At 68.0% G+C, this 83,919-nt stretch carries 61 protein-coding genes (1 of these 61 only partly in view); 39 read left to right on the forward strand and 22 right to left on the reverse strand.

Annotated features, from left to right (window positions below):
• On the forward strand, positions 1-521 hold the final stretch of the coding sequence (locus J7520_RS04675) for a serine/threonine-protein kinase (RefSeq protein WP_291184682.1). It extends 2,431 nt beyond the left edge of the window; the window shows 521 of its 2,952 coding nt (coding positions 2,432-2,952); the start codon falls outside the window, past its left edge; the stop codon is at positions 519-521.
• A gap of 25 nt (positions 522-546) precedes the next feature.
• Here the strand turns inward: J7520_RS04675 and J7520_RS04680 are convergent, their stop codons facing one another.
• Complete coding sequence (locus tag J7520_RS04680; RefSeq protein ID WP_291184685.1) at positions 547-1,050, reverse strand: hypothetical protein; 504 nt, start codon at positions 1,048-1,050, stop codon at positions 547-549.
• Between the two features lie 22 nt (positions 1,051-1,072).
• Positions 1,073-1,531, reverse strand: a complete 459-nt coding sequence (locus J7520_RS04685) for a DUF2628 domain-containing protein (protein WP_291184688.1) — start codon at positions 1,529-1,531, stop codon at positions 1,073-1,075.
• Between the two features lie 289 nt (positions 1,532-1,820).
• Here J7520_RS04685 and J7520_RS04690 point away from each other — a divergent pair, with 289 nt between their 5' ends.
• A complete protein-coding gene (locus J7520_RS04690; protein WP_291184691.1) occupies positions 1,821-3,176 on the forward strand; it encodes an amidohydrolase family protein in 1,356 nt (451 codons plus the stop codon).
• Between the two features lie 49 nt (positions 3,177-3,225).
• Here the strand turns inward: J7520_RS04690 and hemL are convergent, their stop codons facing one another.
• Complete coding sequence (gene hemL, locus J7520_RS04695; protein WP_291184694.1) at positions 3,226-4,512, reverse strand: glutamate-1-semialdehyde 2,1-aminomutase; 1,287 nt, start codon at positions 4,510-4,512, stop codon at positions 3,226-3,228.
• Positions 4,513-4,676: 164 nt separating this feature from the next.
• On the opposite strand from hemL, the gene J7520_RS04700 reads away from it, so the two are divergent.
• On the forward strand, positions 4,677-5,306 hold the full coding sequence (locus J7520_RS04700) for a hypothetical protein (RefSeq protein ID WP_291184697.1): 630 nt from the start codon (positions 4,677-4,679) through the stop codon (positions 5,304-5,306).
• Positions 5,307-5,406: 100 nt separating this feature from the next.
• Here the strand turns inward: J7520_RS04700 and thiE are convergent, their stop codons facing one another.
• Entirely contained in the window at positions 5,407-6,027 is a 621-nt protein-coding gene (gene thiE / locus J7520_RS04705; protein WP_291184700.1) for a thiamine phosphate synthase, read from the reverse strand.
• A gap of 66 nt (positions 6,028-6,093) precedes the next feature.
• On the opposite strand from thiE, the gene J7520_RS04710 reads away from it, so the two are divergent.
• Positions 6,094-6,291, forward strand: a complete 198-nt coding sequence (locus J7520_RS04710; protein WP_291184702.1) for a rubredoxin — start codon at positions 6,094-6,096, stop codon at positions 6,289-6,291.
• A gap of 300 nt (positions 6,292-6,591) precedes the next feature.
• Here the strand turns inward: J7520_RS04710 and J7520_RS04715 are convergent, their stop codons facing one another.
• Together J7520_RS04715 and J7520_RS04720 are read right to left on the reverse strand one after the other, a co-directional pair.
• Positions 6,592-7,029, reverse strand: coding sequence for a DUF192 domain-containing protein (locus tag J7520_RS04715; protein ID WP_291184705.1), 438 nt, complete (start codon positions 7,027-7,029; stop codon positions 6,592-6,594).
• 34 nt (positions 7,030-7,063) lie between these two features.
• Complete coding sequence (locus J7520_RS04720; protein WP_291184708.1) at positions 7,064-7,999, reverse strand: carbohydrate kinase family protein; 936 nt, start codon at positions 7,997-7,999, stop codon at positions 7,064-7,066.
• 370 nt (positions 8,000-8,369) lie between these two features.
• On the opposite strand from J7520_RS04720, the gene J7520_RS04725 reads away from it, so the two are divergent.
• The 6 genes from J7520_RS04725 (at position 8,370) to J7520_RS04750 (ending at position 18,649) form a co-directional block, all read left to right on the forward strand.
• Positions 8,370-9,416: a rod shape-determining protein gene (locus tag J7520_RS04725; RefSeq protein ID WP_291184710.1), complete on the forward strand. Its 1,047-nt coding sequence runs from the start codon at positions 8,370-8,372 to the stop codon at positions 9,414-9,416.
• A 134-nt stretch (positions 9,417-9,550) separates the two neighbouring features.
• On the forward strand, positions 9,551-10,621 hold the full coding sequence (gene mreC / locus J7520_RS04730; protein ID WP_291184713.1) for a rod shape-determining protein MreC: 1,071 nt from the start codon (positions 9,551-9,553) through the stop codon (positions 10,619-10,621).
• Entirely contained in the window at positions 10,618-11,106 is a 489-nt protein-coding gene (gene mreD / locus J7520_RS04735; protein ID WP_291184715.1) for a rod shape-determining protein MreD, read from the forward strand. The genes mreC and mreD overlap by 4 nt, the downstream gene beginning before the upstream one ends.
• A gap of 4 nt (positions 11,107-11,110) precedes the next feature.
• Entirely contained in the window at positions 11,111-13,048 is a 1,938-nt protein-coding gene (gene mrdA / locus J7520_RS04740; RefSeq protein ID WP_291184718.1) for a penicillin-binding protein 2, read from the forward strand.
• Positions 13,049-13,056: 8 nt separating this feature from the next.
• On the forward strand, positions 13,057-14,163 hold the full coding sequence (rodA, locus tag J7520_RS04745; RefSeq protein ID WP_291184721.1) for a rod shape-determining protein RodA: 1,107 nt from the start codon (positions 13,057-13,059) through the stop codon (positions 14,161-14,163).
• 328 nt (positions 14,164-14,491) lie between these two features.
• Positions 14,492-18,649: an InlB B-repeat-containing protein gene (locus tag J7520_RS04750; RefSeq protein ID WP_291184724.1), complete on the forward strand. Its 4,158-nt coding sequence runs from the start codon at positions 14,492-14,494 to the stop codon at positions 18,647-18,649.
• Positions 18,650-18,781: 132 nt separating this feature from the next.
• Here the strand turns inward: J7520_RS04750 and J7520_RS04755 are convergent, their stop codons facing one another.
• Both J7520_RS04755 and J7520_RS04760 read right to left on the reverse strand, forming a co-directional pair.
• A complete protein-coding gene (locus tag J7520_RS04755) occupies positions 18,782-19,720 on the reverse strand; it encodes a pentapeptide repeat-containing protein (protein WP_291184727.1) in 939 nt (312 codons plus the stop codon).
• 82 nt (positions 19,721-19,802) lie between these two features.
• Complete coding sequence (locus tag J7520_RS04760; RefSeq protein ID WP_291184730.1) at positions 19,803-20,282, reverse strand: hypothetical protein; 480 nt, start codon at positions 20,280-20,282, stop codon at positions 19,803-19,805.
• Between the two features lie 347 nt (positions 20,283-20,629).
• Between J7520_RS04760 and mltB the strand changes: the two genes are divergently transcribed.
• From mltB to J7520_RS04780, 4 genes are all read left to right on the forward strand, one after another.
• Complete coding sequence (gene mltB, locus J7520_RS04765) at positions 20,630-21,646, forward strand: lytic murein transglycosylase B (protein ID WP_291184733.1); 1,017 nt, start codon at positions 20,630-20,632, stop codon at positions 21,644-21,646.
• A complete protein-coding gene (locus tag J7520_RS04770) occupies positions 21,643-22,590 on the forward strand; it encodes a septal ring lytic transglycosylase RlpA family protein (RefSeq protein WP_291184736.1) in 948 nt (315 codons plus the stop codon). Before mltB ends, J7520_RS04770 begins: the two co-directional genes overlap by 4 nt.
• A 104-nt stretch (positions 22,591-22,694) precedes the next feature.
• The gene (locus J7520_RS04775; protein WP_291184738.1) at positions 22,695-24,032 is read left to right on the forward strand and encodes a D-alanyl-D-alanine carboxypeptidase family protein; all 1,338 of its coding nucleotides are present in this window, start codon (positions 22,695-22,697) and stop codon (positions 24,030-24,032) included.
• Between the two features lie 125 nt (positions 24,033-24,157).
• Entirely contained in the window at positions 24,158-24,448 is a 291-nt protein-coding gene (locus J7520_RS04780) for a DUF493 family protein (RefSeq protein WP_291184740.1), read from the forward strand.
• A 128-nt stretch (positions 24,449-24,576) separates the two neighbouring features.
• On the opposite strand, the gene J7520_RS04785 is transcribed toward J7520_RS04780, so the two are convergent.
• Both J7520_RS04785 and J7520_RS04790 read right to left on the reverse strand, forming a co-directional pair.
• Positions 24,577-26,700, reverse strand: coding sequence for a prolyl oligopeptidase family serine peptidase (locus J7520_RS04785; protein ID WP_291184743.1), 2,124 nt, complete (start codon positions 26,698-26,700; stop codon positions 24,577-24,579).
• A gap of 460 nt (positions 26,701-27,160) precedes the next feature.
• The gene (locus tag J7520_RS04790) at positions 27,161-29,167 is read right to left on the reverse strand and encodes a hypothetical protein (protein ID WP_291184746.1); all 2,007 of its coding nucleotides are present in this window, start codon (positions 29,165-29,167) and stop codon (positions 27,161-27,163) included.
• Between the two features lie 106 nt (positions 29,168-29,273).
• Between J7520_RS04790 and lipB the strand changes: the two genes are divergently transcribed.
• The 4 genes from lipB (at position 29,274) to J7520_RS04810 (ending at position 34,059) form a co-directional block, all read left to right on the forward strand.
• Positions 29,274-29,954, forward strand: a complete 681-nt coding sequence (gene lipB / locus J7520_RS04795; protein ID WP_291184749.1) for a lipoyl(octanoyl) transferase LipB — start codon at positions 29,274-29,276, stop codon at positions 29,952-29,954.
• 17 nt (positions 29,955-29,971) lie between these two features.
• Positions 29,972-30,973: a lipoyl synthase gene (lipA, locus tag J7520_RS04800; protein WP_291184752.1), complete on the forward strand. Its 1,002-nt coding sequence runs from the start codon at positions 29,972-29,974 to the stop codon at positions 30,971-30,973.
• 151 nt (positions 30,974-31,124) lie between these two features.
• On the forward strand, positions 31,125-33,416 hold the full coding sequence (locus J7520_RS04805) for a carboxy terminal-processing peptidase (protein WP_291184904.1): 2,292 nt from the start codon (positions 31,125-31,127) through the stop codon (positions 33,414-33,416).
• Positions 33,417-33,450: 34 nt separating this feature from the next.
• Positions 33,451-34,059 carry a YiiX family permuted papain-like enzyme gene (locus J7520_RS04810; RefSeq protein WP_291184755.1) on the forward strand — a complete coding sequence of 203 codons (609 nt, stop codon included), beginning with the start codon at positions 33,451-33,453 and terminating at the stop codon, positions 34,057-34,059.
• Positions 34,060-34,174: 115 nt separating this feature from the next.
• Here the strand turns inward: J7520_RS04810 and J7520_RS04815 are convergent, their stop codons facing one another.
• The 5 genes from J7520_RS04815 to J7520_RS04835 form a co-directional block, all read right to left on the reverse strand.
• The gene (locus tag J7520_RS04815) at positions 34,175-34,954 is read right to left on the reverse strand and encodes a class I SAM-dependent methyltransferase (RefSeq protein ID WP_291184758.1); all 780 of its coding nucleotides are present in this window, start codon (positions 34,952-34,954) and stop codon (positions 34,175-34,177) included.
• Between the two features lie 69 nt (positions 34,955-35,023).
• Entirely contained in the window at positions 35,024-36,403 is a 1,380-nt protein-coding gene (locus J7520_RS04820; protein ID WP_291184761.1) for a leucyl aminopeptidase family protein, read from the reverse strand.
• A 27-nt stretch (positions 36,404-36,430) separates the two neighbouring features.
• Entirely contained in the window at positions 36,431-37,123 is a 693-nt protein-coding gene (locus J7520_RS04825; protein WP_291184763.1) for an HAD family hydrolase, read from the reverse strand.
• A 31-nt stretch (positions 37,124-37,154) separates the two neighbouring features.
• Positions 37,155-38,468: a substrate-binding domain-containing protein gene (locus J7520_RS04830; RefSeq protein WP_291184766.1), complete on the reverse strand. Its 1,314-nt coding sequence runs from the start codon at positions 38,466-38,468 to the stop codon at positions 37,155-37,157.
• A gap of 116 nt (positions 38,469-38,584) precedes the next feature.
• Entirely contained in the window at positions 38,585-39,994 is a 1,410-nt protein-coding gene (locus J7520_RS04835; protein ID WP_291184769.1) for a DegQ family serine endoprotease, read from the reverse strand.
• 442 nt (positions 39,995-40,436) lie between these two features.
• Between J7520_RS04835 and J7520_RS04840 the strand changes: the two genes are divergently transcribed.
• From J7520_RS04840 to J7520_RS04885, 10 genes are all read left to right on the forward strand, one after another.
• Positions 40,437-42,584: an adenosylcobalamin-dependent ribonucleoside-diphosphate reductase gene (locus tag J7520_RS04840; protein WP_291184772.1), complete on the forward strand. Its 2,148-nt coding sequence runs from the start codon at positions 40,437-40,439 to the stop codon at positions 42,582-42,584.
• 75 nt (positions 42,585-42,659) lie between these two features.
• Positions 42,660-43,274: a hypothetical protein gene (locus tag J7520_RS04845; protein WP_291184774.1), complete on the forward strand. Its 615-nt coding sequence runs from the start codon at positions 42,660-42,662 to the stop codon at positions 43,272-43,274.
• Positions 43,275-43,368: 94 nt separating this feature from the next.
• Complete coding sequence (locus tag J7520_RS04850) at positions 43,369-43,698, forward strand: hypothetical protein (RefSeq protein ID WP_291184776.1); 330 nt, start codon at positions 43,369-43,371, stop codon at positions 43,696-43,698.
• A gap of 139 nt (positions 43,699-43,837) precedes the next feature.
• Positions 43,838-44,659 (forward strand): NrdJb, encoded by an 822-nt coding sequence (locus J7520_RS04855; RefSeq protein WP_291184779.1) that lies wholly within the window; start codon positions 43,838-43,840, stop codon positions 44,657-44,659.
• Positions 44,660-45,121: 462 nt separating this feature from the next.
• Complete coding sequence (locus J7520_RS04860; protein WP_291184782.1) at positions 45,122-46,321, forward strand: DNA cytosine methyltransferase; 1,200 nt, start codon at positions 45,122-45,124, stop codon at positions 46,319-46,321.
• A 13-nt stretch (positions 46,322-46,334) separates the two neighbouring features.
• Positions 46,335-46,724 carry a very short patch repair endonuclease gene (locus tag J7520_RS04865; protein ID WP_291184811.1) on the forward strand — a complete coding sequence of 130 codons (390 nt, stop codon included), beginning with the start codon at positions 46,335-46,337 and terminating at the stop codon, positions 46,722-46,724.
• A gap of 235 nt (positions 46,725-46,959) precedes the next feature.
• Positions 46,960-48,861, forward strand: a complete 1,902-nt coding sequence (locus tag J7520_RS04870) for an ATP-binding protein (protein WP_291184814.1) — start codon at positions 46,960-46,962, stop codon at positions 48,859-48,861.
• Positions 48,862-48,942: 81 nt separating this feature from the next.
• Positions 48,943-49,269 carry a thioredoxin gene (trxA, locus tag J7520_RS04875; protein ID WP_291184817.1) on the forward strand — a complete coding sequence of 109 codons (327 nt, stop codon included), beginning with the start codon at positions 48,943-48,945 and terminating at the stop codon, positions 49,267-49,269.
• Positions 49,270-49,292: 23 nt separating this feature from the next.
• Positions 49,293-49,739, forward strand: a complete 447-nt coding sequence (locus tag J7520_RS04880; protein ID WP_291184819.1) for a hypothetical protein — start codon at positions 49,293-49,295, stop codon at positions 49,737-49,739.
• 263 nt (positions 49,740-50,002) lie between these two features.
• Entirely contained in the window at positions 50,003-50,221 is a 219-nt protein-coding gene (locus tag J7520_RS04885) for a hypothetical protein (protein WP_291184822.1), read from the forward strand.
• Positions 50,222-50,659: 438 nt separating this feature from the next.
• Here the strand turns inward: J7520_RS04885 and J7520_RS04890 are convergent, their stop codons facing one another.
• The gene (locus tag J7520_RS04890; RefSeq protein WP_291184825.1) at positions 50,660-50,857 is read right to left on the reverse strand and encodes a hypothetical protein; all 198 of its coding nucleotides are present in this window, start codon (positions 50,855-50,857) and stop codon (positions 50,660-50,662) included.
• A 1,124-nt stretch (positions 50,858-51,981) separates the two neighbouring features.
• Between J7520_RS04890 and J7520_RS04895 the strand changes: the two genes are divergently transcribed.
• The 4 genes from J7520_RS04895 (at position 51,982) to J7520_RS04910 (ending at position 57,250) form a co-directional block, all read left to right on the forward strand.
• The gene (locus J7520_RS04895; protein WP_291184827.1) at positions 51,982-53,133 is read left to right on the forward strand and encodes a hypothetical protein; all 1,152 of its coding nucleotides are present in this window, start codon (positions 51,982-51,984) and stop codon (positions 53,131-53,133) included.
• Between the two features lie 211 nt (positions 53,134-53,344).
• On the forward strand, positions 53,345-53,743 hold the full coding sequence (locus tag J7520_RS04900) for a VOC family protein (protein ID WP_291184828.1): 399 nt from the start codon (positions 53,345-53,347) through the stop codon (positions 53,741-53,743).
• 459 nt (positions 53,744-54,202) lie between these two features.
• A complete protein-coding gene (locus tag J7520_RS04905; RefSeq protein ID WP_291184829.1) occupies positions 54,203-56,275 on the forward strand; it encodes an amidohydrolase family protein in 2,073 nt (690 codons plus the stop codon).
• 438 nt (positions 56,276-56,713) lie between these two features.
• Positions 56,714-57,250: a hypothetical protein gene (locus J7520_RS04910; protein WP_291184830.1), complete on the forward strand. Its 537-nt coding sequence runs from the start codon at positions 56,714-56,716 to the stop codon at positions 57,248-57,250.
• A gap of 283 nt (positions 57,251-57,533) precedes the next feature.
• On the opposite strand, the gene J7520_RS04915 is transcribed toward J7520_RS04910, so the two are convergent.
• The 6 genes from J7520_RS04915 to J7520_RS04940 form a co-directional block, all read right to left on the reverse strand.
• A complete protein-coding gene (locus tag J7520_RS04915; protein ID WP_291184832.1) occupies positions 57,534-58,727 on the reverse strand; it encodes a right-handed parallel beta-helix repeat-containing protein in 1,194 nt (397 codons plus the stop codon).
• 118 nt (positions 58,728-58,845) lie between these two features.
• Entirely contained in the window at positions 58,846-61,662 is a 2,817-nt protein-coding gene (locus J7520_RS04920) for an esterase-like activity of phytase family protein (protein WP_291184835.1), read from the reverse strand.
• Between the two features lie 127 nt (positions 61,663-61,789).
• A complete protein-coding gene (locus tag J7520_RS04925) occupies positions 61,790-63,133 on the reverse strand; it encodes an ATP-binding protein (RefSeq protein WP_291184837.1) in 1,344 nt (447 codons plus the stop codon).
• Positions 63,130-63,870, reverse strand: a complete 741-nt coding sequence (locus J7520_RS04930; RefSeq protein ID WP_291184839.1) for a response regulator transcription factor — start codon at positions 63,868-63,870, stop codon at positions 63,130-63,132. Before J7520_RS04930 ends, J7520_RS04925 begins: the two co-directional genes overlap by 4 nt.
• Positions 63,871-63,950: 80 nt before the next feature.
• Positions 63,951-64,469, reverse strand: a complete 519-nt coding sequence (locus J7520_RS04935) for a thioredoxin family protein (protein ID WP_291184841.1) — start codon at positions 64,467-64,469, stop codon at positions 63,951-63,953.
• 149 nt (positions 64,470-64,618) lie between these two features.
• On the reverse strand, positions 64,619-65,041 hold the full coding sequence (locus J7520_RS04940) for an organic hydroperoxide resistance protein (protein WP_291184842.1): 423 nt from the start codon (positions 65,039-65,041) through the stop codon (positions 64,619-64,621).
• Between the two features lie 298 nt (positions 65,042-65,339).
• Here J7520_RS04940 and J7520_RS04945 point away from each other — a divergent pair, with 298 nt between their 5' ends.
• From J7520_RS04945 to J7520_RS04975, 7 genes are all read left to right on the forward strand, one after another.
• Complete coding sequence (locus tag J7520_RS04945; RefSeq protein ID WP_291184843.1) at positions 65,340-65,780, forward strand: nuclear transport factor 2 family protein; 441 nt, start codon at positions 65,340-65,342, stop codon at positions 65,778-65,780.
• Positions 65,781-66,063: 283 nt separating this feature from the next.
• The gene (locus J7520_RS04950; protein WP_291184845.1) at positions 66,064-66,942 is read left to right on the forward strand and encodes a LysR family transcriptional regulator; all 879 of its coding nucleotides are present in this window, start codon (positions 66,064-66,066) and stop codon (positions 66,940-66,942) included.
• A 638-nt stretch (positions 66,943-67,580) separates the two neighbouring features.
• Positions 67,581-72,476: a hypothetical protein gene (locus tag J7520_RS04955; protein WP_291184848.1), complete on the forward strand. Its 4,896-nt coding sequence runs from the start codon at positions 67,581-67,583 to the stop codon at positions 72,474-72,476.
• 144 nt (positions 72,477-72,620) lie between these two features.
• The gene (locus tag J7520_RS04960) at positions 72,621-76,574 is read left to right on the forward strand and encodes a hypothetical protein (protein WP_291184850.1); all 3,954 of its coding nucleotides are present in this window, start codon (positions 72,621-72,623) and stop codon (positions 76,572-76,574) included.
• Positions 76,575-76,912: 338 nt separating this feature from the next.
• Positions 76,913-77,128 (forward strand): hypothetical protein, encoded by a 216-nt coding sequence (locus J7520_RS04965; RefSeq protein ID WP_291184852.1) that lies wholly within the window; start codon positions 76,913-76,915, stop codon positions 77,126-77,128.
• Between the two features lie 146 nt (positions 77,129-77,274).
• A complete protein-coding gene (locus tag J7520_RS04970) occupies positions 77,275-78,501 on the forward strand; it encodes an MHYT domain-containing protein (RefSeq protein ID WP_291184854.1) in 1,227 nt (408 codons plus the stop codon).
• 157 nt (positions 78,502-78,658) lie between these two features.
• A partial coding sequence (locus tag J7520_RS04975) for a DUF11 domain-containing protein (protein ID WP_291184857.1) occupies positions 78,659-83,919 on the forward strand: 5,261 nt, incomplete at its 3' end.

Genomic DNA, 83,919 nt, shown 5'->3' on the forward strand with positions numbered 1-83,919 from the left:
ACGTGCGCCAGTACAAGGGCGACGCGGAAGGCGCGCGTGCGTATCACCGCCAGGCGCTGGAGGTGCTCGAACGCAACGGCGACCAGAGCAGTTTCGACGTGCAGCTGCTGAAGGCCGAGCTGGCCGAGGACGAGCGCGACCTCGGCGATCTCGACGCCGCGCGGCGCCACGCGCGCGACGCGCTCGACGGGCTGGTGAGCCTCGATCAGGCGTCCAACGACCGGATGATCGCCTTCGTTCGCTACCTGCTGGCGCAGTTCGACGCGCTGGAGGGCCGCTGCACCGCGCCGGCCGACGTCGAAGCGACGATCGCGCACAATCAGGGGCCGACGCTGGCGCGGGTGGTGCAATGGCGCGTCGCCTACGCGCGACTCATCCTCGGCCTGTGCCGGCGCCAGCAATCGGGCGCCGATGCCGGCGCCGCCGCGCTGATCGCCGAGAACGCGAAGGTCCTGCGCGAATCGCCACTGGTCGATCCGCACGTGAAGCGCCTCGTCGAAGCGGCAGCGCGCAACCACTGACGCCGCGCGCGCGGCCGGTCCGTTCTCAGCCCGGCAGCGACGGCAGGCGATCGAGGAAACGCGCCGCGCGCCGCACCATGCCGAAGTAGACGAGATTGAGCGTGATCCTCAGGAACAGCCCGATCGCCGCCCCGGCGACCACGATGTCCGGCGGGCAGGTCGCTTCCGGATCGGCCAGGCGCAGCGGGATCTCGTACAGCGACACCGCCACGCCGGCGCCGACGAACAGCAGGGCGATCTTCGCGAGCATCGCGCCGCCCGGACGGTAGCGCAGCAGCGCGGCGTTGCCGAAGAGTCCGAACAACGCGATGCCGGCGTGCGCGGCCGTCTCCGCCAGGGTGATCGACATCGGCACGTCTTGCGTCTCGCCGCCGAGCAGCAGCGAGAGTCCGGCCAAGGCCAGCACGGCGTTGAGCGCGCACAGGAGCAGGTCCGCCACCAGCCAGCCGGCGATGGCGCCGGGATAGCGCGGGCGAGCGGCAGGTGCCGATGCGGCGAGCGGCTCCGGTGCGGCGGAGGATGCGTTCATGGCGAAGTTCCGACCGCGGCGCTCAGAACGGGCGCACCGGCATCCAGCCGTCGTCGCCTTCGATCTTGAACGCGTAGAAGTCGCGCGGCGCCATCACGCCGAAGATCGCGCCGCCGAGGAAGCGCGTCGCGTTGGCCAGGGTTTCGCCGCCGACCATGTACAGCAGGAAGCTGGCGGTGATGACGATGATCAGCACGAACGCGAGCAGCACCAGGCCCTTCTTCCACATGCCCTTGGCGAGGTAGTAGAAGAAGCCGAACACGAAGGCCAGCGCGCAGCTCGCGATCGGCGGTGCCATCTCCTTGGTGGCGGCCTTGCGCTGATCCGGCGGCAGCGTCCGCGCCAGCGGCGCCTGCAGGCCGCCGTACTTCCGGATGGCCTTGAAGTAGCGCTTCCATTTGTCCGACACGTCGAGCGTGTCGATGTCCACGCTGGCGGCGAGGCTGGGGTCGGGCGAGAGGGCGTCGGTGTTGGCGTTCACGGCAAGGCTCCGGTTCGAGGGGATCGGGCGGCGGGCGCCCTCGTCCGGAGAAATCACCTGAACGGGTCCGTTTGCGGCATTTTTTTCGATCCGTCCTGCCGCGTCGTCTCGGCGGTGCGGTTTCGGCCAAGGAAGGAACATCCACGAGCCGCCGGTGGCGCGGCCGTCGCGATGGCCGGATACGCTCACGGCGAGGCTGACCAATGGGCCTGTTCGCGGGAGGAACGATCGGGGAGATTCGTGTCTCCGCGGTGCTCCGTCGAGCGCCGGAGACAAGGGGAGGTCGTTGATGAGCGTGATCCGGAAACGTCGCCGCCATGGGGCGGGCGCCGTCGTACTGGCGGCTTTGGCCGCTCTGGCGGTTCTGCCGCCGGCGGCGGCCGAGTCGAGTCCGCCGCCGGCGACGAGTGCCGGGGTGCAGGCCCTGCACTGCGGCTACCTGTTCGACGCCAAGGCCGGCAAGCGGCTCGGTGCGACCACGATCGTGGTGCAAGGCGAGCGCATCCGCGAGGTCAAGCCCGGCCGAGCGGAGGTGCCCGGCGCGACGGCGATCGATCTCGGCGACGCGACCTGCCTGCCGGGCCTGATCGATGCGCACACGCATCTCTCGCTGAGCACCGACGCCGACCCGTTGCGCTGGAACCTCGCCGATTTCGCGGTCCGCTCCGTCGTCCACGCGCGGCGCACGCTGCTGGCGGGATTCACGACCGTGCGCGACATGAGCGACATCAACAACGAAACCATCGCGCTGCGCAACGCGGTCGATGCCGGCATCGTGCCCGGCCCGCGCATCCTCACCGCGGGGCGTCCGATCGGCAGCACCGGCGGTCACGCCGACTGGAGCGTCGACCTGCGTGCGGACCTGCAACGCGATCTCGGTCCGAAGAACGGCATCGCCAACGGCCCGGCCGAAGCGGCGAAGACCGTGCGCCAGCACTACAAGGACGGCGTCGACACGATCAAGATCATGGCATCGAGCAGCTTGTTCGAGGACCTGCCCGGCGGTGCGATTCCGCACATGACCTTGATCGAGATCAAGGCCGTCGTCGACACCGCCCGCGATTACGGACTCACCGTCGGCGCGCACGCGCACGATCCGGAGAGCATTCGCCGGGCGGTGCTCGGCGGCGTCGACTCGATCGAGCACGGCACGTTCATCGACGCAGCCAGCGCCGCGCTGATGAAGCAGCACGGCACCTGGTTCGTACCGACGATCTGCGTCGGAAAGATCGTCGCCGAGCACGCGGACGAGTGGAGCGGCGGCTCGCCGCAGGAAGCGGCGAGGATGCGCACGTTCGGCAACCTGATGCAGGCGAGCGCCGGCCGCGCCTACAAGGCCGGCGTGAAGGTCGCCTTCGGCAGCGACGAGGGCGCCTGCCCGCACGGCGAGAACGCGCGCGAGTTCGTCTACATGGTCGAGGCGGGCATGCCGCCGGCGTACGCGCTGCAGGCGGCGACCACGCATGCGGCGGAGCTGCTGAAGAAATCCGCCGACCTCGGCACGCTCGAGGCCGGCAAGTTCGCCGACGTCGTCGCCGTGCCCGGCGACCCGTTGCAAGACATCGCGGTGATGCGCAAGGTCGCCTTCGTGATGAAGGGCGGCCGCGTCTACGAGCGGGACGGCAAGCCAGTGTCGGTCGATTGAGCGGCGACGGCCGCTTTGCTGCCGCGCCGCGTAGGGGCGCCGCGCGCGATCAGCGCGCGGCCACCTGCGCGAACGCGCCGCGCGCGGCGTGCAGCGTGTCGGCGATGACCTGCTCGGTGTGCGCGATCGAGACGAAGCCGGCCTCGAACGCGGACGGCGCCAGGTAGACGCCGGCCTTCAGCATCGCCTGGAAGAAGCGGTTGAACGCGGCGACGTCGCAGGCGGTGGCCTGGGCGTAGGTGTCGACCTTCTCGGAGGTGAAGAACAGCCCGAACATGCCGCAGACGCGGTTGATCGTGAGCGGCACGCCGGCTTCGTCGGCGGCGGCCTGCAGGCTGTCGGTCAACAGGCGCGTGCGGCGGTCGAGTTCGTCGTGGAAGCCCGGCACGCGGACCAGCTCGAGCATCGCCAGTCCCGCCGCCATCGCGACCGGATTGCCGGACAGCGTACCGGCCTGGTAGATCGGGCCGGCCGGCGCGATCTGCTGCATCAGTTCGCGGCGGCCGCCGTAGGCGCCGACCGGCATGCCGCCGCCGATGATCTTGCCGAAGGTGGTCAGATCGGGCGTGATGCCGTACAGCGCCTGTGCGCCGCCGAGCGCGACGCGGAAGCCGGTCATCACCTCGTCGAAGATCAGCAGCGCGCCGTGGCGCGTGCACAGCTCGCGCAGCGCGGCGAGGTAGCCCGGCCGCGGCAGGATGCAGTTCATGTTGCCGGCGACCGGCTCGATGATCAGCGCGGCGATCGTGTCGCCGGCGTCGGCGAACAGCTTCTCGGCCGCTTCCAGATCGTTGTAGGGCAGGGTCAGCGTGAGATCGGCCAGCGCGCCGGGCACGCCGGGCGAGGTCGGCGTGCCGAGCGTGAGCGCACCGGAGCCGGCCTTGACCAGGAACGCGTCGCCGTGGCCGTGGTAGCAGCCTTCGAACTTGACGATGCGCGTGCGTCCGGTCGCGCCGCGCGCGAGGCGGATCGCCGACATCGTCGCCTCGGTGCCGGAGTTGACCATGCGCACGACTTCGACCGACGGCACCAGCTCGGCGATCGTCTCGGCCATCGTCACCTCGGCCGGGCAGGGCGTACCGAACGAGAGGCCGTTCTGGATCGCACGTTCCACCGCGGCGCGCACGTGCGGGTGATTGTGGCCGACGACCATCGGGCCCCAGGAGCCGACGTAGTCGACGTAGCGCTTGTCCTCGACGTCCCACAGATACGCGCCGTCGGCGCGCGCGGTGAAGAACGGCTCGCCGCCGACCGCCTTGAACGCGCGCACCGGCGAGTTCACGCCGCCGGGGATGCGCGCGAGGGCGCGCTGGAACAGGTCGTGGTTGGTGGTCATCGAAACTCCGGAGGCGAAAGGAAGCGTGCGCACGGCAGACGGCGCGTGAGCATCCAACGGAAATTATCGCCGAACGACGCTGCGGCGACGACTCTCCGCCGATGTGTTCGGCGGAGCAGCTTTCGCTGAAGTACCATTTCGGCGGGTCGACTGAAGGCACCCCGATGGAACAGGACCGGTTGAACGCGCCGCCGAGCTCGAGTCCAGGCATTCCACGCAGGCGCCCCTTCCTGTCCGGGCTCAGCAATCTATTCGCGCTCGCCGCCAGCTTTCTCGCACTCGCGCTCGGCGTATACCAATCCCGCTTGATGAATGCCCAGACGCAACTGATGCAGTCTCAAGCTCGCGGAAGCGTGTGGCCCTACCTCTCGATCGGCTACCGTTTGAGCAACGAGGGAGAAAAGCGCGGATACATCTGGGAAGTCAGCAATGACGGCGTAGGGCCGGCGCGCATCGAATCGGTGACGATGAGTCTCGACGGCAAACCGATTCGCAACTGGAAGGAAATGTTCGGCCCTATCCTCGGCGACGTTCCCGTTTCGGCCACGTACAGTCGAATCTACGGGAAGGTCGTTCCGCCGAGCACGAATCGGGAAACGACGATCGAGGCGGTGCGGATTCTCGATCTCGAGCAGGCGCGAACGTTCTATGCGGCGCAGAAACGTTTCGACATGGCGATCTGCTACTGCTCCGTCTACGACGAATGCTGGATCGCCCACTGGCAGAAGCCGAAGGTCGATCCGGTGGAAAGGTGCGAGACCTCGAACACGGTACAGTTCGAGCAGGACATGTGAGCGTGCCTCTGTGGTGCGTTCGCCCGGGAAAGATGCTTTGCTTTTCCGGAAGCGCCTCGCGGCGTGTCGGCCCCCGAAAGGACTGACCGTTCGGCCTTCGTCAAAACAGCGCAGCGAAGCGCCGCGCCGTCGCGCGCACGTCGGCGGCGCCGAACAGCGCCGAGATCACCGCGAGGCAGTCGGCACCGGCGTCGACCAGCGCGCCGGCGTTGTCCGGCGTGATGCCGCCGATCGCGACCAGCGGCAGGCCGAGCGGTTTCGCCGCGCGCAGCAGGTCGGTGGTCGCGCGGCGCGCCTGCGGCTTGGTCGGCGAAGGGAAGAATGCGCCGAAGGCGAGATAGCCGGCGCCGGCCGCGGCGAGGCGGTGCGCGCGTTCGATCGAGTCGTAGCAGGACACGCCGACGATCGCGCGCGCGCCGAGCCGCGCACGCGCGGCGGCGACCTCGCCGTCGTCCTCGCCCAGGTGCACGCCGGCGGCGCCGACCGCGGCGGCGAGCTCGACGTCGTCGTTGACGATCAGCGGTACGCCGCGCGCCGCGCACAGCGCCTGCAGGGCGCGCGCTTCTTCCGCGCGGCGGACCGTGTCGGCGCTCTTGTCGCGGTACTGCAGGAGGCGCGCGCCGCCGGCCAGCGCGGCGGCGCAGGCCTCGAGCAGGTCCGCGCGCGGACCGTCGGTGATCGCGTAGAGGCCGCGCAGCGGCGGGAGAGGGGTGTCGGGCATCGGCTTTCGCGCGCGGGGACAAGCTGGGAGAATACGCGGCTTCCACCCGCAGAATCACATCGCCGCATGTCCGAATCCGTTGCCCGCGCCGACGCCCCGTTCCGCACCTTCATGTGCGTCGTCTGCGGCTTCATCTACAACGAAGCCGAGGGCTGGCCGGCGGACGGCATCGAGCCGGGCACGCGCTGGGAAGACGTGCCCGACACCTGGACCTGTCCGGATTGCGGCGTGACCAAGTCCGATTTCGAGATGGTCGAGATCTGAGCACCGTTCCGCGGCACGTGCCCGCAATCGGGCCTTCCGCGTCTCCGTTTCTTCACCTGCGCGACGCATTCGCCGCATCCGCGTTTGCTTGACTGTACGCAGTCCAAGCCACGGAGCGTGTCATGCGTGTGTTCGTACCGGTCGAGGACCAGAGCCTCGACGGCGAAAGCGGAATCCTGGTGCCGTATCGTCAAGGCCTCGCCTGCGTGCACGGCCTGCGCGGGGACGCCGCGCAGGATTTCCGCGGTTCCGGCGAGGGCTTCGTGCTCGACGAGGACGGCTGGCTGTGCTTCGGCGTCGTCAGCGACGGATCGTCAGCTCGTCGCCCGGATGCACGCCGATCAGGTCCGCCTGGCCGGCGTTGAGTTCGAGCACGTAGCGCGCCGGCGCGCCGCTGGAGTACGCGGGGCACGGATCGGAGACGCACGGCGGCACGTTGCGCTGCACGCTGATCAGGCGGCGCTCGGCGTCGAAGAACAGCATGTCCTGCGGGAACTTGCAGTTCTTCATCCAGAACGCACGCGGCGCGTCGTCCTGGAACACGAACAGCATGCCGTGGTCGGCCGGCATGCTCTCGCGACCCATCAGGCCGTGCGCGCGCGAGGCGTCGTCCTCGGCGATCTCGATCGAGAAGGTCTTGCCCTTGATCTCGACGGCCGGCGACTGCGCGGTGCAGGCCTGGACCGCGACGGCGAACGCGAAGCCGATGGCGAAGCGGGCGAAACGGACGGTTGGCATGGCGACGATCCTCGCAATCCTCGGGACGCGGACTCTAGCTCAGCGCGTAGCCGAACTGTTGCTTGAACTGGTCGACGAACTCGGCGTAGGTGAAGCGCTGGTTCTGCGTGCCGGGATGTTCGATCTTCAGCGTGCCCATCAGCGAGGCAATGCGGCCGGTGGTCGCCCAGTCCATGTCGCGCATCAGGCCGAAGATCAGGCCGGCGCGATAGGCGTCGCCGCAGCCGGTCGGGTCGACGATGCGGCGCTCCTGCGCCGGCGGGATCGTGATGGTCTTGCCGCCGGTGTAGACGGTCGATCCCTTCGGGCCCTGGGTGACGACGTAGGCCTTCACGCGCTGGGCGATGTCCGAAGCGCTCCAGCCGGTGCGCTGCTGCAAGAGCTGCGATTCGTAGTCGTTGACGATCGCGTAGTCGGCCTGCTCGATCATCGTGCGGAATTCCTCGCCGCTGAACAGCGGCATCGCCTGGCCCGGATCGAAGATGAAGGGGATGCCCTTCTCGGCGAATTCGCGCGCGTGCTGCAGCATGCCGTCGCGGCTGTCCGGCGCGACGATGCCGAAGGTGACGCCGTCGACGTCGCGCACGTGGTGCTCGTGCGAATTGAGCATCGCGCCCGGATGGAAGGCGGTGATCTGGTTGTTGTCGAGGTCGGTGGTGATGAAGCACTGCGGCGTGAACAGGTCCTCGAACACGCTGACGTGGTCGAGGCGGATGCCGCACTGCTTCATGTGTTCGCGATACGGGCCGAAATCCTGGCCGACGGCGGCGAACGGAATCGGGTCGTCGCCGAGCAGCTTCAGGTTGTAGGCGATGTTGCCGGCGCAACCGCCGAATTCGCGCCGCATGCGCGGAACCAGGAACGACACGTTCAGAATGTGCACCTGGTCGGGCAGGATGTGTTTCTTGAACTGGTCCTGGAACACCATGATGGTGTCGTAGGCGAGCGAACCACAGATCAGTGCGGACATCGAGGATTCCGGAAGAGGGAGCGGGAGCGCGCGGCGCGCGTTGCGCGGCGCCAAACCGCCGAATTCTACCCGACGCGCCGCCGCCTTGCGCGATCCGGCGCTCTCGTCGCGCGGCGGCCGGACGGGCGCGTCGGCGCCGTGGCCGCAGGGCCGGCGCGACATCGGCGCACGCCGATGTGGCGGTGAGGAGGCGAACAGCGGGCGAACGCGGGCGCGGCGCGGTGCTTCGCGAGGCCGCCTCGATACGCCCGCATGCGTCGGAAATCCGCGCCGGGCAAGGGTTTTTTAACTTCGCCGACCTTGCCCGCCCGGCCGTGGCTGACTAAACTCGCGCGCTTTTCTCTCGCACTCAAAAGGCTGCGCCGCGCTCATGTTCAAAGGTCTACGCGGACTCTTTTCCAACGATCTCTCGATCGACCTCGGTACCGCCAACACGCTGATCTACGTGCGTGGCCAGGGCATCGTGCTGAACGAACCCTCGGTCGTGGCGGTGCGCCAGGATCGCGGCCCCGGCGGGCCGCGCTCGGTCGCGGCGGTCGGCGGCGACGCCAAGCGCATGCTCGGGCGCACGCCGGCGGCGATCAACACGGTCCGGCCGATGAAGGACGGCGTCATCGCCGACTTCACGATGACCGAGGAGATGCTCAAGCAGTTCATCAAGAAGGTGCACAAGGCGCGCATGTTCCGGCCGAGCCCGCGCGTGCTGGTCTGCGTGCCCTGCGGCTCGACCCAGGTCGAGCGCCGCGCGATCAAGGAGTCGGCCGAGTCGGCCGGCGCGCGCGACGTCTACCTGATCGAGGAGCCGATGGCGGCGGCGATCGGCGCCGGCGTGCCGGTGCACGAGGCACGCGGTTCGATGGTGCTGGACATCGGCGGCGGCACCTCCGAAGTCGCGGTGATCTCGCTCAACGGCATCGTCTACTCGCAGTCGGTGCGCATCGGCGGCGACCGCTTCGACGAGGCGATCATCAACTACGTGCGCCGCAACCACGGCACCCTGATCGGCGAATCGACCGCCGAACGCATCAAGTTCGAGGTCGGCTGCGCGTTCCCGCAGTCGGAGGTGCGCGAGATCGAAGTGTCCGGCCGCAACCTCGCCGAAGGCGTGCCGCGCAACTTCACGGTCAATTCCAACGAGATCCTCGAAGCGCTGCACGAGCCGCTGTCGGGCATCGTCAGCTCGGTGCGCGGCGCGCTCGAACAGACGCCGCCGGAGCTGTGCTCGGACGTCTACGAACGCGGCATCATTCTGACCGGCGGCGGCGCGCTGCTGCGCGACATCGACCGCCTGATCTCCGAGGAGACCGGCCTGCACGTGCACGTGGCCGACGATCCGCTGACCTGCGTCGCCCGCGGCGGCGGCCGCGCGCTGGAACTGATCGACCAGCACGGCAGCGATTTCTTCGCGCCCGAGTAGCCGTGATTGGTGATTCGTGATCGGGGATTGGAACGAAGCGGCCATGAGATCCGGTATCGGGTAGCGGCATTCGCGATGCCCGGATCTCTCGCGTTCTTCCAAATCACCAATTACCAATCACGAATCCCGGCCCCATGCGCACCGACAACGCCACGCTGTTCGCCGAGGGCACGGTCAGCACGCTGAGGCTGATCGTCTATCTCGCGCTCGCGGTCGCGCTGATGGTGCTCGACCATCGCGGCAGCTATCTCGAACTCCTGCGCCGCACCGGCAGCGCGGTGGTCGAGCCGATCTACCGCCTCGCCGCGTTTCCCGCCGACGTCGCGCGCGCGACGCGCACCGCGGTCGTCACGCAGGACCAGCTCGCCGGCGAGAACCGCCAGCTGCGCGAAGCGCTGCTGCTGGCGCAAGCGCGGTTGAACCGGCTCGATACCGTGGTGGCGCAGAACGCACGCCTGAAGGCCTTGCTCGACGCGCAGAAGAACCTCGGCCTTTCGGTGCAGTTCTCGCGCCTGGTCGACGTCGACCTCGATCCGTTCCGCCATCGCATCGTGCTCGACACCGGCGCGAATCAGGGCGTGGAAGTCGGGCAGCCGGTGATCGACGCCTCGGGCGTGATGGGCCAGATCGTCGAGGTGCTGCCGAACACCGCCGTGGCGATGCTGATCACCGATCCGACCCACGCGATCCCGGTGGTGGTGGAGCGCAGCGGCGTGCGCACCATCGCCTACGGCAGCGGCGCGATCGATCGCCTGGAATTGCCGAACGTGCCGATCAGCGCCGACGTCAAGGTCGGCGACCGCCTGCTGACGTCGGGGCTCGGCGGGCGCTTCCCGGCCGGTTTCCCGGTCGGCGAGATCCGCTCGATCAGCAACGACGCCAGCGGCATGTTCGCCGCCGCCGTCGCCCGCCCGGCCGCGGCGCTGGACCGCAGCGGCGAGGTGCTGCTGCTGCACGATCAGGCGCAGCCCTACGGTCCGCCTCCGACGCCGCCGGAAGAGGTCGGACCGCCGGCCGATCTGGCCGGGCCTGCCGCCGGCGATGATCCGGCCGCCGCGGGCCGCCAGTCTCCGCCCACCGCTCGCGAGGCGGGCGTCGGCGGCGCCGATGACGGGACGAGAGATCCGTCCCGCCATCCCTCGTCTCCGCCGGCGCAAAACCCGGCGGCGGCCACGCCCTCGCCGACGCCGGAGACGACCGAATGAACCGCATGCGCGCCCAGGGTTGGCTGTTCTTCGGCAGCCTCGTCGTCGCCTTTCTGCTGCAGATGATGCCGCTGCCGCAGGTGCTGCTGCCGCTGAAGCCGTACTGGGTCGGTCTGGTGCTGATCTACTGGGCGATCGAGCTGCCCGAGCGCGTCGGTCTCGGCTTCGCCTTCCTGTTCGGCCTCGCCGGCGACGTGCTGACCGGCGAGCTGCTCGGCGAGCAGGCGCTGCGCCTGGTCGTGCTCGCCTTCATCGTGCTGCGCTTCCGCGCGCGCCTGCGCTTCTTCCCGATGTGGCAGCAGGCGCTGGCGGTGCTCGCGCTGCTGCTGAACGATCGCGTCGTGACCTTGATGGTGCGCGGCTTCTCCGGCGAGGCGACGCCGTCGACGGCGTTCTGGATCGCGCCGTTGAGCGGCATGCTGATGTGGCCGTTCGTGTTCCTGCTGCTGGACGACCTGCGCCTGCGCCTGCGCGGCAGCGAGTGACGCCGTGCCGAGCAGCTTCAAACCGATCAAGGAAAGCCGGCACGAGTACGCGCTGTTCCGGCGCCGTGCCCTGGCCGGCTTCCTGATCATCGTCGCCTGCCTGGCGGCGCTGGCGGTGCGCTTCCATTTCCTGCAGGTCGTCAGGCACGAGGAGTTCAGCACGCGCTCGGATGCGAACCGCGTGCTGACCCGTCCGCTGGCGCCGGCGCGCGGTCTGATCTACGACCGCAACGGCGTGCTGCTGGCCGAGAATGTCGCCGCATTCCGTCTCGAGGTCACGCCGGAGCAGGCCGGCGATCTGCCGGCGCTGTTCGACCGGCTCGGCCGCATCGTGCCGATCGGCGAGGACGACGTCACGCGCTTCAACCTGCTGCGCAAGAGCAAGCGCTCCTACCAGGGCGTGCCGCTGCGCCTGAAGCTGTCGGAAGAGGAGATCGCGAAGTTCTCCATCAACCGCTGGGCGTTTCCGGGCGTCGAGGTGGTGCCGTACCTGACGCGCTCGTATCCGCTCGGCGCCGAGTTCGCGCACACCGTCGGCTATGTCGGCCGCATCGACAACGACGATCTCGCACGGCTCGACAAGGACAACTACGCCGGCACCACCCACGTCGGCAAGACCGGCGTCGAGCGCTTCTACGAGGACCGCCTGCACGGCGAGCCCGGCTACGAGAAGATCGAGGTCAACGCCGATCACCGCCCGATCGGCGAGCCGCTGGCGCGCGTCGCGCCGAAGCCGGGCGAGAACCTGTACCTGACCATCGACGCACACTTGCAGGAAGCCACCGAAGCCGCGTTCGGCGGCCGCGCCGGCGCTGCGGTGGCGATCGACCCGCGCAGCGGCGAGATCCTGGCGATGGTCGGCGTGCCGAGCTACGACCCGAACCTGTTCGTCAACGGCATCTCCAAAGCCGACTACGCGGCGCTGCTCGAAGCGCCGAACAAGCCGCTGCTCAATCGCCTGCTGCGCGGCAACTACACGCCGGGGTCGACGATGAAGCCGTTCGTCGCGCTGGCCGGGCTCGAATTGGGCCTGCGCAAGCCGAGCGACACGGTGCTGTCGACCGGCGAGTTCTTCATCCCGGGCCAGTCGCGCGCCTATCGCGACGACATCCGCGGCGGCTTCGGCCGCGTCGACCTGCAGCAGGCGATCGCGCGCTCGGTGAACACGTATTTCTATTCGCTCGCGCTGGACATGGGCATCGACCGCTTCAGCGGCTATCTCGGCAAGTTCGGCTTCGGCAAGCCGACCGGGATCGACCTGGTCGGCGAGGGCGGCGGCGTGCTGCCCTCGCGCGAATGGAAGCGCGCGCGCTACAACCAGCCGTGGTTCCCCGGCGAGACGGTGATCGCCGGCATCGGCCAGGGCTACTGGGTCGTCACGCCGCTGCAGCTCGCCAATGCGCTGGCGACGCTCGCCAACCGCGGCGTGCCGCACGTGCCGCACCTGCTGCGCGCGGTGCAGACCGGCATCGACCGCCCGCCGGAACTGCTCGACAAGGCGCAGCCGCTGCCGAGCGTGATCCAGAAGCCGGGCGACTGGCAGGCGGTGCTCGACGGCATGATCGGCGTGGTCGCCGCCGGCACCGCGCGCGGGCTCGGCAACGGTTTTCCGTACGTGATCGCCGGCAAGACCGGCACCGCCGAGCGCTTCTCGCGCACCGACGACACCTGGACCAGCATCAGCGCCAGCCCGATCGAGCGCCACCAGGTATTGTTCGAATGCTTCACGCCGGCGGAGTCGCCGCGCATCGCGGTGATCGTCGCGCTCGAGGCCGGCCGCAGCGGCGCCTCCGACGCGGCGCCGATCGCGCGCAAGATCCTCGACGCCTGGCTGCCCGGCGATCAGGAACAGCAGGCGCGGCTCGGCGCCGCCGCCGCTTCGGCGACACCGACCTCCGCCGTGGCGGCGGAGGTTCGACGTCCGGGACGGGGGGCACCGTGATCGACGAGGTGACCGCCCAACTGCGCTACCGGCTCGGCGCGCTCTGGCGCAAGCCGCGCATCGACCTGCCGCTGTTCGGCTCGCTGCTGCTGCTGATGGGCATCGGCTTGACGACCCTGTACAGCGCGGGCGACCTCGACCGCGGCGTGGTCGTCTCGCAGGCGCTGCGCTTCGCGCTCGGCCTGACGCTGATGTTCGCCATCGCGCGCGTGCCGCCGCAGGCGCTGCGCAACTGGACGCCGTGGCTGTACGCCGGCAGCGTGCTGCTGCTGGTCGCGGTCGCCGTGCTCGGCGAGGGCCGCGGCGCGCATCGCTGGCTGGATCTGAAGTTCGTGCGCTTCCAGCCGTCGGAGATGCTGAAGCTGACGATGCCGATGATGGTCGCCTGGTACCTGCACGGCCGGCCGCTGCCGCCGAGCTGGAGCACGCTGTTCGTCGTCGGCCTGCTGATCGCGATCCCCGGCGGCCTCGTCGCCGAGCAGCCGGATCTCGGCACGGCCCTGCTGATCGCCGCCAGCGGCGCGTTCGGCGTGTTCCTGGCGGGCCTGGCCTGGTGGCGCATCGGCGCGTTGCTCGCGGTGTTCGCGTCGGCGGTGCCGGTGGGCTGGCATTTCCTGCACGACTACCAGCGCAACCGCGTGCTGACCCTGCTCGATCCGGAAGCCGACCCGCTCGGCAACGGCTGGCACATCATCCAGTCGAAGATCGCGGTCGGTTCCGGCGGCCTGTGGGGCAAGGGCTGGCACCAGGGCACGCAGTCGCGGCTGGAGTTCCTGCCCGAGCACACCACCGACTTCATCTTCTCGGTGTTCGCCGAGGAATGGGGCCTGGTCGGCGTGCTGCTGCTGCTCGCGCTGTACATCTTCATCATCGCGCGCTGCCTGTGGATCGCGGCGGAGGCGAAGGACACCTATTCGCGGCTGCTCGCCGGCGCGATCAGCATGTCGCTGTTCGTCTACGTCGTCGTCAACGGCGGCATGATCACCGGCGTGCTGCCGGTGGTGGGCGTGCCGCTGCCGCTGATCAGCTACGGCGGCACCTCGGCGGTGTCGCTGCTGGCCGGCTTCGGGGTGCTGATGTCGATCCACGCGCATCGCAAGACGGCGCCGGCGTGACGCCGCCGGGCGCGCGGCCGGCCTGGTCGCCGCGCGGTGGTTTCTAGGTCTACAGACCTACATTTTTAACGTTCTACAGACTGATGATAGTCTGGTCTCGTGGGCCGGGCTGGGTCGCCGTCGGTGAGTCCCCGGCTCACGATCGACCAGGGGAAAAGACATGTTCCGCAAGAAAGCGTTGACCGGAGCGCTGGCGTTTCTGTGCGCCCTCTCCGGGCTATCGGCGTTGCACGCATCGGAGGTACCCGCGACGGGAGACGCGGCTGCCGAGATTCGTGGGGAAAGACTTGCACCGACGTCGGCGATCGAACTCGGCACGACCGAACTCATGCATCGCCAGGCCACGGCGCCGCTGCGTCCGACGCGGCCGGCCGAACGCGAGAAGGAGCCGTTCGACCGCGAGCATCTGGACCAGGACCCGGCCGCGCCGGCGATCTCGCGCTATCCGCTCTCGACCGGGGAGCGCAGCGTGCCGGGCGTGTTCGCCGCGCACACCGTCGACCTGTCCTTCGACGGCGCGACGCTGACCGACGCCGGCGCGTTCCCGCCGGACTCGATGGGTACCGTCGGCCCGCAGCAATACGTCGTCGCGATCAACGGCCGCATCCGCTCGTTCACGCGCGCCGGAACGGCCGACGGCGTGCTCAACGTCGACACCGACGTGTTCTTCGCGCCGGTCATGACGCCGCTCGGCGGTTCGGTAGTGCAGGTGTTCACCAGCGACCCGCAGGTCCGCTACGACCGTTTCTCCGCGCGCTGGTTCGTCAGCATCATCGACGTGCCGTGCACCAACGCGAGCTGCTCGTCGACCGCCGCCAACCGCTGGCTGCTCGCGGTGAGCGACGCGGCGAGCGCGGGCGTGATCAGCGCGTCGACGACGTGGAGCTACTACTACTTCGTCGCCGACACCGGCAGCAACTTCTGCGACTACCCCTCGCTCGGCATCGACGTCAACGCGCTGTACGTCGGCTGCAACATGTTCTCCAGCGCCGGCTCGTTCGTCGGCATGAACGGCTACGTCGTGCAGAAGACCTCGGTACTCGCCGGCGGTCCGCTCCTGGCCACGCGCTTCACCGGCATCGGCAGCGGTACGGCCGGGCCGTATGCGCCGCGCGGCGTCGACAACTTCGATCCCGCCGCCACCGAAGGCTACTTCGTCGGACCCGATGCCGGCGTCTACAGCCGCCTGGTGTTCCGCCGCGTCAGCAATCCGGGCAGCGCGACGCCGACGATCTCGGCCAACATCAACCTGACGGTGCCGACCACCGGCGCGACCAACCCGGTCGAACACGCCGGCAACACCGGCGGCAACAACGGCCGACTCGATTCGCTCGACGACCGCCTGTTCGCGGCGATGATGCGCAACGGGCGGCTGTGGACCGCGCATAACCTGCGCGTGAGCACGACCGGTGTCGCCAGCACGGCCACGACCGCGCGCAAGGGCGTGCGCTGGTACGAGATCCGGGATCTCGCCACCACGCCGGCGCTGGTGCAGTCCGGCACCGTGTACGACAACGCGGCCACGCTGGCGGCGGCTCTGCAGTACTGGATCCCGTCGGTCACGGTCACCGGCCAGGGCCACGCGGTGGTCGGCTTCAGCATGGCTGGCACGCCGTCGGGCGCGACGCCGGCCTTCGCCGGGCGCCTCTCGGGCGATCCGGCCGGCACCATGACCGGCCCGCCGGGCACCGGCGCGACGACGTTCGGCATCACCGCGGCGAGCTACAACCCGCCGAGCGATCCGGGCGGCAGCTCCGGCCGCCGCTGGGGCGACTATTCGTTCACCGTCGTCGACCCGCTCGACGACATGAGCGTGTGGACCATCCAGGAATACAACCAGACCACCAACAGCTACGCCGTGCGCGTCGGTCGCCTGCTGGCGCCGCCGCCGGCCGCGCCGAGCTGCTCGTCGGTGGCGCCGATCGAGTTCGCCGGCGGCACCGGCGACGTCGTCGTCGGCGCGGTGTCGACCAACGGTTCGGGCTTCTACGATCCCGGCGCGAACCTGCCGGCGCCGGCGTTGCCGTTCAAGCATCTGACGGCCAACGTCAGCGGCGCGACCGTGAACAGCGTGACCTACAATTCGCCGACGCAAGTCACGCTGAACATCACCACCGCCACGAGCGGGCTGCACGACCTCACGATCACCAATCCCGACGGCCAGAGCGTGACCGTGGCCGGCTGCATCGAGGTGACCGGCGGCGGCCCGACCAACTACACGCTGACCTACGCGGCGGGCGCGAACGGTTCGCTCACCGGCAATACCTCGCAGACCGTGGCATCGGGCGGCAACGGCACGCCGGTAACGGCGGTGGCGAACACGGGTTACCACTTCGTGCAGTGGAGTGACGGCTCGACCGCGAATCCGCGCACCGACACCAACGTGACCGCGAACATCAGCGTGACCGCGAGCTTCGCGATCAACCAGTACACGCTGACCTATACGGCCGGCGCGAACGGGTCGATCTCAGGCAGCGCGTCGCAGACGGTGAACCACGGCGCGAACGGCACACCGGTGACGGCGGTGGCGAACACGGGCTACCACTTCGTGCAATGGAGCGACGGCTCGACCGCGAACCCGCGTACCGACACCAACGTGACCGCGAACATCGGCGTCACGGCGAGCTTCGCGATCAACCAGTACACGCTGACCTACACGGCCGGCGCGAACGGATCGATCTCGGGCAGTGCAACGCAGACGGTGAACCACGGCGGCAGCGGCACGCCGGTGACGGCGGTGGCGAACAGCGGCTACCACTTCGTGCAATGGAGCGACGGCTCGACGGCGAATCCGCGCACCGACACGAACGTGACGGCGAACGTCAGTGTGACGGCGAGCTTCGCGGCCGACCAGTACACGTTGACCTACACGGCCGGTGCGAACGGTTCGCTCACCGGCAACACCTCGCAGACGGTGACGTCGGGTGGCAGCGGCACGCCGGTGATGGCGGTGGCGAACAGCGGCTATCACTTCGTGCAGTGGAGTGACGGCTCGACGGCGAATCCGCGCACCGACACGAACGTGACGGCGAACGTCAGCGTGACGGCGAGTTTCGCGGCCGACCAGTACACGCTGACCTACGCGGCGGGCGCGAACGGTTCGCTCACCGGCAATACCTCGCAGACCGTGGCATCGGGCGGCAACGGCACGCCGGTGACGGCCGTGGCAAACACGGGCTACCACTTCGTGCAGTGGAGCGACGGCTCGACCGCGAACCCGCGCACGGACACCAATGTGACCGCGAACGTCAGCGTGACCGCGAGCTTTGCGATCAACCAGTACACGCTGACCTATACGGCCGGCGCGAACGGGTCGATCTCGGGCAGTGCGTCGCAGACGGTGAACCACGGCGCGAACGGCACGCCGGTGACGGCGGTGGCGAACACGGGCTACCACTTCGTGCAATGGAGCGACGGTTCGACGGCGAATCCGCGCACCGACACCAATGTGACGGCGAACCTCAGCGTGACCGCGAGCTTCGCGATCAACCAGTACACGCTGACGTACACGGCCGGCGCGAACGGGTCGATCTCGGGCAGTGCAACGCAGACGGTGAACCACGGCGGCAGCGGCACACCGGTGACGGCGGTGGCGAACACCGGCTACCACTTCGTGCAATGGAGCGACGGTTCGACCGCGAATCCGCGCACCGATGCCAACGTGACGGCGAACGTCAGCGTCACGGCGAGCTTCGCGATCAACCAGTACACGCTGACCTACACGGCCGGCGCGAACGGTTCGATCTCGGGTAGCGCAACGCAGACGGTGAACCACGGCGGTAGCGGCACGCCGGTGACGGCGGTGGCGAACACCGGCTACCACTTCGTGCAATGGAGCGACGGTTCGACCGCGAATCCGCGCACCGATGCCAACGTGACGGCGAACATCAGCGTGACGGCGAGCTTCGCGATCAACCAGTACACGCTGACCTACACGGCCGGCGCGAACGGTTCGATCTCGGGCAGCGCAACGCAGACGGTGAACCACGGCGGCAGCGGCACGCCGGTGACGGCGGTGGCGAATGCGCGCTACCACTTCGTGCAGTGGAGCGACGGCTCGACCGCGAACCCGCGTACCGACGCCAACGTGACGGCGAGCATCAGCGTGACGGCGAGTTTCGCGATCAATCCGCCGCATCACCTCGCGTTCGTGCAGCAGCCCGCGAACGTCCCGCAAGGCGAGCGTCTGGGTCAGGTGCAGGTCGCGATCGTCGACGTCGACGGCAGCGTCGTGGCGACCGATTCGACCTCGCAGGTGACGCTGACGATCACCGCCTGCAGCGCGCCGATCCCGCTCGGGCAAGCCACCGTCAGCAACGGCGTGGCGACCTTCGCGCCGGCCGTGTCGCAGCGTTTCTACACGCTGACCAGCGGCAGGACGCTGTCGGCGGTCAGCGGCGCCCTGTCGGGCACCAGCGCGGCCTTCGACGTGGTGGCGAACAGCGGTTTCGTGTTCGCGGACGGTCTGGAGACCTGCAGACTCTGACGTCGATGCCAAGGCGTCCTTCCGGAACCCCGCTTCGGCGGGGTTCTTTTTTTCGCGTTGCGCAGGTGTGCCGGGATCTTGCGCGCGCGGCGCGAGACGCCGGCGGCAGGCGGCATTGGCCGCTCGCGCGGGTCACGGCGTATCGGCGTGGCGCGCTGCTGCGGCCTCGGCCAGGCGCCGCAGGTCGGCGAGGGTTTCCCGGGCGTCGGCGTAGAACTCGGGGATGTGTTCCAGTTCGGGATCGCTGGCCTGGTAGATCAGCGACGCGGCCGTGTGCGTTCCGTGCGTGCGTTCCAGCGCGTAGCCGGCTTCGCCGGCGAGCGCGACCACCCAGCCGGGGCGCGAACGCGCCGCGCCCTGGGGGCCATCGGCATCCTCGGCGCCGGAAACGAGCGCTCCCGCGCGGCCGGCGGCCTGCAAGACGGCTTGATGGATGTCGCGAATGCGCGGAATCCAGTCCGGATCGCCGAGGTTCGCGCCGCGCAACACGGCCACGCGCAGTTCCGCTTCGCGCAGGTCCGCGCCATGCAGGTCCGCACCGCCGAGGTTCGCGCCGGCGAGATTGGCCTGCAGCAGCCGCGCTCCGCGCAGGTTGGCGCCGGACAGGTCCGCGCCGATCAGCGCGGTGTCGTACAGATCGGCATCGCTCAGATCGGCGCCGGCGAGTTCCGCACCGTGCAGGTCGGCGCCGCTGACGTCGCTCTCGCGCAGATTCGCCTCGCGCAGGCGCGCGCCGTGCAGCTGCGCGCCGAACAGATTCGCGCCGCGCAGGCATGCGCCGCGCAGATCGGCGCTGCGCAAATCCGCGCCGGACAGGTCGGCGCCGGACAGATCGGCACCGTCGAGTCTGGCGTGGCGCAGGTCCACCTCGCTCAAGTCCGCTCCGCGCAGGCTCGCTTCGCGGAGGTCGGCGCCGCTCAAATCGGCGCCGTGCAGGTCCGCCTGTTTCGCGGCCGCGCTTTCGACCGCCCGTCCGAGCTGCGCGGGACGGTCGACGCCGGCCATTTCGTCGGTGAGGTCGCATTCGTACTGGACTTCACCGGTATGGCGGTTGGCGATGCGGAACTTCATCGTCGTCTCCTGCCCGCGGGCGGCGGCGCGGACTGTATCCGGTCCGCCGCCCGTCGGTAGCGCCGGGCGGCGGCGTGCCGATCTAGAGGCAGTCGACGAGGCCGTCGTAGATCGTCGTCGCCGATCCCGGAAGCGGCGCGTACAAGGGCTCGTCGCCGGCCAGCGCCGTCAACAGCGCGTCGATCGTCGTGCCCGGCACCAGCGGCGTGCGGCAGCGCCAGAACTGCTTCTGCACGATGAAGCGGCCGGTGGCGGGATCGATGTCCTCGTAGCTGCCGGCGAACAGCCAGAGGCAGCGCCCGATTTTTCCGCTCGTCTGCTCGACCGAACAGCGGTAGCCGAGCGACTGGATGTTGCTGTAGTCGCCCTCGCAGAACGTGTCGCCGCAGATGTCGTCGAAATTGCGGCGCAGCTGCGAGGCCAGCGTGTACCAGGCCTCGTACTGCGCGTCGGTCGTGAAGTAGCCGTAGACGTCGCCGAAGGTCGGCGCGGTCTGCGCGGCGACCGGATTGGAGACGGCGGCGAGCAGCAGCAGGGCGGGCAATGGAATGCGAAACGACATGATCGGCTCTCCTTGGCGATGATGGATGTCCGCGGCGCGACGCGCGTCGACGGACCGCGGCAGGATGAACCGTGGTTTCGCCGGTGCCGACCGGCGCGATCGGAAAGACGCATCGGGGAATAGCGCGCCGGCGTGTCGGAGGATGCCGATCCGCGCGTACGACGAGCGGGCGGTTCGCGCAAGCGCGGCGGCGCGAGGACGCATCCCCACGCGAAGTACGCCGGTGCCAACCCGTTCGCGGGCCGCGGCGGATGCCTGGTTTTGCAGGTGATTCAGGTATTTGCACACGCGCGAAAATCCGTCTCGCGATGGTAGAGTAGCCGCGTGCAAGCCCCTGAAAGTCTCCCTTGATCCGAAGAACTTTTCTCATCCTCCTCTGCGCGCTGGCCTGCGGCCAGGCTGCGCCGTCGGCGGCATCCGCCGCCGCCACCGCCAAGACCCCGCCGAGCGCCGACCAGCGCGCCTTCGCCGCCGAAGTGGCGAAGGACGGCGGCCCCAGCGCACAGAGCGTGCTGGAGACCCTCGCCGGCGCCAAGGTGCAGCAGTCGATCCTCGACGCGATCGCGCGCCCGGCCGAGAAGACGCGCGAGTGGAAGGACTACCGGCCGATCTTCGTCACCGACAAGCGCATCGCCGACGGCGTCGCGTTCCGCCGCGCCAATGCCGAACTGCTCGACCGCATCGGCGGCGAGTACGGCGTGCCGCCGGAGATCATCGTCGCGATCATCGGCGTGGAGACCGGCTACGGCAAGAACACCGGCAAGTACCGCGTGCTCGACGCGCTGTCGACGCTGGCGTTCAACTACCCGCCGCGCGCGAAGTTCTTCCGCGGCGAGCTGAAGCAGCTGTTCCTGCTCGGCGACCAGCACCTGCCCTATGCGGTCGACGAGCTGAAGGGCTCGTACGCCGGCGCGATGGGCTGGGGCCAGTTCATGCCGACCAGCATCGCGCAGTGGGCCAGGGACGAGGACGGCGACGGCCGCATCGACCTGTGGAATTCGCTGCCGGACATCACCGCCAGCGTCGCCAACTATTTCCTCGCGCACGGCTGGCAGAAGGATCAGCCGGTGACCGTGCGCGCGCAGCCGGCGGCCGACGCGCAGGCGCTCGCGCCGGCGAACTCCGAACCGGTCTGGTCGCTGCAGCAGCTGGAAGCGTGGGGCTACGCGCCGATCGAGCGCGTCGACGCGCAGACGCCGTCGACCCTGCTCAAGCTGGAAGCCGAGCGCGGACCCGAGTACTGGTTGACGTTCAAGAATTTCTACGTGATCACGCGCTACAACAGGAGCCCGCTGTATTCGATGGCGGTGTGGCAGCTGGCGCAGGCGATCGCCGCCGGCGCCGCGGAAACGCCCGCCTCGTGAGCGCGTCGCGCGCGCTTCTCCTCGCCGCGCTCGGCCTCGCGCTGGCCGCCTGCAGCGGGCCCAAGCCGCGCCGCGACGCACCGCGCACGCCGCCGTCGAGTCCGCGCGGCGATCGCTTGCCGGCGGAGACGTCGCGGCAGCAGTCCGAGCGCTACCACAAGGACCAGGACGGCGGTCCCGACGCCCCGGCGATCGACGTCAGCAAGATTCCCGAACCGGTGCCGAAAGCCGAACCGCGCTCGCGTTACGGCAACCGCGAGACCTACAGCGTGCTCGGCCGCAGCTATCGCGTGCTGCCGGACGCGCGCGGCTACAGCGAGCGCGGCGTCGCCTCGTGGTACGGCAACAAGTTCCACGGCTACATGACGTCCTCGTTCGAGCCCTACGACATGTACGCGTTCAGCGCCGCGCACAAGACGCTGCCGCTGCCGAGCTATGCGCGCGTGACGAACCTGGAGAACGGCAAGAGCGTGGTCGTGCGCGTCAACGATCGCGGCCCGTTTCACGAGAACCGCCTGATCGACCTGTCCTATGCGGCCGCGGTCAAGATCGGCGTGTGGCCGAAGGGCACCGGCCTGGTCGAGGTGCGCGCGATCGATCCGGAGCGTCCGGACGCGCTGCCGCCGACCCAGGTCGCCTCGATCGCGCCGTCGCGTCCGATCGTCCCGGCACGCGCCGACGAGCCGCCGCCGTCCGCCGGCGGCGCGCCGCGCATCTATCTGCAGATCGGCGCGTTCGGCGATCGCGCCAATGCCGAACGCGCCGTCGCCAACGCGACGCGCGCCGGCCTGGATCGCGTCGACATCCAGTCGGCCACGGTCGACGGGCGCACGGTGCATCGCGTGCGCGTCGGTCCGCTGCCCGACGTGGACGCCGCCGACGCGATGACCGAGCGCATCGAACAACTCGGCCTCGGCGCGCCGCGCGTCGCGATCGAGCGCTGAATGCCAGGCGTACCGCCGATCGCGCGATCGCTCGTGCGGGGTGTTTTGACCGGCATGCTCTGCGACAATCCTTTTTTTGCGATGTGCAAGGATCTCAGTCCCGAATGAAAGTGAACCTCCTGATCCGGCCTCTTCTGTTCGCCTGCGCGCTCGCCGCGACGGGCGTGCAGGCCGCTCCGGCTCCCGCCGCGGCAGCACCCGCGGCGGCGAAGCCGGAGCCCGCTTCGGCGCCGTCGCAGCCGGCCAATCTGCCGACCCCGCAGCCGGTCGCCAAGCCGGCGGCGCCGCCGGCGCCGGGGACTCCCGGCAGCGGTCCGGTGCCGCCGCCGCCGACGATCGACGCCAAGAGCTGGGTGCTGATGGACTACACCAGCGGCCAGATCCTCGCCGAGAGCAACATGGACGCGCGCGTCGCGCCGGCGTCGATCACCAAGGTGATGACCTCCTACGTCGTCTCGGCCGAGCTCGCGCACGGCAAGATCAAGATGGACGACAAGGTCGCCATCAGCGAGAACGCCTGGCGCTCCGGCGGCGCCGGCACCGACGGCTCGACCAGCTTCCTGCAGCTCAACAGCCAGGTGCCGCTGAAGGACCTGCTGTACGGCATGATCATCCAGTCCGGCAACGACGCCGCGATCGCGCTGGCCGAGCACACGGCTGGTTCCGAGGCGACGTTCGCCCAGCTGATGAACCAGTACGCGGCCAAGCTCGGCATGAACGGCACCAATTACGTCGACGCCAGCGGCCTGCCCAATCCGAACCACTACACGACCGCGCGCGACATCGCCGTGCTGTCGCGCGCGCTGATCCACGACTATCCCGACGAATACAAGGTCTACTCGGTCAAGGATTTCGAGTGGAACGGCATCAAGCAGCACAACCGCAACACGCTGCTGTGGCGCGATTCCACCGTCGACGGCATCAAGACCGGCCACACCTCCGAGGCCGGTTTCTGCCTCGCCACCTCGGCCTTGCGCGGCGACCAGCGCCTGATCGCGGTGGTGATGGGCGCGCCGAGCGAGAAGCAGCGCGCCGACGACAACCAGGCCCTGCTCGCCTACGGTTTCCGTTTCTTCGAAACGCAGAAGCTGTATCCGGCGAACAAGCCGCTGGCCGATCCCGAGCTGTGGAAGGGCGAGGCCGCGAACCTGCCGCTCGGCGTCGCCGAGGACGTGCTGATCACCTTTCCGCGCGGGCGCTACGGCGACCTCAAGGCGAGCCTGGAAATGCCCTCGCGCCTGATCGCGCCGATCGAGAAGGGCAAGCAGGTCGGCATGTTGAAGGTCACGCTCGACGGCAAGACGCTGCTCGAACGGCCGCTGGTCGCGCTGGCCGACGGCGGCGAAGGCGGCTTCTTCAAGCGCCTGTCCGACGGCTTCTGGATGTGGTTCAAGGGCGACGCCGGACCGGCCGTGTCGGCGGAAGCGCCGAAAGGCAACTAGAGCTTTTGGACACGGATCGACGCGGATCGACACGGATAAGGCAGCAAGGGAGGCATTGGCCTTATGCGCCTTGATCCGCGCCGATCCGCGTCCGACGCTCTTTTCTTTTCCAAGCGAGCCAACCCATGAAAGACCTCGACGACATCCACGCGCAGAATCCGGAGCAGGGCTTCCAGTTTCCGGGCGTGTTCGAGATCACCGCGATGGGCAGCGCCGCCGCCGATCTCGAGCACCGCGTGCCGGAAATCCTCGACAGCCTCGGCCTCACGGTGCTCGCCGACGCGGTACAGGTGCGGCCCTCGCGCGAGGGCAACTACGTGTCGGTCACGGCGAGCTTCACCTGCCCGTCGCGCGAGAAGTACGACGCCGCGCACGCGGCGCTGCGCGCGGAGCCTGGGATACGCTGGACGCTGTGAGCGCCGAGGTCGAGACGCGTCTCGACCAGCGCTGAAGCGGTTCCAGGCCGCTCCGCGCGCACGACCGAACCGCGCGGCCGGCTGATCGTGGACGGCGCGTCTGATCCTGTGGAGCGAGTGGGCCGTTCCTACCTCGATCCGCCTGGCCCGGCCAGCATCGCGTCCAGGAAGGCGTACATGTCGGCGTATTCCAGCGCTTGCGCATTCGCGCTGGTGGCGAAGTGGCCGAACTGATCGTCGGTGCGATACCACACCGGCGTGGACGGCGAGGCCGCCATCACCCGTGCGCCGAACTTGCCGCTGTGCCACGGCGCCACGCGCTGATCGACCAGGCCGACGACCAGCAGCAGCGGTGGGTATTTCGTCCCGTCGCGCACGTGCTGGTAGGGATCCATCGCCAGCAGTTGTCTCATCCCGGTTTCGGTGCGCGGGTCGCCCATCTCGGCCATCTGGTTGGCGCCGTTCTTTTCCGAGAGCAGGCGCGTCGCGGTCAATTCGCCCGCGTGCACCACCATTGCACCCCAGGCGTCCGGTGCGGTGGTGTAGGCGCCGCCGGTGAGGAGGCCGCCCATGCTGGCGCCAGAGCCGCTGATCCGCGCCGGCACGCTGTAGCCGCGCCGGACCAGCTCCCGGGCGCAGGCGATGAAGTCCTCGACGCCGCGCTGCTTGTTGGCGCCGCTGCCGCCGAGGCGCCAGGCATCGCCGTTCTCGCCGCCGCCGCGCGCGTGGCAATCCGCCAGAACGGCGCCTGCCTGCGGCCATTCCAGCAGGAGCGGCGAAAAATACGGCTGCAGGCTGATGCCGTAACCGCCGTAGCCTTCCACGATGGCCCGCGCATGGCCATCCAGTTCCAAGTCGCGACGACGGATCACGCTCAGCGGCACCTGGGTACCGTCGGCGCTGGTGGCCTCGATTTCCTCGCTGATCAGCTCCGGATACGCCGGCGCGTCCAGCGTGCCGAGGCCGGTGTCGGACAGATTTCCGTCACGGGCCAGATAGACCTTGCGGGGGACGGTCCAGCTTTCCAGCGACAGCAGGACGCCGTCCTGGCGTGGGTCGGTGCGCATCAGATAGACGCTGCCTTCTCCGGGCAGCGCGGTCGGGACCAATGCGCCGGCGGCATAGTCCATGCGTTCGACGCGATCGAGGCCGTGGCGCATGGACTTGAGGTAGAGGCCGTCCTTCGCGACGCCCAATTCCGTCAGGACGGCGTCCGCGCGTTCGGGAACCACGATCCTCGCGGCGGCCAAAGTTGCCTTCGGATCGCGCAGGTCCAGCGCCAGCACCTGCCGATTGGGCGTGCCTTTCGCCGACAACAGGTACAGGGTATCGCCGTGCAGCGCGCTGCTCTGCACATTGTCGGCGTCGTCGGTCGGGCAGCGCCATGTGGCGTCTGCCGTCACGGCGTCGGCCAGCGGTGTCACGCATGCGCGGGCGGAAGCGCGTGCGCCTCCGATCAGCAGCAAGGTCCAATCGCTGCCGGGCGCGGTGAGGATGACGGGGAAGTCGTGGGCGACGATTTTCAGCGCATCGTCGGCGCCGGCGCGCGCCAGCAGTCGGTCCTCGGCCTGCGCCTGGCCGAGTCGGTGCAGGTAGGCGCCGGAGCCTTGTATCGGATCGGGATCGTCCGGTTGGACATCGCGCAAACGGGTGTAGAAGAAGCCGCTGCCGTCGGGCAGCCAGGAGATGGGGAATTCGCTCCATACCGGTTTCAGCGTATCGGTCAGGCGCTTGCCGGTGACCGTGTCGAAAAGTTCGATCTCGCCGATCTCGTTGCCGCCGAAGCCGATGTTCACCGCCACCTTGCCGCCGTCGCGCGACACGCTGAAGCCGCCGATGCTGGCGCCGCCCTGCACGGTGTTCGGGTCGAGCAGCAGGCGTTCCTCGCCGTCGGCGTCGCGCACCATCAACATGCCTTCCTTGCCGGTCGGCGCGCGCAGGAAGAACAGGCGGTCGCCGACCAGCGTATGGGCGCTGTGCCTGGTCGTGGCGGCGGCCACCCGGGTCAGGCGTTCGCGCCAGGATTGCAGTGTCGGCAGCGCGTCCAGCTTCGCGCGCGAAGCCGCGCCCTGCGCCTTCAGCCAGGCATCGAACTCGGCGTTCTTCTCGCCTTCCATCCAGCGGTACGGATCGGGCATGGAAAGGCCGAAAGCGCGATCGACCACGTCGACCGTCCGCGCCGCCGGAGGGTTCTGCGAGCAGCCGGCGAGGATGAGGATGGCGCACAGGGCTGGCGGGAAATGAGGTCGCATGGCGGCGGTGTCCTGGATGCGGGGCTGGGGCGGAGAACTGGCGACGGACCATCACGGGACAGCCCGCCATTCGAAGGAACAGATCAACGACCTTCCCTACGCCGATCCGGCCTGAAAAACGACATGCCTGGAGCGCGGTCGCCGCTGCCGGCAGCGGCGCGGTAGACGGCAAGGCGCAAGCGATCGGCACGGTCGCTTTCGAGGTCCTGCCGATCTTTCTCGTGAGCCGGGGCCATTCGCAACGGCGCCTCGGGAAGACGCGGCAGCGGGTGATCGCCGACGCGATGCAGAGAGGTCTTTCGTGCAAGGGCAACGACGTTCCGGTCATTGCCCGCTTCACCTGCCCGGCGTGCGACGCGGCGCTGCGGGGCAGAGCCCGGCATACGCCGGACGCGGCGAGCGTTCATCGCCGAGTCGCCGATAGCGCCGCCGGCCCATCCCGCGCGGCGCCGTGCGCGCTCTATTTCCCTTTCTGGGCGCGCTTTTCCGACGGCGATTTCCACTCGGCCGGCGGCTCGGCCTTGCCGGCGCGTGTCGCCGCCAGGCGCAACGCTTCAATTTCACTGCCGGTCGAGGCGAAATCGTCGAAATAGGCGTCGAGGTTGGACCCTTCGGTAAACGCGTTCAGTTGCGTTTCCTGCCACCAGGCGATGCGGCGTTCGCGCTGCTGGTCGCCCGGCGCGAGCGGACCGACTTCGCGCAGGATCGTGCTGCCGATCCGTGCGCTGATGGCCGTGTCGCTCGAATTCAGCATGAGGCGGCCGATCGCGAGGCATGCCTCTCGGCGCCGCGCGTCGTCCGCGTCGCCGCGCTGCTTGCACGCGGTATGTACGCTGGCGAAGTGCGATGCGCTGGTCGAATGGATCATCGCGAAGCTCAGCGCCGCGGCCTTGCCGGCCGTGTCGGCGGAGAAATTCTCGACCGACGACGACGGCAGCAGCGTGGCCTGGAGGTTTTCCAAAGGTATCGGGCGTTTGCCCACGGCGGCGAGCCACGGCGCGAGCAGGTCGGCCAGATGTTCGTCGTACCGCTTCGCCTCCGCCATGCGCTGCAGGAGCGCCGGTGTGTCCGCATCGGCGGCCGACAGCGACAGGCCCCAGGCCGCCGCGTTGTCGGCGTCGAGCCGTTGCACGTTGGCGATCGCGGCGCCGGCGGCGTCGCTGCTCGAGGTGGCGACGACCCACTGCACCAGCAGGTCGTCCGGGTTCGCCGCTGCCAGCGCGGCGAGGGCATCGGGCGCCGATGCGTCTTTCGTCGCCGGCGCGTCCGCGGGGCCGGCGGTATCGAGCCAGAAGGCGAAGACCTTGTCCGAGCCCAGCGCCAAGGCTTGCGTGCGCACGTCGGTGCTGCCGCGCATGTCGTCGAGCAAGGCGCGGACGTAGTCCCGCCACGCGTTCTCCGCCGCGGAGGCGGTGGCCTTTTCCTCCGAGTCCGCGTCGACCCAGCCGGCCGGCGGAGTCATCGGTTGACCGAGGCGCTCGAGCCGGCGTTCGGTCGCGGCGATTTCGTTCGGTGCGCCGCGCCAGTCCGCGACGAGATCGGCAAGGTCGTCGCCGAAGGCCGTCATGTTGCGCAGCGGATTGGGCGCGTGCGCTTTCAGCCAGTCGAACTGGCGCTGCAGTTCGGCGAGGTCGCTCGGCGTGGCGCCCGCGGCGGTGAGCATCTTCAGGCCGGTTTCGCGCAGGGCGAAGCTGGTGCCCTTGCCGGCCATCAGCGTGCCGGCCTCGACGCACCAGCCGAGGCGCTGCCAGGCCTGCTCGACGTTGCCGTCGGGCGCGCAGACGCTTTGCAGGGCGTTCGTGGTCGGTGCGACGCTGGAATCGGCGTGGCGCAGGGCGTCCAGCAGCGCGCGCTCCTCGACCGAGGCATCCTCCCGCGAGTCGCCGAAGCCGGCTTCGGGATGGGCGGTGAGCGCCTTGCGCCATTCGGCCACTTCCGCGCCGGAATGGTCGTCGGCGCGCGTCGCCGAGGCCATGCGTGAGAGCGCCTCGTCGAGCGCGGCCTGTCCGCCCTTCGCGTGCGCCAGCGCGACGGCGTACTGCAGCGCGCCGGCATTGTCCGGTTCCAGCCGCACCAGGGCGGCGACTTCCGCTTCGGGCCAGCGCGTCGGGCCGCATTGGCTGGAGTAGTAGTTGCCGGAATCGGCGGCGATCCATTGCACGACCGCGTCGCCGCGCGCCAGCTGGGCGGCGTTCGCGACCACGTCCTGGCGCTTCGGGCGCAGGACGGTCGGCACGTCTTCGTCGTCGACGTACAGGCGCGCGGCCAGCACTTGCCGGCGCGGCGAGGCGTCGTTGCGCAGCGTGTCGAAGAGATCGAGCTGGCCGCGTCGATACGTGTCGATCAGGGACTGCGTGTCCTTGTCGGGCACGCTCGCCGGCGGCTCGGCGCGAGCGCTCGCCGAAAGGGCGGCGAGCGGCGCCGAGAATGCGAGTACGATGCCCAACCCAGCCGTCTTGCTGCGCATGACGCGACTCCCCCGTGGCAGGTGCGGTGAGTCTAGCAAGGCGGAGGCGTGCGGGTCCGCCGTACGTCGTGATTGTGAAACGAGCCTGAGAACCCATCTACGCGACATGTCCCAGCCACTGATCGTCCGCCGCCTCGGCCGCCAACCCTACGAACCCGTCTGGCGTGCGATGCAGGCGTTCACCGATCGGCGCGGAGCGGAAACGCCGGACGAACTGTGGGTGCTCGAGCATGATCCGGTCTTCACCCTCGGCCAGGCCGGCAAGTGGGAGCACGTGCTGCTGCCGGGCGAGATCCCGGTGGTGCCGGTCGATCGCGGCGGCCAGGTGACCTACCACGGGCCGGGCCAGATCGTCGCCTATCCGCTGTTCGACCTGCGCCGGCTGAAGGTCGGCGTGCGCGAGCTGGTGCAGCGGATCGAGCAGGCGATCATCGACACGCTGGAGACCTGGAACATCGTCGCGGTGCGCCGCGACGGCGCGCCGGGCGTCTACGTCGGCGACGCCAAGGTCGCTGCGCTCGGCCTGCGCGTGCGGCGCGGCTGTTCGTTCCACGGTCTCGCCTTCAACGTGGACATGGATCTGGAGCCGTTCCACCGCATCAATCCCTGCGGCTACCAGGGTTTGGCCGTCACCCAGGTGCTAGACTTGGGCGGGCCTGGCTCGCTGGCCGAGGTCGAAACCGTCCTGATCGGCGAGCTGGCGCGACAATTCGGCCTCGTGCCGCAAACCGCCGCGGCAGAACTCCCCCTTTCCGCCACCGCCGACGCCGTGCACGTCGCTCGGTGAGCCTGACTCGAAGCAGCATGACCGACGTCAAGACCATTCCGCTGGCTGTCATCCCTACGCCCGTCGCCGGGGCATCGCCGGACAAGCAGCTCGGCGAGGACAAGATCGCACGCAACCGCGCGACGTTCGCCGACGCGCCGACCTTGCGCAAGCCGTCGTGGATCCGCGTGCGCATCCCGCCCGGCAACGCCGTCGCCAAGCTCAAGGCCAAGCTGCGCGAGAACCGCCTGGTCACGGTGTGCGAGGAAGCCTCCTGCCCGAACATCCACGAGTGCTTCGGCAAGGGCACCGCCACCTTCATGATCCTCGGCGAGGTGTGCACGCGGCGCTGCTCGTTCTGCGACGTCGCGCACGGCCGCCCGAAGGCGCCCGATCCGCTGGAACCGGCGCACCTGGCCGGCACGATCCGCGACATGGGCCTGAAGTACGTCGTGATCACCTCGGTCGACCGCGACGACCTGCGCGACGGCGGCGCCGCGCACTTCGCCGCCTGCATCAAGGCGGTGCGCTTCGAGAATCCCGGCATCCGCATCGAGATCCTGACCCCGGACTTCCGCGGCAAGGGCCGCATGGAGCGCGCGCTGGAGGCGCTCGCCGGCGATCCGCCGGACGTGTTCAACCACAACCTGGAGACGCCGCGCGCGCTGTATCGCGAAGTGCGTCCGGGCGCCGACTACGACTGGTCGCTCGACCTCCTGAAGCGCTTCAAGGCGCAGCATCCGGACGTGCCGACCAAGTCCGGCATCATGCTGGGCCTGGGCGAAACCTGGGAGCAGGTCGAGGAAACGTTGAACGATCTGCGTGCCCACGATGTCGATATGGTGACGATCGGCCAGTACCTGCAGCCGAGCCCGCATCACCACCCCGTGTTGCGCTACTGGACGCCGGAAGAATTCAAGGCGTTCGAGCAGCTCGGGATGAGCCTCGGTTTCGAGCACGTCGCCTCGGGACCGATGGTGCGCTCCTCGTACCACGCGGACGAGATGGCGCACGCGGCGGGCTTCGTTCAGGTGGCGTGAGCGATGGTCCGGTCGTCGGACGTCGCACGCGACGGCGTGTGCCACATTGCTAAGTCCGCGCAAGGACGCGTGGTCTGATTTCGCTTTGCGCGGAAAGAACCGCGCATCAACCAGGGTGATACCGATGCGGAAGTTGCTGTTGACCGTTGCGCTGACCGCCCTGATCGGGCCGGTATTCGCCAAGCCGACCGAAGGAGCGGGCGCGCCGCTGCTGAAGGCGACGCCTTCGCAGACCGAGGCGGCCGTGTGGGCGACGCGCTTCCTGACACGCTTCCACTACAAGCCCACGCCGCTCGACGACGCGATGAGCGAGCAGATCTTCAAGCGCTATCTCGACTCGCTCGACGGCGACAAGCTGTTCTTCACGCAGAGCGACATCGACAAGTTCGCGCCGTACAAGGACAAGCTCGACGACGCGATCTACGACCAGGATCTCGCCGCGCCCTACGCGATGTTCAACATCTACGAGCAGCGCGTCGCCGAACGCGTCGCCTACGCGCGCGCGGCGCTGGCCAAGGGCTTCGACTTCGCCGCCGACGAGAACTACCAGTACGACCGCGAGAAGGCGCCGTGGGCGAAGGACACCGCCGAACTCGACGAACTCTGGCGCAAGCGCGTCAAGAACGACTGGCTGCGCCTGAAGCTCGCCAGCAAGTCCGACAAGGACATCCGCGACACGCTCGACAAGCGCTACGCGGCCTACCTGGACCGCGTGCGCCAGCTCAACAGCGAGGACGTGTTCCAGACCTTCATGAACGCGTACGCCTCGTCGATCGAGCCGCACACCAACTACCTCGGCCCGCGCGCGTCGGAGAACTTCGACATCGCGATGAAGCTGTCGCTGGAGGGCATCGGCGCGGTGCTGCAGCGCGACGACGACTACACCGCGATCCGCGAGATCGTGCCCGGCGGCCCGGCCGCGCTGTCCGGCAAGCTGAAGGTCGGCGACCGCGTCGTCGGCGTCGGCCAGGGCGAGCACGGGCAGATCGTCGACGTGATCGGCTGGCGCCTGGACGACGTGGTCGAGAAGATCCGCGGCGCCAAGGACACCGTCGTGCGCCTGGAGGTGCTGCCGGCCGACGCCGGCCCCGACGGCAAGCACGTCACGCTCGCGCTGACGCGCAAGAAGGTCAGCATCGAAGAGCAGGCGGCGAAGAAGTCGATCATCGAGGTCAAGGGCGGCGACCACACGCGCAAGATCGGCGTGATCTCGCTGCCGACCTTCTACCAGGACTTCGACGCGCGCCGCCGCGGCGACCGCAACTACAAGAGCGCCACGCGCGACGTCGAGAAGCTGCTCGGCGAGCTGAAGACCGACAAGGTCGACGGCGTCATCGTCGACCTGCGCAACAACGGCGGCGGCTCGCTGGCCGAGGCGACCGATCTCACCGGCCTGTTCATCGACAAGGGCCCGGTGGTGCAGGTGCGCAACGCCGGCGGCCAGATCGAAGCCGAAGAAGACAGCAATCCCGGCATGGCCTGGGACGGCCCGCTCGCCGTGCTGGTCAACCGTGCCTCGGCCTCGGCGTCGGAGATCTTCGCCGCGGCGATCCAGGACTACGGCCGCGGCCTGATCGTCGGCGAGCCGACCTTCGGCAAGGGCACGGTGCAGAACCTGGTCGATCTCGACGACGTCGCGCACAACGAGAAGCCGACCTTCGGCGAGGTCAAGATGACCATCGCGCAGTTCTTCCGCATCAACGGCGGCTCGACTCAGCTGCGCGGCGTCACGCCGGACATCAGCTTCCCGCTGACCGTCGAGGCGAAGGACTTCGGCGAATCGAGCTACGACAACGCGCTGCCGTGGACCTCGATCGAGCCGGCGAAGTACGCGCCGGTGGCCGACCTCAAGCCGGTGGTGCCGGAGCTGCTGCAGCGGCACGACGCGCGCGTGGCGAAGAACGTCGACTGGAAGAACTTCGAAGCCGATCTCGCCGACATCCGCAAGCTGCGCGCGGAGAAGACCGTTTCGCTGAACGAGCAGGCGCGGCGCAAGGAGCGCGACGACCAGGAAGCCAAGCGCAAGGAGCGCGACCAGGCCAGCACTTCGGCGACGCCTTCGGCGGACCCGGCGGCCAAGACGGAGCAGAAGATCCGCGAAGCCGCGGGCGTCCGCGATCGTCCGCGCAAGGCCGACGCCGACGACGGCGTGAAGATCGCGGTCGATACGAAGAAGGACGGCGGTAAGTCGCAGAAGCGCGATGGCGCGGACGCGCCCGCCGACAAGGGCGAGGACGCCGGCCTGCAGGACGACGGCCTGCAACCCGACGAGCGCAGCATCACCACCGACATCGAGCGCGAGAAGAAGGCGAAGGACAAGCGCGACGTCGTGCTCGACGAAGCCGCCCACATCCTCGCCGACGAGATCGACCTGATCCGCACCGACGTCAAGCTGGCGGCGCGCATCCTGCCGTACGGGGCGATGTCGACGCGGGTCGACTGACGTCGGCACGAGGCACCGGCGGCGGCTCGCCTCGATGCGATCCGCCGTCGTTCGTTTCGGCGCGCTGCTCGGCTTCGTCTCGGCCGCCTGCGGCGCCGCGCCGGCGCCTTCCGTCGTCGACGGAGACCTTCTTTTCCAGACCTCGCGCTCGGCGCAGAGCGCGGCGATCCAGAAAGCGACCGGTTCGCGCTACAGCCACATGGGCGTGGTGCTGACGCGCAATGGCCGCGCGTTCGTCTTCGAAGCCGAGCGAACGGTGCGCTACACGCCGCTGGAAACGTGGCTGGCGCGCGGCGAACGCGGGCACTACGTGCTCAAGCGGCCGCGCACGCCTCTCACGGCGGCGCAGGTCGATCGTCTGCGCGAGGAGGCGAAGGCTTTCGAAGGCAAGCCCTACGACGCCGCCTTCGAATGGTCGGACCGTCGCCTCTACTGTTCCGAGCTGGTCTGGAAACTGTACGACCGCGCGCTCGGCGTGCGGCTCGGCGAGCGCGCGAAGCTCGGCGACTTCGCGCTCGATGATCCGCTGGTGCGGGCCAAGCTGCGCGAGCGGTACGGCAAGAACATCCCGCTGGACGAAACGGTGATCTCGCCGCAGGCGATGTTCGCCTCGCCGCTGCTGGAGACCGTGGCCGAGCAGTGAGCCCGGTGTCCGGGCGGTCGCTTCCGGCGAAGGAGCCGGCGTGTCGACCGGATACCGGAACGGCTGTTGGCAGAGTGGACGCTCGCCCGTATCGACGCGGCGGTGCTGGCGCGGTCTATTCGGCCGCGCGTGACGCCGTGACGATCCACGCGCGCGAATCGAACAGCACGCCCTCGGCGCTCCGGTGCGCTTCCAGCACGTCGCGCAGCCGCCGCGACATCGCGCCGGGCGGTTCGTCCGTGCGCGCCAGCGCCTCGCGCACGAACTGGAAGCCGGAGACGGCCTCGAACGCCGCGTCGACGTCCGGTCCGTAGAAGACCGGCTCGCGTACCTCGGTGAACCCGATCGAGGCGAAACCGGCCGAGGTCAGCAGCGTCGTGACGACCGCGGGATCGCCGAGCGAGAACGTCGCCGGAGTGCCGGCGGAGGCGGCCGTCTCCGGCGCCAATGCAAGGCGCACGGCGACGGACCAGGCGTTGCGCTCCTGGCTCTGCCACACCATCCACGCCAGGCGCGCGCCCGGCTTCAGGGCACGGGCGATGTTGGCGAACGCCGCGGCGGGATCAGCGAAGAACATCACGCCGAAGCGGCTGATGCAGACGTCGAAACGAGCGCTCGGGAACGCGTGAACCTGCGCGTCCCCCTGTTCGAACGTCACGTTGCGCAGTCCTTCCTCGATGCCGCGTTGCCGCGCGATGGCGAGCATCGGTGCGGAGGTGTCCACGCCGAGTGCTTCGCCTTCCACGGCGGCGCGCGCGGCTTCGCGAGTGGTCTGCCCCGCACCGCAGCCGATGTCGAGCACGCGGTCGCGTCTTCCGACGCCGGCGGCCGCGCCGAGGTGCCGCTGGTGACGGGCCAGTTCCGCGTCGTAGAAGTCAGCACATGTCGACGTCATCGCGCTCGCCCGCCCTTTTTGTGGATGCCCACGTTCGCGGGCATGACGCCTACGTGAGCGCGAAGGCTCTCACGCGCGTGCGTAACGCCGCCGCAGGAACTCGAAATACGCACGCAAGCCCTGCGCCTCGCCGCCGCGCGGATGGCCGGGCTTGTCGGAATCATTCCAGGAATAGACGTCCAGATGCGCCCAGGCCTGCGACTCCGGCACGAAGCGCTCCAGGTACAGCGCGGCCGTGATCGCGCCGGCGTGGCGCGAAGCGCCGGAGTTGGCGAGATCGGCGACGTGCGAATCGAGCATCGCCAGGTACGGCCGCCACAGCGGCAGGCGCCAGAGCGGATCGCGCGTCGCCTGCGCGGCTTCGAGCAGGCCGCCGGCGACCTCGTCGCGGTTGGCGAACAGCGCCGGCAGTTCCGGGCCGAGCGCGATGCGCGCGGCGCCGGTGAGCGTGGCGAAGTCGAGGATCAGGTCGGGCTTCTGCTCGGCCGCGTAGGCCAGCGCGTCGCACAGCACGAGGCGGCCTTCGGCGTCGGTGTTGTCGATCTCGACCGTGTGGCCGGCGCGCGTCTTCACGATCTCGCCGGGACGGTACGCGTTGCCGGCGATCGCGTTCTCGACCGCGGGAATCAGCACGGTCAGGCGCACCGGCAGCTTCGCCGCCAGCACCACGCCGGCCAGGCCGATCGCGTGAGCGGCGCCGCCCATGTCCTTCTTCATCCAGCGCATGCCGTCGGCCGGCTTGATGTCGAGGCCGCCGGTGTCGAAGCACACGCCCTTGCCGACCAGCACCAGATGCGGCGCGTCGGCCGGGCCGTGCGTCAGCTCGGCCAGGCGCGGCGCGCGATGGCTGGCGCGGCCGACCGCGTGGATGGTCGGGAAGTTGGACGCGAGCAGTTCGTCACCGACCCATTCGCGATAGTCCGCGCCGTGGCGCTCGGCCAGCGCGCGCAGGCTGCCGGCGAGTTCGGCCGGGCCCATGTCCTCGGTCGGCGTGTTGATCAGGTCGCGCACCTGGAAGATCGCCTGCGCGATCGGTTCCATGCGCGCGGCGCTGGCCGCGTCGACGACCAGCTGCGCCGGCGGACGCGAGGGCTTCTTGTAGCGCGTGAACTGGTAGGCGCCGAGCGCCCAGCCGAGCGCGGCGTCGCCGGCGTCGAGGGCGAGGCCGCGCGCGTCGAGCGCGTAGCGGCCCGGCGGCAGACGCTGCGGCAGCGAGGCCAGCGCGAACACCGCGTCGCGCCGATCGCAGCCGGCGAGCACCGCGTGCGCCGCACCGTCCGCCGAAGGCAAAGCGAGGAAGCGGCCGAGTTCGCCGGCGAACGCGTTCGCCTCGCACCAGCGCTGCGCCTCGGCGCCGAGCGCGGTGGCGATCGCGGGAAAGCTCTCGCGATCGACCGCGATCAGCGGAATCGCATCGGCGGCGGTGTCGGCGACGATCCAGGCGTCCATTGTTTTCGGTTCCTCGTGAATTCGTGGTCAGGCGGCGCGGCGTTCGAGCCAGTGCACCAGTTCGCCGAGATCGCGCAGGTGCAGATCGGGCTCGACGTCGGCGTGCGTCCACGCCGACGCATGGCGGTTGATCCAGGCGGTGCGCAGTCCGGCGCGATGCGCGCCGACGACGTCCAGATGCGCATCGTCGCCGACGTGCAGCACGTGCTCCGGCGCGAGGCCGAGCCGCGCGCAGGCGGCGTGGAAGATCGCCGCGTCCGGCTTGGCCGCGCCGAACTCGCGCGCGGAGATGCAGTGCGCGAAATGCCGGCGCAGGCCGATGCGTTCGAGGTCGGCGTTGCCGTTGGACAGGCTCACCAGCGGCACGCGCGCGGCCAGCGCGGCCAGCGCCGGCTCGACGTCGGCGTAGCACTGCACGCGATTGCGCGCCTCGAAATACGCCTCGAACGCGGCGTCGACGTGTTCGTCGCCGAAGCCGCAGGCGGCGAACGCGCGTTGCAGGGTCAGCAGGCGCTGCGTGGTGAAGTCGTGCGCGAGATCGGGCCGCTCGGCGGAGACCTGGTCGCGCAGCTCACGCAGCGCGGCGATCGGCCAGCGCTCGGCGACGGCGGCGTGGTGCCGCCGCAGCCAGTCGTCGAGCGCGCGTTCGGCCTGCTGGATCGCCGGCGCGACGGGCCACAGCGTGTCGTCGAGATCGAGCGACAGCGCGAGGATGCGCATCGGTGTCGCGGTCGGGCTCCGCGTCCGCGCGTCAGCCGCCGCTCGCGCCGCTGCTGACGTTGCCGAACGACGGCGCCTTCTTCTCCGCGGGCTTCGCCGGCGCGTCCGCCTTCGCGGTCGCCGCCTTCGCCTTGGCGGGGGCCTTGGCCGGGGCGGCCTTGGCGACGACCTTGCCGGTGTCGGCCTTCTTCGCGGCGGTCGCCTTCGGCGCGGCGGGCTTCTTCGGCGCCGCGGCCTTCGCGACCTGCGCCTTCTCGGCCTTCTTCGCCTCGGCGCGGGCGAGGTTCTCGCGCGCGGCCTGGGTCGTCTCGGCGGTCGGCGCGATGCGCGTCTTCGCCTCGAGGCTGGCGCGCGGCGCGGCGACCGGCGTCGGCGGCGGCGCCGAGGCGGCGGCGACGGCCGCGGCGGAAGCGGCGGCGTTGCGGCCGACCTGCGCGTCGATGTAGGCCATGCGTTGTTCGTTCTTGGCGATCACCGCGCTGGCGTCGGAGTACGGCGTCAGCTGGTGGCGGCGCAGGATGTCCTTCGCGGCCGGCGTCTCGAGGAAGGCGAGGAAGCGCTCGATCGCCGCCTGCTTCGGCGAGTCGTTGAGCTCGGCGAGATACAGCGTGATGTAGAGCGGATAGCTGCCGTCGCCGACGGTGGCGGTGGTCGGCGCGACGCCTTCGACGGTCAGTGCCTTCACGCCCTTGTTGGAAAAGGTGCCGGCCATCGTCGACAGGCCCAGGCCCGCCGGATCGAGCGTGACGGCTTCTTCCAGCTTGACCGTGTTGATGTACAGGCGCGGCGCGGCGACGCGCTGGTCGCCGTTGCGGAACACCAGTTCGCGCAAGGAGTACTCCACGCCGTCGAGCGGCGAGGCGATCGCGTACAGGTTGATGTCCTTGTCCGGACCGCCGAGGTCCTTCCAGTTCTTGATGCGGCCGTAGTAGATGTCGTGGATCTGCTTCAGCGTGATGTTCCCGACCGGGTTCTTCGGGTGCGTGATCAGCACCGCGCCGTCGAGCGCGACCGGGATGAAGTTCAGCGCCGCTTCCTCGCTGCGGCGCGCGTACTTGGCGCGCGCGCTGCCGGCGAAGTCGGCGCTGCCGGCGGCCACCGCGTCGAGGCCGGACAGCGTGCTGAACGGCTGCAGCGAGATCTTGCCCTTCTTCTCCTTCGCGTACTGCTTGGCGAGGTCTTCCATCAGCGCGCGGCCGGTGGCGTGGTCGCCGCGCCAGACCAGGTCGTCGGCCGAGGCGGGCAGGGCGGCTTCGGCGGCGGGCTTCTTCGCGGCGAGCGCGGGGCCGGCCGACAGCAGGGACACGGCGAGGACGAACGGAGTGCAGAGACGGCGTAGCAGCATGGCGTCGGGATTCGCGGAAAGGTCGAAAAACGAAGGCGCAACCTTAGCACGCAGGCGCCAGCGGCGCCGCAAGCGGAACCGCGTGCGGCGCTGAACTTCACATTGCGCGTGGAGCGTTACTGCAGCAGCAGGTAGAACGCTTCCTGACCCCGCAGCAAGGTCAGCATCAGCTGGCGCGGATGCGTGGCGACCAGGCGGCTGAAGTCCTCGCTGCCGGCGAGGTCGCGCCGGTTCACCGCGACGACCAGGTCGCCGCTGCGCAGGCCGTTGGCGAACGCGCGGCTCGACTCGGCCACGCGCGTCACGCTGACGCCGCCGACGCCCTGCCGGCGCAAGCTGTCGGGAACGTCGCCGAACTGCACGCCGGCCAGGCGCGGATCGAGCGCTTCGCCTTTCAGCACGACCGCCTCGTTCACCTTCAGCGCGGTGTTGATCGTCAGCGGCTTGCCTTCGCGCATCACGCCGACGTCGACCGCCGCGCCGGGCGTGGTCAAGCCTTCGATGTTGTGCAGTTCCTGTTCGCCGCCGATGCTCTTGCCGTTCAGCGAGACGATCACGTCGCCGGGCTTGAGGCCGGCGCTTTCCGCCGGCGACTTCGCGCGTACGCGCGTGACCACCGCGCCCTTGCGATCGCCGAGGGCGAGCATCTCGGCCAGCTCCGGCGTGACGTCCTGCGCCTCGACGCCGAGCGCGCCGCGCTTGACCTCGCCGAACTGCACCAGCTGGCGCATGACGTCGGCGGCGAGGTTGGACGGAATCGCGAAGCCGATGCCGACGTTGCCGCCGGACGGCGAGTAGATCATCGAGTTGATGCCGACCAGCTCGCCGCGCAGATTCACCAGCGGGCCGCCGGAGTTGCCGGGATTGATCGAGGCGTCGGTCTGGATGAAGTTCTGGTAGCCCGAGCCGCGCAGGCCCGAGCGGCCGAGCGCCGACACGATGCCGGAGGTGACGGTCTGGCCGAGCCCGAACGGCTCGCCGATGGCGACGACGAAATCGCCGACGCGCAGCTGCGAGGAATCGGCCAGCGGCAGGGCCGTCAGTTTGCCGGTCGGGATCTGCAGCACCGCGAGGTCGGTGTCCGGATCGGTGCCGATCAGCTTGGCCTTGACCGTGTGGCCGTCGGCGACGGTCACCGAGATGTCGTCGGCGCCTTCGACGACGTGGTTGTTGGTCAGCACGTAGCCCTTGTTCGCATCCACGATCACGCCCGAGCCGAGCGACTGCTGCACGCGTTCGCGCGGCATGTTCGGCACGCCGAAGAAGCGGCGAAAGATCGGATCGTCGAAGTACGGATTGCGCACCGCCACCCGCGTCTTCGAGGCGATGTTGACCACCGCCGGCGTGGTCTTCTCCAGCATCGGCGCCAGCGAAGGCAGCGCCTGGCCGTCGACCGCCGGCGGCAGTGCCGCGTGAGCTTCCGCACCGAACCAGGCCGCGCCGGACAGCGCCGCGGCGAGTGCGAAGGCGGAGAGACGACGGGTCGTCGGGTCGAAACGGACGGATGCGCGCGGAAGCGGAGGCATGGAACGGATCCTTGTTGCGAGGTGAGGGACAAGCATCGGACTAGGCTGCAGACCGTGCAAATCGCGGCGGGTTTCCCGTGCTTCAAGCCGCTCGCACGGATTCCGTTCAGCGTTCGGCGCAGCCGCGTCGGAGCGTGCGAAAAAATGCTTGCCAAGGCCGACGTGCAGGCGTAGGTTAGTGCGCCGCTGGCACAAGATCTTGTGTTCACGCATGTTCACAAAGCCTATACATTGGGTTGGTTCAAGAATCGGCACGATAGGCGGCGATTCCGGCAGCGGGGGCGGAATCTGATCGGCGGGTTGTCGTAGACGGCGTGGTACCCAGGTAAGAAAGGGTGGCGCCGGCGGTGTCGTTTGTTCGATGCGGCCACGACGATCGATCGGCAATGTTGGCAAAGCCGGACCTGAAGATCCGGCAGCAATTCGGGAGAACGAAAGAGCAATGAGCACGGTGCGCCTGGAGCAGCTCGCGCGCGGCGCAGTGGAAATTCCGCTGCAGCCCGCTTCCTACGACATCTGGGACAAGAAATACCGCCTGAAGTCCAAGCAAGGCGAAGCGGTCGACCTATCGATCGACCATAGCTACCAGCGCGTCGCCAAGGCGCTGGCCGAAGTCGAGACGACTCCGGAGAAGCAGAACTACTGGTACGACCGATTCCTGTGGGCGCTGCGCCGCGGCGCGATCCCGGCCGGCCGCATCACCTCCAACGCCGGCGCGCAGGAACACAAGCCGAAGACCTCGACGATCAACTGCACGGTCTCCGGCACCATCGACGATTCGATGGACAACATCCTCGACAAGGTGCACGAGGCGGGCCTGACCCTGAAGGCCGGCTGCGGCATCGGCTACGAGTTCTCGACGCTGCGCCCGCGCGGCGCGTACGTGTCCGGCGCCGGCGCGTACACCTCCGGGCCGCTGTCGTTCATGGATATCTACGACAAGATGTGCTTCACCGTCTCCTCCGCCGGCGGCCGCCGCGGCGCGCAGATGGGCACGTTCGACGTCAGCCATCCGGACGTGAAGGAATTCATCCGCGCCAAGCGCGAGGACGGGCGCCTGCGCCAGTTCAACCTGAGCCTGCTGATCACCGACGGCTTCATGGACGCGGTCGAGCAGGACGCCGACTGGCCGCTGGTATTCCCGATACACGTGAAGGAGCAGGGCGAGATCGACCTGGCCGACGCCGAGAAAGTCGTCTGGCGCGACTGGCCCACGCACAGGAACTACGTCACGCGCGACGACGGCCTGGTCGCCTGCAAGATCTACGGCCACATCCGTGCGCGGCACCTGTGGGACATGATCATGGTCTCGACGTACGACTACGCCGAGCCGGGCTTCATCCTGATCGACCGCGTCAACGAGATGAACAACAACTGGTGGTGCGAGCACATCCGCGCCACCAACCCCTGCGGCGAGCAGCCGCTGCCGCCGTACGGCTCGTGCCTGCTCGGCTCGGTCAACCTGACCACCTTCGTGCGCGACCCGTTCGGCCCGAAGGCGCGCTTCGACTGGGACGAGTACCGCGAGGTCGTGCGCGTGTTCACGCGCATGCTCGACAACGTGGTCGAGATCAACGGCTTGCCGCTGGCGCAGCAGCGCGACGAGATCATGAACAAGCGCCGCCACGGCATGGGCTTCCTCGGCCTCGGCAGCACGCTGACGATGCTGAAGATGCGCTACGGCCACGCCGACGCGGTCGCCTTCACCGAGGACGTCGCGCGCGAGATGGCGCTCGCCGGCTGGGAAGTCGCGCTGTCGCTGGCCAAGGAGAAAGGCCCCGCGCCGATCCTGGCGCGCGACTTCGAGGTCACCGGCGAGATGCTGCGCAAGCGCCCGGAAATGGCCGCCGACGGCTGGAAGATCGGCGACACCATCCCCGGCCGCGTGCTGCACGCCAAGTACAGCCGCTACATGCAGCGCGTCGCCGGCGTGGCGCCGGAGCTGGTCGCCGAGCTGGCCGAGGTCGGCGCGCGCTTCACCCACCACTCCTCGATCGCGCCGACCGGCACGATCAGCCTGTCGCTGGCCAACAACGCCTCCAACGGCATCGAGCCGAGCTTCGCCCATCACTACAGCCGCAACGTGATCCGCGAAGGCCGCAAGACCAAGGAGAAGGTCTCGGTCTACAGCTATGAACTGCTGGCCTATCGCGAGCTGATCAACGGCCGCGCGATGCCGGGCTCGCAGGAAGCCGACGAGAAGCTGCCGGAGTACTTCGTCGCCGCCGACGACATCAGCCCGGTGGAGCACGTCGACATCCAGGCCGCGGCGCAGAAATGGGTCGACTCGTCGATCTCCAAGACCGCCAACGTACCGACCGACTACCCCTACGAAGACTTCAAGGACATCTATCGCTACGCCCACAAGCAGGGCCTGAAGGGCTGCACGACCTTCCGCTTCAATCCGGCGGCCTTCCAAGGAGTGCTGGTGAAGGAGCATGATTTGGAGAACACCATCTACCGTTTCGAACTCGAGGACGGCTCGGTGGTGGAGGTCAAGGGCAACGAAGAGATCGAGTACGATGGCGAAACGCACACCGCGGCCAACCTTTTCGACGCTTTGAAGGAAGGCTATTACGGCAAGTTCTGATGTCGATCGCGATGTGCCGTCAGGCAAACGTGCTCAAAAACATCCAACCATCAGGCGCAGGAGAGGGGAACACCAATGCATAGCGAAGGCGACAGTTCCGGCAGTACGTTCGAAAACATGAAGGAAGGCGCGAGCCAGATCGGCGGCGCCGCGGTCGACGCGGTCGGCGCGCTGGTCACCTCGGTGAGCACCGCCGCGGCCGACGCCAAGGCCGCGGTCGAGAACACCGCGAAGAAGGTCGCCAACAAGGCGGCCAAGGCGAAGAAGCAGGCCGCGCGCAAGGTGCAGGCCGTCGTCGCCAAGGCCAAGCAGGTCGTGGCGAAGGACAAGAAGGCCGCCGCCACCGCGGTGAAGAAGGTCGAGAAGAAGGTCGAGAAGAAGGCCGCCGCCGCGAAGAAGGCGGTGAAGAAGGCCGTCAAGAAGGTTGCCGGCAAGGCCGCCGCGGCGAAGAAGGCGGCCAAGAAGGTCGCCAAGAAGCCCGCCGCGAAGAAGGTGGTCAAGAAGGTCGCCGCGAAGAAGGCGGCCGCCAAGAAAGCCGTGAAGAAGGTCGCCAAGAAGGTCGCCGCCAAGAAGGCTCCGGCGAAGAAGGCACCCGCCCGCAAGGCGCCGGCGAAGAAGGCCCCCGCCAAGAAGGCTCCGGCGAAGAAGGCCGCCAAGAAGGCGGCGAAGAAGGCCGGCAAGCGCAGGTAGGTTCCACCGGCAGGAGCGATCCTGCGGCGCCACCGGCCGACCCCCGCGGCGGCCGGCCGGTGGTGAAACCGTCCGTGCCGCGACGGAGAAGCGCATGGCCACCAGACGCACCACGCTCTACAGCAGTGCCGGCAAGAAGCTCTACGCAGTCCGCAACGCCGACGGTACGTTCAAGGATATCCAGACCTACCAGCGCGCTCACGCCGCCGACATGAGGCACAAGAGCAAGGCCGAGCTGGAAACCGCCGCGAAGAAGAAGGCGGCCAAGAAGCCGGCGGCGAAGAAGGCCGCGGTCAAGAAGGTCGCCGCGAAGAAGGCCACGGCGAAGAAGGCCGTGAAGAAGGCGCCGGCCAGGAAGGCGGCGAAGAAGGCTGCCGTCAAGAAGGCCGTGAAAAAGGCCGTCAAGAAAGCAGCGAAGAAATAGCCGGGCCGCCGATCCGCCCGACGTGCGCCGCCGCGACCTCGCGCGGCGCCATCCACCGGCTCCGCCGGCCCCCGTTTTCCCGCGAGCCGCGGCCGATGCCGCGGTTGCGCGATCCATTCCCCGCATTGCAGTGAAGACCATGAAGATCAGCAAGAAGATCAAGGGTTACAGCGTCGTCAAGCCCGAAGAGACCGCCAAGGTCGTTCCCGCCGCCGAGGCGCCGGAGAACGCGCCGTCCGTGCCGATGGCCGAAGTCATCCAGATGCACGAGAAGGTCGAGCGCCCCGACACGCTGATCGGCGCCACCTACAAGATCAAGTCGCCGCTGTTCGAGCACGCGCTGTACGTGACCATCAACGACATCGTGCTCAACGCCGGCACCGAGTACGAACTGCGCCGCCCGTTCGAGATCTTCATCAACTCCAAGAACATGGACCACTTCCAGTGGATCGTGGCGCTGACGCGCATCATGAGCGCCGTGTTCCGCAAGGGCGGCGACGTGACCTTCCTGGTCGAGGAATTGAAGGCCGTGTTCGACCCGCGCGGCGGCTACTTCAAGGCCGGCGGCGTGTACATGCCGAGCATCGTCGCGGAACTCGGCGCCGTCATCGAGCAGCACATGAAGATGATCGGCCTGCTGCACGATCCCGAGCTCGACGACGCGCAGCGGCGCCTGATCGCCGAGAAGCGCGCGGCGTACGAAGAGCGCTCAAAAAAAAACGCTGACGTGAGCGGCGACGCCGCGACGGCGTCTTCGACCGAAAGTCCGCCGTCCTCGCGGGCGCGGGGATCCGCGGGGGTTTCCGAGAACCTTGCCGGCGCCGGCGCCGAGAGCGCCGCGAAGGATGCGGCTGCGTTTCCGCCGGGGGCCACGATGTGCCACAAGTGCAATACGAGCGCAGTCATCATCATGGATGGGTGTGCGACGTGTTTGAATTGTGGGTATTCGAAGTGTGGGTAAAAATCTAATTAAAGCCAATTTGTTTGGATGCCGGGGCACATAAAGGCTTGGATTCTTAGCCCATAGAATTAGAAATCATTGAGCTTAGAACCTGGACGGCCCCTTCGGGGGCCTCTTTTTATCTCGAATTCTTGGGTCTTCCCGAATTCGAAGCTACTGTCTGCGCGTCGAGGTGAGTTCGCGATCGTCTTCCTTAGTTCCAGCGCTGGTCCATGCGGCCAACACCATCCACGGATGTCATCTGTGAGCAGCGCAATCGCCCCCGACCCAGGGGCTTGCTACGTGGGCGAAGCTGTCGAGTTCTTCGGCGAGTGCGTCACCGGTAGTGCCCGGCGGGGTCGAAAATCTAGTTAACTATTGGTAAGCTGGAGCGCGGCCTCCGCGCGGAGCTGCTCGGGCAAGGCATAGGATGCGGAGCAGACGAGGCGAGATGCGGGTTGCTCTCGCAAAAAGGGAGCAGGCATGGAAAAACGTCGTCGCAAAAGCCGTACGCAGGCGCCAAAGGAACCTGCCGTGAGAGTTGGGCCCGACATTGTCTGCGTGGATCTGTTCTGCGGCGCAGGAGGTCTCACGCGCGGGCTGCTGGACTCAGGTGTCAAGGTTACAGCAGGTGTGGACCTCGACGACGCCTGCAAGTACCCCTACGAGACCAATAATGGCGCCACATTCCACGCCCTGGATGTGTCGACGATTACCGCAGCGAATCTCGCCGATTGGTTCGGCGATGCGCGGGTTCGCGTCCTAGCAGGGTGTGCGCCTTGTCAGCCATTCTCGAGCTACTCCCAACGATACGAAACAGTTGGCACTGAACGCTGGGGCCTTCTCAATCATTTCGCGCGATTGATCCGGGAGACCAAACCCGAAATCGTGACGATGGAGAACGTGCCCACGGTCACGAAACATGCGGTGTTTGATGATTTCGTCGAGACCCTGAAGGCGCAAGGATTTGAAGTCTGGTTCAAGGTAATCGACTGCGCTGAATATGGGCTGCCGCAACGCCGCCGTCGCACTGTACTTTTGGCGTCGAGGTTAGGGAAGATCGAACTCATTGCGCCAGACGGGGCTACTCAGAGGTCTGTTGCCGACGTCATCAAGGGCCTTCCGGCTCTTCGACACGGCGGCAGGGATGCCGAGGATGCGCTGCACGCAGCTTCTCGGCTTTCGGATCTCAACTACGCGCGTATTCAGCACTCGAGACCCGGCGGCACTTGGCGCGACTGGCCAATGCACCTGGTTGCGAAATGCCATACCAAGAAGTCCGGCAAGACTTATCCAGGTGTCTACGGCCGAATGACTTACGCAGATCCTGCGCCAACACTTACGACGCAGTTTTATGGCTTCGGCAACGGACGGTTCGGACATCCGACGCAGGGACGAGGACTCTCGCTGCGCGAGGGTGCACTCCTTCAAGGGTTCCCCCGAGACTACAAGTTTCTGCCTGAGGGCCGTCCAGTCCAGTTCAAGGCGCTGGGTCGGATGATCGGAAATGCGGTTCCTGTGGATCTGGGGCGAGTCATCGGTGAGAGCATCGTCAAACACGTCGAATTGCACGAGCCGAATCTAGCGAAGAGCAATGGGCGTCCGGGCAAGCTTCTGCCGTCGCCGAAACGTGACGGGGGGCAGAATGCCTGGAAGCAAAAGGACCGTGCCATCCGGGCCTGACGTCAGCCTCAGGATGAAGAAGATTCGGCAGAGGGATACCTCTGCCGAGTTGGCTCTGCGCAGCGAATTGCATGCGCGTGGGCTCCGTTATCGCATCCAAGTTCCTGTCCTCAGCAAGCCGCGCAGGGTTGCTGATGTCGCATTCAAAAGGCTACGCGTCGCCGTTTTCGTCGACGGGTGCTTCTGGCATGGCTGCCCGCAGCATGCGACGTGGCCTAAACAGAACGCCGAGTTCTGGCGCGAGAAGATCCTCGCGAACCAGCGGCGTGACCGCGACACCGACAAGCGCCTTCGTGCCGAGGGTTGGGAGGTCGTCCGGGCGTGGGCGCACGAGTCGCCAGAGCGCGTGGCTGCGAAGGTCGTGAGCATCGTCGAGAATCGTCGGGAGAAGCTCAGCCCATGAGCTTCTCTCTCGCCACCGACACCCTTGTGCTCAGTTCGACAGCTCCTGAGCCCATCCAGGTCGTCAGTCCGATGCATGGCGGAGCCGTGTTCGCGCCCATCCACGTCTTCCCGCACCGACCTCTCGGTCCATGAGATTTTCCGGGGCTTACATGTCGGGTCGATTGTATAGCGTTGCGCCCCCGCACGCTGACACCTGAATCCACATTTGCAGTTGAATAACAGGAGGAGATGCCATGACTCGAGCTGAAGCCGCGCCACAAAAAAAATACCGGCTGGAAGTCGATCCACGCATCCTCGAACTGCTTGGACCGAACCTTTACACGAATATTTATTACGTCTTGGCGGAGTTGATCGCCAATGCATATGATGCTGACGCAAAAAATGTTTACATCATTGCTGGCAAGGACGACATCCGTGTCGAAGATGATGGCCATGGCATGTCCTACAAAGCAGGTGATATCACCAAGTACCTAAATGTGGCAGGGGTATCGAGGACTACAGAGAAGGATTCACTCACAAAATCCAGGAAGCGCCGAAAAATGGGACGCAAGGGCGTCGGCAAGTTGGCAGCGCTTTCGGTATCCGAGAACGTGGATGTCCTGACCGTGGCCAAAGGGGAAAAGTCCGGGTTTGTGCTAACTCGCCACCCAGAGAACGGGCATGAATTGAAAGCGATTCCAGATGCGGGGGTCGTCTTCGAGCGCGTCAAGAATCATGGCTCCGCCATAATCATGCGACATCCGCAATATCGGCTTCACAAAACGTTGGCTGCCATAAAGCGGAATCTTCTAAAAATATTTCCATTGGTCGATTCAGACTTCCGGATACACGTCATTCGTGGCAAGGAAAGCTTGATCATAGACGACTTCGACCGAAGCATCATGGGTGAACTATGCACGCTGATCACACTGGGCGATAGATTTGCGTCGCTGGGAGGTCTCGTTCCCGACAGCTATCCGAAAAAGCGAAACGATCTCGTCTCGGCACAGGATGCGAAGGTTCTGCCCGTCACCATGCAAGCCAACGACGCTAAGGAATACGAATACTCGCTTGAAGTCATGGGTTGGATAGGAACCTATAAGACCACCCGTGGACGGAAGGCGGAGATGACCGACTTTCCAGACAATTTCATTTCGCTTTTCGCCAACGAGAAGATGGGCGAGTTCAATATCTTGCCTGTCGTCGGTCAGAACAAACTGAACGAAGTCTATGTCGTCGGGCAGCTGCATGTCGATTTGTTTGAGTTGACCGAACTGCCGGACATGGCATTGAGTAATCGCCAAGGCTATAAATCCGACGATCCGCGTTACGAGGCGGTGCGCGGATATGTAAGAAACGAATTGCTCGCCGAGATTCTCAGGCGGCGAGAGACGTACACGGATCTCGCCAATGCCGAGAAGAAGAAGCAGCGGGAGAGGTTGCAAAGGGAAGCAGAGGCTAGATTGAGGGCGTCAGTGGACGCTTTCCGCAAGAAGGCCAGTGGGGATGCGGCGGGTGCACTAGCAAAAATGGGAGTCAAGGTTTCTCGCGAGGCGATGGAAAGGGCTATTTCCGAATCCATTAATGCCAACAGCCCAGATCTCGGGCTGAAGGCGTCAGTGGATTCTCAGAAGAAGAAGATTCTTATCAGCCAGACGTATCCCGACAAGTCATTTGCTGACATCGTCTATCAGATGCTGATTTTCAACGATGTTGCTTCCGACGATATTCTATATACGAACTGCGACGACGAGGTATGCCGCGTTCCGGAAGGTCGTGAGGTCTATGAATATCTACGAGAGTTCTTCGTCGAAAGCTATTCGACACAGAAGATTTTCGTGCTCTTTGTGACCAGCGAGAACACCAAGATTTCGTGGGGCGCGATCACTGAGGTCGGGGCGTCTTGGATCACCAAGATCGACCATAAGATTTTCAACATCCATCCCTTTCGACCGGAGCATCCTCTCAACGACGAAGTGCAATGGCAGAGCACCAATCGGGACAAGCCGAGTGGAGATCTTTGGATGGCTTCGCTGAATGCGGACATCTTCTGCCAGAAGATCGAAGCGGTTTGTGATGCATTGGGTTACAAGAAGAAGACCCGATCGCAAAACACAGCGCACTTGGCAACTCTTGTTTCCATTAGGAAAGCATGAGGTTCTGCGCGAGTTTGACGCCAATCCTAGTAGTAGGGTCAGAGTCGCCTATCTCGACACAGCAAGAAAATGAGCTAGCCAATGAACGCCAACGTCTTCATCACCACCGACACCAGCTTCCCCGCCGACGTCCTGCAATCCCCAACCCCCGTCCTCGTCGACTTCTGGGGCGAGTGGTGCGGCCCGTGCAAGGCGCTCGCGCCAATGCTGGAACAGCTCGCGGCCGACTACGGCGGCCGGCTGAAGATCGCCAAGCTCGAAATGGACAAGAACCCGAAGACCGCCATCGCCTATGGCGTGCGCTCGGCGCCGACGATGCTGCTGTTCAAGGACGGCGAGGTGCAGGCGACGCAGGCAGGGCTGGTCTCGAAGGCGCAGCTCGCCAAGGTGATCGACGCGGTGTTGTGATCCCGCGTCGGGACTGGTGCGCCGTGGCGACCTCGAAAGATTTCTCGTTCGCGCTGACCGTGGTCGGCGTGATCTTCATCGCGTATTGCGCTTTTGCCGTCGGTCGTCATCTTCGCCACGTCAGCTCGACCGCACGTCCCACGTGGCCGCAGATCACCGCGGAACTCGACGGCATCGTCGCGAGTGCCTCGGGCGACAAGACTTCCGATTTCCGGGTCGCGAAGAGCCAATCCACCATCTTCGTCGTGGACGTCGGCTTTCGGCGCCCGGACGGGCCGATCGCAACGGCGGACATGGATCGCGCGATGGGTGAACACGGATGGGCGGTGAGCGGATCAACGTTTGGGAATGGTCGGCTCTATTGCAAAGGTGACCTCGTAGCCACGGTGAGAGGGCCCTCGAAGAGCGACGGCCTCTATCTTGCGCAAGTCGACTGGGGCAGTGCGGACGGTCTTTGCGGTCGCCATTGAGATTCATCAGGTCGGCGCGGGGTCATTTGGTGCGACTCCTACTGCGAGTCTGTTGCGGTCTGACGCCTTCTCGTAAACAGCGCACTAGGTAGAGTTGTAACAAGGGAATCGCTGTGGTCGTCGCAGCATAGCGCCGTGCTCGGCGCGTCAAGGCCAAGCCCTTCGGGCGCGCTGCGCGCGGCCTTGACCCACCTGCGCGCGGCGCTGGGAAGGGTGTCGCCCACAGCGATCCCTCCCGGATCGCGGGCGAACGGAGAAACGCCATGCACCACACACACGACGAACTCGCTCTACAGATCGCCGATCTGCGCTATACGCTCTCGCGCGACATCCCCGCCATGAAGCGCCACGTCCGCATCCAGACCGGCTACGGCTCGGTCGAGTTCTACGGCACGCAGGCGCGCAAGATCGCCGTGCTCTGCGAAGAACTCCTGCGACGTCGGTTGCAGGGCATCGAACGCCAAAGCGGCGGGGCGCGCTGACGCATCGCGCCGGGCGGCTCTGCGCCGTCCGGCGTCTTCATTCCACTCCGAAGTTGTACAAGCCGAGTGATCCGGGTTGGAAGAAGCGACCACTCAAGACGATCACGCGGGGTTCCGACGCATCAGAATTTCCAACGTTGGAATTCCCGGCCTCAGCCCAACCGTTCGATCGACTCCAGCAAGCGCCGGCCGTGGATCACCGCCAATATCTCGACGCGTCGCTCACCCAGCTCGTAGATCAGCCGCTAGCTGTACAGAAACCGCTCACGTACTCGCTCGTCCCCGAGCTCCGGTACGACGCGGCCGATCAGCGGCTGCTCGCCGATCAACTCGCCCAGGGCCAGCAACGCCTCCACCACGCGCTGCGCGTGATACGGCGAATTGCGATGGATGTACTCGGCAATCGCGTCGATGTCGTCGAGCGCACCTGCGACCAGACTATCGTTGCAGCCATCGGCTCACGCGCTGGCGGGCTTCCTCGGTGGTATAGCGGCGGCCCGCAGCGACGTCGGCGCGGCCTTGCCGGATCTTCTCCAGCACGTAGACGTGGTACTGGATGTCTTCCAACGTCGCGTCGTCGGGCAGGTGCTGCAACAACGGCTCGACCTCTTGTTTGGCAGTGGCCTGCGCGGTCATCGGCCGTTCTCTGAGTGTGTCGAATCATTCTACGCCTCCCCAATGACGCCCATCGCGTCAGCTGGCGCGAAGCCGCTCCGCGTTTTCGCCCACGGCCGATACGGCTACCATGCGCACGTTCGACGTCGCCGCGGGCGACCGGCTGGGGCGGACATGATCCACTCGTCAGAATCGGCAGGGCGCGCGCGCGAATCGCGCACCGCGACGGCCAGGCGCATGCGCTGCACGTCGCTGTGGTGCGGCGTCGTGCTCGGCTTCTTCCTCATGATCCCGCTGCAAGCGGCGGCGCAGACGATCGCGATGTCCGCGCGCGCATTGCGCTACGACGCGCAGACCAGCTTGCTGTACGCACTCGTCGCGTCGAACGGCGCCGGGCTGTACGGCGATCGCCTGGTCGCGATTTCACCGGCCCTGGGAACGGTGGTCGCGTCGCTCGATCTCGGCGCGGGCGCGTCGTCGCTGGCGATCTCGCCCGACGTGGCTCGCGCCTACATCGGCTACAAGACGGGGCATGTGGTGCGCCAGGTCGATCTGGCCACGATGACGGTGGGGGTGTCGTTCCCGGTCGGCGCGACGCTGTACGTCCAGGACCTCGCCGTCATGCCCGGCTCGCCCGATACCGTCGCCGTCGCACTGGCCATGTCGGAAGGCAGCGCCTGCAGCCGTGTCACGGTCTATCACGGGGGCGTGGAGGGTTCCGGAGCCGAGCAGCCCGGATGCGACGCGATCGCGTTCGGCGACGATCCCGGGTTCCTGTACGCCTACGACCGTCTCAGCACCGGCGCGTGGCTCGTGCGCGACGCGATCTCGACGAGCGCGGTGGTCCTGGACGATGGGGTGCTGCGCGGCCTGCCGGCATTCGCCCGATCGTTCCGGGTGCGTGGCGGCACGGTGTATTCGGGCAGCGGCGTCGCGGTCGACGGTGCGACGCTGCATCCGGTGGGCAGGTACGCGGCGCAGGGTCCGTTCGCGTTCGACGACGCCCACGGCGTCGTCGCCTACTTCGAGGATGCCGACTTTTCCAACGACGCCCACGTGCGCGTGTTCGATCGGGAGTCGTTCGTCCTCTTGCGCGCGATCGCACTCGAGGTGCCACCCGGCAGCAGGGCCTTGCATGCGAGCGAATGCGGGTCGAACTGCGCCGCCGTCGCGTTCGATTCGGGGCAGGTCGTGCTGGTGACGACGCTCGTCGATGCGGTGTTCTCCGATGGCTTCGACGGTATGCCCAGAGCGGCGGAGGAACGCCCATGATTCGCCTCGGCAGGTGCGTCGGCCGCTTCGCGATCGCAGCGTGCATGATCGCGTGTGATGCAGCTCCCGCGTTCGCCGGCGCCGTCGTGCCGGTGTCGGTGGCCGGCTCGGATATCGCGTTCAATGCGCACACCGGCATGCTCTACGCGTCGGTGCCGAGCGTCGCCGGGCCGCCGTACGGCAACCGCGTCGTCGAGATCTCGCCGGTCGACGGGTCGATCACGCGCAGCGTCTTCGTCGGCAGCGAGCCGGCCGCGATCGGCTCGTCGCCGGATGCCGCCGTCGCCTACGTCGGAATCGAGGGGGCCGCGTCGGCGCGCCGCATCGATCTCGCCACGATGACCGCGGGCGCGCCGTTCGGACTCGGCAGAACGGAAGAGCACGGGCCTTTCCTCTACGCGACGGACATCCGCGTGATGCCGGGATCGCCGGAGACGATCGCCGTGGCGCTGCATCGGATCGACCAGATTCCGTGGGATGCCGGCGTCGCCGTCTTCGACGCCGGCGTGGCGCGGCCCATCGTCGTCGGCACCGACGGCGCGACGCCCTCGTCGCTCGCCTTCGGCGCGGATGCCGGGACGCTGTACGGCGCCGACGGATCTTCCCCACCGACGCTGGCGCGCCTGACGGTTGCCGCGGACGGCGTGACGGTGGCGCAGGCGCATTCGTTGTCCAGCTCCAACCCCGTGCGCATCGTCTTCGACGCGGGCCGGATCTATACGGCGCAGGGCACCGTGTTCGACCAGAACCTGGCGATGATCGGCACCTACGCGGCGAGCGGACCGGTCGTCGTCGACGGCGCGTCCAGCGCGGTGTACATCGTCGAGCGAGGGCGCGTCCATGTGTTCGACCGCGACACGTTCGCGGCGTCGTATTCGATGCCGATTTCGGATGTCGACGACCCCGCCGTCGTCGCGACCGGGTGTGGCGCGGGCTGCATGGGCATCGTGTTCGAATCCGGCAAGGTCGTCGTCGTGACCGTCGACGAAACGATCTTTCGGGACGGCTTCGAGTCGCTTCCCTGACCGGGGCGCGAGCCCTGTCGACGATCCGGCCATGCCCCGGGACCATCCCCGTCGACGTTCGGGGCGAGTGGTACGGTCCGCGATAGGGGGCGGATTGCAACGCCAGCGTTCCGCGCCGCCGGGCGCCCGCTTCGTCGCCTGCGACCCACTCGCTGGATCGAATCGGCCAACCCTTGCAGAATCGGCGTCTGCCACTTCGACCAGGGTGACCATGAAGATCCAGCTGACCAGCGTGATGGTGGACGACCAGCAGAAGGCGCTGGCGTTCTACACGAACATTCTCGGCTTCGTGAAGCGGGCCGACATTCCGATGGGCGAGTACCGCTGGATCACGGTGGTTTCGCCGGACGGTTCCAAGAGCGTGGAACTGCTGCTGGAGCCGAACGCCCATCCCGCGGCGAAGACGTTCCAGAAGGCGATGTACGACGCCGGCGTGCCGGCCTCGATGTTCGCGGTCAGCGACCTCCAGCAGGAATACAAGCGCATGAAGATCCTCGGCGTCGCGTTCCGCTCGGCGCCGACGGCGATGGGGCCGGTGATCGCCGCGGTGCTCGACGACACCTGCGGCAACCTGATCCAGCTGTATCAGGAAGCCCCGCAAGGGGCGTAGAGCCCGGTCGACTGAGCCGACGTCCTGCCCGCACCAGCGGGCATCCACGTTGCGTTGTGCATGGATGCCTGCCGGCGCGAGCAGGGCAAAAACATCCGGATTCTCCTCGCGCGCCGAGGCCGTCGCGCGAGGTCACCTCGCGTGTTCTTGCACGGGCGCGAGTGTCGCCGAGCGCGATGGAACCGCATCTGCGGGTATGACGGCGAGCACGCTCCGACTCCCTTCATCCATCGGCGCCATCGCGTGCGATGACATCCGCCGCCTCTTCGCAGGCGTCGATGCCGCTGGCACCGACATCGGCGCAATCGAGTCTCGCCGTGGGAGGCGCCTGCACACCGGCCTGCGCACTCGGCCCAGGCACCCTGCGTAAATTGCGCAGGTTTTTCCGCGCGTGTTTTCACCACGACTTCATCGGGCGCCCGCGTAGATTTTTTCGCAGGTCACCGCTGGAGCATGGACATGGAAAAGCGTTTCGTCGTACCGCTGTTCGCCGTCCCCGCCGCACTGCTCGCCACCTTGCTCGCCCTCGCCGGTTGCGCGTCGCCGAAAACGCCGGCTTCCGGAAAGGCGTCATCCGCTCCCGCTTCCTCTCCCGGAATCGCGCGTCTGGTGCTGCTCAACGCCAACGTCATCACGATGGACGACGCGCAACCGGTCGCGCAGGCGATCGCCATCGACACCTACGGCAAGATCATCAAGGTCGGCAACGATTTCGAGGTCCTGCGCCTGGCCACGCGCACGACGCAGCGCATCGACGCCACCGGTTGGACCATCCTGCCGGGCTTCATCGATCCGCATTCGCACATGGCCGGCTACGCGATGTTCACCGACATCGACCACTGGCTCGACGTCTCCAGCATCAACATCTACTTCAAGCCGTCGCCGGGCACGCCCGGCTGCGTCACGCCGACCGATCCGCAGCGCTGCTTCATCCCGGTGCAGAACCAGGCCGACGTCGTCGCGCGCCTGCGCGCCGCGGTGGCCAAGGCGCTGTTGAACACGCCGCCGACGCCGGTGCTCGCGTTCAACTACGATCCCTCGCGCCTCGGCCACGATCCGAGCTGCGTGGCCAAGCCGAAGAGCCTGTCGTTCGAGTGCACCACGTTCGAGAACGGCAACGCGCTCGCCCAGCTCGACGCGATCACCACGGCCGTGCCGATCTACATCACCAGCGAATCGGGGCACATCTCCTACGTCAACACACCGGCGTTGGCGGCCCTCAACATCTGCGGCACGAAGGGCTCGACCAACGACGGCAACTGCCACAAACCGATCATGAACGTGAACGTCGAGACCGCGCTGGCGAACGTCGGCCAGCTCGACGAGGATCTCTCGCTGTACGCGACCGGCGTGTTCCAGGGACAGGTGCTGAAGGCCAATACCGGTCTCGGCGCCCAGCTGCTGAAGAAGGGCGCCGAGATTTACGCGCAGCACGGCTACACGCTGGCGCAGGAGGGCGCGGCGGGCCTCGGCGAAATGGCGCTCTACGCGGAGGCGACGGCGGGCTGCAAGCGGCCGTTCTGCGATTTCCCGCTGTCGGCGGCGATGATCGCCTACGACAACAGCAGCTCCGATTTCGCCAAGACCATCGCGATGGGCGAGGCCGGCAAGGCGACGTTCCGCGACAGCCAGCTGGTCTCGGTGCAGGCGCTGAAGTCGTTCGCCGACGGCTCGCTGCAGGGCTACACCGGCTACCTGAAATCGCCGTACACGAACGTGTTTCCGCCGTTCACCCTCGGCGGCCTGTTCCAGCAGCCCTACGTCGGACTGCCCGACGTGCCGCAATCGGAACTGGCGCTGCGCCTGCGCGCGGCGCACGCGGCCGGCTATCCGATGATCATCCACCAGATCGGCGACGCGGCGATCAGCGATGCGGTCAATGCCGTCGTGGCGACCCGCGACGCGCCGCCGCCGGCGGGCAAGCGCGACACGATGCTGCACGTGGCGATGATCTCGGGCCACGATCTCGACCAGCTCAAGTCGGTCGGCACGACCGCGGTCAGCGTGATGTCGAGCAACGTGTACTTCTACGGCCTGCCCGAATGCCAGATGGTGCTCGACCCGCAGCGCATCCTCAACGTCTATCCGGCGCGTTCGGTGCTCGACCGCGGCCTGCCGATGACCCTGCACAGCGACAGCCCGGTGGAACCGCCGTATCCGCTGTTCGAGATCTGGGTCGCGGCGACACGCAACGTGCAGCAGCCGTCGTGGTATCCGAACCAGAACCCGTCCAACTGCCCGGCGGTGTTCGCCAACAGCCCGAAGGTGCCGGGCGACGAGCGCATCGGCATCCTCGACGGCATCAAGGCCTTCACCACCAGCGCCGCGATGCAGTACGGCTTCACCGATCGCGGCGCGATCAAGGAGAGCTACATCGGCGACCTGGTGCTGCTGTCGGACAATCCGCTCGATCCGAAGGTGATCGCCAATCCGGACCTGCTCAAGACGATCCGCACGATGGGTACGGTCAGCTACGGACAGTACTTCGCCAATCCGACGGCGAGCATGCCGCCGGTGTGGCCGGCCGATTGAAGCCGCCGGGCGCGCGGTGACGCGCGCCGACGCCTGCGCCGCGAACGGCCGCTGCGTGCAGCCGTTCGCGGTGCGGCGATTCGGAAGGCCATGCCGGCGGACGGTCGCTTCGCTTGACGGCCAGGGCCACGTCGACGTTCGCAGCCGGCGATCTGCGCATCGACGTCATGCCCGCGACAGCGGGCATCCACGTTGCGCCGGCCATGAGTGCCTGCTGCCGCAGTTGTGAGAGCAGATGGCTCGGAATTTCCCGCGACACCCATTGCGCGCGACGATGACGTTTCGCGGCCAGCGACATTCCGCGGGAACGCGAGCGCGTGCGGCATTGGCGAGGCGAACGCTGCCTAACCGGGCGCCGTGTTGCGTTCATCTTTGATAAATCGCCCGCGGACACACTGATTCGCGTCGCCGCAATGCGGCTTTGCTGGGGAGTCATCCATGAGTCGTACTCCGATGTGGATCTGCCTGACCGCGACCGTCGCGCTGTCGCTGAGCGCTTGCCAGAAATCGCCCGACCAGGCGCAGGAGGACGTCGCCAAGGCGCAGCAGAAGGCCGCGGTCGACGTCGCGGCGGCACGTGCGAAGGCCGCCGACGAGGAGGCCGCCGCGCGCCGGAAGCTCGAGGCGGCCCAGGCCGAAGCGAACGCGAAAGTCGACAAGGCGAACACGGAAGCCGGCGAAAAGATCAACGCGGCCACCGCGAACGCGAACGACGCGGAGCGCGATGCGAACCAGGATCTGGCATCGGTGCAGTCGGACGTGTTCCAGAAGGATGCCAAGTCGCGGCACGACCTTGCGATCACGCAGGCCGAGGCCGCGCACAAGGTCGCGATCGAGAAGTGCAATGCGTTGCCGAGCGAGCAGCGCGGCAGCTGCAAGGACGCGGCGGATTCCGATCTCGCCTCGGCGAAGGCCAAGGCCGACAAGGAAAGGGACGATGCGCAAACCGCGGCGAAGCAGTTGAAGGAGCATTGATCGAGCCCGCGCAATAGTTTTCGATTTGCCGCGCCACGGACGGCGCGGCCTTCCGGAACCGCGGCTGGAGGGCACGATGCCTGCTCCGGTTCCGGGCCGGCTTCGACGAAAGCCATGAAATGCGACCGGTGGCTGCGATCGCCACGCTCAGGCAGCCGGCTAGCATGAGCACCTCCGCATCGTCGTCCCGGGCGGGCGCGATGCCGGCTCCCCGCTCCTTCAGAACGAGCCCGTGCGGCGCCGATGCACGAGCGCCGGCGCGTATCGGTGCAAACCTCCGAACCTATCCTTCGCCGTCGAAGCCGTCGCGAAAGATTACGTCGCCCGTCCATTCGTAGGCGCCGACGTCGATCGCGCCGACGACAGGCCGGCCGGAATCCGCAACCGGATGCACGTACACGCGCGTCGGCTGCAAGGAGCGGCCCGCGCCGCTGCCGGGATCGACGCCCGCGTCGATGACGGCGGTGGCGGTCGGCAGCAGCCGGTAATCGTAGTTCGTCGCGTCGACGAACAACGCATCGTTGCTGACGACGTTGTGGTCGAGCACGGCACTCGCCTGCGAACTCGGCGTGCCGCCGCCGTGGAAAATGTTGTTGCGCGCGATCACCGGCGTGCTCGCGGCCGTGCCGATCTGCAGGAACGTGCCGCTGCCGCGCCCGTTGACGAAGGTGTTGTTGACGACGAACAGGCGGTCGTCGGTGTTCTGCCCGAAGCCTTCGCTGAGGTAGTCGAGCATGGCGCCGTTCTGCGTCGTCGAGGGCTGCTGGATCAGGTTGCCGATCACGTACGACAGGCCGCCGTTGGGCAGGTTGATCTCGTAGCTCTCGCTGCCGCCGGCCTCGCCGGTGAGGCGGTTGTATTCGATGACGTTCTCGGCGGCGCGCGATTTCAGCAGGTGCCCGACCACGGCGTGGTGCGACCAGTTGTAGCGGAACACCAGCCGATCGACGTGGCCGATGTAGAGGTTGTGCGATTGGCCGTCGCCGGCGCCGTTGTTCGCGAACTCGCTGTGCTCGATGGTGATCGTGCTGCCCGCACGTTCGCCGGCGAGGATGCCGTTCTCGTTGTCGTGGAAGAACGCGTTGCGCACGGTCAGGTTGGCGCCCTGCTGGCGGATGCCGGCGCCGTTCGCGTCGGGCACGCGGCAGCCGGACAGTTCGACGTTGTCGATCGTCGTGTCGTCGCCGCTGATGACCCAGATCGCCTTGCCTTGCGCGTCGTTGCCGGCGGCATCGATGTGCGGCCGGCCGTTGACGCCGCGCAGGGTCAGCCCGTTCGTCGACCAGGCGCAGACGTCGCCGTCGTAGCTTCCGGCGGCGTCGATCAGGATGGTGTCGCCGGCACCCGCCGCGGCGATCGCGGCGCAGGGCGTCGCATACGTCTGGCCGGGGCCGACCTGCAAGGTGTCGGCCGCAGCGGCGAGGGGAAGCAGGCAGCACACCGCCGCCGTGATGGCATGGCCAGTTCGAATCGTCATCGTCGCACTCCGCACGTCGCAGGCGCGATCATCGCACCGATACGGCCGCCGAGGTCCGGCGATGTCGAGGACGCATCCCGCTGCGGGGACTGGATGCCAGTCCCCGCAGCGGAACGGGTCAGCGCCGCGTGCCGCCGTCGAAGCCGTCGCGGAACAGCACTTCCGACACCGTGTAGAGCGTGGTCGTGCCGCTGATCTCGTTGGCGACGGCGATCATCGCCTCGCCGGTCGGGCTGTCGGCGGCCGGAATGAACACGATGCCTTCCGGACCGAGGTCGCCGGCTGCGGCCGGGTCGACGTCGAGGTCGACGGTCACGTCGAAGTCGCGCGCGTTGACGTAGCCGGCGTAGCTCACGGCGTACGGATTGGTCACGTCGAAGGTGACGATGCCGCCGATGCGCTCGAGGCCGGCGAAGGCGTAGGTGCGGCCCGAGGTCGTGGTGCCGACGGCGAGGGCTTCGGGCTCCGGTCCCTTGTTGTCGCTGCGCGTGTCGAAGCTGCCGTTCGCCTCGTTGTCGGAGTTGAACGCGGTCGGGAAGCGTTCCGCGGTCACCTGCTCGATGAGGTCGCCGCTGTCGTAGACCAGGTTGCCCCAGCGGTCCCAGATCGCCATCGAGCGGCTGCCGAGGATCTGCAGGCGGTCGTATTTGCCGTCGCCGTCGAGATCGCCGTCGATGGTCGAGGCGTTGAGACGGCCGATCTGCGCGTTGGTCTTCAGCGCCGCGGCATCGGGGAACACGCCCGGATCGAGGTCGAGCGAGGAGATGCGCGCGACTTCGCCGCGGTCGTCGCCTTCGCCGGCGCTGGCGTAGAACGTGGCGCCGCCGGCGGAGAACGCGGCGATCGAGTCGGGCATGTGCATGCCGAACACCGGCCAGTTGCGGATGTTGATGGCCGGGCCGCCCGACGGTCCGTCGCGATCCGAAGCGTCGAGGCCGCTCGGCAGGTCGAAGCGGACGATGCCGAGCTGGATCGGCGTCGGCTCGGCGTCCATCGGCACGCTGCCGTCCGGCGGGCTCGGCAGCGGCTGCGGCGCGATGCCGAAGTCGTTGTCGTTGATCAGGGCGAGACGGCCGTCCGGCAGCGCGGCCAGGCCTTCGAGCTTGTCGCCGGCGAAATAGCCGAGCGAGGGCAGGTTGGCGACTTTGACCTTGTCGACGGCGCGGATGCCGGCGGCGACGAGCTGGTCGGGCGTGTGCTGTTCCAGCGTGAGGCCGGCGAGCGGCGCCGGCGCGCCCGCGGCGCGCAGGTTGGTCGCGCCCTTCAGCGTGAACTCGAACAGCATCTTCTTGCCGCTGCGCTCGGTCGAGTCGTCGCGTTCGACGATCGCGAAGCGTCCGTTGCCGAGGTAGGCGGCGTCGCCGATCTTGTCGGTGTTCTGCTCGCGGAAGTCGGTCTTGTCGATCAGGTAGACGTACTCGGCGACGGTGGCGCCGCTGGCCGGGTCGATGCCGAGCATGCGGATCACCTTCGAGGCGTTGCTCGCGGCGGTGTTCGGATTGGCCAGCGGCGTCTGGATGAACGCGTAGAGGATGCCCGCGTCGGTGTCGTAGGCCATGCCCTCGAAGCCGCGGTTGGGGCGTCGCGTCGAGTACTCCGCCGGCAGCGTCTCCTGGCCGTAGTAGCCGGCCGCCTGGCCGCCGAGCGCGCCGGTGCCCTGCGGCACGAAGCGGTCGAGCAGCACGCCGGCGGTGCTGAAGTGGTAGATCGCCGGGCGGTACTCGTCGACCATCCAGTACGAGCCGTCCGGCGCGACGACGATACCTTCGATGTCCGCGCCGAGCGGATCGAGCGGCAGCGGCTTGCCGAACAGGTCGACCGGTTCTTCGTCGATGCCGTTGCCGATGTTCGGCAGTCCGGTCATCGGCGTGCTGCCGTCCTGCTGGAACAGCGGCAGCTGCTTGCCGAGCATGATCGCGCCGCTGGCCGGGTCGAGGCTGAAGCGCACGATGCGCGGCTGGTAGCCGGGCAGCACGAACGGGCGCTCGAGCGCCGGATCGGCGTCGACGTTGCTCGGCTCGCCGTTCGGGCCGCGGTCCGGCACGGTGACGAATTTCAGCGCGCCGGTGGCCGCGTCGGTGCCCTCGAACCACAGGCCGGAGAAGCCGCCGAGGCGGATCGTCTGCCCGGCCGGCGTGGTGCCGAGCACCGGCAGTTCCGGGAACGTGTAGGTGTCCAGGCGCGGCAGGCCGCGCGAATGGTCCTTGAGGCCGGCGGCGACGATGTCCTTGATGCTGAGCGTTTCCAGGTCGATCACCGCGAACGCATTGGCTTCCTGCAGGCTGACGAAGGCGACGTCGTTGCCGGGCGAGGTGGCGATGTATTCGGGTTCCAGATCGACGCTGGCGGCGCGGTTCGGGAACAGGCGCACGCCCTTCGCGCGCAGCTCCGCTTCGCGGCCGTCGAAAGCGTCGAAGCCGAGCGTGGTGGCGACGGCGGCGGCGACGCCGCCGGACAGGTCGACGATCGTCACCGAACCGGGCGGATCGACGTCGCCGACCGGCTCGCCCTCGTTCGCCGACATCACGTAGCGGCCGTCGGGGCTGAAGCTCACGTGGTCGGGCAGCACGCCGGCGGTGAACGTGCGCAGGTGCTGGCCGCCGGCGTCGAACAGCGCGATCACGCCGGGCTGGGTGCCGTCGGCATTCGGGATCGCGGCGGCGAGCACGCCGTTCTTCACCGCGACGCTGGTCAGCGATCCGCCGTACGGCGCGACGTCGATCTGGAAGAGGAGTTCCGGCGCGTCGACATCGGCGACGTCGAGCACGTCGATCTTGTCGAGCGCGCCGTTGGTGACGAACAGGCGCCGCGTCGGCGCGTCGTAGGCGACGATCTCGGCGCCGGCGACGGTGCCCGAGGCATAGCTGCCGCGGCGGACGAGGTCGACGGCGGCCTGCGCCTGGCCGGCACAGAACACGGTGAGGGCGACGAGCATGGCTCGGGCGAGACGGGACGGGTGGAGCATCGGTTCTTTCCCCAGAGGTTGAGAACCGCCCATTGGACTTGGCGCAGGTGACGAAGCGCTTTCATTTTCGTTGCGCGTGCGTGTGGCATTGCCTGCCTCAGGCGCGGGCGCCCGCGGCGAGACCTGCGGCACCGAAGTACAGGCTGGCCTCCAGCCCGCCGCCGTCGCGATTGCGCAGCGTCAACGTGGCGCCGATCGACGCGGCCAGCTGCTGCGCGATCGCCAGGCCAAGGCCGGTGCCGCCGGTGTCGCGGTTGCGCGAGGTCTCCAGGCGATGGAACGGTTCCATCACCTTGCCGAGCTGCGCGTCGGGAATGCCGGGGCCGCGGTCGCGCACCGCGATGCGCACGCCGCCGGCTTCCGCGGCGACGTGAAGCTCGGCCGCGCCGGCGTACTTGAGCGCGTTGTCGACCAGGTTGCCGACGATTCGGCGCAGCGCGTTCGGGCGCGTGATCACGGGCCGGCCGAGGCGGCCGTGCAGGCGGACCGGCCGGCCGATGTCCTGGTAGTCGTAGACCAGGCTCTCGAGCAGCGCGTCCAGGTCGATCCGCGCCGGCGCCTCGGCGGCGCCGTGCGCGCTGCGCGCGTAGACGATGCCTTCGCGCACCAGCTGCTGCATCTGTCCGAGGTCGTCGATCATCTTGTCGCGCACGGACTCGTCGTCGATCGTCTCGGCGCGCAGCTGCATGCGCGTGATCGGCGTCTGCAGGTCGTGCGAGACCGACGCCAGGATCTGCAGGCGCTCCTGCGTGTACTGCGCGATGCGCTCCTGCATCGTGTTGAACGCGGCCACCGCGTCGGCAACTTCGCTCGGGCCGCCTTCGCGCAAGCGTTCGCCGTCGCCCGCCGGATTCAGCGTGCGCGCGGCGGTGGCGAGTCGTTGCAGCGGCCGCGTCGCCAGCCGCACCGCCAGCCAGGTGCAGAGCAGCAGCACGGCCAGCTGCGAGAGCAGCACGTACGGCAGCCACTTCGCCAGCGGCATCACCGACGGCTGCACCTCGATCGTCATCGCGCTGCCGTCGCCGAGCTGCAGGTGTACCTGGAAGCGCTCCGGATCGGCGGAGATCGCGTTCGCCGTCGTCCGATAGCGCGGACCGAGCGCAGCGGCGATCGCCCGGCTCATCTCGCGCGCAGTGTCGCTGGCCAGCGGCGCGCCGTCCCGGCCCGCGCCGAGCAGGTAGTGGAAGGTTCGCCGGCGCAGCATCGGCAGCCACTGCGCGCGTTCGTTCGCCGGCAGGTGGTCGAGCAGGTTCACCGCCACCACCACGTCCTGCTCCAGGTTGGTGAGCAGCATCGAGCTGGCCGCTTCGTGGCGCTCGTAGAACAGCAGCGCGAAGGACAGCGCATGCGCCGCGAGCAGGCCGCCGAATACGATTAGCGACAGGCGCGCGGCGATCGTCCGCGGCCACCAGCGCCGGCCGCCGGCGCGCGGCGTGTTCATTCGCCCTCGCCGAGCAGCGTCACCGGCATGCTGAAGACGTAGCCTTCGTTGCGCACGGTCTTGATGTAGCTCTGTTCGCGCGCGCCGTCCTGCAGGCGCTGACGCAGGCGGCTGACGAGCAGGTCGATCGAGCGATCGAACAGCTCGGCGTCGCGACCCTGTGTGAGGTTCAGCAACTGATCGCGGTTCAGCACGCGATTGGGATGGTCGAGGAACACGCGCAGCAGACGGAACTCGGCGCCGCTGAGCGCGACCGCGGTGTCGTCGGGGTCGAGCAGGTGGCGGGCGGTGGTGTCCAGGCGCCAGCGTCCGAACGCGAGCAGGCGGCTGGTCTCGCTCACTTGCAGGTTCGGCGGCAGCATGCGCGTGCGCCGGATCACCGCCTTGATGCGCGCCAGCAGCTCGCGCGCGACGAACGGCTTGGTGACGTAGTCGTCGGCGCCCATTTCCAGGCCGATGATGCGATCGGTCTGGTCGTCGCGCGCGGTCAGCATCACCACCGGCACGGCGCGATGCTTGCCGGTGCGCAGATTGCGCGCCAGCGTCAGGCCGTCCTCGCCGGGCATCATCACGTCGAGCAGGATCAGGTCGATCGCCTGCGTGTCGAGCGTGGCGCGCATCTCGCGTCCGTCGGCGGCGGTGCTGGCGCGAAGACCGTTCTTGCGCAGGTAGTCGGCGACCATCTGCCGGATCTCGGTATCGTCGTCGACGACCAGGATGTGATCCACGTGTTCCATGCGTTTCCCGGAAGCGGAGCGGCGAGGGATTGTGCCACCGCGCCGGAGCGGCCCGACACGCGGGCGCTCCGGCGCGAGGTTCAGCGGGAGGCCAATGCCTGCCGGATGCGTTCGTCCATCACCTCGTAGGCGCCTTCGCCGTAGTGGCGATAGACGATGCGGCCCTCGCGGTCGATCAGGTACGAGGCCGGCCAGTAGCGGTTGCCGTACGCTTCCCAGGTGCGATAGCCGTTGTCCTGCGCGACCGGGTACTCGATGCCGAAGCGTTCGATCGCGGCCTGCACCTTGGCGGGATCGTGCTCCTCCTCGTACTCGGGCGTGTGCACGCCGATCACCACCAGCCCCTGATCGCGGTAGCGCCGGTACCACTCCTTCACGTGCGGCGTGACGTGGATGCAGTTGATGCACGAATAGGTCCAGAACTCCACCAGCACGACCTTGCCCTCGAGTTCGGCGAGGCTCAGCGGTGCGCTGTTGAACCAGCGGTCGATGCCGGTGAACTCCGGCGCCGCCACGACCGGTTCGGCGCGTGGCGTCGGCATGCCGACCACCGCGACGGCGACGCACGTCGCCGCGGCAACGAGGATCGATTTCCACATGACTCAGTCCTCCTTCGCAGATTCGATTTTGGATGGCTTCGCGCCGGTGGCTTCGAGCATGGCGCCGGTGCGCCTGGCGACCTGCGCCGGCGCGGGGCCGGCGAGGCACGGCGATGCTGCGAATGCGCGCGGGCGGATCACGGCGGATCTCAGACGACGACCAGTTCGACGTCGACGTGGCCGCGCGTCATGCGCGAGTACGGACAGGTGGCGTGGGCGGCTTCGACCAGCTGGCGCTTGATGTCTTCGTCGAGACCGGGCAGGTCGACGTTCAAGGTCACTGCGAGCTGATATTCGTCGCCGGCCGTCTTGCCCAGCGACACCTCGGCATCGACGGCGGCGTCCTGCGGCAGCCGCACCTTCAGCTTGCCGGCGGCGAGCTGCATCGCGCCGATGAAGCAGGCCGAGTAGCCGATGCCGAACAATTGTTCCGGATTGCTGCCGGCGCCGCCCGATCCCGGCGGGCTGAGCTTGACGTCGATCGCGCCGTCGTCGGATTGGCCGGAGCCGCTGCGACCTCCGGTGGTGCGGGTGCGCGCGGTGTAGAGAATGGTTTCGAGGGAATGGTTCATGGCGAGGACTCCAGTGCGTTGGGAGATGCTAGGGACCTGTTCGGACCCGTGCCGGGCGGCGGTGGCCGTGTGTTCCGGTGGCGCCATTTCGCGGTCGCGCGGTATCGCGCATGTGTCGTCCGCGGTGCCGCTTCGTCTGCCGGGGTAACCGAAGGCGGCGCGGATACATTTCGATACAAAGGAAAAACGCTCGCTCGCGCTGCGCTATCGTGGCTTCGATCCGCTGCCCGGGAGTTGGGCGGGAATCCGGATCGCCGCGCGAGGCCGCCGTCGGCGACACGAAAGGCTCAGGAATCGCATGAACCAGACTGCCGATCCGTTCCGCCGCGCGCTCGCCGCCTACGCCGCTGCGGCTCGCGCCAAGGACATCGAGGCGTTCCTCGCTCTCTACGACGAGGAGGTCGTCCTGTTCGATCTGTGGGGCAGTTGGTCGTTGCGTGGTATCGAGACCTGGCGCACAGCGGTGACGGACTGGTTCGGCTCGCTCGGCGATCAACTGCTGGTGGTGACCGCCGACGACGTCGAATCGCGCGTCGACGGCGACCTCGCCGTCGGTCACGCGATCCTCACCTACGCCGCGTTCTCCGCCGACGGGCGCGCGCTGCGTTCGCTCGACAATCGCATCACGATGGTTCTGAAGCGTTGCGGCGATGCCTGGAGGATCGTCCACGAGCACACCTCGGCGCCGGTCGATCACGCGACGTCGAAGGCCGTGCTGAAGCGAGGTTCCATCAGCTGATCGAGCGCGCCGAGATCGCGTCGTCGACGATCGCCGTTGTCGCGGTTCGCGGTGCGGCGAAGGCCTCGAGTGCCGTGACGTCGACGGCGTCCATGCGTTCGGTCGTGTCTTCGTCCCGGACGTTCCGCTTCCGGCGGCGTGTCGAGGAAGGAACGAAGGCCTTTGGAGTCCCGTTTCAAATGGCCGACGAAAAACCGAGTGGTTTATCAACCTTCAATGACCGATCCATTGCGGTCCGGAACCGTTTCCTGCAAATTATCCTATTGGCTGTGCGAGCACACTAATGGAATGGAGCGACGTCCGAATATTTCTCGCGGTTGCACGCTGCGGTTCATTAGGCAGCGCAGCGCGCGTTCTGCGGCTGAGTCATCCCACGGTTGGACGACGACTACGCGCGTTGGAGGAGAAGATCGGTCAAGTTCTGTTTCAACGCCATAGCGAAGGCGTCGTTCTGACCAAGCCGGGCGAAGCCATCCTGCGGCTCGCTGAGGAAATGGAATCCAATGCCCTGGCGATACAGCGACGGCTCGTCGGCGCGCGCGGACAGTTCGAAGGCGAGCTGCGCATCTCTTCGGCCGGCTGGTTCGCCACCTACGCGTTGCCGCCGGTACTCAAGGAACTCTCGCTCCAGTATCCCGGTGTCGTGCCCAAGCTCATCGCCAGTCATCGTCCGTTCGACCTTTCGCGCGGCGAGGCGGACATCGCCTTTCGCGTCACCCGCTTCGACGAGCCGGACGTCGTGCAGCGCCGTCTGATGCGCATGACATACGGTCTGTACGCCCCCAAAAGCGTGCCGGATCCGAAGCTTGGCGACGGCGCCGGCTCCGCGCTGCTGCTCATGGATACGTCGGAGTACGCCTATCCGGACGTGGACTGGGTTCAGGAAGTGCTGCCGCGCGCACGCGCCGTGTTCAGCAGCAACTGCCGCAGCCTGCAGGCGCGTCTGTGCGCGCAGGGCCTGGGCGTCGCCGTACTGCCGCGTCCGGTCGGCGACCAGACGCCGGGCCTGCGGCTGGTCGACCTCGGCATCGAGCCGCCCAGCCGCGATTTCTGGGTGGGCTATCACCGCGACTTGCGTCAGATAAAGCCCTTGCGGGCGATGCTCGACATCGCCCTGCGCCTCCTGGGCGGCATCGATCCTGCCGACCCCGAACATTCTTGAACGGTAGCGGTACGGATATGTCAGTTCTCAAGACGGGGGTGCGATGCCTATTCTCGACCCCTCTCTCGTCTGGGGATTGAAGCGTTTTCTTGAGCGCACCGAACCCTGAATGGTTCGGCAATAGCCGAGCCTTTTCGGAAGCGCGGAGTCTTGTTCGTCAGACGTCATTCGATTTGCGCTGAATAAGCGCGAATAAGGTTTTCTCGTCTGCAGAAAGTGGTTGTCGATCGGCTCGCATTCAAAGTCGAAAAGAATTACCGCTGAACGAAAAGATTCTGGGGATTATGGATAGCACTGTTCGGATTTTCCGCGTCGGAAGATGAGTACTGGCGTCCCCATGGATGCGTGGGTGGCGCTTTTTTCGTTTTTTGTTGTTCGCATGGGATGCATCGCTCGACGCGAGCGATGGCGGCGTGCCGGGAAGGTGGGGAATCCATCCTTCTCGATTGCACGCCGCAGATCGCCGACCTCCCCGACGAGCGACGAGCAGCCGTTTCCGAGCCGGAGAACCTTCGACCAGGCGATCGTTCGCCAGGTGGTCCTGATTCCGTGAGAAGGAGGTCGCGATGAATAGGCGTGAGCCGGATGGGGCAAATCGGAACGGGCCGAGCCCAGGCCGGGTCTTCGCTCGAGGGCTGTTGCTCCTGTTGCTGCTGGTCGGCGGCAGAAGCTACGCCGCCAGTTGCAACTATTCGGCACAGACCGCCATCGGCAAGTACGCCGGTGCCCTGTGCTTCTTCGATCTCAGCGACTACCGCGACGCCACCGCCTCGTCGGCGGCCGGACAGGACTTCACGTTGACGCTGCCGACCGGCGGCACGTTCTCGTTCAATCTCAAGCGCACCAACGGCACCGCTTCCGGCGGCGGTACGCCGAACGCGCCGCTGGCGGCGGTGGCGATGCCGTCCTGGGGCGGCGCCTCGCTCGGCAACAACAACTGGTACGCCGGCGTGCCGGGCCGGCCGGTGCTGTACCAGTCGAGCAATCGCACCACCAGCATCCTGACCTTCAGCAACTTCGTCATCACCCGTCCCGACGGCACCTCGTTCCCGAACTTCGACTTCATCGCCATCGACGGCGAAACGACGTCCGCGCCGACGGAAAGCTTTTCGCTGCGCACCGACGGCTCGGCGTGGCGGGAGATCGATCGTTCCGGCAGCAACATCACCTATTCCGGCCTCGGGACGCAGGACGTCAGCTGGCGTTCGCCCGGCGGCAATGCGTCCGCACCGATCCTGCAGTCGCATTCGCCGACGCAAGTCGTCGCGACCCTCGTCGGCGGCGGCCGCCAGGGCATGTCCTTCGCGATCGCCGCGACCAGCCTGATCGTCGAGAAGACCGTCGCCGATCCGTACGGGACCGGCCTCGGTCGCGCCCGCGCCGGCGACCAGTTCGCGCTCGCCGTCACCAACACCAGCGGCGCGACGTTCGATCAGCAGGGCCAGGCGACGACCACCGGCAACGCCTCCGGAAAACAGACCGCGAAAGCGCGGGCGCTGATCTACTTCAGCGGCTCGGTCAACATCGGCGAGTCGATGGCCGCCGGCAGCACGTCGAACGTCGCCGCCTACGATCCGACCACGACCTGCGTTTCGACCAGCGGCGAGACGACGAACCTGCCCGTCGATCAGCCGGGAGCATCGGTCGAGCTGACGACGCTCGATCCCCTGCATTTCGACTTGGTCCGCTGCACGATCACCAACACGATCCCGCGGCCGCAGGTGTCGATCGACAAGAGTTCGAGCGCGGCTTCGGTGCCGCCGGGCGGAAGCCTCGCGTACACCATCACCGTCACCAACACCGGCGAGGTGCCGGCGGACGGAACCGTCGTCAGGGACGACGTCCCCGCCGGCATCAGCACGTTCAACTGGACGTGCGACGCCGAACACGGAGCGGTCTGCCCGAACGGCAGTGGCAGCGGCGCGATCAACGAAACGATCGCGACCTTGCCGCCCGGCGGCCGGATCGTCTATCGCATCGACGCGATCGTCTCCTGGGATCCGCCGTCGAACATCGTCAACACGAGCACCGCCGATCCGCCGCACGGTGCCTGCTATCCGAACGACTCGGCGCCGCCGTGCGCAGCCACGGTCACCAATACGCCTGCTCCGGTCATTGGTATCGGCAAGCGTCTCGACTGCGATGGCAGCGGTGGCGGCGGAAGTAGCGGCGGCAGGGGCAGCGGCAGCGGCAACGGTTGTGGAGGAGGGGATGGAGGAGGTGGCGCCAGGGACGGCACTTCTTTCAACGGCGCGGCCACGGTCCAGGAAGGGGCCGTGCCGGGCTCGACGGTGACGTATTTCCTGGACGTCTACAACAACAGCAGCGTTGCTGCCGACGGCACCGTCGTCGACGATCCGATCGGGCCGGGATTGACGACGCCGTTCACCTGGACCTGCGTCGCCTACGGCGGTGCGGTGTGTCCGAACGACAGCGGCAGCGGCGCGATCCACGAAACGCTGACGACGTTCCCGGCGTGGGGCTGGATCACCTACACGATCACGGCGACCGTCGATGCCAATCCACCCAATCCGATCGTCAATCGCGCGACCGCCGTCCCGCCGGCCGGCGGGGTCTGCAACAGCGGCATCGGCGGTCTTCTCCTGGGCGGCGAAGTCGAAGGTTCGACGCCTTGCGAGGCGAGCGTGGAAACACCGCCAGCTCCGCAAGTCGCCGTCTCCAAGAGCGCCGAACCGTCCGGAGCGCTGACGCCCGGCGGCACGGTCACCTACACGATCACGGCAAGCAACGGCGGCAGCGTCGACGCGCCGAATACGCACGTGGTCGACGAGTTCCCCGACGGCATCGCCGAGGCGACCTGGACCTGCACGGCCAGCGGCGGCGCGGTCTGTCCGGCCGACGACAGCGGCGGCACCGTGACGCCGCCGGCGACGATGCTGGACCAGACCATCGCCACGTTCCCGCCCGGCAGCGCGCTGACGTGGACGGTGACGGGAACCGTCAATCCGGATCCGCCGGCCCAGGTGGTCAACACCGTCAGTGCGACGCCGCCGGACGGCGGTGTCTGTCTGCCCGACAACACGCCGGCACCGTGCGACGCGACGGTGATGAATCCGCCGGGACCGATCGTCGACATCGCCAAGAGCGCGGACGCCGGCGTGGTGATTCCGGGCGGCACCGTCACCTACACCGTGACCGTGCGCAACACGGGCACGGTCGCGGCCGACGGCACCACGCTCGACGATCCATTGCCGACCGGCATCGCCGACGCGACCTGGACGTGCAGCGCCGAAGGCGGTGCGGTCTGTCCGGAGGCGAGCGGCACAGGCGCGGTCGCAGCGACGATCACGACATTCCCGCCCGGCGGTCGACTGGTCTACACGATCGTCGCCACCGTGGACGACAACCCGCCGTCGCCGTCCGTCGCCAACACCGCGACGATCACGCCGCCGGCAGGCGGCGTCTGCGACAGCAGCGCGCCTCGCCCATGCGATGCGACGACCGTGCTGCCGGTCGCGCCGCAGATCGAGCTGACCAAGACCTCCGAGCCGGCCGAGGCCATTCCGGGCGGCACGTTGACCTGGACCGTCACCGTGACCAATACCGGCCAGGCCGACGCGGCGGGCACCCTGATCGACGATCCGGTGCCGAGCGGCATCGATTCGGCCAGCGTCTCCTGGAGCTGCGTGGCCAGCGGCGGCGCCGTCTGCCCGAACGCGAGCGGCAGCGGCGGACTCAACGAGAGCGTCGACACGTTCCCGCCCGGCGGCCGGCTCGTCTACACGATCACTGCGATCGTTCCGGCCGAACCGCCGACGACGATCCACAACATCGCCGCGGCGACGCCGCCGGGCGAAGGCCGCTGCATGCCGGGCAACACGCTGCCGCCGTGCCATGCGGACACGGCGACGCCGAGTGCGGCGAACGTCAGCCTGGCCAAGGCGGTCGCGGACGCGTCCGGCGACGGCGTGGCCGAGCCCGGCGAGACGCTGACCTACACGATCGTGCTGAGCAACAGCGGCGGCGCCGCCGCGGTCGACTACGGTGTGACCGATCCGCTCGATGCGAACACGACCTTCGTCTCGGCGAGCGACGGCGGTGTACTGTCCGGCGGCACGGTGACGTGGTCCGGCCTGAGCGTCCCGGCCGGCGGCACGCTGACGCTGACTCTGGTCGTCACCGTCAACGATCCGATTCCGTCCGGCGTCGCGCAGATCGCGAACCTGGCCTACGTCACCGGCGAGACACCTCCGGATTGCTCGGTCACGCCGCGCCCCGCCGGATGCACGGCGATTCCGACGATCGGCGCGGTCGAGATCGCCAAGTCCGTCGTCGACGCCAGCGGCAACGGCGTGGCCGAACCCGGCGAGACGCTGACCTACACGATCACGCTGACCAATCGCGGCGGCAGCGACGTGACCGGCTACGGCCTGCTCGATCCGCTCGACGCGCACACGACCTTCGTTTCCGCGAGCGACGGCGGTGCCTTGTCCGGCAGCACGGTGAGCTGGTCCGGCCTCGACATACCGGCCGGCGCTTCGTTGAGCCTGACCGTCGTGGTCACCGTCAATACGCCGCTGCCGCCGGGCGTCACGCAGATCGGCAATCTCGCCTACCAGGAAGGCACGGTGCCGCCGGACTGTTCGGCCGTGCCGATGCCGACGTCGTGCACATCGATTCCGACGCCCGGCGCGATCGCGATCGCCAAGAGCGTCGTCGATGCGAACGGCGACGGCTACGCCGAAGCCGGGGAACAACTGGTCTACACGATCGAGTTGACCAATGTCGGCGGCAGCGAGGTGACCGACTACGGCGTGACCGATCCGCTCGATGCGAACACGACCTTCGTCTCCGCGAGCGACGGCGGCCTGCACTCGGGCGGTATCGTCACCTGGAGCGGACTCACCATCGCGGCCGGCGGAAGCCTCACGCTCAACGTCGTCGTCACGGTGAATTCGCCGATACCCGCCGACGTCACGCAGATCTTCAATCTCGCCTACGCCAGCGGCGATGCGCCGCCGGACTGCACGGCGATGCCGCGCCCGGCGAACTGCACCGACATCTTCACGATCCAGTTCCCGGCGCACGTGACCATCGCCAAGAGCGCGAGCAGCGACGATCTGGCGCCCGGCGCGCACGTCGTCTACACCGTGACGGTACGCAACGTCGGCGGTAGTGCGGCGACGAATGTCGTCGTCTCCGATCCGATCCCGGCCGGCATCGACGCGTTCGCGTGGACCTGCGCGGCGAGCGGCGGAGCGGCGTGTCCGAATGCCGCCGGCAGCGGTGCGCTGGCGGAAACGATCGCGAACCTGCCGGGTGGTGGAGAGCTCGTCTACACCATCGACGCGACGATCGCGGCGGACCCGCCGGCGAGCGTCGTCAATACGGCCGGCGTCACGCTGCCGGACGGCACCTGCTCGCCGTGCTCGTCGACGGTCGTCGGCCAGGTGCAGGTGCCGTCGCAGATCCGTCCGGTTCCCGTCGCCGATCGGTGGGCGCTGTGGTTGCTCGCGCTGCTGCTGGCGGGCTTCGCCGGCCATGGGCTCGTGGCGAGGAGGCGCCGATGCTGAGGCGCGTGAAGCGGTCCCATTCGCGCGAGCCGGGAGGGTTCGTCGGTCGCGCAGAGCGCAGGTCGTGCGCTGGCCTTCGGTTTCCACGGTTTTCCGCGGGCGACGCTTGTCGGTTCGTCCCGTCTCTTGCGAGGGGAGGTCGCAATGCAAACGCGTAAGCGGGTTCGGTTCGGAAAGGAAGGCCTGCATCCGGCTCATGCCCTGCGCTGGGGATTGCCGGTGCTGATGCTGTTCGGCGGCTACGTCCATGCGGCCGATACCGCACTCGTCGACGCGCGGACGCAGGTCGCAGGCGCTGCCGTGGGCGTGCTGGGCGAGCCGCAGCCGCAAGTCTCGATCGACAAGAGCTCGAACCTGAGCACCGTGCCGTCGGGCGGCAGTCTCGTCTACACCGTCACCGTCACCAATACGGGCGACGTGCCGGCGACGGGCACCGTCGTCGAGGACGACGTTCCCGGCGGCATCGACAGCTTCGACTGGACCTGCAGCGCCGAGGGCGGCGCAGTGTGTCCGAACAGCAGCGGCAGCGGAGCGATCGACGAGACGATCGCGACCTTTCCGCCGGGAGGTCGCGTCGTCTATCGCATCGATGCGAACGTCAATTCGTCCCCGCCGGACAACATCGTCAACACGAGCACCGCATCGCCGCCGAACGGCGTCTGCTATCCGGACAATTCGGCTCCGCCTTGCGCGGCCACGGTCAGCACCGGGCAGGCGCCGATCATCGGCATCGCCAAATATCGCGAATGCAGCGGCAGCGGCGGCGGAATTCGTCGCGACGGCGACTGCGACGGCGGTGGTCCCCTCCGCGGCAGAAGCGCGGTTTCGCCGCAGGGCGCAGCACCGGGTTCGACGCTCACCTATTCGCTCGGCATCTACAACAACAGCCAGGTTCCTGCCGACGGCACCCTCGTCGACGACCCGATCGGCCCCGGCTTGACGACGCCGTTCACCTGGACCTGCTTCGCCTACAGCGGCGCGGTGTGTCCGAGCGAGAGCGGCAGCGGCGCGATCCACGAAACGTTGGCTGTTTTCCCCGCCTGGAGTTCGGTCGTCTACACGATCACGGCGACGGTCGACGCGAATCCGCCGGACCCGATCGTCAATCATGCGATCGCGACGCCTCCCGAAGGCGGCATCTGCAGGAACGGCTCCAGTGGCGGCAGACCGGGTTCAGCCCGTGGTGCATCGGAGTGCGAGTCCACGGTGGAAACGACACCGGCGCCGCAGATCGCCGTCTCCAAGAGCGCCGAGCCGCCCGGAGCGTTGTCGCCCGGCGGCACGGTCGCCTACACGATCAGCGCAAGCAACGGCGGCAGCGTCGACGCGCCGGGTACGCACGTGGTCGACGAATTCCCGGACGGCATCGCCGACGCGACCTGGACCTGCAGCGCCAGCGGCGGCGCGGTCTGTCCGGCCGACGACAGCGGCGGCACCGTGACGCCGCCGGCGACGATGCTCGACCAGACCATCGCCACGTTCCCGCCCGGCAGCGCGCTGACCTGGACGGTGACGGCGACCGTCGACTCGCAGTTGCCGGCGCAAGTCGTCAACACGGTCAGCGCGACGCCGCCCGACGACGGCGTGTGCCTGCCGGACAACACGCCGGCGCCGTGCGATGCGACGGTGATGAATCCGCCGGGACCGATCGTCGACATCGCCAAGAGCGCGGATGCCGCCGTGCTGATTCCGGGCGGTACCGTCACCTACACCGTGACCGTGCGCAATACCGGTCCGGTCGCCGCCGACGACACCGCGCTCGACGATCCGCTGCCGAGCGGCATCGCCGACGCCAGTTGGAGCTGCGCCGCCGAAGGCGGCGCGGTCTGTCCGGAAGAAAACGGCGCCGGCGCGATCGCGACGACGATCGCGACGTTCCCGCCCGGCAGCCAACTGGTGTACACGATCGTCGCCACGGTGGAGAACGAACCTCCGTCGGCCACCGTCATCAACACGGCGACGATCACGCCGCCGGCGGGCGGCGTCTGCGACAGCAGCGCGCCCCGGCCGTGCGATGCGACGGTGGAGCTGCCGGTCGCCCCGCAGATCGAACTGACCAAGAGCGTCGACCCGACCGAAGCCGTTCCGGGTGGCACGTTGACCTGGACCGTCACCGCGACCAACAGCGGTCAGGTCGATGCCGCCGACACGGTGATTCAGGATCCGGTGCCGGCCGGCATCGACACGGGCAGCGTCTCCTGGACCTGCGCGGCCAGCGGCGGCGCGGTCTGCCCGAACGGCAGCGGCAGCGGAGCGCTCGACGAAACCGTCGCCACGTTCCCGCCGGGCGGCAGTCTGGTCTACACGATCGTCGCGCCCGTGCCGGACGAGCCACCGTCGACGATCCAGAACACCGCCTCGGCGACGCCACCGGGAATGGGCCGCTGCACGCCGGGCAACACGCTGCCGCCGTGCCATGCGAGCACGGTGACGCCGAGCGCGGCGAACGTCAGCCTCGCGAAGACGGTTGCGGACGCATCCGGCGACGGCGTGGCCGAAGCCGGCGAGGTGCTGACCTACACGATCGTGCTGACCAACCACGGCGGTGCCGCGGCGACCGACTACGGCGTGACCGATCCGCTCGACGCGAACACGACCTTCGTCTCGGCGAGCGACGGCGGCGCGCTGTCCGGCGGCACGGTGATGTGGTCCGGACTGAGCGTGCCCGCCGGCGGCACGCTGACGTTGACGGTGGAGGTCACGGTCAACGATCCGCTCCCGTCCGGTGTCATGCAGATCGCGAATCTCGCCTACCCGACCGATGGCACGCCGCCCGACTGCTCGACGGCACCGCGTCCGGCGGGCTGCACGGCGATTCCGACGGCGGGCGCCGTGGAGATCGCCAAGTCGGTCGTCGATGCCGGCGGAAACGGCGTCGCCGAAGCGGGCGAGACGCTGACCTACACGATCACGCTGACCAACGACGGCGGCAGTGACGTGGCCGGTTACGACCTGCTCGATCCGCTCGATGCGAACACGACCTTCGTCTCGGCCAGTGACGGCGGCATGCTGTCCGGCAGCACGGTGGTCTGGTCCGATCTCGGCATTCCGGCCGGCGGCACGCGGATGCTGACGGTGGTCGTCACGGTCGACGATCCGATCCCGGCCGGTGTCCTGCGCATCGGCAATCTCGCCTACCAGGAAGGAACGGTGCCGCCGGATTGCACGGCTACGCCGACGCCGGCGTCGTGCACGTCGATTCCGACGCCGGCCGTCGTCGCGATCGCCAAGAGCGTCGCCGATGCGAACGGTGACGGAATCGCCGAGCCGGGAGAGCAGCTGATCTACACGATCGAGCTGACCAACAGCGGCGGCTCCGACGCGACCGACTTCGGCGTGACCGACCCGCTCGACGCGAGCACGACCTTCGTCTCCGCGAGCGACGGCGGCCTGCACTCGGGCGGCATCGTCACCTGGAGCGGACTCACCGTCGCGGCCGGCGGCAGTCTCACGCTCAACGTCGTCGTCACGGTGAACTCGCCGATACCCGCCGGCGTCGCGCGGATTTCCAATCTCGCCTACGCCAGCGGCGACGCGCCGCCGGACTGCACGGCGACGCCGCGCCCGGCGAACTGCACGGACATCCCCGCGATGGCGGCGCAGCCGGCGAACCTGACCATCGCCAAGAGCGCGAATCGCAGCGATCTGTCGCCGGGTGGACACGTCGTCTACACCGTGACGGTACGCAACGTCGGCGGCAGTGCGGCGGCGAATGTCGTCGTCTCCGATCCGATCCCCGTCGGCATCGACGCGTTCGCGTGGACGTGCGCAGCGAGCGGCGGAGCGGCGTGTCCGAATGCCGCCGGCAGCGGCGCGCTGGCGGAAACGATCGCGAACCTGCCGGCCGGCGGCGAACTCGTCTACACCGTCGACGCGACGATCGCGTCGGATCCTCCTTCGAGCATCGCCAACACGGCCGGCGTCACGCTGCCGGACGGCACCTGCGCGCCGTGCTCGTCGACGGCTGTCGGCCAGGTGCAGGCGCCGCAGGAAATCCGTCCGGTTCCCGTCGCCGATCGGTGGGCGCTGTGGTTGCTCGCGTTTCTGCTGACGGGCTTCGCGGCCCGCTGGCTGGCGACGAGGACACGCGATTGCTGAGGCGTTCGAAGCGGTTGCGTACGCGTTTCGACTTGTCGAGCAGGCTGCTGAACGGGATTTCTCGGCTGCCTGGCAAGGCGATGCCTGGAGGCATCGATACGAGGATCGGTCGTGCAAACGGTCGATTTCCAAAAGAGGCGACGGCAGTGCCGCCACCTTTTCGCTGAAAGAGTCCAGGACGGACTTTTTCAGCGCCCAATCCTGCATGCGTCGGCGATTCTCCAATCGCCGCCGCATGCGTCGGCCACGTCGGACGGCTCGTGATCCTCTCGAGGCGATGCCTGAGCGTCCGTGCGATGCCGGATTGAAAAAGCCCAGCAGGTATCGAGTCGGAGAACATGAAGAAAGCCAACACGAAGAAGAACGATGCGTACGACGCGAATCTGCGTGTCTCCAAGCGCGTCCACAACAGCCTGAAAACGGCAGCCGCACTGATGGGGCGGCCGCTCTACGACGTGACCGGCGAGGCGATCGACGCGTATCTGGCGAACCTGCAGTTCGCCGACATGTTGACGGCCATTCGCCGCAACGGGCGGCCACGCAAAGCGACCTGACTTCTCGATTCGTCACGACGAGTCGAGCGTCGCGCGTTGTCCATCGAGGCGATGTCGGAGGCGAACTGCTCCGGATCCTCGAACACCGTCGTTCGCCCGCTTCACTCCCGTGTGAGGAAAGTCACACAAATCTTGGAATTCACGACGTGCAAGGTTCCTACGACTACGGACTGGTTGCTCTTTCCTATCTCATCGCATCGCTGGCCGGGTTCGTCGCGATCGAGTTCGCCTCGCGCTTGCGTGTGCGCAGCGCGAGCCGCGTGTCGTGGCTGATCGGCGGCGCGCTGGCGATGGGCACCGGCATCTGGTCGATGCACTTCGTCGGCATGACCGCGTTCTCCCTGCCGGTACCGATCACCTACGACGCCTGGATCACCTTGCTGTCCTGGGTCGCCGCGGTCGGCGTGTGCGCGCTGGCGTTGTACATCATCGGCTACGGGAAGCTCCGGCACGGCACGCTGGCCGTCGGCGCGCTGGTGATGGGCGCCGGCATCTGCCTGATGCACTACAGCGGCATGTGGGCGATGCGCATGGCGCCGGACATCGTCTACCGGCCCGCCTTGTTCGCCGCGTCCGCCGCCATCGCCGTGGCCGCGTCGGGCGCCGCGCTGCTGATCATCGCCTCCCTCAAGGAAGTGCGCAGCGCGCGCGACATCGCCCTGCGCGTCGGCGCCGCGCTGATCATGGGACTGGCCGTGGCCGGCATGCACTACACCGGCATGGCGGCGGCGGAATTCGCCGATGGCGCGTTCTGCGCGGCGAGCAACCAGCTCTCGGCCGACCTGCTGCCGCTGCCGACCACGTTCGCGACCTTGCTGATTCTCGGCTTCGGCATCGCCTTCACCGTGGTGGACGCGCGCGATCTGGCCGCGGCGCATCGCGCGGCCAACGAGCTGGAGGAGCGGGTGCACAGTCTGGCCTTCACCGATCAGGAAACCGGCCTGCCGAACCGCGCGCGCCTGTCGCAATTGATCGTCGAACGCATCCGCCGGCGCCTCGCGGAAGGCTTCACCCTGGTGACGTTCCGCGTCGAGGGCCCCGACGGCAGCGCGCCGAAGGGAGAAGTCATGACGTGGCTGAAGGATCGCATCGCCGTGGCCTTGCCGGATGCGACGGTCGCGCGGACGCAGCGCGAACACCTGGTGGCGATGGTCAACGGCAGCGCCGAGGAGGTCGCCGCGCGTTGCGCGTCGCTGGTCGAGTTCGTGCGCCGCGACTTCGCCGCGCATCGCCGCCACCTGCTCGCGGTCAACAGCGCGCATTGCCCGAGCGACGGCGAGAACGCGCAATGGCTGCTGCTGCGTGCCGCGCCGAAATCATTGCCCGGCGACGAACCGGCGAGCGCATCGACGCCGAGCGCGTTGGATGAGTAGTCGCGCCGCGATGAAGGGTTCTCCGTCCCGGCGACATGGATTCCCGCCGCTTCGGAGCCAAGCGCGCGAAGCACGCCCGCCGCGTTCGAGCCGACGCATTTCTCACGGTCGCTGCAGCCGCATCGGCGCTGCAGCGAGTGAATTTCCAGGATAGAAGATGTCGAGATTCGAAGAAGTGAAGAAAGGCGGCGTAGCTGCCGAAGCGATCGCGTCGCGCGCGCTGCGCGGCGTCCTTCTCGCCGGCAGCCTGCTCCTCGCGGCGCCGGCGCTTGCGGTGACCACCGGCGGCTGGACCAATGCCGCGGGCAACACCAATAGCGCCAACGCCGCCGGCATCGTCGCCACGATCAGCGGCAATCTCGGCGGTTCCTGCGTCGGCACCAACGCGGGCTACGGCACGGACCGGCTCAACAATACGGCGAACGCGGCCAGCTGGTTCACCAATCCGTACGGCAACCCGGTCGCCGGCTTGCCGGACCTGCTGCTCACGGTATGCTTCGGCAACAACACCGCCGCGCGGGTCGTCACCGTCACCTTCAGCAAGCCGGTCGACAACCCGGTGCTGCACGTCGACCGGCTCGGCGGCTTCCGGCAGCCGTCGGGAAACTCCAACAACTACGCCACCAGTTCCTGGTGGAAGCTGACCGGCTCGACCTCGACCGGCGGCTCGGTCAGCTTGCGAATGCTGAGCGGCAACCCGCAGCTCTACGTCGCCTCCTCCGAGTTCGTGCGTTCCGTCGTCTACGCCAACGGCGATCCGATCTACGTGGACACCGCGTCGGAATGCGGCACGAGCCTCACCCGCGGCACCGCCTGCGGTTCGATCCAGATGACCGGAACCGGAATCACCAGCCTGACCTTCAGCGTCACCGGCACTGCCTGGGGCAATGTCCTCAGCAACGAAGACGGAGACGGCCTGGAGATGGCGCTGTCGGTCAAGGGCGCGACCGTCACGCTGCGCAAGGAAACCATCGGCGGCTTCGGCAGCTTCGGCTTCGTCGACGACAACACGACCACCGCCGACACCGGCACCAGCGCGACCAGCACCAGCACGACGCTGACGACCGCCAACGGATCGAACCCGGTGGCGTCCGGCCAGTATCGCGTCGGCGACCATGCCCGGGACATCGTCCTCACCGAAACGCCGGCGGCCGGCTTCGCCCTGCGGTCGGCCGCGTGCCGAGACCAAGGCGGTGCCGCGGTGCCGGCGACCTTGAACGGATCGGCGCTGAGAATCACCGCCGCGAACTACCGTGCGAACCAGGACATCGCCTGCACGTTCAGCAACGGCAAGACCAGCCGCGTCACGCTGACCAAGACCTGGATCGTCGGCGCGCCCGGCGACACGGTCGCTCTCTCGATCGACGGCGGCAGCGACGCCACGGGCGGCACGTCCACGCCCGAGGCGACGACGGCCGCGACGGCGATCGGTGTGGCGGGCAGCAAGATCTCCGTGGAAGAAGTCTTCGCATCGTCGGCGCGCGGCAACGACTACGAGACGTCGCTGGACTGTCCGGGCGTGGTCGTCGCCACCACGACTGATCGCCGGTCGGGCCTCTTCACGATGCCTGGCGCGGACGTGACCTGCACGTTCACCAATACGCGCAAGCCGGTCCTCAAGGTGACCAAGGCGAGCAACGCGAATCCCGCCTGGGTCGTCGGTCAGAGCGGCGCGCAGTACACGCTGAACGTGACCAACCAGGGCGGCATGGCGACCAGCGGGTCGATCACCGTCCTCGACGCGCTGCCGAGTCAAGTGAGCGCGAACTGGACCGATCCGCTGACGACCAACGGATGGAGCTGCACGCACGACGGCCGCAACGTGACGTGCCGGACCTCGACGGCCGTCGCTGCCGGCGCGAGCAGCTCCATCGTCCTGCCGGTCAATGTGGTCGCCGACGGCGAAGCGAAGAATCACGCGTCGGTCGGCGGCGGCGGCGATCCCTCCAACGGCGGAGCGCCACCGGCGCCCGGCGCCGGCTGCCAGGATGTCACGCACTGCGCGACCCAGACGACGCGGGTGAATACACCGGCGAGCATCACCACGTCCAAGACCTTGACCGGCATCAACGGGCAGCCGGCACAGGCCGGCGCCTCGGTGAAGGCAGGCGACGTGCTGACCTACACGATCACCAGCACGAACGCCGGCCAGACCGCCGGAACGACGACGCTGACCGAAACGGTGCCGGCGAACACCGTCTATACCGGGCCCGACGGCGCCGCGTGGAGCGACTGCCGCGCCGGCGCGGCCGCCGGCACGAGTTGCGCCGCGACGCAGGCCGTCCCGGCCGAAGGCCAGGCGAGTACGACCTTCACCGTGACGGTAGCGACACCGGTGGCGGCGGATGCGACGACGCTGACCAACAGCGTGACCAGCAGCGAGGATGCGACCTGCGCCGCGTGCGCGGCCAGCAACCCGATCGTCAAGCCGCAGCTCCAGGTGACCAAGAGCGCGACGCCCCATCCGTTCACGGTCGGCCAGCCAGCCAGCTACACGCTCACCGTCGCGAACGCCGGTCAGGGACCGACGGCGGGGGACATCACGATCTCCGACACGCTGCCGACCGGCGTGACGCTGGCCAGCGCGAGCGGCGGCAGTTGGAGCTGCAGTGGAACCAGCATGCTGTCGTGCGTCTACTCGGGCACGCTGGCGGCGGGCGCGAGCACGACGCTGACGCTCGAGGTCGACGTCGCCGCCAACGCCGCGAACGGCGACAACACGGCCACCGCGAGTGGCGGCGGGGACGCCGGCTGTCCGTCGGAGTCGCGTTGCAGCGGTGCCGTGCAGGTGCCGGTGAACGCGTCGGCGGACATCGTGCTGGACAAGACGGTGGACGAGGCGACGCCGAACGTCGGCGAGACGGTGACGTTCACGGTGACGGCGAGAAACGACGGCCCGAGCGATGCCACCGGCGTCGCCGTCACCGACGCCTTGCCGGCAGGCCTGTCGTTCGTCAGCGCCGACCCGAGTCAGGGCAGCTACGACGAAGCGACCGGACTGTGGACGATCGGTGCGATCGCCGACGGCGCGCAGGCGACGCTGACGCTGACCGCGCAGGTGCTGACCGCCGGTGCACTGAGCAACACCGCGACCAAGTCGGCCGGCGACCAGTTCGATCCGGATACCAGCAACAACGCGGCGACCGCGTCGGTGAACGCGCAGCCATCGGCGGACCTGCAGGTCAACAAGACGGCGAGCACGACGACGCCGAACCTCGGCGCGAACGTCAGCTTCACGATCACGGTACGCAACGCCGGCCCGAACGACGCCACCGGCGTGGTCATCGACGATCCGCTGCCGGCCGGCTTGAATTTCGTCTCGGCGACGGCGACGGTCGGCAGCTACGACGCCGCCACGGGCATGTGGACGCTCGGCGATCTTGCCGCCGCCGCCGAAGCGACGCTGACCATCGTCGCCACGGTCGGCATGCCGGGCGAACTCACCAACACCGCGACGGTGGCGGCTTCGGACCAGCACGATCCGAACCCGGCCAATGACAGCGGCGGCGTGACGATCAATGGCCAGGCGGCCGACATCCAGGTGCTGAAGACGGTCGACGAGTCGAACCCGACACGCGGCGACACGGTGACGTTCACGGTGACGGTGACGAACCTCGGGCCGAGCGCGGCGAGCGGCGTGCGCATCGAGGAGCAGTTGCCGGCCGGGCTGACCTTCGTCGGCGCGACGCCGGGTCGCGGCAGCTACGACGAGGCGACCGCGTTGTGGACGATCGGCGACCTCGCCGCGAGCGGCGCCGATGCGGTGGCGACGCTGACGGTCGTGGCGAGGGTGGACACCGACGCGCGCGTGACCAATGTCGCGCGTCTGGACGGGTTGGACCAGACCGATCCGGACCCGGACAACAACCAGGGCGAAGCGAGCGTGACGCCGATCGCCAGTGCGGACGTGTCGATCGAGAAAGACGGCCCGGCGCATGCAACGGCGGGTACGAACGTGACCTACACGCTCGTCGTGAGCAACGCCGGCCCGAGCCCGGCCGCGCAGGTGAGCCTGGCCGATCCGACGCCGGCCGGTCTGAGCTTCGTGTCGGCGACGGCGCCTTGCGCGGGAGGCTTCCCCTGCGCGCTCGGCGACCTCGTCGCCGGCGCGAGCGCGACGGTGACCGTCACCTACGCGGTGCCGGCGAACTACGCCGGCGCCGATCCGATCGCCAATACCGCCACCGTCTCCAGTCCCACCAGCGATCCGGACACCAGCAACAACACCAGCACGGTGACGACGCCGGTCGACCGCAATGCGGACCTGCAGCTGACGAAGACGGGGCCTGCGACGGTGACGGCCGGCGACACGATCACCTACACGATCGTGGTCAGCAACGTGGGCCCGAGCGATGCCCACGGCACGACGGTCAGCGATCCGCTGCCGGCGGGATTGACGAATGCGATGGTGACCTGCGGCGGCGAGATGGGTGGCGCCGTGTGCGGCGCATTCGATAGCAGCGTCACCGGCACGATCGCGACCTTGCCAGCCGGTGGCAGCGCGACGCTCACGATCACCGCGAACGCGCCGAACGACGCGACGACATTGAGCAACACCGCGACGACGGTACCGCCGTCCGGCGTGACCGATCCGGACATGACCGATAACGCGGATACCGTCGATACCGAGGTGGCCGCCTCGGCGAACTTGTCCGTGGCGAAGACCGGCCCGGCTACGGCAATCGCCGGCACGAACGCGACCTACACGCTGGTGGTGAGCAACGCCGGCCCGAGCACCGCGACCGCGGTGAACCTGGCCGACCCGACGCCGGCCGGCCTGAGCTTCGTCTCGGCCGACGCGCCGTGCGCGGCGGGTTTCCCGTGCGCGCTCGGCGACCTCGCCGCCGGTGCGAGCGTGACGGTGAACGTGACCTACGCGATCCCGTCGAACCAGACCGGCACGATCACCAACACCGCGACGGTATCGAGTCCGACCAGCGATCCAGATACGAGCGACAACACGAGCACCGCGACCACGACCCTGAGCGGCAGCGCGGACGTTTCGGTGACGAAGAGCGGCCCGGCTACCGTGACGGCGGCCGGCACGCTCACCTATACGATCGTGGTCCGCAACGCCGGCCCCAGCGACGCGAACGGCACGAGCGTGAGCGATCCGCTGCCGGCAGGCCTGACCAATGCCAGCGTCACCTGCAGCAGCGCAACCGGCGGTGCGGTGTGCGGCACGTTCGACACCAGCGTCGCCGGCACCATCGCGACCTTGCCGGCCGGCGGCAGCGCGACGCTCACGATCACCGCGACCGCACCGAACGAGGTGACCTCGCTGACCAACACGGCCAGCGTGGCGCCACCGGCGGGCGTGACCGATCCGACGCCGGGCAACAACCAGAGCACGGTCGAGACCGAGGTCGAGGCCAGCGCGAACCTGTCACTGGTCAAGAGCGGGCCGGCCTCGGTGAC

Origin of the sequence: Dokdonella sp. (assembly GCF_017744955.1) — a bacterium.
Lineage (GTDB): Bacteria > Pseudomonadota > Gammaproteobacteria > Xanthomonadales > Rhodanobacteraceae > Dokdonella_A.

Bases quoted from the DNA above. Each gene is read 5' to 3' on its own strand.
- J7520_RS04925 (WP_291184837.1), bottom strand. From the start codon at position 63,133: ATGAACACGCCGCGCGCCGGCGGCCGGCGCTGGTGGCCGCGGACGATC.
- J7520_RS04950 (WP_291184845.1), top strand. From the start codon at position 66,064: ATGGAATGGAGCGACGTCCGAATATTTCTCGCGGTTGCACGCTGCGGT.
- J7520_RS04710 (WP_291184702.1), top strand. From the start codon at position 6,094: ATGTCCGAATCCGTTGCCCGCGCCGACGCCCCGTTCCGCACCTTCATG.
- lipB (WP_291184749.1), top strand. From the start codon at position 29,274: ATGTCCCAGCCACTGATCGTCCGCCGCCTCGGCCGCCAACCCTACGAA.
- J7520_RS04820 (WP_291184761.1), bottom strand. From the start codon at position 36,403: ATGGACGCCTGGATCGTCGCCGACACCGCCGCCGATGCGATTCCGCTG.
- J7520_RS04855 (WP_291184779.1), top strand. From the start codon at position 43,838: ATGAAGATCAGCAAGAAGATCAAGGGTTACAGCGTCGTCAAGCCCGAA.
- J7520_RS04920 (WP_291184835.1), bottom strand. From the start codon at position 61,662: ATGCTCGTCGCCCTCACCGTGTTCTGTGCCGGCCAGGCGCAGGCCGCC.
- J7520_RS04860 (WP_291184782.1), top strand. From the start codon at position 45,122: ATGGAAAAACGTCGTCGCAAAAGCCGTACGCAGGCGCCAAAGGAACCT.
- J7520_RS04870 (WP_291184814.1), top strand. From the start codon at position 46,960: ATGACTCGAGCTGAAGCCGCGCCACAAAAAAAATACCGGCTGGAAGTC.
- J7520_RS04690 (WP_291184691.1), top strand. From the start codon at position 1,821: ATGAGCGTGATCCGGAAACGTCGCCGCCATGGGGCGGGCGCCGTCGTA.
- J7520_RS04915 (WP_291184832.1), bottom strand. From the start codon at position 58,727: ATGACGATTCGAACTGGCCATGCCATCACGGCGGCGGTGTGCTGCCTG.
- J7520_RS04850 (WP_291184776.1), top strand. From the start codon at position 43,369: ATGGCCACCAGACGCACCACGCTCTACAGCAGTGCCGGCAAGAAGCTC.
- J7520_RS04760 (WP_291184730.1), bottom strand. From the start codon at position 20,282: ATGTCGTTTCGCATTCCATTGCCCGCCCTGCTGCTGCTCGCCGCCGTC.
- J7520_RS04715 (WP_291184705.1), bottom strand. From the start codon at position 7,029: ATGCCAACCGTCCGTTTCGCCCGCTTCGCCATCGGCTTCGCGTTCGCC.
- J7520_RS04755 (WP_291184727.1), bottom strand. From the start codon at position 19,720: ATGAAGTTCCGCATCGCCAACCGCCATACCGGTGAAGTCCAGTACGAA.
- J7520_RS04890 (WP_291184825.1), bottom strand. From the start codon at position 50,857: ATGACCGCGCAGGCCACTGCCAAACAAGAGGTCGAGCCGTTGTTGCAG.
- J7520_RS04900 (WP_291184828.1), top strand. From the start codon at position 53,345: ATGAAGATCCAGCTGACCAGCGTGATGGTGGACGACCAGCAGAAGGCG.
- lipA (WP_291184752.1), top strand. From the start codon at position 29,972: ATGACCGACGTCAAGACCATTCCGCTGGCTGTCATCCCTACGCCCGTC.
- J7520_RS04930 (WP_291184839.1), bottom strand. From the start codon at position 63,870: ATGGAACACGTGGATCACATCCTGGTCGTCGACGACGATACCGAGATC.
- thiE (WP_291184700.1), bottom strand. From the start codon at position 6,027: ATGCCCGACACCCCTCTCCCGCCGCTGCGCGGCCTCTACGCGATCACC.
- J7520_RS04680 (WP_291184685.1), bottom strand. From the start codon at position 1,050: ATGAACGCATCCTCCGCCGCACCGGAGCCGCTCGCCGCATCGGCACCT.
- mreC (WP_291184713.1), top strand. From the start codon at position 9,551: ATGCGCACCGACAACGCCACGCTGTTCGCCGAGGGCACGGTCAGCACG.
- J7520_RS04815 (WP_291184758.1), bottom strand. From the start codon at position 34,954: ATGACGTCGACATGTGCTGACTTCTACGACGCGGAACTGGCCCGTCAC.
- J7520_RS04885 (WP_291184822.1), top strand. From the start codon at position 50,003: ATGCACCACACACACGACGAACTCGCTCTACAGATCGCCGATCTGCGC.
- J7520_RS04905 (WP_291184829.1), top strand. From the start codon at position 54,203: ATGGAAAAGCGTTTCGTCGTACCGCTGTTCGCCGTCCCCGCCGCACTG.
- J7520_RS04935 (WP_291184841.1), bottom strand. From the start codon at position 64,469: ATGTGGAAATCGATCCTCGTTGCCGCGGCGACGTGCGTCGCCGTCGCG.
- J7520_RS04780 (WP_291184740.1), top strand. From the start codon at position 24,158: ATGAAAGACCTCGACGACATCCACGCGCAGAATCCGGAGCAGGGCTTC.
- J7520_RS04750 (WP_291184724.1), top strand. From the start codon at position 14,492: ATGCATCGCCAGGCCACGGCGCCGCTGCGTCCGACGCGGCCGGCCGAA.
- J7520_RS04910 (WP_291184830.1), top strand. From the start codon at position 56,714: ATGAGTCGTACTCCGATGTGGATCTGCCTGACCGCGACCGTCGCGCTG.
- J7520_RS04700 (WP_291184697.1), top strand. From the start codon at position 4,677: ATGGAACAGGACCGGTTGAACGCGCCGCCGAGCTCGAGTCCAGGCATT.
- J7520_RS04895 (WP_291184827.1), top strand. From the start codon at position 51,982: ATGCGGGTCGAACTGCGCCGCCGTCGCGTTCGATTCGGGGCAGGTCGT.
- J7520_RS04840 (WP_291184772.1), top strand. From the start codon at position 40,437: ATGAGCACGGTGCGCCTGGAGCAGCTCGCGCGCGGCGCAGTGGAAATT.
- J7520_RS04775 (WP_291184738.1), top strand. From the start codon at position 22,695: ATGAAAGTGAACCTCCTGATCCGGCCTCTTCTGTTCGCCTGCGCGCTC.
- J7520_RS04965 (WP_291184852.1), top strand. From the start codon at position 76,913: ATGAAGAAAGCCAACACGAAGAAGAACGATGCGTACGACGCGAATCTG.
- J7520_RS04865 (WP_291184811.1), top strand. From the start codon at position 46,335: ATGAAGAAGATTCGGCAGAGGGATACCTCTGCCGAGTTGGCTCTGCGC.
- mreD (WP_291184715.1), top strand. From the start codon at position 10,618: ATGAACCGCATGCGCGCCCAGGGTTGGCTGTTCTTCGGCAGCCTCGTC.
- J7520_RS04845 (WP_291184774.1), top strand. From the start codon at position 42,660: ATGCATAGCGAAGGCGACAGTTCCGGCAGTACGTTCGAAAACATGAAG.
- J7520_RS04830 (WP_291184766.1), bottom strand. From the start codon at position 38,468: ATGCTGCTACGCCGTCTCTGCACTCCGTTCGTCCTCGCCGTGTCCCTG.
- J7520_RS04810 (WP_291184755.1), top strand. From the start codon at position 33,451: ATGCGATCCGCCGTCGTTCGTTTCGGCGCGCTGCTCGGCTTCGTCTCG.
- J7520_RS04785 (WP_291184743.1), bottom strand. From the start codon at position 26,700: ATGCGACCTCATTTCCCGCCAGCCCTGTGCGCCATCCTCATCCTCGCC.
- J7520_RS04790 (WP_291184746.1), bottom strand. From the start codon at position 29,167: ATGCGCAGCAAGACGGCTGGGTTGGGCATCGTACTCGCATTCTCGGCG.
- J7520_RS04960 (WP_291184850.1), top strand. From the start codon at position 72,621: ATGCAAACGCGTAAGCGGGTTCGGTTCGGAAAGGAAGGCCTGCATCCG.
- trxA (WP_291184817.1), top strand. From the start codon at position 48,943: ATGAACGCCAACGTCTTCATCACCACCGACACCAGCTTCCCCGCCGAC.
- hemL (WP_291184694.1), bottom strand. From the start codon at position 4,512: ATGACCACCAACCACGACCTGTTCCAGCGCGCCCTCGCGCGCATCCCC.
- J7520_RS04725 (WP_291184710.1), top strand. From the start codon at position 8,370: ATGTTCAAAGGTCTACGCGGACTCTTTTCCAACGATCTCTCGATCGAC.
- J7520_RS04720 (WP_291184708.1), bottom strand. From the start codon at position 7,999: ATGTCCGCACTGATCTGTGGTTCGCTCGCCTACGACACCATCATGGTG.
- J7520_RS04835 (WP_291184769.1), bottom strand. From the start codon at position 39,994: ATGCCTCCGCTTCCGCGCGCATCCGTCCGTTTCGACCCGACGACCCGT.
- J7520_RS04945 (WP_291184843.1), top strand. From the start codon at position 65,340: ATGAACCAGACTGCCGATCCGTTCCGCCGCGCGCTCGCCGCCTACGCC.
- J7520_RS04825 (WP_291184763.1), bottom strand. From the start codon at position 37,123: ATGCGCATCCTCGCGCTGTCGCTCGATCTCGACGACACGCTGTGGCCC.
- J7520_RS04940 (WP_291184842.1), bottom strand. From the start codon at position 65,041: ATGAACCATTCCCTCGAAACCATTCTCTACACCGCGCGCACCCGCACC.